Source organism: Loigolactobacillus binensis (assembly GCF_005405165.1).
Classification (GTDB): Bacteria; Bacillota; Bacilli; order Lactobacillales; family Lactobacillaceae; genus Loigolactobacillus; species Loigolactobacillus binensis.
Map to the genome: position 1 here is coordinate 1 of NZ_BJDN01000006.1, position 111,442 is coordinate 111,442.

A 111,442-nucleotide genomic window follows, 5' to 3' on the forward strand; every position below is an offset into this window, starting at 1 on the left:
TTTAATATTGAGCGCAAATTTTATATGATGGTCTATAGGGTTCACGGTTTTCTCATATCCTTTTAAATGATACTGTTGTGGGTGGATTTTTTGGATGGGGGCTGTGGGCTCTTTTTTGCACAAAAAATCCTGTTAATAGCTTACCACTTTGTAAACGATCAACAGGAAAAAGTATAGAGCCACTCTTTTTGTTTATTGCTGCCGTAACTGTTGATAGCGTTGCCAGATTTTTAACTGAACTTTAGGTAAAGCCAATTCAGCAAAATCAGCTGGCATGACCACACGACCAGGAAAGTAACTTAAATCAGGTACTTGCGCTAATTCGACATATAACAACGTGATCTGCCACTTTTGATGAGTAAAGGTATGACTTACTGGCTTGCCACCAATTAGCGCAGGTGTAAGCTGAATACCGGTATTTGCGGCAAATTGTTGGGCCGTTAAAGCAACCAATTCTGGTAATAGCTTAGTTTCTGGCTCCGCAGTTAATTCATCCCATTTAATTAAGGGCACTGTCCATAACTCGGCTAGCATGCCTCGATTAGGTCGCTGCTCAAATAAATAACCTTTAGGTGTTTTTACCAATAAAGCAAAATAATCAACTGGTAGTGGCCGCGGCTTTTTCGTTTTCACTGGATAGTCTAGCTCTCGCCCATCTAAGTAGGCTTGATCAAACTCCCGTACTGGTGAATGGGCACTATCGGGATTTTTTGCCGTCATATAACTAGACCCAAGATCCATGATCGCCTGATTAAAATCGCCAGGTCTTTCTACCGAGATCACTTCTTTGATCAAATCATAAAAAATTTGGCGAGTTTGAGGTTTAGCAATATCCGCATCGATTTCAAATAAACGCGCAAAAACACGAAAGGCATTCCCATCGACCGCTGGTTCAGGCTGACCAAAAGCGATACTAGCAATAGCACCAGCAGTATAAGGTCCAATACCAGCTAATTTTTGTAATTCATTGGCAGTTTGGGGCCAAATACCTTGATAATCTTCAATCAGTTGTTGCGCTGCTTTTTGCATGTTGCGTACCCGTGAATAATAGCCTAATCCGGCCCATGCCTTGAGTAATTCTGCCTCTGGAGCTGCTGCTAAGGCGGCAACCGTTGGAAATACTGCCATAAAACGCTGATAATACGGAATCACAGTCTGTACCTGCGTTTGTTGGAGCATAATTTCAGATACCCAAATATGGTAAGGGTCATGATCATGTCGCCACGGTAGGTCCCGCTTTTCTTGATCGTACCAAGTCAGTAACGTTTTTTGAAACGCGTTGATTTTTGTTTGTGACCAATATTGCATTAGTTCACTTCCTTGATTGAATTAAGCCAGAAAATAACCAAATATAGCCTTACTAGTACGGCCGCCACTGAGAAAACACCGGCGCATAAGCGATAATAAGTTAGTCAATGGTAAACTAGCCTAACACTTATTTTTTACGTGCACGCCGTTGTTGCTGAAAGCGAGTATAGCTGACCAATAATAAGGCCAGACCAGCGATCCATAAGGGGGTCAATTGACGGGCTAACCCTAGAACCAATAAAAATGAATAGGTCGTTTTTGTTATAAGCTTCATTTCATTACTCCTTTTACCCAAAATACTACGCCGTATATTATACCATGTGTACCGTTGAAACCGTGTAAACAAATTAGCAAAGCAAAAAACCGTATTAGAAGTTGTATTACTTCTAATACGGCCTACCTAGAGCAACCTCTGATGTTTATTTAGCAGTCCACCAAAGTTTAACTAGCGCTTGCGTCCCAGCATTGCCTAGCTTTTGGTCTTCAACTAAACGCCGATACAGTTCGGTGGCAGCTTTTGTTGCGGGTAAATCTAAATTCTGCTTAGCGGCTTCATCGAGAGCAATTCGCAGATCCTTTAGAAAATGCTTAGCAAAAAAGCCCGGTGTATAATCCTGTGCCAAAATTCGCGGCGCATAATTACTTAAACTCCAATTGGCTGCACCACCAGCACTCAATGTTTCAACCACTGCGGATAAATCTAAACCAACCTGTTTAGCATAAACCAACATTTCGCTCATGCCCGTCATTGTTCCAGCGATCATGATCTGGTTAGCCATTTTCGCGTGTTGTCCTTTACCAGCCCCGCCAAATAAATGATAACTTTTACCGATCACCTTAAATAAGGGTATCAGCTGTGTATAGGTTGTCTGTGCGCCCCCGACCATAATCGTTAAACTTCCATTTTTAGCACCGATATCGCCACCAGAAACTGGCGCATCCAAAACCTGAATATCGCGAGCAATGGCAGTGGCCGCGATTTGCTGGGCCAACGTTGGCGTACTGGTGGTCATGTCAACAATAATACTGTTTGCTTGGGCACCTGCAAAAATCCCATCGGTGCCATAATAAACTTCCTTTACATCTTGTGGGTAACCAACCATAGTCAAAGTAATATCACTATTTTCAGCCACCAAACGTGGACTAGCGGCCCAATTGGCACCATTGGCCAAAACTGTAGCAGCATGGGCCTTAGTTCGATTATAAACAGTAACTGCAAAGTTGGCCTTTAACAGATTATTAATGATACCAGTTCCCATAACACCTGTGCCAATAAACCCGATTTTTTGCATTTGATCCACTCCTTCAATAATAAGTTATTGTATAATAATTTGTTTGCCAGAACCTGTTTGACACACTTGAACGCTATTTAGTTTACCATGAAAACCAGCATTCTAACTTGCAAAAGCCTTAAAAAATGCTATATTAAGTTCAATCACAAAAAGTAGAGAGGGCGATTTTTTGAAAAGAAAGTTACGGAATATTTTACAAGTCATTGAAGAACATGGGGACAGTGTCAAACAGTTAGCCAACCCGAATATTTTACAATTAAAGTTTGCCGCACAACCAACTTTTACCGATCATTTAATTATTGATAGTGAAGTTTTTCAATTACTTAAATTATACGCCGCGGATGCCGCGGTAGTCAGCACTGCACCAATTGCTGAGGTCCCAGCATTCTTTCAAAAAATGTTCCAGAGAACCAGCACGGCTGCGGCCAAAGATTTTCAGGCTCATGTCACGCCTAGCAGTTCCGTTACGGTCACGGTGGCCTTAACCACTGACGACCAGCACCATGACCTAGGCAGCTTAAGCATCCAGTTCTGGGATTAAATGGATCACTATCGTGTCCGGTACGCTACGGCAATGACTTTACGACTTAAATTTGGCGCCAAATGAATAATTGGTGCTAACCACTGGTAAAATACCGGTAGACGTAAAAGTCTTTGTCCTTGTAACGCCCTGGTCACGATTTTTTTAGCCACTTTTTCCGGCGCCAATTGTGTTTTACTTAGTAAATAGGCCAGTTGCGGTTTAAGGTATGGCTGTGTTTGCTGCTGAAAATGGCCAGTTGCCAACAAACTCGGTAACACCGTCATTAAATTAATCTGTGTCCGCTGTAATTCAAAAGCTGTCCCCTGTGCAAAGCCTAATAAGGCCGCTTTACTCGCCGCATGGAACCCAGCATAGGGCAACGCCAGCTCCGCCCCAGCCGATGCTAAATTGATCAAATAGCTAGGCCGCACATCACGATAATGAGCTTGAATAAAGAGTTGACTTAAAGTAAGGGGTACAAGCGTATTTAATTGGATGATCCGTTGAGTTTGCTGACTGGTCAAATCATTAACCGCACCAAAACCTGGTAAAGCTGCGTTATTAACCAAAATATCCGGTAACCCACAGCGTGCCACACATTGGTGCCAAACTGTTTTTCCTTGATCATTTAATAAATCGCTAGCTAAAATCGCCACCGGTGCAGCTGTCAGTCTGGCAGCACGGCGCGCAACCTGCGTCAAGCGTTGATGATTACGCCCGATCAAGACGAGTTGCATTTGGCGGCTGGCAAAGGCATAAGCTAATTGCTCACCTAAACCAGTTGAAGCACCAGTGATCATTACCAATTTTGCCATTAGTTCCTCCTACGCCACATATAACGGCGGTTATTGGCTTAAAATATAACGACTGCCATTACTTACCTACCACATAAAAAGATTAAAGTTTAACTGTTTACTGTCAGTATAGCACGGTCACCAATGTTGACCTATTTTGCCGCTTTTATCAAACTGTTTTTCAAGTATTGATCTAGTTGAATTATCTGTTTTTAAGGCCACTCAGCGACATCAGTTAGCCGCAACGGTTACAACCACTGATAACGCAAAACCGCCAGCACAAATAGAAATCTATTTGTGCTGGCGGTTTTATTTATTGGTCATTTAACGTAATAAAAATATAACTGGTCAGTGGAACATTATTTTCATGCAAGCTCCTACTTCTTATGGCTTTCTTCCTCATCGGTGCGCAAAACAGCCATGAAGGCTTCCTATCAGCAATCCATTTCTAAAATGTTCCACGCAATTCCATCATCGTCCTAAAACATTGTTAGAATAATCTTTCATAGGCATTCCACACTCTTATTTAGTCCATAACTTTCCTATGATATCCTATCGCTAATCTTTTTTCGTAGGAAAATTGTAGGAATTCACGAAACACTTCTTTCCTACATAAAATAAAACTAGCTTTAAAGAACGTATGTTTGTATAATGATTTTGAGGTGATCAAATGACCGAACGTGAAATTATTGAATTGCTATACAAGAACCTAAAAGACACTACCACCCCTGAAGAATACGAACACATCATTGCTGACGAGACAGCTAAACTAATTGAGAGCAATAAGCACCCGTACATTAGAATCAAAAATTCTGATTTTGTCGCAAAAACCATTACCGAATACGAGCAACATCTTATTTCATTTACTCGTTTATTGTCAGTAATTTGGGAAACAACCTACGATGCAATGAACGACCTAAATGATGACTTATATAATAGGTACAGATTTTATTTATATGCCGAACCAGACGTTTATTACAACGGAGAAAAATATCCACGAATTCAACGACAAAATGAGTCAATTTTTGTTGAATTTCGCGGGGATAGCTATGATGATCAGCGCTTTAACAATCCAAATATGTCATTAATGCAAACCATTTCTGCAAATCGCTTCTTGAACGCAACGATTGACGAATATGAACGAAATAATCAATAAATTATTTAAGAATTTACAGGAGGTAATCAGCATGCATCTACTTGATCAGTATAAGCGTGGAGATATTTCTTTTAAAGAATTTCATCACAGATTATGGGCAGGATCACCAGAAAAATTTATCGCGGAACTTGGCTATAAACAGTTCAACTTTTATTTATTAGCTGGGCCCGGCGAATTTTATGAAGATATTGAAACTAAGCTAAAAGTCATGCTGACTGCTGCCCCACCAAAAGTGCAAATCGAAATGCAAGAGTACCTTAGCTCATTGATTGAACATAAGTCAGCCTGATTGCGTAAAAATAACACCTCGGCTATAGAGTAGCTGAGGTGTTATTTTTGTTAATAGAAGTTATTTTAAAATGGGAATAGCTTCAGCAAATCTTTGTTCCAAACGTTCTATAACTTTATTAATAGATTCAATATCTTCGTCAGTTAATGCTTCAGGAACTTCAAAAGCCCTCAACATCACTAAAGACTTATATGCCTTATATATTTTTTGTAATTCAATATTTGGTAAACCATTATTACTAATCATCGAATCCCAAATCATGGTTGAAATTCCTTGCTTAATTGCATTAAAGGTTGTCGGTGTATCATCTCTCTTCAACCTTGGTTTTTTCACACGAATTGCCTCTAAATTATCTTCTAACTCCATTAACAATAATCCACAATTATCTTTATTTTTTCTTTTCTCAAGTTCTTCATTTTCTTGCTGTTCTTTACGTAGAGATAGAGTCGCCTTATTCGCTTGCGACTCAGAAATAAAATAAGCCATAACTGCGGAAATTATCGCCGATAGAGCCGCACTAATTGCATCGACAATTGCAATAATTCTATTTTCACTACCCAAATTACTTAAAACTAAATGTGTGATAATCCAGATACCAAAACAGAATAATAATGTCAAAAATATTGTTTGGATAATTGGATATTCTTTAAAAGTTTTCAAACGCATTTCCGTCTACTCCTCTACCACGATCATCTTCTTTCAATGTTGCATTCGTAAAAGGTAGTAAAACATCTCTTTCATCAGGATTTTTGTTACCGATAACTTCATCAATAACTGGTTGAACTAGTAAATCAAAAAAAGTCTCAATATTATCAGAACTAATTGTAACTTCCTCTAAAGTATTTTCATTAAAAAAAGTTTTTTGTTTAATTATGTCTTCTTTATTTGATGCGGTAATTAAGATTTCCCAAGTTACTGGGTCGCGATATTGGTAACATGGCTTGAAAATACCTGCTCCCGTTGCATCATCAAAAACTTGAAGTGCTGCTCCCCAAGGAACCTGAACCGATGCCGCAAATTGTAACGGATTAATAAAGTGAGTGGCTCTTGGAATTAAAGTAACGAGCCATTGATCCAGATTTTCAACCACACTTGCTAGGGATTTACCAGAAGTTCCCTGTTTCAAATATTTATCTTGTAAGGTTTTCAAAGTCTTGAAGTACACTTTGTAGAACCTCCTCTCGAACAGATTTCATAATAAAGTGAATAGTTAGCAAATTGGGAAATGCTGTATATCTCGTGCTATGAATCAAATTGTACTTTCTCCAAGATACATCTAATTCTTGTAAAGACTCTGCATGAAAAATAGTATCTTTTGTATCAAAATACGTTGTTGAACTTTCCATCGGTGGTCTTGCAGTACCTATAGTGTACATTCCACCACCATTTTTACCATTTATAGTACTACCATCTAAATCATGATAATTGAACGAAACAACACTTCCAGGCATATTTGACACATGATTCTTGAAGTTATCGAAATCATTAATAATGAGCAACCTAACAAAAGTATTAAAAATTCTATCTCTCACATAAATTCTATCTTTTTTAGATTCTAGACCTAATCGTTCTAACATATTTAAATAGAAAGTATCAACCAATGATGTTTTATTCTCAGTTTCAGCATCCATAACAAGCTTGACATATGTTTGTTCATTTGTTGCAGTTAATTTCTTATATAATTCAAAAATCTGTTTAGAATTATCTTCATTATGAAATGTAATATTGTATTCGTGAAGAAGATAGGCACTAATTATCTTAAAACTTATCATTGGTGCTACTGGCTTGCTCGGTTCATATAAATTATTAGCCATTGAATGAAAACGAAAAATCGCTTTTCTTGTTTTAAGATTCAGATTCACCCAAGTAAAATCAACTCTCAAATTATCTGCATCCGCTATATCCCTACTAGCAAAACGTCTCCCAAACATGATGTCTAACTGGTCTACTCTATCATTTTCTTCATTCAATGTGAACTTGCGATAAACAATTTGAAATCGATCGTTAGGAATAAAATTAAAGAAATTATTGACATTTAAATCCTGAATATTCTCTACGTCCTTACTATGTGTAAAAATATCCAAGCTAGAATTTAAAGTAGAATTTGTCAAATCTAGGTAGCTTAGACCAACTAAATGATTACATTTCTCCTTATATTGCAAAAGAAAACTTTCATTAAATTTTTTTATAGCAATTTGTTGACGCTCCACTGTTGTCTCAGCATTCAGACCAATAATAAAATTTGCTAGTCCATCAGTTTTTGACTTTACCTTCCCATAATTCTGGTCCACTAACAGTTCATTCAACATATCAGTATTACAATAAGCCGATAGCGCATTTAACAAATAATGACTTTGCTCATATTGCTGAAGAGGCACTTTCCCCACCTGCCTAATAGAAATTCATAATAGATTCATTATAAAATAATATGGGCAAAACAACCATACTATTTTTCAATATATTATGTATCCAGCCCATTTTGAAATACAAAATGGGCTAGTTTTAACTTAGGCATCAATTCCTATTTAAACGTGCCCCAAACGTTATTAGCAGTACCGGACGGGTGTGTTGGTAAATATAAATCTCTACCATTATATCCAATATAGTGTACCCAGACATAGCCGTCATAGTTGACATAGCTGTCATAATTGATCGACGCACCAGCCGGCAGCATACCCGCACGTGACGCATCTACACCAGCTAAATAGCGAACTTGAATCGGCTGATCACCGTTGACGAAAGTCCCACTTTCAGCCGTAAACCCGTTAGCCATTTTATTAGAGCTAGCCGCTGGCGCCGAAGTTGCTGGCTTAGACGGATTGTTGATCACGTTGCTGGAACCACCAAGGCTAGAAACACCTGTCACGACGTCATGACCTAATGTTGCTTGGGATACGCCCCACTTAGCCATATAAGCTACTGGATCAGAATGGTCACCCCAAATATTTTGACTAACAAAATTATGAGTAATAATGCCGCCATTAATATCATTAAATCGTAACGGAATATTAAACTGAACTGCTGAGTCATGTGCTAGGGCAACGTAAGCTGCGTAATCCTGCTTAAACTGTGCATAGCTATTGGCATGACCTAACTCAATTTGAACTGGGCTATTACTGTTGGCATAGTCACCGGCGCCCCAAGCAACATAACCAGGCTCACCGATTTTAAACACTTGGCCCCCGTCACCGACTGTATATTGAGTATATGTGTACGAAACATTCCAGTTATTGTCAAAGTAATTCGCATTCGCGGCAGCGCCAGACTCAGTCCCAACATCATGCAATACAATATACTTGTTATTCGCGATCTGTGACGATCCTTGCGAAGCGCCAAAGGCATACGTATTATTTACCGTATAGGCAGACGCTGGTGCTACTGGTGCCAACAAAAAAACAGCCGCGGCGGCGACTGTTAAACGGGTTGCTAATTTAGTTTTATTTTTCAACCTGATCACCTCCTGTGGGATTGTTTGTGTCAGTCAAAATTCCCATTCCAGCTAAAATCGACAAAACAGCAGTAATACCACTATATAATGCTGTGGCGTCTGTCTGTTTTACGATCACGCCAAAGGCCGCTAATAACGAAATAATGAACGCAATTACGGCAGATGACAATGTGGTCCACGCCTTGATAGACTTCACATCAAAGTTAATTTTCATTTCTAGGCTCCTTTTCATCATCGATTTGTATCTTGCTTCGTTTTAAATGACTCCGATCATACAAAATACCGATTTCTTGGTCATGCTGCCATAACTGTTTATCATGCCGATCATAATGCTGCCATAATCGATTGTGCTCGATCAGCGAATTCTCGCTAATCTGATCAATCGACTTACTGAGTGTCTCTAGCTTATTAAGCAGCGGTTTGACAATAAATCCATAAGTTCCGGACAAAATACCAACAATTCCTACCCATTCGCTTACCGTAAATCCGAAAATTACATGTGGTCCCAACCGCATCACCTTCATAATCTGAATCGTATTTAATTCCTACTAATTATTTTGGTACTGTTGCAGACACATACTTGTGTGTTTGAGTGGTCTGGTCTTGATGAACCATAATGCTGTGTAGAGCAATATTAAAATCAGGTGTGGTTCCAGAGTTATAATCCCCAACCTCGACATTAAAATAAGCCAAACGACCTTCGTCATCAGCATTTAATTTATATAAAGTTTCGGTGTCAAAGTAGAAATACTGTTTGTTAATTCCGGTATTGTTGTCTGGTTTTAAACGCAATGCATTAACACTCGTATTAATTATCTTACCAGCATCATCAACGATAAATGCGCGTAATTTGACTGAAAAATACTGATCAGTCTCATACTCAATATATCCACTAAATGGTTGCATAGACACATATGGTATTCGCTGAATTGCAATCCCTTTAAACCCACTCACATAATTAGGTGAAACATTGGTGGTTAATGGGAACATTAATCCACCCTGAGGGGTTAATGAGAATCCGGTCTTTTTAGCCGTTAGCGCATCGGCCGTAACGCTATAAATTTCATTTGAGAAACTAGTGGATAAGGCTTTATTATCGTAGATAGCACGCCACATGTCGCCACTAGACAATAGCGCGTTATCGTACGCTGTATATCCAGTTGCTTGATTGCTGGTGTCTACTGTGATCTTAACATTTTCCATAACAACCTCAACTAAAGGTTGGGTTGGGGTACTTGATGTAACTCGAAGGTTAAGCCAGACCCGTTTAAGAATCTTATCCGCGTTCAAATATTCTGAGAATATGTTATCAATGTACATTGATAACTTAATATGATGTGTGCTCTCTGTAATTATTTCACTACCAATTAGCGAACTCTGATCCGTAATGTTGGAACCATTGGAGGCATATGAATTAACAAGTAGTAGTGATTTTCCTGCCACACCGGTTACATCTAGATCAACTGTGATTCGATCTCCAATTAATAGATCGTTTAGCTCGGGTTCTAGAAAGCAATTCTGCCCACTAGCCGGCTGCTTTAGTTTAAACCACGATGAATGATAATTTGGAGCATAGATTACTCGTCCTGATGCATTTGTGTACACATTTAAATCAGGTGTAATAAGATTAGAGTAACTTCGAAATGCATTCGCTGGCGATATATAAAAACTATATTGCATATTATTGTTTCCCCCTTTTTAAGCCTGTGTGACTGTAATTGGCAATAATGAATCTGTTTCGACAAATCGAGCACCGCGCTGAATACTGTCCTCATATTGACTAACTGAATTAACGCCATACACATGTAAAGGAAAGCCGCTAGCTGCAATTGCACTATAATCGCGAGATAGATTCTCGTAAACAATTGAAATCACAGCATTTGTGTAAGTCTTGGCCTCAGCGATGTAATCATCAATATTATCATAACTCAACCAAGATAGGGCGGCATCTGGATATAATGCGTTAAGTCTTTTACGAGCTGCTGGATCTGAGATTACAAAAAATGAACGCCCCATTAATCCAGCCTGCTTAATTATTCCGACAACTGTGTTAATCACGTTGTCATCTTGCCAATCTAATTTGCCACCATCGATATTGACACCCATGCCATACTGATTAACCTCATGTAGAATTTCGGCTAAAGTGGGCACACGAATGGTATTATAATCATTCTTCCCTGAGAATGCTGCATCGACTGTCATTTGTTTCAACTGATCAAGCGTGAAATCTGATACCTTGCCAGCACCATCAGTCATTCTATCAACCGTGTCATCATGCATTAGCACAACTTGATTATCTGATGTTAATCGTGGATCACATTCAATTAATCCATATCCATACATTCCAGCATGTGCCACAGCCATAGCTGTGTTTTCGGGTGCATCAATATGAGCACCACGATGGGCACTGAGCGGCTTAATATTGTTATAAATCCAACTTGAGTTTCTAACAGTGTCAACATAGCCACTAACCGTTTTTAAAGTATCTGTAACTGTTTTAGCGGATGCGGCAAATTTGCCATCAAATTCCCCAACTGTTATTAATCCATCAAGTTTAATTTGAGCCTCTAAATCTTTAAGCGTTGCCTGCAACTGTAATAGAACGTTAGCAGTATCATCACCCTGTTTACTCAAATCCTTAAACAGCTGACTATATTTGTCGTTCCAATCGCTAATAATCTTGCTAATGTCAGATGCAGCCTTATCTTTGTTAGCATTCATTTCATCAATGAGTTCTTGAAATGGGTCCATATAATCACTAGGAATAATGCCACTGATAACTTGGTCAGCCAGCACTTCGAATGGGAACTCAAGTGTGGCCACACTTGAACCGTCCCGATATAATCTGAAAAATGCTTGTCGATATGAGCCAAATGTGGCAAATGCTTGAGCTGGAAAATCAAATCTAAACACACCATTAGGTGCATCAAGCATTACACTGTGACGACCATCAATGATTTTACGCTCATCGCCTGTCAATCCTTCAAACATTGGATTGATTCCAGTCAAATCAAATGGTTGGGTCATCTCTTTATCTTGATAAATAATTACTTTAACTTGGCGAAGAGAACGCTCGTATTGACGACCTTGAACCCAGTTCTTATCGCCAACTTGAACTTTGTCAATCTGAAAGCCCTCGGCCTTCTCAAACATTCCGCGCTTATCTTCAAGCGTAAATTTTAAAGTTTGCATACGTTAAATCACTCCTTCATCTTTTAATATTTGGGTAACAACTAATTTAATTGATTGCTGATCAGTTCCTAAGATGATTCTGTTAATTCGTTCAGTTAATTCATCAAATTGAGACGACTGATTATTATCCTCGGTATCATCAGGAATTAAATCGGTTACTTGCTTGAACATTCGTTCAAATAATCTAGCAATCACTTCCCTGACATCAACCCCATACATCTTATTTCTAAGTTCGGCTAATAATTCTTTAGTCTCATCATCTAATCCACTTGTATCATTTGGATTAACTGGATCAATGTGGGTTGGGTCACGATAATCAACACTCGTGTTTTCTACCATTATTCATCATCTCCTTCCGTGATTATGATTCGTGCAATGGGACTATATGGGCTTGCATAATCACCAATAATGGCTTTTGCTCGCACATAATAAGTGCCGGGGATCGGCCACTTCAAAAGTATTAACAAAATCAGTTGTTGGCGTTGCGTCATGATATTCAACCTTGGCTGCGAAAGTCTTCTTGTCGTTAATCCAATTTAAATAATCATCCGCCATTTAAGTTCCTCCTTTCAGCAATCTGTATTTTCGTTAGTCTTTTTATTCATTTGTTGTTCCCCCCGTTGGTGCTTCCAGCGCACTAATGCGCGCGTTAATTCTTTCGTCTGCTGCCTGCAAATCGCCAATCGACTTCTGGTTAGCCAGAACCTCCGTACCGATCTCGCCCAAGTTAGCAATCACGGTGGCAGTCTGATTTTGCAAGGCTGTTAGCTGCGAAGTGATCACTGTACTTCCAGCCGTGTTGATTAAATCCTCATAATCATCTTTCAGCTTTTTCAGTGACGCACTCGCAGTTTTCGCGGCTTCCGATAATTCTGTGATTTTTGCGTTCTGACCGATAATCACACCGTTCATTAAATCAATTTGAGCAACTGCCTTACGTTGCTTACTGTTATATTCGGCCAAAGTTAATTCCTTATCACCTATCGTCAAAGTATCGGTTTCTGGATTATCTAAATTTAAGGTTATAGTCGCAATCCTTAATTCATCGTCGATACCCATATACTCATTAATTAACCGATTGTAATTACCAACAGAAAAGCTATCAACCGCTAACCCAAAAGGTTTTAAGTCGATAGCTCCAATTTGATAGCCAACCGCAACTGGCCTATAATTTGCGAAACCTGTTTTTGCTTTAGATAAAAGAATCTTGGCATCATGAACATCATCCCAATTTTTAGTACCACTAATTCGACCGAACTCGCCAATCAAATCGGAACGCTCTAAGTAATCATGACCACTATTAACACTACTAATAGTTAAACGCGGACTTGCCACATCGGCACTATTTGTTTCAGTAGCGTTAGTCTGTTCGATTGTCGCACCATACGGATAAAAAACTGAATATACTTGTGATGGATCTAGCTTTCGCTCCATGGTCTTCAAATTAGTATCAACGTCGATCACTTGGGTGGCATGAATACCGATTTCCTTTAACCAATCGATATAATTACCGTCATTTTCATGGCGAATCCGTAACTCCCCACCCCACTTAGTAATCAGCTTTTCGTTGATTGTGGCAAGGGTTGAGGTCCCCGGCGTTACGTAATGGTAAACATTATCCGTTGAGTTTGTAATTTCTATTTTACCAACCTTAAACTGGCGATCTGCAGAAACTTGTTGATTATGAATATTGATTAGGCTGGTAAAATCCTGTGCCGGTGTTGTATTCTGGACCTTTTGAAATGGTTGCTTAGAATCATTAAGATAATCCAGATCACTAGAACAGGTTACTGCTTTATAATATCCAGTCGATCCATCATATATTTCCTCAGCAAGTAAGATGCGTCCACGCGATAATTCGCGGCCGTCAATTTCTGATTCAATTTTATACTTGGACACCATACCGTTAATTTCGTTATAAATCGATGCAAAGGGATAAATCTTAAAAGTGAATTTATCCGAAACATTAATACCTAAGCCTAACTGACCATCGGAAATCACTTGGTCTAAATAACTAGCCTGCACAACAGTTCCAACTTGATCGGCAGCATCCTTGTAAAGCGTCACTTGATACATTACAAGAGCTCCTTCCTAAATTTGAAATAAATCGTACCGGTGCCAGTTAAGGTGATTAAATTTTCACCGCGACTAAACTTAATAGGCGTCCTAGAATAACTTCCAGCCTTAAAGTCGACCGTTTGTCCGTTTAAATTAACTGTCAGTGTGCCTGTCACGTCTATATCAGGTGCTATTTTAATGGCAGAAGTATTAATAATTGTCACGGTGCGACTACCGTTAACCGTGAGATCAGTAATTTGTGCAACATCCAACTCAAAGTTGAAATCATCCCAAACATCATTGCCCTCTAACTTGTCACTAATTTTAAATGGATAGGCGGTAAACGTGACTGCTAACGTGCCAGTGCCTTTCCATTCTGTGAAAGTTGGTGCTTCCTGTACTTCGGCCATAAAATAATAACCTGGTATAGAATCGTCCACTAATTTCCGTTGAATGCCTGGAACCAGCCAATTCAGTACCTGAATCTTTTTGACATTCATAATATCCTTACGCAAGGTTCGATAATCGCCAAGATTGAAAGTGTACTTTAATTGGCGCTCACCGTACTGTTCACCAAGGATAGCGGCATAATCATAATAGCCATTACCATTTGGAATAGCGATTCGCCGTTTCTTTTTAGCAGGATTACCAATTTCTTTTTCGTTAACAGTTAAACCAAAGTCATTAAAACTAGATTGGTTATCCCAATAAATCTGCTTCCATTTAGCCACTAAATACACCTCTTTCCGTCAGAATATTATTTTGCATTTGATTCCTAGACACCACTGGCTCAATGCTTTGACCAACTTGTTTACCGTCTAAATAAAGATTAGGATTCTTATCCAAAATCTTTCCTAAATAGCCAACAATATTATCTAACTTATCTAATTGCCGTAGCTTTTCCTCTAGACCATTAAAATTAGAAACTTGTACGATCCTGTTGTTGGTTACACTTTGCTGTTGTGCCTGAATCATCGGCTTGGCATCAAGCAATGTTCTAACAGCTTGATCATGCCCTGCTGTACCATTAGCAAACTGCGGAATTCCACCAAGTAAGTGGTTTGTCTTTGCTGCAGGAACGACTTGCGTATGCTTAGGCGCATTAAATACAACATTTCGCCCTACCGGAACAAACGAATCACCATTAGGAAACCTAACTAATTCACGAAAAACAGGCCCAGCTTGATCATTGACCATTATTGCGCCACCAGCAAAATCTCTGGTACCTTTTGCGCTCTGGGTTATTTTTTTATAAATTGATTTGAATATACTTGTCAGCGTTACAGTATGGTCTCTTTTGTTTGCAAAAGCCCCAACTGCACTACTTGCAGCATTGGCTGGTCCAGACGCGTGATCTGCTGCATTTGCATTTTTAGTTGATCCCGGTGAAGTACCGCGGAATCGATTTACCGCTCCGGTTGCGGTACCAAATTGCCCCGAAGTATGGTCACTCCCGTTAGCATTTTTGGTGCCACCGGGTGAAGTACCACGAAATGAATCAACACTTCTTTTAGCATTATTCATCTGCCCACTAGCATGATCCGCACCGCTAGCATTTTTAGTTCCTCCTGGTGAGGTGCCGCGCCATTTATTAACGGTATCGATTGCACCTTGTACATCGCCACGACCAATTTGTTTCGCAACAGCCGTCTTTTGACCAGGTGTTAGTTTTTCCCAACCACCGAAAGTCTGGATAGCGCTCCAAACCTTATCAGAACCTTGTGTATTAGCAATCGCCCATTTTTGGGACGGTGTTAACCCGCTCCAGATGTTCATCTTACTAGTCAAATCAGTGACGCTACCGTTACCAATCGCTTGAGCAACTGCCTGTTGTGTTTTAGGGTTCAAGGCATTAAAGGCGCCAATCCCACCGATCATTTGTAATAACTCTGGGTGGCCTAAAGACTGCACCGTTGCATTTTTTTGCTCAACAGACATTTGGTTCCAACTGTCCATGGATAGGATAGTTTTACTGACCGCCTCACCGCCAAGCGTTTGGACTGTGGCTTGTTTCTGCTCAGGCGTCATAGAATTCCAGTTCTGCAAAGTGAGTACTGCTTGCTCGACATTTTCTTTGCCAGCAGTTTTAATGATCGCATTTTGTTGTTCTGGTGTGGAGGCGTTCCACCGATCAATGCCACCAATAGCGGCAAAGACTTCATCCTGCCCTTTTGCTTGAGCGACCGCCGTTTTTTGTTCTGGCGTTAGCTCATTCCAAAGTTTAAATTTTCCGAGTGCATCAATAACTTTATCATTACCGGTAACTTTAGCGACCAACAACTGATTCTTAGGGGTCAATTTATTCCAAGAATTAGTTGCTAACGTCGCCTTCGATACTTCTTCCATGCCCTTGACATCCATCTTGCCCTCTTTAACCAGGAGATTGATGTCATTCCACGTATCGGAACCTGCTTTAGCCTGACCGATTATTTCCGCGGTATTAGTTTTCATTTTGCCGGTTTTTGGATCGAAAACTAAATCATTCCAATTGTTGGCCGCATCATGAACCGCACTGGACATTTTCGTTGATGTTGATACGATACCATCAGCAGTATCTTTCGTTGCAGAATCAGATTTTTTTACGACTTTAAGAAAAGTATCGAATGGAATACCTAGCGACTGTACAGCTAAAGCTAAGTCCCCGTACGCGGATTGTAGCTTAGTCTGCTTGGTTGCTTGATCATCAGAAGAACTGTTGATTTTTTTTACCTGGGCTAAGTAGTTATCGTAAACTGGCCCCAAGGTTGAGACATTGTCCTTAACGAATTTGGCCCAGTTGCTGTTCTTTTGTGAATCAGACAATCCCTTATTCGCTTCTCTAACAGCATCCAGCGCACCCTTATATTCTTTAGTTTTGCTGGCAGCAGTTGCATAGGCCTGATTCATCGAATTTAATTGTGAAACCGATTTATCTTTAAAATCCTCGGCAAATTGATCCGCGACAATTTTCTGTTTTTTAGAACTTAAATTGAGTCCTTTAATTTGTGCTTCGATCAAGTCATTCTGGGCATTAAGAATCATCTGGTTGTCAGCGGTTGTTCGTTTACGTTTTGACTCACTCTGACCTTTTTCGATATTGTCAACAACGCTCTGCGCATGTTGAGCCAACTGAATACTCTGTTGATAATAAGTAGCTTTCTTTTCTAAGGCAGATGTATTATAACCGTCACCTAAGCTCCGTTCAGTTTGTTGAACTGCAGCCAATTCGCGTTTGCTGCTTTGTTCAATACTGCTAGCCATTGAATCAAAAGCTTTTTTAATCTGTTCAGTATTTTCTTGAGTCCCAGAATTAGCAGCATTCATATAAACTTTGGTTTGGGTACTAAAATTCTGCATCTTAGTCAAAGACTTATCCGCAGCGGCGCCAACATCCGTGCCCCAGCGTTCTGTCCTTTGACTAGATTCATAAGCTTTTTTACCCCATAGCTCCCATGCCGCAACACCAACTCCAGCAGCAAGTGCGGTGGCGCCAATCGCAACGCCAACAGGGCCAATTGCTGCGAGTAAACCAGTACTTCCGGTCTCTGCAGCAGCTAATCCGCCGGCCATGCCCTCTGCCTTAACGCCAACCGTACTGGCGGCGCCGGCAAATGTAGTCGCCTCATAGGCCGAATTGGAAAATCCAGCCTTCAAAACATCTAGCCCGGTACTGCCAAGCTTGGCTGCGCTACTCATTCGGCCAATACCTTTAGCTAATGAACCCATGACCGTACTAGTACCACCAATTAATGACCCAACTTTACCTAGGGTTCCCGCAACTGGTCCAATTGAGGCAGCGAAAATAGCCCACTTAATAATCGACTGTTGTGTGGACGAATCCATTTTAGAAAATGATTGCACCATGTCTGTTGCTTTGTTAATTAATGGTGTTAAAGCAGGCAATAATTTTTCACCTACTTCAATTCCAAGAACATGGATCGATTCTTTAAATCTGGCTACCTTAGCGGCTTGCGTGTCATTCAATTGATCGGCTATTTCTTTGGTAGTACCGGCAGACTCTTTTGCCCCTTTGGTATATTTGCGTAATTCATCCCCACCCGCAGAAATCAACGCATTCATCCCAGCTTGCGCTTCAGTACCAAAAGCCATTGCCACAGCAGAAGCCCGCTGCTCATCGGTCCAACCTTTTGTATTCGTTTTAATTTTGTCAATGATCTGCGGTAGAGTTAGCGTGCCTTTTTTGAAATCCGCTACATTAACACCTAATTCTTTAAAGCCAGCAACGTTTTGTTTTGATGGCTTGAGTAAACGAGTCAGCGCACCGCGTAGTGCAGTACCAGCAACTGAGCCTTCGATACCCTTATTACTCATAATCCCGATTGCGGCAGCAGTTTCTTCTAAACTGATTCCAGCAGCATGAGCGGACGGTCCAACATAAGTCATAGCCTCGCCCATATCCTGAAATCCAGCCGCAGTTGCGTTCGCAACATAGGTCAAGCTGTCGGTAACGCGACTAGTATTTTTCAGCATCCCATTGGTTGAATTGGTTTTTAAACCGAATTGTTCAAGAACTGAGGTCGAAACATGCATAACATCATTAAAGTCATCACCGGAAGCCTTAGCTGCATTTAAAACAGCGGGCATTGCGCCCATGGTTTGTTTGGCCGAATAACCACGCTTAACCATTTCAGTCATACCTTCATTGATCTTGCCGGTGGAAACACCAAATTGCATGGACCACTGCTTTGATGATGCGCCCATTTGATCTAATTCTTGTCTAACGGTAGCGGTTATTTTGCCGCCATTAGTTAGCAAGGGACCCATAGCGCTGATCTGTGAATTAAAATCCACTGCAGATTTAGCAGCAGCGGCCAAGCCAAGTACAATCGGCGCGGTTACTTTGGTCGTCATCCCTGAACCAAAAGTGCTTAATTTTTGACTGACTTGGGTTGTTTTTGAACCAAAAGCAACCATTTTATCGCCTGCTTGGGTCCAACCGTCTTCCTGCAGCACAATCTGTTGCTTCATCGTTGCCATACGCGCGCGTAATGCTTCAACGTTCGCAGATGTTCTGTTGTACTGGTTAGCGGCATTTGCCTGACGAGTAGTGAGCTTTTGCTGTTCCGCTTCGGTTTCGGCGGTTGTATTCTTTAATTTGTCATAGGTAGCTTTTTGACGCTCCAACTGGGCATTATAATTTTTCATCTGTTGCTGCATTGATCCATAGGCAGATTTCATACCGTTAACACTGTTGCCTGCGCCCTTAATCGCAGCTTCTTGGGCCTTCAATGCTGCCGCGGTCGATTTTATTTGTGCTTTAAGTGCTGTTGCCGATGATTTAAATGGATCAATATTCAAACTAACCGTTGAAGCTAAATGGCCTAAACTTTGAGACATTTTTTAACCTCCTTTCCTAAAATAACCATGGAAATGCCTGGTCGATAGTTGTTTCCTTTTCTTCATAAATACGATTCCAACGCTCAATATCGTATTGAGTTAACCGATCTATTTCTTGGAAGTGATAGCCTTCTTCCAATTTTGACTTATAAAAATCGTCGAGATTATTGATAGCTTCATCAACATCCTCGACGGTTATTTTTTTCCGGTTTTTTCCTCACTATCGGTATCTTTTTTGCCTAGAGAATCACCAATGGCATTATTAATTTCATCAAGTGAGGCTAGTGTACAGCCATTGACAACTTGTTCGGTCTTGAACTGACCATTCCAAAATTTAACAGCAAATTCGGCTAAATCTTTTTCATTACGTTTATAGTGTTCGTCAGAAGGACCACCTTCATCAGAATACATTTCTAACTGATGCCGTTGCAAAATTAATGCTTGAGTCATATCTTTTAGCATTGGCGGATCATTACGGCTAAACTCTTGTTTTTCATGGTCAATGACTAATTCCAGTTTATAGGTCATTTATTACATTCCCTTCATATAAGTTTATAGTCGTTTCACTCCGTTTACGTCACTGTCGATCATTAAAATACTTATGCTGTTGTCTTGGCCGTAACGGTTACTACACATTTAGCCGTAAGACCACCATCATTAGCGGTATAGGTAACATTTGCTGTTCCTTCAGCAACGGCATTCATTTTACCGTTGGCATCAACCGTAACAACTGATGATTTATCACTAGTCCATTGACCAGTTTTATCAGTAGCATCTACGGGTGTGCTAGTCGCAACCAGCGTTTCATTTGCACCCACTTCTAAACTTGTGGTCGTTTTATTTAAAGTCACTGCTGTACAGCTACTTTTGTATCTGCATCTGGAATTTTTGCTTCTTCATCAGTTTTTGGAAAAGCCCACTTATGGAATTGATCGAAATCAAAACCCGGATTATCCTCACGCCCAATTAAAACAACGTTACCGTTTTCTTCATCGCCACGTGGGACAAACGATCCTTCAATGGAATCAGCAGCCGGATCAGGCGTTCCATCAACCGTCTTTTGATCCATAGACGGCAACGAAAATTTACCTTTCAACATGGCCACCCAAACAAATTTGCCATTACTTAGCTTGGTGCGGAAAATCGTGGCCACATCACTAGGAGTTAAGTTTTTGGGATAAATTTCAACCCCACTTACGACACGAATGCCATACAGATCCTGTTTCATCTGCGAATCAACGTCATAAATTTCGATTGACTCAGTAGCTTCGGTGATCCCACCGGATAAAATAACGTATGGGCCATCATCTGCCGCAATCGTCTTCAATTCATTTTTTAGATCCATTTTAATTGAGCTTAGGCCTGGTACTTTGCGCGTTGTTGCTACTAATTCCGTATCATCAACAACACCATACTCAAAACCGCTAGCACCGAATTTAACTAATTTTTTTGCATCTGCCATTACAGATACCTCCTTAAATTTGTGTATAAAAATAGGACTTAATCGAAGCCCTGAAAGTTTCCTTGAATCATCATTAATGTTTCAATATCTGTATCTTGCTCATGATTCTTGTAGTAACGTTCGTAGCCACCCTCATGGAGTACGGAATAGATCAACGCTTCGAGTTCTGCCAACTCCTGAGTCAGTTCGCGCCGAATCCAGAAGTCAACTTGCACTCGCGGATACTCGACGATTCGTTCATCATCGGCGTAATCGGCCTCATCCCCCGGAATCAAGGTGACGCGAATCCACGGTGCATTATCAGCACCAGAATCCAAGAATTTATCAGTTGGTGTAGTCGTAAAGATCGGTGGAAACGTAAGCTTGAATCCGCGAATTTTATCCATTAAATCCACAATTGCTTGGTTATTATTTAACAGATTTCGCACTGTCACTTCGGGTACCGACATTTAATCACCCACTTTTAAATTTTTAACAAATGCTTCTAGCACAGGTCCCCTAGCCTCTTGCTGTGACTTTTCTATGAAGTGCTGGGGATCTTGTTTCGATGTACCTGCGTTTGGAAAATGAGCAATGCGCCCCTTCACATTATCGTAACCGACCTGTACTTCATAGCCACCCGTCTGTACGGAAACACCGGTAACCGTAACATGTTCTGCCAATGGCCCTTTACCAGTTTTATCCTCGTTAGAGACTGGTGTGTTTGGCTTTAAAATGTCGGCGAAGACTTGCCCGCCTTCTTTGACCGCTTTACGAGCGCGCCGATCATACCCCTTAGTTAAATTATCAACCGCTAACAATAATTCTGCTTCGCCTTCGACACTCATTGGGTCACCTCCTGAGTTGAAATCTGAATCAAATCCTTAGTTCGGTAATCAGGATCCAGCGATTTGATTTCATACATGACATTGTGCCACTTAATACGCCAGTTAGGTTTAACTTCTTTTTGGGTTTTAAAAGCAATAATAAATACTGGCGATTGTTTCCGATAGCCCACTTTATTGCCTTGATTAACAAACTCACGAATTGATAATTTAGGTACTTCCGCCCAAACGGAAAATTCTTCGGTCTCAACGGCGTCAACTTGCACACCGTCGGCAGTGATCCCCGGACCAACCGAATAGAATGTGATCCGCTCATTCATGTTAGTTGTTTTCAGCGGTATCATCCCCTAACTCAGAGCGTAACTGATTAATAATACCAACAATTGTGGTTGATAGAATCGGCCGATAACTGTCTGCAGTAAGTCCGCGTTGATAATAATCCTCTTTAACTTGCTTCATCAACGCAATCAAAAAACGTGGCTCTTCAATAAATTCTTGTGCTTGGGAATCATACTTGATTGCTCGGGCGATTTCTAATGCTGTCGCACCAATCAGTGTCTTCAACAAGTCATCATCAAAATCTTGATCAATTTTGCAGTAGTTTTTCAGCGTTTTAAACTGATCAACTGTCAATAGCTCAGCCATTTGATCTCACCTACGCTTCAGTAACGGTGACTTCACAACTGGCCGTTTTAGCACCATCAACCGTTGCTACCGTAATTGTGGTCGTACCAGCCGCTACTGCAGTAACTTTACCAATAACTGGTGTTACTGTAGCTATTGCCATATCCGACGTTGAAAACGCAACAGTTTGATTAGTTGCGTCACTAGGTACAACAGTGGCTTTAAGAGTGGCAGTCTCGCCAATCTTTAAAGCTAATGCTGTTTGGTCCAATTCAACGCCGGTCACGCTTTTGGGGCTGCCGCATACGTGTATGTTAAGAAGAAGCCGGCTTTTTTATCTGCTGGCTTAGCATCAAACCGAGTTGCAACTTGCAGGTACTGACCATAAATCTCGCTATCCACCCAACGTACAGTTACATCAGAACGATTAGCAAAAATAACCGCACGTTTAACGTCACCAATAAATGCGTGCGCTTCACCCGCTACACCAAATAAAGTATCCGCAATTACAAAAATCGGCATATTTAACACGGTTTTACCACTCGGCGAAACAATCGAATCTTGTAGCAAGTAGCGACCATTGCCGTCCTTCAAAGTATCCAACCAATTGTAAAAGCTTTGAGTCGCAACGATTACACGCTCATAGGCGGGATCTAGATCAACATTATTGATATGTTTTAAATCATCAAGCGTATTGACTGATTTTGCGGTAAAGCCCTTCATAACTGTTGCAACTGCACCATTAGTCGTATTTTGTTTTTGCTGATTGGCATTTTCGCCCACGATTCCAACTAAATCAACTACGGCATCATCAATTGATTCTTGGGATAATGGAATGGCACCACGGTAAGTTTGAATTTTCCAATCAACATTGGCGAATTCCGGTTTAGCCAATGCCGGATTCTTTTCTAACTCGGCAACGGAGGTCAAAGTCGCGGTAGTATTTTTCAAAATTGGATATTGCCCAGATGCTGTCGTTGCGGCAAATACGTTAGTAAATTGTTTTAAGTCGACACTTGTTTGCAATTCGCGTTGCGGCGTATAACTAATGGCTACTGGGATAACCGGCTTGGCATCGGGGCTACTAATACCATCAGTAGTTGGCGTAATATCACGTAACATTTCTCCTGGAATAACGGCCTCACCATCACGAATTTCAACACCTTCAGTTATCTTGCCTTTGCTACGAATATATTCATTAATAGCATGCCGTTGTTCTTTGTTTGCTTCCACCTTATTACGCTTAGCTGCTGGCTTAGTTTTCCCTCTTAATGCTTCCTTGTACAAGTCCAAATTTTCTTCATTCATACGAATTTCTTTATTTAGATTATCCAGTTCCGACCGTTTCGCTTTTGCAGCAGTAAAATCAGCTTCATTTTCAGCCTTTTCAGCCAAACTACGAACCTCCGTTTGCAACGCAGTTACTTTGGACCGCTGCCCTTCTAATTTGGCCTTCAATGCTTTAATCTTTTCATCTAAAGTCATGAATATGACTCCTCTCCGCCTAATTTTAGGCATAAAAAATAGGCATTAATTAAATACCCTTTAACAGTTCTTCCTTTTCAATTTGTCTAAGTAGTTCCCGTTGTTCCAGTCTCCATGCGGGTTCTTTGCGTAACGCTTCAACTAATTCTTTACTTCTTGAACCAACCATCACCTCAGTATCCGGATATGCTGGTGTCGTAACGACAGATACATCATAAAGATGATCAATTTTGCGAATTGTACGCTGATAATCAACGCCCTCTTCTTCTGAATCTTCCCATTCTTCGGCACCTTTTTCATTAGGAATAGTAAAGGCAAAACTACATTGATTAATAACACCAGCCTTGATATTCGTCAGCAGGTCACGAGCAAACTGAGTATCGGTTGGTTTGACCCGAAATTTAAGGCCAATATTATCAACTTCCAAATCCAGATTAATTCCAGTACGTCCTAAGACTTGATTCTGATCGTGATTAAAGGTTGCAACAACGTTAGCCATGTCGGTTTCATCTAAAGCATGGCTATCCAAAATTTCTCTAAATCGCACAAAACCGCCCAGAATATCAGAAGGTTTGTTGAATTTAAGCGCGTACCCCTCAATGACAGATTCTTCGGAATCCTCAATCTGTCTTAGGTTGAGCGTCGTCGTTATCTGTCGCGTTTCCAAACCTGTTGTCATTCATATCACCTCCCTTCGCTGCCTTCATTGCTTGATATTCTTCCTTTTTATCCATAAACACGGTATTAAGATTTGACTGATAGCGATCCATATCAGGATTATCTACAGGAACCCGACCAGATTCAATTAATGCTTGATTAGGGGTCAATAACCCGCCTTCTACTGCCTTCTTAGCATCATCAACAGTTAATCCTGTTTCTTGCCGCGAATCGACTTCAAAGCGCCATTGGTGACGTTCTAGGTCATCAAATAATTTGAGCTGTAATTCTGCAGTAATCGGGGCAAAATAATAGGGTAAATCAGACTTAATGAAATCCTCATTCAATTGTTGAATGGACTGATTAGGACTATTGACGGCTAACTTATAGGCTGGAACGTGTAGGGCCTTGGCAATTTGCGCTGTGGAATAATTATTAGAATTGATCAGTTGAAGCACATTGGTGTCAACTTCTAACGGTTTATATTCCATGGTTTCATCGACAACGATTGGTGAACCACCGCTGGAACCTTCTTGCGCAAATTCAAAATCCTCGCGCATCTTTTTGCGGGCTTCACGGCTCAGCTTACCTTTGGCATTGAGAATTGACCCTTTTAAACCGCTCTTGAAGAAGCGTTTAAGCGTTTGAATACCCGATTCCTGTAGTCCTATCTCATCCCTTAAGCTCAGCAATGGCGATCGACCGTGAACACCATCATAACTAAAGAATTTCCAATGGATCACATTCGCTGCTGGTTCAACAATTGTTTTGTTCGAATTATTCGGTGTAAATTCATAGATCAACGCATCTGCATGAGAATCGTCAACATAGGTCTGGCTAGGCAAATAAAATTCTAACAAGGCAGGCTTGTCCGTTAATGGGTCGCGAACAATTCTGGTATAACTATCACCAGTTAAAATTGTGTTTACGGTCATAGCAAACTTCCAATGGTAACTGTCCATAGCAGTATTAGCCTTCTTATTCAATAAATAATCAAGCTCATTACCTTGAACAATTGTGCCTGTTTTCTCATCAATTATCGCGTACGGGAATCGCGCAACATTATTTGCTACGTGAGACACGGCAGTTAATACATCGGAATTTTTTAATGCTGAAATACCAATATAGCTGCCACGCGAATAGCTAGGTAACACACCACTATCCAATAGTTGTCTTGCCCAATCGCTTCCTTCTCCTTGATCAGCACTTCTAAAAAAAGGCATGCATCATCACCTCCCTTCCGAAATAATCGAAACAGAGGCAATAATTACTAGAAATAGACCGGTAATAAACAAGCCAAGCGGTAAATTAATGAAGAAACTTGCTGCAACAATCAGTGCTAAACCAATTAATAGAACAAATCTTGCTACATTTAGCTTTATCCAAGCAATCAATTAACCACCTCCTAAAAACCAAAATCCTCATCAAATACATCATCATCAGTCAATGTCTCGACGCTCTGCCGGAAACAAATCGCAAAAGCATCCAGTAGCGCGTCAAGTGCATCTATTTTGTTCGAATATTTATTTTTATCAATGCGAACGCCGTTATTATCCGAAAGTAGCACCGCATTATTAATTGCTGCAGTTAAAATCTCATTGCCAGAATGTTTGATTTTCTTTTCTAGCACATCATCCCTGAATTGCTTGGTCGGCATAGACAAGGTTAAGGTCCCTTGTCGCACCTGAATTTGCAACCATTCCGGGTGACCTTTTTCAATTTGAGTTAATAAGGTACCGTACTGTGCTGGGTCAAAGCAAATACCCTGAACATCTAAATCATTTTCGGCCACAAATTGATCTAACCATTGGTAAACCCGCTCAACGTCGATTACTCCCGATTCAAGCGTGGTGATCTCGCATTGACCGATTTGCTGCAGGCGCCGATAATCAAGCCGATCAGACTTAATTTTAGAGTCCAGCCCATACTTTGTACCAACAAACGCAAAAGAATCAGCATACCAATAACCATCCATTGGAATTAACCAGCTAATAGCATACAAATCCGAAGTTTTACCAACATCGACGCCGATCCAGGCTTTCTTGCCGTGAATATCAATTGGATCAATTTTCGCAGCATTCCAATGGTCAATATCCATATATGAGTTTTCCTCCGCTTGCCGCCACATATTAAAATTCTTGATCAACTTACTATTCAGCGAGCCGTCACCACGTGCTTGCTTCAACTTACCAGTCAAATAACCTGTAATTTGTTTTTTTAAGCTATCTACGTCCAATAGCGGGTTTGATCTGATCCACGTTTCCGGTTGATCAATCTCACTTAAATCATTTTGCTCAGCTACGAAGGCAAAGTAGCGTTCAGCTTCGACTTCACCTAACAAAACTTTTTTAGCATAGGGATAATTTGAGACAAACATAGGAACATTCATATCAAATCCAGCGGTTGAAATAATAAAAGTCAAATAACTTGGCAACAAAACTTGCCCAGAAGATAAGGTTTCAAGCATATCTGTCGTTTTAGCATTTGCATATTCATCAACTACCGCCACATGGGGTTCATAACCGTCGACTAATCCAGCATCCCTTGAAAATGAACGAATAATGGAGCCGTCATCAAGATTAATAATTTCATCACGCGTGATTTTCGTCATCCGCTTAATTTCATCATCCTGACGGCACAATGCTTTCAGTCTATCTTTGACCATATTAAATACTATTCCGGCCTGTTTACGATCATTGGCAGCAGTATACAATTGCCGTTTAAACGCCGGATTCTTGCCAAATAAGAATTCAAATAGAATAATGCCTGAGATCAATAAAGATTTACCGTTTTTCCGTGCCATTGTAATGAATGCATCAGTGAACCTGCGAATCGTATGATTTTCCTTGTTGACCCAGCCATAAATTGAACCAATAATAAACTTCTGAAATGGCGCCAGTGGCTGCGGTTTACCCGTTTTTGGTTCCGGCAGCATTTCCATAAAAGCAACCGCCTTGCCTGCAAGTTCTTCATCATATTCCCATTCCCAGTCAGTGCGTTTTAAATCAGCCTCATGTCGTTTCACTGCCAATAAAACCCAACGAGAAGTTAAAAGCGTGCCGTCCAATACGCGCGGATTAAATGTTGGCATCGGATCGTCAAACTTCTTCATCCAAACATCCCCTTAAGCGAATGATGTTCCTTTTCCTCCCCCTTAGGCATATTCATTTGCATACGCGAATTAACGTTTAAACCTAAATCACTAGCCAAGCCTTTAATATTCTTGGTTGCTTTGTCCAAACGTGAAATTTCACGATCACGTTTGGATTCAAGCTGATCGCACGCTGACTCGGCACCATCTACCTTAATCGCTGCTGACTTAATAATTTCCGGGCTACCAATTGCTTCTGCCTGCTGAAGTTCATCTTCAACAACTGCCAGAGTTTGCTCTGTTTTCGCTAACTGATCGTCAACTTTTTGCAGGCTTTTCGAAACCGATTTATAAATCGAATACCAGGTACAATAATTTTCTAGCTCGGCACGATCTAGATTTCTAAGTGGTAACTCACCAAGCGATTGAATAATTCGTTTATATTCTTGTTTGGCAACGCCGGTTAAATGATGAGGCGCCGTTTTTTGTAAGTTTGGCAAACCGTCTTTGGCTAGAATTTCCGCTTTGTACTTGGCTTCTTGCTGTAAAACCGTCAAATTTCCTTTTGACTGAGAAAGTAATTTTTGTTTACGCGCCATACCCCACAAACACCTCCCTTTTCTGCAAAAATGGGTACCATTCACCACCTAAAGGCGAAAAATAGATAGAATTTGGGGTGCAAAAAAGAGGACGTACGTTCAAGAGCACGGCCCAAACTAACCCCCGTTATTTTTAGGTGGGGGCTTCCCACTATTCTATTCGGTAACGCGTTTGAAATTCGTGAAATTTTTTGTTTCAAATTCATTGAAAACTGAAATTAAACTTGAATTTAATCTTTTATCATTGTTCAATCGATCAATGCAAGTTTGCTTATCAACATCAATCAAGATGTGATTGACATGATGATAAGGACTCAATAGACTATCGATCCGCTCATCCGGATAGGTCTGGATGATCCATACATTATCGAAGGTCTGTTCACTCTTAAGCTTGCGCAGCATCTGTTCAAAGAACAAGATAATATAATCATGAACATCAAAGTTCTTGCTATGACTTGGCAATCCGGTTAACGATTGCATCAACGAATCATAATCATAGATCAAGTCGTGCTTGGTTTGATGCTTGTGAACATAGGTTGTCTTACCCGAACCAGGTAAGCCACACACAACAGTAATCGTCATATATCTGTTAGCTCCTTTATGATGCTTAATCCACTCACGTTTAGTCTTAAGTCGATGACAAGCGTTGCACAAGCCTTGAAGATTATCATCACTCAAGCGATCTTCCCAATCATCTTTACTAGGAACAATGTGATCGACTAGCTCCAGTTCCATACCACAACGCTGACACAACTCAAGATCACGTTGCTTTATTGCTTCTCGCTTATGCGTCCACAAAGCCGAATGGTAGAATTTAATGTACTTAGTCTGGTTAGCATCCCTTGCCTGGTTGTAGGCCTGATCATTATCAGTGCGTTCTACCTGATCATATGGGACCAGCACTGGCTTACCACCAACAAACGTTAGCTTACTCGGTTTCGTCATTGGCCGACTCCATATCTTTCATCACACCAACTTGAGTAATCATTGCACGTCCATACTGTTCAAGTGCTGTTTCAAAGTCTAACTTATTCAGCTCAGCATAATTGCTGACCATGAAATAAGTAAGCCTAACCAACACGAATTCAAGTTCATTGACCGTAACATCTTTAGGTACATTGATGTTGAATTCATCTTCTTTACCCTTATATGATTTCACATTAGCGGTTACAACAGATTTCACTTTCATCTTCTAGCCCTCCTTAATGGTCATATAAAAGTTAGGTTACTTTATGTTAATTCTCACGCTCTGTCAAATGTCTAATTGAATGTTACAAAGGCAGTAATTATTAGTGTATAATTATTTTGTATCACATAATTTGTTACATACTTTGGAGGGAAAAACTTTGAAAAAATTAATGCTATCTGTTGCCCTACTTGGAACACTCACAGCACCACTTCTTAGCAATCCAGAAAATGTTGCAGCTAAAGTCAAAGCAGAAAAGAATCGTGTATACGGTAAATTAAAAAACGCAGATGCCGAGAAATTATCTAAAACCGCCTATAAGGACGACTACACTACGTTTGGAGTAACAGCAAAAAAGAAAATCATCAACGTTGTAAAACTTGATTTTACCGATCTACCATTAGACACCGAATTGGATAAGGATACGATCAACGAGCACATAACTGACTGGTTAGAAACAGATGCACAGATAACCGAAGATACCGCCGAGCGTGACGTATATCACTCCGATAAATTAAACAAAAACTTCATTGTCAAGTACACGCGTAATAGTGACAATCAGATTACAATGATTAAAATTATGCGTGGTGATGTAAATGGTATATAAATACTATACCTGATCTGTAAGGAGCAATAGAGAAATTAGACAATTTGTCTTTTAAATTAAGCTACCATGGCTTGATACCTGTCACAGGGGTCAAGTCATTTTTGTTTCTTGAATATTCATAGCATATCAGCCTCACCTCCGGCTATTTAATTTTATGTAGCGAAAAACCCTGACCAAGTTAGCCAGGGCGGTGAACTATTATTTAGAAAAGGAGGTCAATCAAAGTGACATCTAAAAATATCACACTACTATTATATAATGTGAAGTATGGACAAATGTTGGCGAATTTATGGCGCGAAATGACCATTGCTTAAAAAGTCAGAAATGGCGTCAATGCCGTATAACATAACCGATAAATCATTGACTGCGCGGCGTTTGTCCTTATGAATCGTACTGACATCACAATTAAAATAAATCGCAATTTCCGACACACTCAAATGGGTTGTGGATAAGTAGAGGAACTCAATTACCCGGAAACGACGCCATGCAGCTTCATCTCCATTTTTAGCTTGAAACTCAAATCCAGCTAAAATCGAATCAATAAATGACAAGAATTGCTCGGTCTTAATGTGATACTTCATCAGTGAATTAAGTGTGATCTCATCCCCAGTTTCACGCTCATATTCCCTTTGCTCGTCCGACACTTCCGGTTGTGTGTCAACATGTGACTTTAATTTACGATAATTATCCAGCAGCAAGTAAGTATTGCGTAATCGGTGATCACGACGTTCTTTCTTACTACGTTTTTCCTTTTTATCCAAGCTAGCAACAACATTTTCAGTGATTGTTGCTACCTGCACTGCTGTTAATCCGTCCATGACTTCACCCCGTATGTTATAATTAATCTGCGAAGATTTAGGGATGAGCCACTGGAGACAGTGGCTTTTTCTATAGCAATGAAGCATCTGAATCACGATCATTCGTGATGACATAGTACACTTTGGTAGTTTCCTCTGACTTATGACCCATTTGGATCAGCAGTTTCTGATGCTTGCCAGCCATCAATAAACCCGTCTCCCATTTTTTGCTGATCACTTTTGCTTAGCCTGTCAAAGCCAACTTCTGCCTTAAATCGTTTGAGTAAGCGCCGTGTATACTCACGGCTATCAATTTCTAGGATCATAATATTTCCTCCTTAAAGTTATTTTTTGTCTTGTGCCAGATGGTCTAAAAGCCAGCTAACGTACTCTATTGCATCTTTCGCTGTATTAGCACCATAACCGCGCCCACCTTGATTGTTTGCATCAACCCACGATATATCGATAAAACGGCTTGCATTCGGTACAAAATTTTCCACGTTCTCCAATAAATGATGTTCGTAGTCATCTGTAAGATACCCTGGTCTTTCAATTACTTTCACATCGCTTAAATACAGCCAACCAATTAAGTGATTGTTCCTTGAGATTTTATAAATACCTGGGCATTTCTCAGGTATTCCAATCAGATTTGGAACTTTATCAGTCCACACAATATCAATATCTGCATTAACTTCAATTCCATATGCCATTTGGCTAAAAAGTGTTAGCTGCTCAGCCATACGATTACCCCCTAAATTTAACTTTTAGCGGCAAAAAGTAGCTGCTACTCAAACCAACAGCGGCGCATGTTTACTCTTTGCCTTTTTACTGCTATTCTGTCAATTTTTGCTACGTTTTTTTAAAACCGCAGCGGCAACATTTTCTGCAAATCTCGCTTGCTGTGCCGCGTAAGCATCATCGGGTTGTCCTCCAGCAAGCACCTAGTCACCTATGCGTGTCCGAATATCTTCCAATGCTTCCGGCGGTAGCAAGTGTGCTACTTTAGCAATCCGATCCGATGGTTTTAATTGCTCACTCATTCAATCATTACTCCTTTGCAAATACTAGCCAGTGTGTCTTGCCGCGTTTGTCGCCAAACAACGGCTGATATCCGGCAGCGTCTAGAATTTCACTTAATTTAATTTGATCTTCGTTCCACTTAAAATTAATGAATCCGTTCGGCCGAAGCACTCGCATACACTCAACAAAGCCTTGCCGAATATCAAAGGGCCAAGTCTCGTCAAGTTTGCCGTATTTACGCGCCAACCAGCTATTTTCGCCGGCATGGATAAGATGTGGCGGGTCAAAAACAACTAAGTCAAACGTTGCATCATCAAACGGGATCGCTCTAAAATCGCCGATCACGTCCGGTTGAATATTTACGGTACGAATTTGGCCACGATCGGCAAACTCAAAACTGCCGCTACGGATATCCATATACGTCGTATTAGGATTATGCCGATCAAACCAAAACATTCGGCTGCCACAGCACACATCTAAAATTTTCGGCACGGTGGCCACCCCCTATAAATCAACGATAAAAGCTAGTTTTTATCAGGCAGTCCAGTTCGTTTCGTGGCTGCCATGATTTTCTTTAAATCTTCTTGAATGTGCCAGTTAAGAGCTACTTCTTCGGCATGTGATCCCGGAATTCCAATATCAGACAAAACTGCCTTGATGTTTCTATAAGCATTCTCACGCCGCTTATCACTCATATTTTCATCAATTTTGATTTTATGTTCCATAGTTCAAAAACACCTCCATAAATTTAGTTTTTACTACGAAATTCATCCATGCTGACGCCCAAAGCATCAGCAATTTTTTCCATTAACAAGAAACTAGGCTTTTTTATTCTGCCGTGTTTGAATGCATACCTACTCTCTTTATTTTTAAATATCGTTCTTACGCAACCGTTCTTTAACGAAAGCATCTACCGCTAACAGTAAATGCATCAGTTCTGCCGACACCTCTGATTTTCCAGTACCCATTAAAGCATCCTGCCTATCTGAGATAAGTTCTCTAATGGCATAGGCACCAGAGATGTAGCCTTCGCCACGACTGGCATCTAGCATAGCTTGTGTATTTGGGTCCAGCGCTCGCGTTTTTGGTGCTGGTTGCTCTTCTTTAAATGGATCGACGCCAAACTCATAGCTACCTCGTGGGATCACCTGGTCAACCGCAGTCAAGCTGCCAACGTTATATTTGAGTACAACCGCCTTGTAGACAATATTGCGCTGATCTACACTTGCAACCTGTTCAGCTCGTTTAGCGTACTGCTTAGCGGCTTCCATTGCTGCTTCATACGTGGAGTAGTGTTGGCTGAACCAATTAAGTTGATTAGTCTTCAGATCAACTGTAGCCCACACCCAGTCTTCAGGAATTGCTTCCCTTGGAAAAATCGGCTGTTTCATATTTTCACTCGCTTTCCATCGCGCCATAAACCGACGTGATTTGCTTTATAATTACCAAACGTAAAATCATATATCTTCGTGCCTATTTTAGCCTTAGCTATCGTTAACTTACGCTGTTTATGCTGGTTAAATTCACGTAAAGACCGGTAATAAGCTACACTGTTAAAATGTTTGTTTAGCACCCGTAAATGATAAATCTCGTTCTGATAATTCAAATTACGGCGGATCACACGTAGTTCACTAGCCGTAAAATAATCGATCATATCGGCGCGGACACGTCCATAAGCTAATAGCCCTGGATGTTCTTTTTCAGCCCTATTTTCTGCCGCAATAATCATTTCTTTAGCTATTTTGTATTGCTCCGTCGGCATCAGTCATCACCTTGCTTTTTACGATATTCGTTAAATCCAGCGCGGGTCAGCTCGTAATCAGCATGCAGCACCCGCCTGATCAATTCAGACGGCCGCTCGTGTGTCACCGATACGATATAAGCCAGTTCCTGCAAACTCTCTGGCGTCATAGTGTACTTGACCCGCTTATTTTCAGCTTTTACAGTCAAGTGGGGTCACCTCTTTTTAGTGGGTGGGCCCACCTTGTTTTACGCAGTCAGCTTTATAGTTAGCATTCACCACTGCTTTTAGCATAGCGATTGCTAACTGCTCTTTACGCCAGTTAACAAGTGCCTGCCGCTTAGCCTGCTCTTGCTGTATCTGACTAATAATTGCTGTCATATCACGCCTCCAATTGTTCCTTGAAATAATATGCGGTCCCTTTGCGCATAATACCTAATTTGACTAGCTGGTCATAATTAAGCTTGATCGGTTTTATGTGGTACCGCTGAATAAAAGTCATGATGCCAATATTGTGCTGTTCAGCATGATGGATCGGGCACAGCGCCATAAAGTGATACTGGCTGTGATCGATTTTATGCCGATTGCGGCCCATGCCGACGGTCTCCACATGCGCGTATTGCGCACGTTTACGGCAAATCACGCACTGCCGGTGCTTAAGGCATTGCATCTGTGTGCCGAAATCACTGCTGATGGCATCCCAGGTCTTGGTGGCAAATGGTACATCCCAGCGAAAGCAAAATTCCAGTAACAGCTGAATATAAAGCCGCGCAGTCGTCACACTGCAATTAGATAGGCTGAAATGTTCTGGAATCTCGCTAAAAGTGCTCATAGCAAAATACTTAAACATCTCTTCAACCGCTTGCGGTAAATCTCCCTGCCAGCTAGCGATATCACCGATCATGGCGAACGCCTTTTTACGTTGTTCCGGCGTAATTGTACGATTGTCCTCAATATCAACTTCAACGCTGGGTTGCACACCACCAGATAGCTTGGCTAGCACATCAGGATTAATTGGGTTATCAAGGTCGATTACGAGACGGTTGTCCTTCGTGTGAATTAATTTACCGTTAGTGATCATGAATTGGCTCCTTCCTGTAGCTTAGCCATTCGTGCTTCTAGGGCTGCGCGTTGTTCGGCAGTCACTTCTTTTTTAGGTGCTTCATAGCCTTCTTTAGCCCAATCTGGTAAGGTTTCTTTACGTATTGGCTGACCATTAGAAGACTTAGGGACAGGTGGCGTTAGATCAAGTGTGTCAGTATAGCGCCGTTCTTCAAAATAAGTTTGTGGATTAATCATGTAACGCTGCTGTGTGCCGTTGATACGATAATATTCAGCTAGATTTTTCAGTGCTCCTATAATCTGCTCGTTAGTAGCACCTTCTAGTAAATCCTCGTAATACGCCTGATATGCGCCCTCAAACTTTGTCTTTTTATCAAATAGCGGCCAAATTTGCGTTATAAAGGTTTGTCGAATTTCATCATCAGGTGCCGATAATTCACGCTCGCTATTATTGTTTGTTTTATTTTTATTTACTTTACTTTTGTTTCCTTTACTTTGTGTATTAATGTTGACATTAATACTATTTAAATTTGAGCTATTGTTAACATTAATCCAGTACAAAGATGGTTTTGGCTTCTTTCGCCTTTTTGTCGCTTCTTGATAGGTCTCTTGAATTTCTTGACTAGTCAGGACACCGGCCGAATCAAACAGGGCTTTATCAAAAAACTCCCACTTAATCAAGCGATCCACGATTTTATCAAGTAAATCCGTACTTACACCGGGTAGGCGCTTAACGAGTTTCATCTTAACGAGATCGTTCCACACAACGAAATATCCTTTTTCATATATCGCGCATAGCAGTTTTATCACCGTAAGCTCACCTTTAAGTCCAAATTCACCGGACAAAGCTTCAATCCTATCATCTTCAAAAAAATGTACATCTAAGGGGAAATAGTCCAGACCATCTTTAATCGGTCGTGCCAATATAACACCCCCTAGTTCAATAATCGATCAACTTCAATAAATCCGTGAAGCTGTTTGTTATGCCGACAATAATCACATTCACCGCAATAATGTGGTTCGATTTCTCCGTTCATTACGTCCATAATTCGTGGTAAATGTTTTTTGATGTATTCCGCTTCAAGTGAATAACGAGCATCATCGATTTTTACCGCCGCAATATCGGGCGGCGACTGCTTACTAACAGCAAAAATATAAGGGGTAAATGGCTTGTGATACATTTGCTGCAATAACTCTTTATAGACATACATCTGCAAAACATAACCGTAAGCTAAGATAAATGATACATAACCACCAAAACGATCAGACCAAACACGTTTATGCAGATCAGCAGCCGTTTTTAAATCAACAAAATAACCCTTTTCAAGATTAAGACAGTCAATTTTACCTTTCCATTCAACACCAAATAACTCTCCAGACACGATTGATTCTTTTTCACCTTGATAGACAAAATTAAAGAAATCATCTGCTTCTAAGCGACCTATCATAGCATCTGCAGTTTTATATTCACTTCTTAATGCTCCTTTTTGAGTCAACATCTCTTTAGCATGAGCTTTTCGGAAAGCCTCATGTGCCTTTGCTGATTCAAAATAACTGTGGACGTAATTCCCTACTAATAGTGGGGTCGCAGTTTCATCAACTAACTTATCGGACTTAATCTTTGCTAAAGTTGCACCTTCGCATTGCATGAAGCTTTTGAAAATTGTTGCTGACATGTACTGCCAGTCAGTTACGTGATCGTAATAGTTATCCTTGGTCAGTTTCATCAAAGATGGTTGACTGCTTTGTATCATCACTTACACCCTCTTTTGACTTGGTGGTCGCTTTTCGTGTTGTCTTACGAGCCGTTTTCTTAGTGGCATCATCGGATTTTGTTTCTTGACTTTTCTTAAATTCATCAGCAACTGGATCATCGGACTTTTCTTGATTGACTGACTCACTAGCTTCACGTTTTTCAAACCAATCAGTAGGCTTACTCATGTTATCTTTTAAGGAATTGAAAATCTTAACCAGTTCTAATAGATTCTTTTCACTGAATTCATCCACTCCATAGGCAAATCGTTGTTCAATCTGTTCCTGAGTGACGTCAAAGTTCTCTTTAAAAGCATCTAGGCAACGTGCCATCCGATCTTTAAATGGCGTTTTATTATTACCTGACAGGGTTTTATTACATTCATTAATTGCATCCTCGACAATATCACCTGGAATAATACTCAGAATACAAGCCCGAACCCGCCGTGAGGATTGATTAGCAATCAACTCATAAATGTCACGAGGATCAGTCAGCATTTGTACCCGTCCATGTGCTTTTCGTGAATGGGGTTGCTGGAAAATACGTTCTTGACGTGTATTTGTTTCGACATCCCACGCATATGCCATTACCGTTGACTCGCCATCTGATTGACTAAGCTCTTTAAACCCGAAAGAAACATTGCCCCAGTTTTGTGCTAACACTTCTGCTAATCGAATTGATGGACCGGTAACATTTTGACCACCACGTGGATATGAATACAGTGCAGATTCAGCAAGTGTTTGTCTCTTGCATGCATCTTGAATCCGCTTTTGTGCTTGAAAGACATTACGTGGGAATTGTTTAGCCATAAATATCTGTCCTTTTACTTCTTCCATTTCACGACTAGCAGTGCTCATTTGCATTACACTGCCACCCTGCATATTTCCTGACATGATCTGTTGATTTTGAAATTGTTGTTCTAACTCGTTACTCATTGCTTTCGCTCCCTTTCAAAAATTCAAATAATGCTGCGGCGCGCATCTGTTCTTCTAGTGCGTCTTGAGACATCTGTAGCGTCACCACGATTGGTGTTGGCGCAAAGTAATAGTCTTCAGCTGCTTTTTGATCTGATTCGTCCATTGTATCTAGCCTCATTTCTGCTATAATTGAGGTATAAATTTTCTGGTTAGAATTTTTACACCTTAGCGCGTTGATGTTCCAGCATCAACGTGCTTTTTTTATGCTGCTTTATTTTGATCATGTGTAACACCTCGTACCCAAGCATCAAGCACTTTATTTTGTTGCTCAGTCGGCTTAACTTCCGTAACATGACTGTGATCAACTTTATTAATCCAAGGTGCATCTAGCCAAAAGTTGTGCCGTACCGCATAAGTGAATACACCGAAGAAAAACATAAACTCTAGAAATCCCATCATCCATCCCTCCGTTCTGCTAACTTAGCCCGACCTTCATCAAGCACATCACTTAAATCTCTGCCTAAGTTATCACTAATGAATCGATCTACTTCCGTTTCCGGAATACCGATACTGCCAAGCTTTAAAGTTTGAATATAACCAGCATCAATCAATATAGAAACGTTTTGAGTTTGAGTACGTAATTGCCGCGCCGCCTCCGTCATACTTAGCAATTTAGGTTTCGGCTTACGCTTAACGATCAATCTCGGCACTGGCTGATCAAAACGCCGAATAACATTGTTTTTCATATGATCCACCTCAATTCGTGATACCCTCGCGCCGCCATTTTTGAGTCCGTTTGGTCAAAACCTCTTGAAAATTCAGACCAGTCTCACGGCAAGCGAAGGCTACATAATTTTGTAAGAATAAAATGGCGTCTAATGACTCGTTAATTGACTGCTCAGGGTCGGCATGTTGCTCTCTAGTCCAATAATCGGACGGTGTGGTATATTCGTCCTCACTTTCGATAATGGCTTCTACAGCTTCCTTAGCCTCTTTTACAGCCTTGATTGCCATAGCTAGTGGCTCCTTGATCACATGCGAACCATTGATCACTGGGACTGTGACACCAATCAACTTGTTTGAGATATCCATTGCTAAGAACGGATCAGGTACTTCTTCAAGCAGTTGCTGTAAAACTTCAAACGGTACATTCTGTTTACCATTCGCAAATCGCGAAATAGTCGATTGATTGTAATGCAGGATATTACCGAGCTGGGTCATCGTTAATTTAACTTCACGGTGCTGTAATGCCGGTGCCATCGTCTCGCCAACGTTAACGCTTGACGCTATTTTGTACTCTTCCATCTAAATCACCTACTTGCATAATTTCCTAGCGACTATTCGCTAGGTTTTATTTATCATTAAGTTATGGGATGCCATGAAGTGCTTATTTCAAGTCACTCCAATCAAAGTAAAAACCAGTATCGACCGGAATATAACGAATACCGGCTTCCTTAAACTCAGTCAATAGTTCAGGAACTTGGCTGTAGTCAGCATGGATGATACCGTCTGTTTTGCCGTAATAGTCGCGAGCTTGGAACATCGCCTTGAATAGTTCCATCAGACGCTCAGCAAGTCGTTTCTCGCGGTTTGATTTTTGAATTTCAATTAATGCTTCATGCATTGGATTCACTTCCTTTATCAATTAATCAAAATGTTTAACTTTTTCGCGCAAAAAATCATTAATATCTACTTCAAATATATCGGCTACTCTTAACGCTATTTCTAAGCTTAACTTAGCATGTCCGTATTCAATGTTTGCATAACGCTGACTCGATTTAAAACCAAGTTTTTCAGCTACATACGTTTGCGATAAGCCTTTTTCAATTCTGATTTCTCGCATACGCTGTGCCACTGTTTTTCCTAGGTTCATCAAATTGCTCCTTTCTTTCTTAAACTTTACGTTTAACTTACAAGTAAATAATAACTAAACGTATAGTTTAAGTCAAGCTTTTTTTATACTTTTTGTTTAAATATCTAAATATTACGTTTAATAATGATAAACTATCACTGAGGTGAAATTAATGGCTATATTAAGTGAGCGCCTTACTCAATTACGTGAGGAAAAGGGTTGGTCAAAAACCTTAGTTGCACAAAAATTAGGACTTAAAAATATGGCAACTTATGCCAACTATGAATATGGCACCCGTGAGCCGGATATCGATACATTGAAGCGAATCGCTTCACTTTATGATGTCACAATAGACTATCTACTCGGACAAAATCAAACGCCTAAATGGGCTGACCAACGTGATACCCTGGACTTAAAGAAGTTTATAGATGAGGATGCTGGGATGACTTATGACGGTGATGACCTGACGAAAGAAGAACTTGAACAATTAAATGTCGCTTTCACACAGATATTCTGGAAACGGCGTAAGGCTGAAAGAAAGATTGCACGCGATGGAAAAGAAGAATAACTATTAAGTGATGTGATTTAGATTATGAGGGAAGATTTAGAGACGGTTATCGAATACATGGGTCATCGCTATAAGACCTTCGATCCGTTTATCATTGCTGAAAAACTAAATATTCAGGTTGACTGGCGCCCATTTGGTGCACATCCTGCTGGGCAAACGAGACACTACCCTACAATAGGTGGTGGCAAAGCACCGATGATATTATTAAATGAGCGTATTCGCAATACACCTGAACGTTATTTTGCTATGGCTCACGAATTAGGACATGTTTTAGAGCACGAAGGATTAGATGGCTATTACGACTTTGATCGCCGAAATCGAAGTAAAGTTGAAGTTGAGGCTGATTCTTTTGCCGCACACCTACTGACGAATTTTTTTGTTGAGGAATACGATCGGGCTGCTGACAATTATCAAGAATTAGTTTGGACATACGGCTTTCCTAAACTCAGTGACTATTAAATCAATACTAGTTGTATACACTTTATAGCATGGGACTATCTTAATTATTATGTCCAAATACTGATCGACACTAAAAGCTGATTAAGTTTGGGGGAATTACAAATGAATAAGCACCACAAACTCATTGCACAGGTTAGTGTACTTAGTTCACTTATGTTAGGCGGCGTTATCGCTCCACTACCTACTTCGATGCACAATAACGACCAAGTTACTGTGCAAGCAGCAAAGAAAAAATACTATTTCAAAAAGGATACAGCAAAATTAAGGGACTTGAAAATTAAAATTGATAAAGTTCGTTTTCTTAGCCCTTCTGAGGATGGTACTACAGACAAAAATATGGTTGTATTTGAATATAGTATTACAAACCTATCAAATAAAGACATTGATGCAGTTACTGGATGGCAGGCCGTATTTAACGCTTATCAAAAAAATAAGGATACTGAAGGTAAGCTTGAAGTGGGTTCTACGCCGTCTGAGTATCAAGATGCGATAGACGTTCAAACTCAAAAAATCAACAAAAATGGAACAGTTAAATGTGTTACAGCCTATGAATTAGCTGATACAAAAACTCCAGTCGTTTTAAAAGCTACCAAAGGATTTGAAGGTAAAAAGTTAGGGCAAAAAACATACAAGATTGGTACTTTTGAACAAGCTAAAGACTATAGTACTGAGTCTGCAAATTAACACTTAGGCTATTTGGGAGGATTTTATGGAAGTAAAGTATGGGCGTTCATCTTTTTTTGATGGTGGGTTATTACAATTTATCGGCTGGTCAATTCTTGGTATTTTAATTACATTCTTCACACTTGGAATTTGTTATCCTTGGGCTCTAACAATGTTGTATGGCTGGAAAATAAATCATACTGTAATCGATGGTAAGCGAATGAGTTTTCATGGTTCAGCCATTGGGTTATTTGGTAATTGGATCAAATGGCTGCTACTCACTATAGTTACACTTGGTATCTACAGCTTTTGGGTCAACGTTAAACTTGAAGATTGGAAAGCTAAAAATACATCTTTTGCATAAGTTATTGTATCCCCTGCCGGTGCACCGTGGTTCGATTCCATGGAGGGGAATTTAAATTTTAATTTCATTTAAACTTTGGAGGGTATAAAATGAATAAAGAATCTGATACAGTAAATAAACCAAAAGTAATTTCTTTTATCAACATGAAAGGCGGCGTTGGGAAGACGACTTTATGTATTAATACCGCTGATTACTTATCTAACAAAGGAAATAAAGTTATTATACTTGACTTGGATCCGCAATTTAATGCAACTCAAGCTATGTTGCTACAAAAAACACGTTTATCAAAGTACGATGAAGAAAAAAACAATATTGATGATGAATCACAAGAAGAAAACGATATTATTCGTGCAGAAGCAGATTCTGCTAAATATTATGAGAAATTATCTGATGACGAAAAAACGGTCATGCAAATTTTCGCGCCTACAAATGCTAATAAAGATACTAAAAAGGATATCATTATTTCATACTCAGAAAATTTAGATTTTGTGCCTGGTGATTTAGAGTTATCAGCCGTTATTGCTGGTGACACAGCAGGTAAAGTAGGTGCAATTCAAGATTATATCGATAATTATCTTGAAAGTAATTATGATTTTGTATTAATTGATTGCCCCCCTACATGGTCTATTCTAACCCACTCTAGCCTGTACGCTTCTAACTATTATGTTATTCCAAGTAAAATTGATTTCTACTCTTCGATAGGTATAAATTCTCTACAAAATAAAATTAAAGAGAAGCTGCTAGATGATAGCTTATATAAAGCAACAGGAAAGAAATTAAAAAATTTAGGTATCATCTTTTCAATGACAACAGGGTTAAAAGCTGAAGCAGCCATCAGAGACATCGTTGAACGTGATTTTTCAAATAAAATAGAAATTTTTGCCGGTGAAATTCCATTAATAAAATCTGCTTCATCTGCTTTTATACTCTATTCAGAAGTTGAAGATAATGGATTATACTCAAATTTAACTAATGGATTCGAAAAATTTGCGACTCAGTTTATGGAAAGGATCTCACAATGACAGAAAATAGTAACTATGTGAAGAAAATAATAAAGCAAGTTGATATTTTACAAAGTAATAAACTAGATTCGGAGGAATCTATCAACTATTTTACAGGTTTTATGTATTCATTAATATTGGATAAGACTGTATTCAAACGAAATGATGAACTACCTGATTTCATTTTCAATTTTTTCCTAAAACCATTTGGATCTATGCAATATAAGGATTATGTATATAAAAGTAGAACGCTTCTAGGTGCAAGAGTATGCAGACATATAATTGATGATTTTAATTACTCTGATACTGTTAAATTATCGAAAATAATCTTAAATTATTTAGAAAAAAAGTATGCCTTGGGACAAGATGAGAATGCTCATAAAAAGTTAAATAGTATAGCAAACGAATTATCAGGATGGCTAAATCAATGAATCAAGATCAAAGTCGTACTAGAATCGCAAATCAAGAATTTGAACTAATAGATGATTTACTCCCAAAAACGCTGGCAAGGTTAGATGAAATTGGAAATAAAAAGCTTTATAAATCTTATAAGTATGTTTATTTCATTCATTATTTTACAAATAGGTTTGAATTGCGTAAATTCACTAATGACGAATACTTTAAAGTTTCCATTTCATTTTGTAACGAAGCCTACATATCCATGATGTTAAATCAAAAAAACGCTTCATTACTACTATTAAGATCTTCAATCGAAAACTTTATTAAGTTTATGCTGAATTATTATGGACTGGACATTGACCCTACAAGGTTTAAAACTAACAAAGGTACTCTGCAAAAATCAGGTCTTCTAACAACTGATTTAAATTCAAAACTTGATCGATTACTTTCATTTTATAATGATTTTTCCGGTTTATCACATTCAGCAACAAATATTAATACAGATATTATTGAGTTCCTAAATTTAGCAACAACATTAAGACCAACGAACTTTAACAAGAATTACTGTTCATTTACAAAAATAATGAAAATCTATATTTATTTTATTATCAGTATCTGTAGCGAGTCCTTAATAAAATGGGATACTGCCGATTTGAAAAATAGTTTATCGATTATTTTCTCGGACTATGAAACAATCCAAATAATTAGTGAAATCAAAGATAACGAATAGCAGCCCTTCAAGGGCTTTTCGTTATCCCATTAAAGAACATACGTTCCCTACTTGCATAATCAAGTCTTGAAAATTCATCTTATTAGGAGGTCATTATCATGGCAGAAGGTTATATTCGCCACCGTGGCGACAGTTATTATTATTCGTTTGAAGCGGCTGTAATTGGTAGCAAACGTAAGCGTATCGAGCGTTTTGGCGGTCATACAGAGAAGGAAGCTAAAAGAGCCTTACGTAAGGCTATCGCCGAGTATGAGCGTGCTGGAATCGAATACGAGCTATCAAACCTGAGTATTTCTGATTTTTTTGATTACTGGTTCAAAAAATATGTAGAACGTAATTTGAAGTATAATACTCAGCATAATTACAAGAATATTATTGATAAGTATATCAAGCCACACCTAGGTAATTATAAGCTTCGCACCATTGGCCCTGCTGTACTGCAAAAATTCATTGATGATGTTTCTGAAATCGTTGACGATCGAACTCACCGAACTTTAGCTAAACACACCGTTGAAATTATTTTTACGGTTCTTAAGGGTGCATTTCGTAAGGCCGTTTATCCATATCAGTTTATTCGGGACAACCCGATGAACTATGTTGATATGCCTAAATACAATATAAAGCCGCATAAATCACGTGAAGATTTGAAAATCATCACCTTGCAACAGTACGATCAGATTCTACAATTCACACCGCCTGCCGATTCATTTCATATACCACTCCTGATCGGTTTTAATACTGGAATGCGCCGCGGCGAAGTTTGTGGCTTACAGTGGGATATGGTCGATTTAGACGCTGCAACAATCAAAGTTGAACGTAATATGATCCAACTTACTGGACACGACTACGAACTGGCATCCCCGAAAACAGCTGCAAGCTATCGCACGATCCTTATTGGTAGCTCACTTTTGAATGAATTACGTACCTGGCACAAACAGCAAATGGAAAATCGCTTACGTTATGGCAGCTATTACTTTGAATCAAATTTTGTTTGCACTCACGAAAATGGTAAGCCTGTAACCCCCAACTCGATCAAATACAAGTGTGGTCATATCTCTAAAGAATTAGGCTTCCCGTTTAATTACCATTCCCTGAGACATACCCATGCCACGCTATTATTAGAAAATGGTGCTAAGCCTAAAGAAATTCAGGAGCGACTCGGTCACTCACGGATCTCGACTACATTGGATACCTACTCGCATGTCACCCAAAAGATGAAGAAAAACACAGTGGATATTCTGGAAAGAATACAAAAAAACAGCTAGGCAATTAAGCCTAGCTGCGTCGGAAAAATATACATTTATTTTTGTATATTCCTACGATCAAAAAATCACGTAGGAAAATCGTAGGAATTCACCTATTTTGTGGAACATTATTTTCATGTAAGTCCCTATTTCTTGTGACTTTCTTCCTCGTCGGTGCGTAAAACAGCCATGAAGGCTTCCTGCGGCACTTCCACGGAGCCGATCTGTTTCATTCGTTTCTTGCCCCGCTTTTGCTTCTCAAGTAATTTACGTTTACGGGAGATATCACCACCATAACATTTAGCTAAAACGTTCTTTCGTAATGCTTTAATGTTAGTTCGCGCAATAATTTTATTCCCAATAGCTGCCTGAATAGGTACCTCAAATTGCTGCCGGGGGATAATTTTTTGCAACTTCGCGACGATTTCGCGACCACGATCAAAAGCAAAGTCTTGATGAACAATACTGCTTAAAGCATCGACTGATTCACCATTAAGTAAAATATCCATTTTAACTAATTTACTTTCACGGTAACCTTCAATTTGGTAATCAAGTGAGGCATAACCCTTAGTGCTGGATTTTAATTTATCGAAAAAGTCATAAATAATTTCTGATAACGGCAAATGATAAATCACGTTAACCCGGTTGTTATCTAGGTATTCCATCGTGTCAAAGTCGCCCCGCTTATTCTGCGACAATTCCATGACCGCACCAACATAATCATTAGGCACCATGATCGAAGCATGGACAAAAGGTTCTTCAATCGAACGAATTGAAGCCGGATCAGGCATCTCCGAGGGATTAGCAACCACTTTTTGGCTACCATCAGTTAAGTTAATATGATAAATAACCGACGGCGCCGTTGTGATCAAATCCAGATCAAATTCGCGCTCCAAACGCTCTTGGATCACATCCATGTGCAATAGGCCTAAGAATCCACAACGAAAACCAAAGCCTAATGCTTCTGATGTTTCTGGCTCAAAGGTTAAAGCAGCATCATTTAACCGTAATTTTTCTAGTGATTCACGTAATTCATTATATTTTGAGGAATCAACTGGATATAAGCCACAATAAACCATTGGCGTCATTTTTCGATAGCCTTGAATAGCATTCGTAGCCGGATTATTGGCTAAGGTAACTGTATCACCGACCTCCGTGTCCTGAATCGTTTTAATGCTAGCTGTGATGTAGCCTACGTCACCAGCCATCAGCATTTCTCGTTGAACCGCCTTAGGTGACATTACGCCGACTTCAGTCACTTCAAAAGTTTTACCGCTTTGCATTAATTTGATCGTATCGCCTGGTTTAACAACCCCTTCAAAAACCCGTGTGTTCAGAACGACCCCACGGTAACTATCATAAACCGAATCAAAGATCAAGGCCCGTAACGGTGCCGTCAAATCACCTGTTGGCGCGGGAATATCCGTGACGATTCGTTCCAGGATCTCTTCAATCCCAACACCTTGTTTAGCACTTGCCAGCACAGCGTCCTGGGCCCCAATGCCAATATCATCCTCAATTTCTGCTTTCACGCGGTCCGGATCGGCCGCCGGTAGATCAATTTTGTTGATCACCGGAATAATCTCCAAATCATTATCAATCGCCAAATAGACGTTAGCTAACGTTTGTGCTTCCACACCTTGAGCAGCATCAACCACTAAAACGGCCCCTTCACAAGCTGCCAGACTACGCGAAACTTCATAAGAAAAATCAACATGGCCTGGAGTGTCGATCAAATGAAAAGTGTAGGTTTGGCCGTTTTTAGCTTGATAGGCCAATTCAACTGCATTCAACTTAATTGTGATTCCCCGTTCACGTTCAAGATCCATTGTATCCAGGATCTGGGCCTCCATATCGCGTTTAGCAACAGTGTGCGTCAATTCTAAAATTCGATCGGCTAAAGTTGATTTACCATGATCAATATGGGCAACAATCGAAAAGTTGCGAATATGTTTTTGACGTTCTTGCATCGCTTTAATATCCATTATCTTGCCTACTTTCTCAATGCCCACTTGCGTAAGCCATTCCTTTAAATTATAGCAAGCTCATCGCCTGGACGCAATTGGTCTTTAGCCGCTAACAAAAAAGCAGGCGGCCTTACGCCACCTGCTTGTCACTATTTCTTTCGCTTACCAAATAATTTATCAAACAAGTTGCCTTCCGTTTCAGTCATATCTTCACCGCTAGCTTGAGCAAAAGACTTCAAAGCATCCTTTTGCTCGCCACTTAAATGTTTAGGCGTCACGACTTTAACCTTGACGTGTTGGTCACCACGACCATTACCACGCAAACGTGGTGCGCCTTGTCCGCGTAATCGGAAAGTAGTGTTAGTCTGTGTGCCGGCTGGAACTTTTAACTTCACTTTACCACTAACTGTATCAACTTGCAGTTCGTCGCCTAAGGCAGCCTGAACAAAACTGATCGGTACTTCTAAATAGATCTCAGCACCGTCTCGTTCAAACTTATCACTTGGTGCTACACGGAAAACAATGAATAGATCACCGTAAGGGCCACCGTTTTCACCAGCTTCACCTTGTTCAGATAAGCGCATCTGCTGGCCATCTTCGACCCCGGCAGGAACTTTGACCTTAACACTATGCCGCTCTTCTTCATGACCAGAGCCATGACAAGTTGGGCATTTTTCTTTGATTTCTTTACCAGTACCATGACAGACATCACAGACCTCGCGGGACTGCATCCGCCCTAACGGCGTTTGCCGTGTGACTTGGATATAGCCAGAGCCATGGCATTTATGACACGTATCCGGTGTCGTACCTGGCTTAGCACCAGTTCCATTACAAGTATGGCACATTGCTTCACGAGTATAAGAAATCGTTGTTTCCTTACCAAAAACCGCTTCTTCAAATTTAAGATCCATTTGATACTGTAAGTCAGAACCCTGGCGTGGCGCATTTGGATTGGCGCGTTGACCACCGCCACCACCGAAAAATTGGCTGAAAATGTCGTCAAAGCCGCCAAAGCTTTGACCGCCACCACTAAAGCCACCAAAGCCTTGGCCGCCAAAACCGCCCTGACCTTGAGGACCGGCAGAACCATATTGATCATATTGCGCACGTTTATCTGCATCGCCTAAAGTTTCGTAAGCTTCCGAAATATCCTTAAATTTTTGCTCCGCATCAGGTGCTTTATTTAAATCAGGATGATACTTTTTGGAAAGCTTACGGTAGGCGCGTTTGATTTCATCTTGTGAGGCGTCACGACTAACCCCCAAAGTTTCATAATAATCTTTATCCGCCATGCGTACTAAGAACCTCCTAGAAATTTAACGTATTTGAAAAAAGGCGTCCATATTCCTGCGCTTAGTTGGCAGGAATCAATTTCTTCAAATTCGTTTCTACTAAATCAATTGAAAAATTTCAGTGCCTGTTTAAGCAGCCAAAAAGGATGCTTTTACCAAGACACGCCGCTACCCTAAAAAACTTTGTCAAGCATACCATAGATTAAAACAAAAAGCCAAAAGCCGCAATGGCTTTGGCCTTTTGTTGGAAAATATGCTGCTTGTTTTTTAGCACAAACGTATTCCGTAGAGTAGCCACTTTCCTCTAGTTACAATTAATTAACGATCCGCTATGCGTATCCTATAACTAATCTAGACTAGATTGCTGAGTGCTCTTCGTTATATATTCTACTTCTTATCCTTGTCAGGATCGACTTCTTCAAAGTCACCATCAACAGTGTCGCCATCATCTTTCTTGGCATCATCTGTAGTTTGACTAGCTGCCCCAGCAGCATCGCCGCCTTTAGCTTGTTGTTCTTTAGCAGCTTGTTCATACATTTTAACGGATAAATCTTGGACGATCTTGTTCAAATCATCGCGTTTAGCCTTCATGTCGTCTAAGTTGTTTTCATCTTGAGCTTTCTTCAAAGCAGCCTTAGCGTCTTCAGCCTTTTTGATTTCATCGTCGGACACTTTGCCCTTCAATTCCTTCAAGGTCTTATCAGTTGTGAAGAGGAGTTGTTCAACGTCATTACGCAAATCAACTTCTTCTTTCTTCTTCTTATCGGCATCAGCATTTTCTTCGGCTTCTTTTTGCATCCGTTCAATTTCTTCGTCCGAAAGACCTGAAGAACTCTTGATCGTGATCTTTTGTTCTTTTTGCGTACCCATGTCTTTAGCCGAAACGTTAACGATACCGTTCTTGTCAATATCGAACTTAACTTCGATCTGAGGAACACCCCGTGGTGCTGCTGGGATATCAGCTAATTGGAAACGCCCTAACGTTTTGTCGTCAGCTGCCATTGGCCGTTCACCTTGTAAAACATGGATGTCAACGGCTGGTTGGTTATCAGCAGCGGTGGAGAAGACTTGTGACTTGCTTGTTGGGATCGTTGTGTTACGATCGATCAACTTAGTGAAGACACCACCCATAGTTTCGATACCTAATGATAATGGCGTAACGTCAAGTAAAACAACGTCCTTAACATCACCAGTGATGACCCCGCCTTGAACCGCAGCACCTAAGGCAACGGCCTCATCCGGGTTGATCGAACGATCTGGGTCTTTACCGGTCCATTGCTTAACCGCTTCTTGGACGGCTGGGATCCGAGTTGACCCACCGTTTAAGATCACCTTATCAATATCACCTAAGCTTAATTTAGCGTCACGCAAAGCGTTGTCAAATGGTACCTTCGTCCGCGCAACTAAATCAGCAGTCATTTCATCAAATTTAGCCCGAGTCAAGGTTTTTTCCAAATGTAATGGACCTGCATCACCAGCAGAAATAAATGGCAAGCTGATCTGTGCTTCATTGACTCCAGATAAATCTTTTTTAGCTTTTTCAGCAGCATCCTTTAACCGTTGTAAAGCCATTTTATCTTTGGCAAGATCAACACCGTTTTCTTGCTTAAATTCAGCAACTAACCAGTCAATGATCTTTTGGTCAAAGTCATCCCCACCAAGGTGAGTATCACCATTTGTGGAAAGTACTTCAAAGACCCCATCGCCTAATTCAAGGACGGAAACATCAAAAGTACCGCCACCTAAATCATAAACCAAGATCTTTTCATCGGCGTCACCTTTATCCAAGCCATAAGCCAATGCTGACGCTGTTGGTTCGTTAATGATCCGTTGAACGTTTAAACCGGCAATTTTACCAGCATCCTTAGTAGCTTGCCGTTGGCTATCATTAAAGTATGCCGGTACCGTAATAACTGCATCGTTAACTTCTTCGCCTAAATAATCTTCAGAGAATTTCTTGATGTATTGTAAAATCATGGCCGAAATTTCCTGTGGCGTGTAAGATTTACCGTCAACTTCTACTTTATAGCCTGCTTCACCCATGTGCCGTTTGATTGAAGCAACGGTGTTAGGATTTGTGATTGCTTGTCGTTTAGCAACTTCACCAACTTGAGTTTCACCGTTCTTGAAAGAAACAACAGATGGTGTGGTCCGATTACCTTCTGGATTTGTGATAATTTTTGGTTCGCTACCTTCGAGTACGGCAACAGCTGAGTTAGTCGTCCCAAGGTCAATACCGATTACTTTAGCCATAAATTCTAACCTCTTTACTTATTTTAGTTTTTATTGTGCGACTACAACCATTGCAGGTCGTAAAACACGATCCTTAAGCTTATAGCCCTTTTGCAAGACCTGTACTACAGTATCAGGTTTTTGATCACCTTCCACAGCGACAGTTTGCACTGCCTGGTGAATGGTCGGATCAAAGACTTGATCTGCAGCTGCGATCTCAATGATCTGATGATCCTTCAAAGTGCGTTCCAAATGGTCGTACACCATTTGGACCCCCTTTTTCAATTGTTTACCATTTTGATCACTAACATCAACTGCCAAAGCACGCTCTAAATTATCGATCACTGGTAAAATATCTTTGATCAAGTCTTGGCCCTCGTACTTCAGTAATTGCTCACGCTCTTTTTTAAAACGATTATTCATATTTTGGATCTCGGCTTCTGCCCGTAGATACTTGTCTTCGGTACCGTCAACCTTATCCTGCAATGCCTTGATCTGTTCAGCCTGCGGATCTTTCGTTTCTGCCGCTGCACTAGTTGCCGTTTCAGCGGCAGTACTATCAGTCTGTTTTGGTGCATCACTAGCTGTACTTTGTGGTGCTGCACTAGTTGCTAAATCCTTTTCTGATGGAAATTCCGCCTTTTGCGTCAACTTATCTTCAGCTGCTGCTTGCTCTTTCTTAGCCAAACAAATTCACCTCCAATGATCACTCATCCCCGCGATGGGTATAATAATCAGTTATTTTTTTCGCCAACTCTTCGCGGAAAACATCCAGTAATCCAATCATCCGTGAATATGGCATACTCGTTGGACCTAATAGTGCGATCATGCCTTTACCGTGATCACCGACATCATAAGTGGCCGTGATCAAACTAAAATTGCGTAATAGATCACTGGTCAATTCATCGCCTAAACGCACCTCGATCGTCTGGTCTGGCACACCGATCAATTTAGCCAAATCATCATTCTGATCGATCAATGAGTAAAGTGACTTCAATTGATCCACATTTTTCACTGTCGCCGGGTTAATCAGATTCATTTTACCGTCAACGTAGAAGCGCTCCTGGGCGGCCTTCTTTAACACATTGCCGAAAATATTCAAAAAACCGGTCGGCGTGATCATGTAATGCGTTAACAACTGTGGAATATCACTTTGCAGCTTTTGAATCACTTCAGTTAACGATAAACCAACCAATTGATCATTGATGATCCGAATAGCCTTCTCCAGGCTTTCACTATCTAACTCCTGCGGCACACTAAAAATTTGATTCTCCACCGCACCATTGTCGGTTACTAGGATCGCCATTACTTGATGATCACCTAGCGGAACCAGTCGAAACCCAGTAAGCCGCGCATCCCGTAACTCAGGTCCTAACGAAATTGCCGTGTAACTTGTAAGGCTCGAAAGAATCTTAGCCGACTGGGCAATGATTTGATCGATCTGGTGATAGCTTTGGTCAAAGGACGTTTCGATCACGGCCAGATCACTGGCATCAACACCACTTGGCTCAACTAAATGATCCAGATAATAGCGATAACCTTTAGTCGAAGGAATGCGTCCAGAAGACAAATGAGTTTTTTCGATCAATCCCATATCTTCTAAGTGCACCATCTCGTTGCGTACCGTGGCCGAAGAAACGTGCATTGGCAGTTGGTCCAATAATTTTTTGGAACCCACTGGCTGACCACTTTCAGTATACAAACGGACAATTTCCTTTAAAATCACTAGTTGTCGTTTGGTCAGCATTCGAACCACCTCTTTTTAGCACTTGATACATTTGAGTGCTAACACAATTATTAATATAACAACTCCATCGCTTTAAGTCAAGGCACCAGCTGGTTTTTCCAGTAAAAATTAGAAAATCGGTCGCAAGCCGGAGAAATAGCTCCTGCTTAATCACGATGATGTCAAAAAAATCGCCACCTAATCGGCGCGACTTTTGATGTTCTGATTTTAAGTTTCATCATCTAATAAAAAGGCCTGAAAAACTTCATTCCCCATAAATTCGCCGCGCCGAGTTAGATGAATATGCTGCTCATCTTCTGCTAATAAACCGCGCTTCACTAACGCCGCAATCGTTGTGCCATACAGCTCGGCCATAGGTAAACCAAATTTAATAGCAAAATGTTGCTTATTAACGCCAGCTGCAGTTCGCAAACCGAGAAACAGTTCTTCCTCAATTTGCTCACTACGTGGCAAAACATGCCGCTGTAATACTGGTACATGGCCAGCATGTAGTGGCGTTAAATATTGTTGGATCGGGCCAAAGTTTTGGTAGCGTTCCTTTCCTAAATAGCCACTAGCACCGGCACCAAAACCAAAGTAATTGTCATTCTGCCAATAAGTTAAATTATGTTGTGATTCATAGCCTGGTCGTGCAAAATTACTGATCTCATATTGCCGGCGACCTGCTTGCGCAAATTTGTCGATCGCCAGTTCATACATATCAGCTTCTACATCTTCCGACGGTAAATGTAATTTACCCTGACGCATTAAATTATAAAACACGGTTTTCCGCTCTAAAATTAATGAATACGTCGAATAATGGGGCAGATCTAAAGCAATCGCCTTATCCAAACTATCAGTAAAGTCGGCCATACTTTGCCCTGGTAAACGGAAGATCAGATCAATACTGATATTTTCAAAACCAACTTTACGAGCATTGGCAATTGCGGTATAAACATCGGCACTGCGATGAATTCGCCCAATTTTTTTCAGCACCTCATCATTGAAAGATTGCACGCCGATACTTAAGCGATTCACACCATATTCATGTAGCACCGTTAACTTATCCGTGGTCAATAAATCATTAGGATTAGCCTCAAAAGTAAATTCATGGCCGGTAAATGGCAAAATTTCCTGCATACCTTTAAGTAATCGTTCTAGCTGCTTAGGCGTTAATGTAGTTGGCGTACCACCACCAACATAAAGCGTATCGATCTGTTTTTCCGGGTGAGCCAGCGTTACCAACCGCATTTCTTGTAATAAGCAGTCAATATAATCATCAACAGGCTGTCCCGCTAAAAAAACTTTGTTAAAATCACAGTAGTAACAAATATGCTCACAAAAAGGAATGTGAATATAAGCGCCGGTCATAGCGTTACCTGGCCGCTATGTGTTGCAAAATAATCACGCGTATGTTGTTCGTCTTGAGTCAGCTGGGCGATCAAACCATCAGCACCAGAAAATTTAACTTCGCCGCGCAAACGGGAGAACCAAGCAACTTGTACTTGCTCACCGTAAACCATTTGCTTAAAGTCAAGCACATAAATCTCCACAGTGACCAAGTTATCATCACCAAACGTAACGTTACGCCCAATGGAAGCCATACCTAAATGCCATTGACCATTGATAGCTAATTTAACCGCATAGACACCGAGCGCCAGCATATGCATTGTGGGATCAACCGTTAAATTCAGTGTGGGAAAACCGATCGTTCGTCCCCGCGCAACACCGTGAACAACAACCCCTACTGTTCGGTAAGGATAGCCCAATAGCTCGTCGGCTAAATCAATATCCCCCACTTTGATCGCTGCTCTGATCCGTGTAGAGCTGATCTTAGCTGCAGCAGTTTGTTGTTGGGGAACTTCAACGACTTCAAACCGCTTTGCAGCATAATCAATTAGATCAGTCATCGTGGCCCGATCAGCACCAAAGGTATAATCAAAACCAGCCACTGCAACCTGAGCGTGTAACCCAATAATATATTGCTCAACAAACTCTTGCGGGGATAAAGCACCAAAGGTTGATGTAAATTCTACAATATATAAAATATCAACACCTAATTGGCGCATTAAATCGATCTTCATTTCCGGTGTAACCAAATACTTCATTTGTTCTGAATCTAATTTATTAAATACTAAACTAGGGTGTTGATTAAACGTCATTACCGCTAACGGTAACTTCTTTGTCTTAGCGATCGCAGCTGCCTGCTTGATCACTGCCTGGTGCCCACGGTGAACGCCATCAAAAAAGCCTAACGTCAATACAATTGGTGTCTCATCGATTTGTGTTTGTGCATAGGGATGATGGATCCGAACAATCTTCATAACCTAAACTCCAATCTAAAAATTAATCATTGGCCAGAAACATTTTTTCCGGCTGGAAAAGGTGCGGATATTCTGAATGGGGCCGATATAGGGCCTTGATCTTACCTGCATAGACCAACGCGATCACCTCATTTAGCGCCGTTAGCTCTGCCCGCGGTAAAAAAGCCCCATGTTGAACTTTATCCCATTGTTCACTGGTTAATTCAACCTGTGGATAGTCACTTAATGCTGATTCCAACGGCCGTAAAACCGTCATGATTTTCCCCGAAGCAGCCAGTTGTGCTACCGTATCTAGATCAACGGTATCCGCCAAGGTAAAGCCGCCACTTTGAACGCGAGTCAACGCAGACATTACTGCGGCCACCCCTAATTTACGGCCCAGATCCACTGCTAGGGTCCGGACGTAAGTCCCTTTGGAACAGCTGACTTCAAAACGAAACTTTTCCGTACCGGCAGCCCTATCGAATTCTGGCTCACTTAAGCGTTTAAAAGTGGTAATTGTTACTTGCCGGTGTGGCCGCTCCACCGTTTCACCAGCACGAGCATAATCATATAAGCGCCGTCCCTTTACCTTGACTGCAGAAAACATAGGCGGAATTTGCGTAATGGAGCCAATAAAGGCCGCCAACTGCTGATCAATTTCGGCTGCAGAAAAAGCGGTCGCTAATGGCGTTGTTGTCACAACTTCACCATCGAGATCTTCTGTTGTAGTGGCAAAACCGAGCGTCACTTCACCGCGATACGTTTTACCACTGGCAACCAAATAATCTACGACCTTGGTTGCCGTACCAATGCAGATCGGCAATACACCATCCACGTTGGGATCAAGCGTACCGCCATGACCGACACGCCGCGTATGAAATAAATGCCGCAATTGCGCATCACAGTCGTGACTGGTCATTCCGCGCGGTTTATATAGTGGTAAAATGCCATTCATAATCGTTCCTCCGAATTCTTTCTTTCAACTAGTTCTGCAAACTAAATTATTATAGCACATTGCACTAGTCCTACTTCACTTGCCAACTAATAAATCAATGAGAAATTGATCAATATAAAAAAAGAGTTGCAACAATGATTGTCGCAACTCTGCTAAACACTTCAATTAACGTTCTTCGCGATGTAATTGATTGATCAATTCGTCAATACGATTACCGTATTGAACCGATTCATCACGGGCAAAAGTTAACTCTGGAATTTTGAACAAACGAATCCGCTGGCCTAATTCTTTACGAATCAAGCCGGTTGCTTTTTCCAACCCACGCTGTGCTTTTTCACCATCGCCAGCTTTATCCGAAAGAATACTATAATAGATTGTTGCTTGTTGTAGATCGCCAGTAACATTGACGCCAGTGATCGTCACACCAACAACTCGCGGATCACGCACCCGCTTCATTAAAATATCCGTCGTTTCCTTTTGAATTTCTTGGGAAACGCGGCCAATGCGATATTGTGCCATTGCGTTGCCTCCTCATAATTAAGAAAGTTTATTAACAAGTTCTGCTAATAAGCCAGCTCCTTAAAGATAAATTATTTAACCGGAACTTCTTCCATGATGAAGACTTCGATCTGATCGCCTTCTTCAACATTGTTGTAGTTTTCGATCATTAAGCCACCTTCAAAGCCCTGTTTAACTTCCTTAACATCATCTTTTAAATGCTTCAAACTAGCAATTTTACCTTCATAAATAACGATGCCATCACGAATCAAACGCACACCTGAATCACGACGAACAACACCTGAAGTGACGAAGAATCCAGCAATTGTACCGACCTTAGAAACCTTATAAGTCTGCCGAACGTCCAACTGGCCAATCACTTTTTCTTGATAGGTTGGTTCCAGCATCCCTTTCATCGCCGTTTCAACTTCATCAATCGCCTGATAGATAACATTATGCAAACGAATATCAACATCTTCAGTGGTTGCTTGATCCTTAGCGCGCGGCGTTGGGCGCACATTAAAACCAATGATGACCGCATTACTGGCAGCAGCTAAAGTAACATCACTTTCGTTGATCGCACCAACCGCCTCATGAATAATATTGACGCGAACCCCTTCAACGTTGATCTTCTGTAAACTATTAACCAGAGCCTCAACTGAACCTTGAACGTCGGCCTTGATGATCAGGTCAACTTCTTTCAATTGACCTTCTTGCATTGTTTCAAACAAGTTATCCAATGTAACGTGCTTAGTCCGATTACGTTGCGATAATACAGCTTGTTTAGCACGTTCTTCACCAGCAGCCCGCGCCGTTTTTTCATCTTCAAAAACAATAAACTTGTCGGCTGATTCTGGTACATCACTTAAACCAGTGATCTCAACGGGTGTTGCCGGTTTAGCTTCTTTGATTCGCCGACCACGGTCATTGGTCATGACCCGGACACGGCCAAAGGTATTACCAACAACAATTGGGTCACCAATTCGCAAAGTTCCCTGTTGAACTAATAAGGAAGCAACCGCACCTTTACCTTTGTCCAAACGAGCTTCGATAACCGTCCCTGCACCTTTTTGGTTCGGGTTAGCTTTTAATTCAAGCATATCAGCTTCTAATAAAATCATTTCTAATAGCTGATCTAAATTTTTACCAAATTTAGCCGAAATTGGCACGAAGATCGTTTCACCACCCCAATCCTCAGGAATCAAGCCATATTCGGTTAATTGTTCCATCACGTGGTTCGGGTTAGCGTTAGGTTTATCAATTTTGTTAACCGCAACAATAATTGGCGCATTGGCAGCCTTCGCATGATTAATAGCTTCAATCGTCTGCGGCATAACACCATCATCAGCAGCAACCACCAAAACAATAATATCGGTAACATCAGCACCACGAGCCCGCATATCAGTAAAGGCCGCATGTCCTGGTGTATCTAAGAACGTGATCAGACGGTCGTTTGACTTAACTTGATAAGCACCAATTGCCTGTGTGATCCCACCAGCTTCGCCTTCAGTTACATTAGTATGACGTAGCTTATCCAGTAATGTGGTTTTACCATGATCGACGTGCCCCATGATTGTGACTACTGGTGGCCGATTTTCTTGGTAATCCGTATTGGCTTCTTCGGCCGCAAAGAATTTATCCAGATCAGAAATATCAACTTCCACTTTTTCTTCGGCTTCAATGCCATAATCTGCCGCCAAAACTTCGATGGTATCTTTTTCCAAGGATTGGTTTTGGTTGACCATAACCCCCATCATGAACAATTTTTTGATGATTTCGGCTGGTTCACGGTGAATTAATTTAGCAATATCTTGAACATTCATGCCTTCTGTATATTGCAATACTTCTGGCAAAGCACGTTCTTTCCGGGTCGTTGCTGGCGTTACTGAATGATTTTGTCGTCTGTTACGGCGATTGCGTTTCTTATTGAAACGACCACCGTTGTTGCCACCAAAGCGATTGCGACCACCACGGTTATTGTTGTTACCAAAACGACTGTTGTTATTCCGGTTGCCGCCAGCAGTATTACCGCCAACACCACCTTGATTACGATTATTGCTGCTGCGTACAGTATTATTAACTGAACTGATCGGTTTAGCAGCATTAACTGGTGCCCGATTATCCGCTCGATTTTGTGGGTTCGGTGCTACCCGGTTATTACTTGCAGAAACTCGTGGTTTATTATTGTGGTTATTATGGTTGTAACGATCGTTACGATTTTGTGAATGATTGTTATTTCCATGTTGATTTTGGCTACTATGTGAGCCTTGATTACTGTGTCCCTGATAATTACGGTTTGGTTGGTTGCGCTCACGGTCACTATGTTGTGGACGGGCTTCATGACTGTGTTCATTACGGGTCGGTTGTTGTGGGCGCGCTGAAGTTACTGGCGCTGCCTTTTTGGTGTGATCCACCGGCTGAGTATTTGGCGTATTGGCCACCTTTCCGCCACTGATCGCGTTACGTAAAGTCTTTTCTTGCGCGTCGTCGATCGTGGACATGTGATTCTTAATGTCGATGCCAGCTTTTTTTGCGGAATCGATCACTATTTTAGATTGAACATTTAATTCTTTTGCTAATTCGTAGATACGTTTTTTACCCATATCTTCACGCTCCCTACGTTTTCAGTAAGGCAATGAGCCGATGGGCAAATCCAGGCTCAGTAATGCCAACGATTGTTCGCGGGCGGCCTAGTGCTTGGCTCATTGCTTGTTTTGTGAAGGCTGTTATCACCGGCACTTGGTAAAATTCACCTTTGGCGCTGAATTTATCACGTGTTGCCTGACTAGCATCAACGGCAACCAAAACTAGCGCAACTTTACGCTGTTGAATCGCCTTCAAAACTAAGCCTTCACCCATCGTCAATGCACCTGCTCGTAAACTTAATCCTAGCAGGTTTAATGCCTTTTGATTATTTTCCATTTTTGTCGCCAAAAAGTTCTTTACGCGCTTTTTGATGTTTCACATAAGCTAATAATTCACTATAAAAATCGTCATCAACCGTAGCATTTAAGGCTTTATCCAAGATATGCTTATTGGCAGCCTCTTCAACTGCAGTTGGTTCTAAGGAAACGTACGCCCCACGCCCCGACTTTTTGCCAGTTGGATCAATGGCAACTACGCCTTCTTTACTGCGCACGATCCGCACCATTTCTTTTTTAGGCTTCATTTCATTGCTGACGACATCTTTACGCATCGGGATTTTTCTTGGTTTCATACTCAAGTCTGCTCCTTTTTCGTTAATTAGTCGTTAGCGGCCGCCGAATCATCAGAAACAGTTGGCGCAGCTTCCGGAGTTGCTTCCGTTGGTGCTGCGTCAGTCGCTGGTTCTGCTGCTTCCGATGTTGATGGCGTAGCCGGTTGATCGGCTAATTCATCCGCTTCAGTTTCTGACTTAATATCAATTTTATAACCAGTCAACTTAGCAGCTAAACGCGCATTCTGTCCACGTTTACCAATGGCTAAAGATAATTGATAATCTGGTACGATAACCGTTACGGCCTTATCGTTGGTTGGATCAAACGTAACATCAACAACTTGCGCCGGGTTCAGCGCGTTTGCAATGTATTCAGCCGGATCATCCACCCACTCAATGATATCCATATTTTCGCCAGATAGTTCATTGACAATTGCCTGAACCCGCTGACCACGAGGGCCAACACAAGTTCCGACCGAATCTACATTATCATCGTGGCTACGAACGGCCATTTTAGTCCGATCACCGGCTTCACGGGCAATTGAAACAATCTCAACTGTGCCATCATAGATCTCGGGAACCTCTTGCTCAAATAAACGCTTAACAAGATCGGGATGAGTCCGACTGACATAAACTTGCGGGCCCTTGGGTGTATTTTCAACTTTGGTCACATAGACTTTGATCCGATCATGTGGTTCATAGTGTTCATTAGGCATTTGATCGCTTTTAGACAGAATAGCTTCGATCTTACCCAAATTAACGTAAATATACCGGCTGTCCCGTCGTTCCACGACTCCTTGCATAATTTCGTTTTCATACTTAATGTATTGGTCGTAAATGATACTGCGTTCAGCTTCCCGGACTCGTTGCATAATAACCTGCTTAGCAGTCTGGGCTGCGATCCGACCGAAATCTTTTGGTGTAACTTCAAACCGAATATCATCGCCAACTTCATAGGCCTCATTGATCGCCAAAGCTTCCTTTAAGCTAACTTCCAAACGAGAATCAAAGACTTCATCCGTAACTTCTTTTACTGCGTAAACGTGGATGTCACCTTTTTTTTGATCAAATTCGACTTCTACATTTTGGGCTTGGCCGTAATTACGCTTGTAAGCTGACACTAAAGCAGCTTCCAGCGCTTCGATAACGACTTCCTTTTTAACGCCTTTTTCAGACTCAAGTGCGTCTAAAGCACTTAACATTTCCTTGCTCATGGTAATTGTTTCCTTCCCGATTAAAATTCGATGGCTAATCTAGCTTGCGCAATTTGTTTCCGCGCAAAGGTAAATTCCTTACGCCGAGTTTTGATTTTAACGGATAACGTTAATTCATCAGGCGTGATCGCCGTCAAAGTGCCTTCATAAATTTTGGCACCATTCACCGCTTGATACAACGAGATATGGATGTAACTATTTAATGCACGCTGAAAATCAACTTCCTTTTTCAAAGGCCGTTCAGCGCCAGGCGACGAAACTTCTAGATAGTAAGCTTGTGGAATCGGGTCTGGATCCATTGAATCCAGCGTTTCACTGATCTTTTCACTGATCATGGCACAATCTTCTAAGGTAATCCCAGCAGGTTTATCAATATACACCCGCAAATACCAACTTTTACCTTCTTTAACAAATTCAATATCAACTAATTCAAAATGATTACTGTCCACGATTGGTTGGACAACATCTTGGACTCTTTCAACAACCGAGCTCAAACCATTGCCTCCTTTTCGCAATTTTAGTTTATTCGCTGACGAACAATTGCTGCTCAATACCGACACGCTGCGACCATAAATGCTTTAATGACGCGGTTTTTTCCTTTGGTGATACTCGCTTTATCCAATAAAAAGAGTGAGCATCGCTGCTCACTCGACCAAAGTCTCTAAATACAATCATTATATTACCACAAATTCGGTCATGACGCAACTTACACGCCGACTTACATCATATCAAACAGTGATAATTGGTTCTCATCTGGTAAGTCATTTAAAACGTGATTTTCGGTTAAGTAATCGATCAACGTTTTAGAAACTTTACCCCGTTTGCTTAAATCTTCCTTGGACAAAAACGGCTTTTCTTCCCGCGCGGAGACGATCTGTTTAGCCACGTTCATCCCAAGGCTAGGAACTGCCCGAAATGGCGCTAACAACGTTTTACCATCAGCTTCGATTTGAAATTCGGCCGCATCGGAACGGGTGATATCGACCATTTCAAATTTGAAGCCGCGCTCGATCATTTCGTTGGCCAATTCTAATACCGTCAATAGATTTTTCTCCTTAGCGGAAGCATCCATTCCCTTGTCCGTAATTTCTTTCATCGCTGCTTTGACTGCATCTTTACCACGCGCCATAGCCACTAGATCAAAATCGTCTGCCCGGACCGTAAAGTAAGCGGCATAATATAAAATCGGATAATAAACTTTGAAATAAGCGACCCGTAGCGCCATCAAAATATACGCCGCCGCGTGCGCCTTAGGAAACATATACTTGATTTTTAGGCAAGAATCAATATACCAATCCGGTACATTTTTATTATCCCGCATTGCTTGCTGCCAATCATCCGGAATTCCTCGGCCCTTACGTACATGCTCCATAATGTTAAACGCCATTGACGCATCCATTCCATAATGGATCAAATCTAGCATAATATTGTCCCGACAGCCAATGACATCCTTTAAGGTTACTACACCTTTTTGGATCAGTTCTTCGGCATTGCCTAACCACACATCGGTACCGTGAGATAAACCAGAAATCTGCAATAATTCCGAAAAAGTTGTTGGGTTGGTTTCTTCCAGCATGCCCCGTACAAAACGTGTCCCAAATTCAGGGATCCCTAACGTACCCGTTTTAGATCCAATTTGTTCTGGTGTCACGCCAAGTACATCGGTTCCAGAAAACAACGACATCACCTTAGGATCCACAGGCGGAATCGATTTAGGCTCGATTCCGGATAGATCCTGTAGTTTACGGATCATAGTAGGGTCATCATGCCCAAGAATATCCATTTTCAAAATGTTATCATGGATCGAATGGAAATCAAAATGACTGGTTCGCCATGATGCATTTTGATCGTCAGCAGGATACTGAATAGGCGTAAAGTCATAAATATCCATATAATCGGGCACGATCAAAATACCAGCCGGATGCTGGCCTGTGGTCCGCTTGACCCCAGTCGTACCTTTAGCCAGACGGTCGATCTCAGCACCACGTAAGGTTTGGCCAGTATCGCGTTCATAAGCCTTGACGTAGCCATAACCGGTTTTATCCGCCACTGTACCAATAGTCCCAGCTCGGAACACATTATTTTCACCGAACAAGACCTTCATATAATTGTGTGCGATCGGCTGATAATCACCGGAGAAGTTCAAATCAATATCCGGCACTTTATTGCCGGTAAAACCTAAGAAGGTTTCAAACGGAATATCATGACCATCTTTTTCTAAGTTAGCGCCACAGTTAGGGCAAGCCTTATCAGGCAAATCATAACCCGAGCCATATTCACCTTTTGTATAAAACTCAGTATAGTGACATTGCGCACAACGATAATGCGGCGGCAACGCATTGATTTCAGTGATCCCGGCTAAGTAGGCAACTAAACTGGAACCAACTGAACCCCGTGAACCAACTAAATAGCCGTCCTTATTACTTTTATACACTAATTTCTGTGCAATTAAATAATGAACCGCGAAACCATTGCCAATGATACTCTTTAACTCTTGTTCGATCCGATCCGCCACAATTTTTGGCAATTCTTCCCCGTATAATTTATGGGCCAGACTGTAAGTCATATTTTTGATGTCATCTTCGGCACCGGGCATTTTCGGCGTATACAGTTTATCTTTAACTGGTGAGATCGTGCTGTCGATCTGATCGGCCAGGGCGTTGGGATTTGTCACCACTACCTGCTGAGCAACCTCATCACCTAAAAACTGGAATGACTTTAACATTTCATCTGTAGAACGAAAATGTACATCCGGTAAATTAATTCGATTCAACGGATTAGCACCGCCTTGCGAATTAATCAAAATTTTCCGATAAATTTTATCTTCTGGATTTAAGTAATGCGCATCGCCGGTGGCCACTACTGGCTCTTGTAATTCTTCGCCAATTTTAACGATATTGCGAATAATATCTTCTAAGTCACCATTGTTATTAACCAATTCGCGCTCCAATAATGGTGCGTAAACTGGCTTAGGCATAACTTCCAAGTAATCATAAAACTTAGCCTTATCCCGGGCTTCATTGTAGCCTTTTTGCATCATCGCGGTAAAAACTTCACCACTGGAACAAGCAGAACCGATCAACAGACCTTCCCGGTATTGATTAACTAAACTGCGCGGCATTCGGGGAATGCGGTAGAAATATTTGATCATCGACAATGAAACTAATTTGAACAAATTTTTCAAACCAGCCTGAGTTTGAGCCAATAAAACAGCATGAAAAGGCCGCGCTTGCTTATAAGCCTCATTCTCACCAACACGATCATTTAGCTGATCAACATAAGTCATCGCGTAGTGTTGCTTTGCTTCCTTCAAGAAAATATACAGCAAGTGGCCGGTTGATTCAGCATCGGCATTAGCGCGATGGTGATGTTCCAAGCTAACTTTAAACCGCTTAGCCAATGAATCCAACTTATGATTCTTAAATTCAGGATGCAACATCCGCGCCAATTCCAAAGTGTCGATCACTGGCACATCGATCTGCCCCATTTGATGACGAGCATAACCAGCATTTAAAAAGCCAACGTCAAACGTTACATTGTGACCGACTAAAATCGTACCGGCATAAAATTTCTGAAACTTAGCAAATGCTTCTTCTTCGCTGTTGGTTCCCCGCACCATATCATCGGTAATGCTAGTTAAATTGATCGTGGTCTCCGACAACGGGTGACCAGGATCAATAAACTCTTCAAATTCGGCGATCACTTCGCCATTTTTCATTTTAACGGCAGCCAATTCAATGATTGAATCATAAACCGCTGATAAACCAGTTGTTTCTGTATCGAAAACCACATATTCAGTATCATCATTTAACGGTGTATGCGCTACGTTATAAGCGATCGGCACCCCGTCATCGACCAAATTAGCTTCAACCCCATATAGAATTTTAACGCCATTTTTTTGACCGGCCGTATGAGCTTCGGGAAACGCCTGTAGTGCAGCATGATCGGTAATCGCAATTGCTTTATGCCCCCACTTAGCTGCCTGTGCCACATAGTCGGAAACACTATTAGTTGCATCCATTTGGCTCATGTTAGAGTGCAAATGTAATTCCACGCGCTTCTGTCCTTCGGGTGCGGTATCTTGCCGCGCAGCATGCTTAATTTCTTGTAGATCACGGGCATTGACCACTAGATCACGCATAAAATTATCTTCTTGAACACTACCTTTAACCTTGACCCAAATTCCCTTTTTCATCGCCGCAAATAACGCCTCGTCCTCGTCATTGCGCGAGAATTTTTTTACGGTGAATGAAGAACTGTAATCGGTCATTTTAAAAATCAACAATTGCCGTTTTGAACGTAATACCCGGATTTCTAAATCAAAAACATATCCTTCGATCACTAACGAATTTTCTTCTTCTTGAATATCACTCATCCGCCGAACAGGCTCATTCGGATTAATGCCGCGGCCCATAGTCACTGGACCTGTAATCGCTTTTTCGTTAGTCTGTTGCCGTTGCTGCGCAGCCTGTTGTAAAGAAGCCGCAGCTTGTTGTGCCATTGCAGCGTCCTTTTTCTCTTTAGCCACCTGAAAAGCAGCAATTTTGGCCTGTGACGCTGATTCATCGATCATGGCGTGAATCGACAATTTAGGAAAACCAACGTCACTGTAAGTGGTTTCGATTGGGCCTAATGCCTGGCTAGTCAAAAAGTTCTTTACAATTTCATTGTCAGCTAATAACATGACCCGACCGTCGTCCAAATAGGGCTGTTCTTTTTCACATAGCTCTTGGATCAATGACGACGTGATCCCACTAGTTTTGACCACATATTGCCAGTAATCGCCAAGCTTTTGGTCAGTTAATTTTGGGGTTCGGGTTTGGATCGTTAATTTGACCTTTGCAATATTATTAAATGCTTGCTGTAAATGTTGCGCTAAATCAATAAACAGCGGGTAAGGCAAAATATCAGCAAATTCCAAGTAGAATTGCCAAACTTTAGAACGCTGATGGACAACAACTTTATTGACTTTAGCGGCAGCTAAAAATTGTTCATTTTCGGCGGTAACTTCTAACTTGATCTGCTCGCGCAGTTGATTAAATAATTCCGTTTCGTTTAAACTCAACGCAGCCATCCTTCCAAAATTTAAACAAGAAAAGAGCGAAACGGTAATGTTTGGTCATAACCAAACGGTGGCGCTGCCGTTCCACTCTTATTCCGCTTTATTTAGTTTAACCCAATTTAACTTAAGGTCAACTGGATCGGCATACTTTTATGCTTCAGCATGCTGTTTTAATAAAATCTGGATCGTACTAACTAATTCAGACTTTTGCACTTCAATCGTTTCACCAGTTTTACGTAATTTGATCTCAACGATCCCATCACTAGCCTTTTTGCCAATAGTAACCCGAACTGGTAGGCCAATCAAATCTGATTCAGCAAACTTCACACCAGCGCGTTCTTTACGATCATCAACTAATACACTATAACCGGCTGCTTCTAATAAAGTTTCGGCTTCAACGGCTAAAGCAACTTGCTCTTTATTTTTTGTGTTTACAGGAATAACGTGAACCGCATAAGGCGCAATATTCTGTGGCCAAACTAAGCCATTATCATCTGCTTGTTGTTCTGCGATCGCCGTTAGTAAACGACTTACACCGATCCCATATGAGCCCATGATCAACGGTTGGCTCCGCCCATTTTCATCTAAGAAAGTAGCGTTCATAACTTGTGAGTAACGTGTTCCCAATTTAAAGACGTGACCAATTTCGATCCCTTTGGTAAACTTCAGCACACCTTCACCATCGGGAGCAACTTCGCCTTCTTTGACAAAGCGTAGATCCGTGTAAGCCTCTGGTGTATAATCCCGTTCGGTATTAGCATTTAAATAGTGATAACCATCTTCGTTAGCACCAACTACTAAATTAGCGGCATTTTTCAAGCTTAGATCAGCTAAGATCCGTACTTTAGGGTCCAAGTTAACCGGCCCTAATGAACCAAAGTTTGCCCCTAACACGGCCAAAGCTTGTTCATCAGTGGCTAAAGTTAAAGCAGCAGCCGCCAAATAATTCTTCAGCTTAACCGGATTAACTTCAAAATCGCCACGCACAAGAACTAAAACAGGTTGTTCATCCGCAATGAATAACATGCTTTTTGCCGTTTTAGTAACATCAACATTTAATAACTCAGCAACCTCGGCAATGGTTTTAGCCCCAGGTGTGGCCACCTTTTCTAATTCAGCTGGTACTTCAGTTGACTTTTTATTCAACGTTAAGCTAGTTGCCATTTCTAGATTAGCCGCATAGCTTCCAGCATCTGAATAAACGATCGTATCTTCGCCAATTGCAGCTGGTGCAGAGAATTCAACGGAATCTTTGCCACCCATCGCACCGGCATCACCGATAATAGCTTGATAATCCAATCCACAGCGATCAAAAACTGCGCGGTAAGCCGTTTCCATTTGTTGAAAAATCTTATCCAGATCTGTCGTATTGGCCGTAAATGAGTAAGCATCCTTCATAATAAATTCGCGGCCACGTAATAAGCCTGCACGCGGTCGTTTTTCATCCCGGTACTTTGGTTGGATTTGGTATAGGACTTGCGGCAACTTCTTATAAGAATTCAAATTATCCCGAACTAAATCAGTAAAGGATTCTTCGTGCGTCGGACCAAGAATAAAATCGCGATCATGACGATCCTTTAATTTAAATAATTCCGGACCATACGTCGCGTAACGGCCAGATTCTTGCCATAACTCGGCAGGGATGACTTCTGGCATCAACATTTCAACTGCATCAATTTTTTCCATTTCTTCTTCGATGATGTGATTGATATTTTGCAAAACTTTATAGGCCAGTGGCAGATAACTATAGATACCGGCGCTCATCTGGCGAATATAACCTGCCCGTAACATCATTTGATGTGATTTAGAATCCGCCTCATTAGGGGTTTCTTTTAACGTGGGAATAAATACTTTTGACTGTTTCATGTATCGTAATTGCTCCTTTTTTACCGATTACCTTAATTGACAGTAACTTTTAGGACTAGCTACCAACTAATTCTAATTTCAACAAACCTAAGTCATATTGAAAAATGACGCTTTTAGTTAGCCTCAATCGAACTAGTTTGCGTTTAAATATAATTGCCAACACAATTTAGATCATTTAATGAAAAAGCGCTGAAAATCATTCCAAGTCACGGCAATGATCAATAGCAACATTAAGGCAAAACCAATTAAAGTGATGATGCCTTCCTTATCTGGATCCAGCGGCTTACGTCTAATCGCCTCAATAATATTCAACAATAATTTACCGCCATCTAATGCTGGAATCGGCAATAAATTCATGATCGCGATACTGATCGACAGCAAACCCATTAAATTTAAAATTGTGGTAAAGCCCATTTTAGTAGCTTGTGAAGTCATTGAGTACATGGCAACTGGTCCACCAAAATCATTTAAGTTAAATCCATGGATGAACATTCCGCCCAGTGTTCCCAACGTATTCGTTAGAATTTGCCAAGTGTAGCTAAAACCATAACTGATTTTAGCCCCAAAGGAATGATCTTGAGAAACCGCCACCCCTATCACGCCGACCTTCTCCCCATTACTGGTAGTCGCTTTAGGGGTAACTCTAATCAGCTGTGTTTTACCATTTTGTTTAACCGTTAAGCGAACTTGTTTGTTAGGGTATTGATTGATCTGCTGAGCAATCGCCAAAAAAGTCGGGGTTTTTTTATCATTAACTGCGGTGATCCGATCGCCACTGTGCAGGCCAGCCTTTTCAGCAACCGAATTAGGTTCGATTGTTCCCAGCTGATTAGAATCCGAACGGGCCACCCCGCCGGCAATAAAGGCCACCACCATAAACGTCAAAATACCGAGAATAAAGTTATTCATTACCCCAGCAATATTGATCATCATGCGGCGCAATAAGGAAACCGACTGAAATTGTACATCAACTGGCGCGATTTGAACTTCGGTTCCACCTTTTTCAATGATCGTTGCGTCATGTGTGACTGAATAGCGTTTTAATTCATCTTCATTACCGTTTTCATAACCACTAATATATAACGCTTGTTGTAAGTCACTTTGTGCTACTTCTAAAGGAACTCCGTCATTGAGCAAAACCTTTTTACTCGCATTGATCCGCGTCACCGCACCGGCAGCATCTAAGGTCAGAGTGACTGGCGTACCCGGCTGTAACTCATCATCTTCATCGTCCTGTAAACCTGCCATGCGTACATAACCACCCAAAGGTAATAGCCGCAACGTATACGTGGTACCATTGTAGCGTTTAGCTAGCAATTTAGGTCCCATACCAATGGAAAATTCACGAACTAAAACCCCAGAACGTTTAGCAAAATAAAAATGGCCAAATTCATGCACAATCACGATGGCACCGAATATTAAAATGAATACAATTAATGTCTCCACAAAATTGCCCCTTTCTCTCTGTACAATTTGTGCCGCTTTTTAAGCGATAATGTCAGTTGTGATGGCGCAATTAGTTAAATCAAAGTAAACAAGTGTACGATTGGTAAAACAAATAATAAACTATCAAAACGATCCAAAATACCACCATGACCAGGTAAAATCTTGCCTGAATCCTTAACTCCATAGTGACGCTTATAGGAAGATTCAACTAAATCACCTAATTGCCCACAGATCGAGAAAATAAAGGTAAATAAAATCATAGTTGGTAATGAATAAAGTTGAATGGCCGGGACAAAGGCCACAAAAATACCACCGATGATCACGGCACAAATAGTCCCACCGATTGATCCCTCCCAAGTCTTATTGGGACTGACTTGAGGCGCCAACTTATGTTTACCTAATTTACGACCAATTTGGTAGGCACCGATATCAGTAGCCCAAATGGTGAAAAGAATATAGAAGAGCATCATCAGGCTTTCTTGACGGGCGGCAATAAAGTAGTGAAACCCAAGCCCAATATAAATAGCGGCCAAACTGGTCACGCCTATATCGTCAAAATTAACGCGATTCTTTGAAAAAACCATATTGACCAGCATTAACATCACGATCAAATAAAAGAAAAATAACCGATTTACACCATTAGGTAACCACGAATTAGGCACCATGATCACTAACATCGCCAAGGCCCCTAATAAGGCCTCTAACGAAACGATGATTTTTTTGCGCATAATAAAGATTTCAGATACGCCGACTAGACCTAAAACAATGGCCATAATATCATAAGTGATGCCGCCTAGTAGGACGATGGGGATGAAAATAATTAATGCAATCACAGCAGTTATAACACGTTGACGCATTTTAAGTAACACTCCTTTTTTATCATTCGGATCAACTGTTAAGCCAAACTTAACGTGATCAAACTAAAGTACAACTCGATCGGTAGCTGTTTTTCTTACTTTTTCAAGCCACCAAACCGCCGATCACGTTTTTGGTAAGCCAAAATAGCGGCCTCTAACTCGTGATCATCAAAATCAGGCCATAACGCATCGGTAAAAACTAATTCACTATACGCAATCTGCCATAACAGGAAATTAGAGATACGTTCCTCGCCGCTGGTGCGGATCAATAGATCAGGATCAGCATACTCACCTAAACTGGCCGTCATCAGTGCCTGATCAATGGTTTGCTCATCAATAGCTGCTGGATCTAAAGTTCCCGTAGTAACTTGAGCCGCAATTTTTTGGACCGCAGTGACAATTTCAGCACGGCCCCCATAATTCAAAGCAAAATTCAACACCATGCCTGTATTTTGAGCAGTATCCGCCATAGCATCACGCACAGCCTTTTGCGTTTTTATTGGTAATTTATCAACGTAACCCATCACATTGACCCGCACATTCTGCGCAATCAAATCAGGAACAAAAGTGTCGAAAAAATCAACTGGTAATTGCATTAGATAATTAACTTCATCATTAGGCCGTTTCCAATTTTCAGTTGAGAAGGCGTAGAGGGTCAACACTTTGACCCCTAATTCGCTGGCGTGACGAGTCACTCGTTTTACGGTTTCCATGCCTTCGCGGTGCCCGAACACTCGTGGCCGATGCTTCCGCTGCGCCCAGCGGCCATTGCCATCCATAATAATTGCAATATGGGCCGGAATGCGTTCCGGATCAAGCGTTATGGGCGTGGTTTGCTGTTTTTTTCCAAATGAGAACAAAGATTAGCGCCTCCACGTGAAATTTTCAAACTAACCCTAATTGTATCAAAAAAGCCTTTGCCTGACCATTAAATACCAATTAAATCAGTTATTGCTAAAGAATACTTAACTTAAGCATAGCAAAAAGCCGCGGCATTTGCCGCGGCCATTAGCGTATTCTTAATCAGATAAAATTTCTTTTTCTTTAGTAGCCGCAATTTCATCAAGTTTCTTAGTCGCCGCATTCGTGATCTTTTGTGTTTCGTCCTCTAATTCATGCAGATCATCTTCGGTTAGCTCATTACTCTTTTCACGCTTACGCAAGTCATCGATGGCTTCACGCCGAACATTACGGATAGCGACCTTCGCCTGTTCAGCCTGTTTTTTGACTTCCTTAGCCAATTCACCCCGCCGTTCTTGAGTTAATTGTGGAATAACTAACCGAATAACTGTACCATCGTTTGCCGGTGATAGACCTAAATCGGAAGCTAAAATAGCCCGCTCGATTTCCTTTAAAGTTGATTTATCATAAGGTGTGATCATTAGAACCCGCGCCTCAGGAATCGTGACGGTCGCTAACTGATTAACTGGGGTTGGTGCCCCATAATAATCAACGGTGACCCGCGTCAAAATACTAGCATTAGCACGACCAGCACGAATCTGACCGAGTTCGCGCTGCAACGCTTCCTCAGCCTTGACCATTTTGGTTTGTGCTTCAGTAATTGCTGGATCTTTAGCCATATTACTTGTCCCCCTTGATTGTTGTACCGATCTGTTCGCCTTCAACAACCCGTTTGATGTTACCAGATTCATTAAGGTTAAAAACGACCAGCGGAATATTATTATCCATTGATAACGTACTTGCGGTGGAATCCATAACGTTTAAGCCCTTATCAATAATATCTAAATGGGTCAGCTGATCGTACTTGGTTGCACTGGCATCCTTGTTTGGATCGGCGGAATAAACCCCATCCACATTGTTTTTCGCCATTAAAATAACATCGGCCTCAATTTCAGCCGCACGTAAAGCAGCCGTTGTATCCGTGGAGAAGTAAGGATTCCCGGTGCCGGCAGCAAAAATAACGACCCGATCTTTTTCCAAATGACGAATAGCCTTCCGACGAATATACGGTTCAGCAATTTGGCGCATTTCAATCGAAGTTTGCACCCGAGTTGGTACATCAAGCTGCTCCAGATTATCCTGTAGCGCCAAAGCATTCATCACCGTGGCTAACATACCCATGTAATCGGCCTGAGCACGTTCCATCCCCATTTCGGCACCTGTTTGACCCCGCCAGATATTACCACCGCCAACAACAATTGCGATTTGAACCCCTAACTCGTAAACTTCCTTAATTTCCTTCGCAACATCCTTGATCATCGGTGGATTAATGCCAAAGCCCTTGGCACCGGCTAGAGCTTCACCACTGACTTTAAGGACCACTCGTTTATACTTGATTTTCGACATGAACTGCTTCCTCCTGCTTCACCATTAATTTATTATTCTGACTGAAAGAGTTTCCCTTTATATTTTAGCATATCTAAAGGCAATTGACCTTAAAAAAAGGGAGCGCAGGGGTCTGCGTTCCCTAAAATTACGGTTAATTACTTGTTTAATTCGGCTTGAATTTCAGCAGCAAAGTCTTTTTCAACTTTTTCAATACCTTCGCCGACTTCATAACGAACAAAGTTGACTACCTTACCGCCCTTTGATTGAACATAATGATCAACCGTCTGATCAGAATCTTTAACGAATTCCTGATCGTCTAAGCTAATTTCAGCCAAGAACTTGTTCAAACGACCAACCACGATCTTTTCAACAATTTTTTCTGGTTTGCCTTCTTGCAAGGCCTCATCCATCAACTTGGCCTTTTCGGCATCCATAATTTCAGCTGGAACATCATCACGGGAAACATAACGTGGGTTGATGGCAGCAACATGCATGGCAACGTCTTTAGCAACTTCGTCATCCGCACCTTCTACCACCGTCAAAGCCGCAATTTTACCGCCCATATGCCGGTAAGCACCAAAATGACCATTAGCTGTTTTAGTTAAAAGCGCAAACCGCCGGAAGCTGATTTTTTCACCAATCGTTGCGGTCGCATTGATCACGGCTTCAGCAATCGTTTTGCCATCGGTCATTTTAGTTGCGTTAGCAGCTTCAAGATCAGCTGGCTTGTTAGCAGCAATCGTATCCGCAATTGCTTGAACTAAGCTTTGGAAATCTTTGTTACCAGCAACGAAGTCAGTTTCAGCATTGACTTCAACAATAGCTGCAACGTCGTCGTTAACTGCAACATCTGCTAACCCTTCAGCAGCGATCCGGCCGCTTTTCTTAGCAGCAGTTTTAACGCCTTTTTCGCGTAAAGCTTCCATTGCTTTGCCCATATCACCATCTGCTGCAACTAATGCTTTTTTAGCAGCCATCATGCCGGCGCCAGATTTTTCGCGCAATTCCTTAACTTGTGCCGCTGTAATCTTTGTTGCCATTGTGTACAACCTCCTAATTATTAAATGCTTTTTCACGTATTTTGTTTTGTGACCAAAATAAAAGTAAACGCGTTTTTAAAAGTCTATTTTTCCACCTGACTACACTTGATGAATAGATTGCTAATAAACTAGCTACCAGGTTTCCTACAGCACAAACTGTGCCACAAGAATGCATCAAGTAGGCGGCTACTACTCAAAATATGAGTGGCCTTAAAAACACGCCACAAAAAAAGACTGCCTCGTAAATAAGGCTTGCAGATTGTGCCTAACCTTGGAGACAGCCCTAATCACTCATTGTAAATGATAAATGAATTTTATGCTATTTGTTTGCGTTTTTGCCTTCAACAGCTTTTTGTAAGTCTTGTAAGCTTTCCTTACTTGGTGCTTCGCTATCAGCGGCCGCAGATTCTGCAGGAGCAGCTGATTCAGCAGCAGCCTGCTGTTGTGCTTCAACTTCTGCTTCTTCACCTTGACGACCTTCAACGATTGCATCAGCCATTTTTGAAGTTAACAGACGTACGGCACGAATCGCATCATCGTTTGATGGGATGATAACATCAATGTCATCAGGATCACTGTTAGTATCAACCATTGCAACAATCGGAATGTTCAATTTTTGTGCTTCTTGAACGGCGATTTTTTCTTTGCGAGGGTCAACAATAAACAGAACATCAGGAATCCGTGGCATGTCTTCAATACCACCCAAGAATTTTTCAAGTTTTTCACGTTGTTTGTTCAACTGTGAAACTTCCTTCTTAGGCAATTTTTCGAAGGTACCATCTTCGCTCCATTGTTTGATTTCCTTTAAATGAGCGATTCGTTTTTGAATTGTTTGCCAGTTAGTCAAAGTTCCACCTAACCAACGATGGTTAACGTAGAATTGGCCAGCACGAGTTGCTTCTTCAGCGATTGAATCTTGTGCTTGCTTCTTTGTGCCAACAAAAAGGACGATCCCGCCATCAGCGGCCGTATTCTTCATGAAGTCATAAGCGTTATCAACTAATTTCAAAGTCTTTTGCAAGTCAATGATGTAGATACCGTTTCTTTCAGTGAAGATGTAAGGCTTCATTTTTGGATTCCAACGACGTGTTTGATGACCGAAATGAACGCCGGCTTCAAGCAATTGTTTCATACTAATAACAGACATGTTTGTTTCCTCCTAGGTTTTTTCCTCCCCTGCGGTCAATTAACAAGTGAACTTGCACTGCAAGCACCACGCTTATTATCGCGCAAGGTGTGAATTGTAGTACTCTAAAGCACCGAGTAACAGTTTACCGTAAAACTAGTCATGACGCAACTATTTTTTCTAGAACTATTTTTAACGGCTTGATCAATCGCGTTTCGTAATCATAGCACTTATTATCGGTAGTAAAAAGGATCCGTCGTTAGACGGATCCTTTTTAGAGCCAAAACTTAGCTTAAAGTTTAACTTCGTTTTTGCTTTCGCCTTTTTCGACCATGTCTTTAGCAGAGCCTAAAGCAATTGTAACCATGTTATGAACCGCTGTTTCTGTATAGAAAGCAACGTGTGGTGTTACTAAGATATTCTTTTCGGCCATCAATTTAGTCAAAGTTTCGTCAGGTACTTTCTTACCAGTGAAGTCACTGTTAAAAATACCAACTTCGTTTTCGTAAACGTCAAGAACAGCACCAGCAATTTTACCTGACTTGTAGCCAGCAAGTAAATCTTCACCAACAACTAATTCACCACGAGCAGTGTTGATGATGATAACGCCGTCTTTCATCTTAGCGATGGAATCTTTGTTGATCATATGATGGTTTTCTTTAACGGCTGGTACGTGCAAAGTAATAACGTCTGCTTGAGCGTACAATTCGTCCAAAGTATCAACGTACATACCTTCAGCCTCAAGTTCAGGGTTACGGAAAACATCATAACCAATAACCTTGGCACCAAAGCCTTTGTAGATATCAATGCCGGCGCGGCCGATACGGCCTGTCCCAACGACACCAACTGTTAAAGTATGCAATTCACGGGCAATATTTGGTTCCCAACGGAAATCGCCTTTAGCTAATTTTTCGTTAAAAGCAGGTGTTTGCCGTAATAATTGCATCAAACCTGTAATTGCTAATTCAGCAATTGCATTTGGTGAGTAGCTTGGTACGTTCGTAACATGAACACCATTTGCCTTAGCAACATCAGCAGGAATATTATCGACCCCAACGTTACGGATAGATAAGTCTTTAATGCCATATTCTTTCATGGTAGTGAAAACTTCATCTTGGTAAGGTAGTTGTTGATAAGCAACGATTGCATCGTAGCCCTTAGCTAACTTAACAGTTTCCTTATCCAATAAATCAGCGACAAGCTTGACCTCTACACTGTTTTCTTTTGACCAGTCGCGTGCATAACCTTCTTCGTCTTTACGCACACCATACACAATAAGTTTCATAATATGTGATTGCTCCCTTCATAGTCCTTTATCATTATAAACGTCAAGCCAGACTAGGTAAAGGTTAAATTACTGATTTCACTAAATTTTAGTGCATTCTCAGCCGAATGCCATGCTCTTGTAAGAAACTGAGCTTATCTTCACGTGGCTGGTGCTTAAAATGCCATTCCGCCTGTAATGCCGCTCTTTTATTATCAAAAGTTTCGTGAAAAATTAATTTTACGGGTCGGCGCGTACGCGGTTTGGTATATTTTGCACCCTTACCTGCATTATGAGTGGCCACTCGTTTCACCACATCAGTAGAAAAACCACCGTACAAAGTATTATCTGCACATAAAAGCACATAAAAATAATAACGTTTAATCGTTGCCATATAATAAGCGCCTGACTTCTGGTAGATAGTGATTATTTTGATCGTAAACTGTTAATGGTGGCAAAAAGCGCTGACCTCCAGGCCGGCCATCCTTAATTAATTCGATCAACACCATATTAGCTTCCCGACCGACTTTAGGATAAACCAAGCGAACACGCTTAGTTTGCAAGCGTTGTGCCGCTGCCTTAGTCACAAATTCATTAAAGCGATCTGGCCGGTAAACAAAATACGCCTTTCCATTCATTTTCAGTAAACCGCTGGTGATTACTAAGATCTGTTCTAAGGAAGTGGCAATCTCGTGGCGGGCGATCGCCAAATACGGATTGGGGTTCTTCTTGCTAGTCGCAAGCGGCGGAAAATAAGGCGGATTACACGTCACAACATCAATACTGTCTTTGGCGATTTTGGTAAACGTATCCTTTAGATCCAACTGATAAACCGTGAGCTGTTTTTGTAATTGATTTAGTACTACTGAACGCTGAGCCATATCCGCTAAACGGGGCTGCAATTCGACCAATGCAATTGACCCCTTAGTTTTTCGGCTTAAGAATAAGCCAACCGCACCGTTGCCAGCACAGAGATCAACTGTCTGACTACGCGGTCTGATCTGCGCAAAATCAGCTAATAAAACGGCATCTAATGAGAAGGAAAATACACTGGGACTTTGAATGATTTTGATCGTTTGACTATATAATTGATCGATTCTTTCATCGGCTTTTAACACAATTTCACTTCTTTCTCCAAATCAGATTAGCTAATTCAATAGGAAAATACAAGTCAAATTACAAATTTTTGGTATAATATGATTCGTGCAGTGGTCAACCAAGTAAATCATAGTGTCAAACTGCACTTTAAAAAGTAATATTCGAAATTGTGTTTCAGAAAGGATTCGACTTAAATGTTTTATACTTTTATTCGCGCATTTGTGCGTGTTTTGGTCTGGGTGATCAACGGTAATGCCCATTATCAAAATAAAACGATTTTACCAGAAGGTTCTTACATTCTGGTTGGTCCCCACCGAACCTGGTTTGACCCGATTTATTACGCTTTAGCCGCCAGTCCAAAGAAATTCTCCTTCATGGCTAAAGAAGAACTGTTTAAAAACCCCATCATTCGTTTTATCTTGGTGCATGCCAACGCTTTTCCTGTTAACCGCGCGCACCCTGGTCCCTCAGCAATCAAGACACCAGTTAAACTCTTAAAAAAAGGTGAGCTATCATTGATCATGTTTCCTTCCGGCACTCGACATTCAGCTGAATTAAAAGGTGGTGCTTTAGTGATCGCCCGCATGAGCGGTGTTCCCTTAGTTCCCACTGTCTATCAAGGCCCGCTGACCTTTAAACAGCTATTCACTCGTAAACGCATCACCGTTCGCTTTGGCGAACCGATCTATATTGATCGTAAACAAAAAATGGATAAAGCAGGCATGACGGCCATTGATGATAAAATGCAAGCGGCGTTCAAACAATTGGACGCCGAAATTGATCCGGATTTTAACTATATTCCAACGCCAAAAAAATAAAAAAATGATCGTCTGAATAAATTCAGACGATCGTTTTTTTATTTACCCGCTTTACGCGACTGGGCTTTCATGGAAGCCATCATTTGATTTAATTTCTTCTCAGAAGGTTTTTGACCCATTTGCATCATCATTGTCCGCATCATATCTTCAGAAATTGGCGGATTGTCTTGCAAATATTTCTTCATGTACTGGCGAGCGCCAAAGAAACCACCGATAACGCCCAGTGCAGCACCAATAACAAAGATCAGAATTAACATTCCCACGTTGATTTTCCCCTTTCAAACGATCTCGTCTATTTATTTTACACAATTACGCTTGAAATTAAAAGCTAAGGACTAAATTAATCCTTACGCCAACCGTTTTTACGTTGTAATTCACGCACCTTTTTTGGGGTGGTTTCACGACCTTTTTTATCAAAAACTTGGGTGGTTTCGATCTGCTGCCGTAACCCTTCACGAAATTCTCTTACGTAAGCTTGACGCAATTGTTTTTGCTCAACCTGCTCGTCGGCATTTAGGCCTTCTGCTTTTGACTTATGTGCCAACTCATTGATCCGTTTAAGGTATTTATTTTCCATTCTGCTCGCCACCTTTCACAAACTACAGATTCTATTCCCTCAATATACTCAAAAAACCGTTTAAATCAACTATTCTCAACCGAACATTTGTTTGAAATAGCTTTTTAAATATGCTACACTAAAATTAATAAAATATGACTGAGGTGTCAACCATGATTAAACCGCATGAACCCAAACAATTAGAAGTCTTACGTTTCATTCATGAACGTGTGGCTGAGAAAGGTTATCCACCAACGGTGCGCGAAATTGGCGCTGCGGTCTCGCTTTCCTCAACCTCAACCGTTCACGGTCATTTATCCCGCCTAGAAAAAAAGGGGTGGCTTGAAAAAGACCCAACTAAACCACGGGCGATCGAGTTAACTGAAGCCGGCTTAAAAGTGTTAGGCATTGCGCCTGAACGGATCCCAGTTTTAGGCACAGTCACCGCGGGTGAACCAATTTTGGCAGTTGAAGAAGCAACTGATTTCTTTCCGATTCCACCTGACCTAGATGATACTGAACAGGATTTATTTATGTTGACTATCCGCGGTGAAAGTATGATCAATGCTGGCATTCTAGACGGTGATCATGTAATCGTTCGTAAACAAGCGACTGCTGATAATGGTGACATTGTCATTGCAATGACCGCGGAAAATGAGGCAACCTGTAAGCGGCTTTTTCGAGAAACCGATCATATTCGGTTGCAGCCAGAAAATGATACCTTTGCACCAATTATTTTGCAGCAAGTCACAATTCTTGGTAAAGTCGTTGGCTTATACCGGAATCACATGTAAATACACTTAGCAAACTTGGACTGTCGTTCAAGTTTTTTTTATGCTAAATTAATTCGCCGATACATATAATAGCCGGTTACTAGTGAATGGCGTTCATAAGGTGTAGATGTAAGCAGTTGTACCATAGCCTGAGCCCGTTTTTCCATTTTAAAAGCGCGCAAAACTTCAAATTGGGCCGGCAAAACTTGCGTATTACAATAGTACACCACATAGATCCATTGATTCATGCCACTCACCTCCAAACTTATTTTTCTCACAGCCAAGTATTGTATCAAGAAATCACCGATAAGTAAACTATAATTTTAGTTCTTTACTCGACCTTTTCAACATCGATCACAATTTAATCAGCAAGCTTTCTATATTGTATAATAATATATTTTTATTGATAAACGATAAATTTCTTGCTAAAATAAACTTAACTAATTTAGTCTGAGGTGAAAACAATGCGCCATGAAACTTTCTATTTAAAACTGATGATCTATTTACTTGGTCTGCTTATTTTATTCTTATGTGTCGTCCCATTACCACTGATCTGGCCAGTATTAACTACACGTTACCCTACGATCATTTTCTTATTTATTATGATTTACGCAGGCTTGTACGTGACCGCATTAATTTTCTTTTTCGCGCTTTTTCAGGGTCAACGCCTACTTCATTATATTGATATTGGTAATGCTTTTTCTACTATTTCAGTGACCGCACTCCGTAAAATTAAGCTTAGTGCAACGGTGATCAGCTGCTTATATGTTTTGGGGTTACCCGTCGCCTATTTAGTTGCTCAAAAAATGGATGCACCTGGTGTGCTCATTATTTGTACATTCTTTGCTTTAGCCGCCGGAACGGTTGCCGTTTTCGGAGCGGTACTACAAAAACTATTGCAAAATGCGATTACGCTAAAAGCAGAAAATGATTTAACGGTTTGAGGTGAGAATATGGCAATTATCATTAATTTAGACGTCATGTTGGCAAAACGCAAAATGAGTGTCACCACTTTGGCCCAACATGTTGGCATCACTATGGCCAACCTTTCAATCCTGAAAAATGGCAAAGCAAAAGCAATCCGCTTTTCTACATTAGAAGCCATCTGCGCAGCGTTAAGTTGTCAACCTGGGGATATTTTGGAATATCGAGGCACTAAAAAACAGGAGTGAACCGACTCCTGTTTTTTGATGCTGCATATCTCATTAAATAGTATCTACAACACCGGATAAGGACACTGTAGGAATACCATAATTAAATCAAGTTCAACCGCCCTTTTAACTAAACTTAATGTAACTTATTTTTTGCCATTATTACAACTGAGCTTGCTTAGCACTAATTTTAGTACTTTCCCCTATTTAGTCCAACTATTGGTCCATGTTAACCTATAACTAATGTCTTGTATAGGCATTAACATCCTTAATTATGGAGGAATTTAAATTGGAACAACCAATAAAACTGGCGACCGGCAATTTGAGCCTAGAACAGCTTAACGCTATTTTTGCCACGATCGATCAGGAATTTGATTTTATAGATGAAAATGATATCGTCCGTTGGTATTCAAACAATCCGCAGCGATTATTCAGTCGGCAACCGCAGCATTTAAATAAGCATGTATTAGAGGTACATCCGGCGCACAGTGCTGGTCGGGTCAAGCAAGTATTGGCCGAAATGCACAGTGGAACTACCGGTAAGGTTCAAATGACTGTTCCCATCAAGAATAAACAAGTCCACATGGCCTTTTACGCGTTACATAACCCTGCTGGTGAATATGTTGGCTGCATTGAAGTCACCGAAGACGTGACCCCGTACACTAAGAAAACTTGGCTAGGTAATTTGCTACAGCTAATGAAGTTAACCAAACAGTACAAGTAAACTTTAAATCAAGAAAAATACTTTTTGATTTGGTTTGAACATATAGATGGATTAAAAAACAAGGAGCTAATGACAGCATAAACGGTGTCATTAGCTCCTTGTTTGGATCTCATTATTTTTATTAGACCACCACTTTTATTAGTTTAATTCTACCTGATACTGTTCAGCTCGCCACGTTAAGCGAATTAAACTAAAATGCTAGTCGGATCTAGTGTGGACGCCACCATCTGCCCTATTTTAGCCCCGCCACTTAAAAAATAATGTTTATTAATCATTAAAAATTTGGCCATGCATCGTTTTTAGTTACTGCCTAAAACCAGTACTGCCCATAAGTCTATTTTTTAGCTACATTGGACCGAAAGTCTTCCCAGGCAATGGCGCCATTTTTAATCGCGTAAGTTTCTAATAATTCGGCCATTGAAATTTCAGTTAAAGTGGCCACAAAATTCTTTTGCGCCTGCTCCAGTGTCCTGGCGATCAACTGTTCACCTGCTTTGACGTGATCTATGTCAGTAAATAAACGCGCACCGATATGTTCGAAGGTCAACGGTGCTTCGGTTTGAACAGCGCTATAAACATCCGCCAAACTGATCGAATTGATCGGCCGTTGCAATTGAAAGCCACCGTCTTTAGAAGCTGCAGAAGTGATCACCTGACCAACTACTAATTTACGTAGGATCTTTTTAAGGTACGAGTCAGATACTTGTAAAATATCGGCTAAAACGGTGCTTTTCAATGGTCGATGATCAAGTTCTAGCGCTAAAATAAGCACCACATAGACGGCCTGTTCAGTACTTTTATTTAACTTCACCCACACTGCCCCCTATTTTTCTAGCAATTTAGTGACCAATTCATTGGCAACTGCATCCACATGTACTGGCTTTAAGCCCTTCGCAAAAAGCCCTAAGAACTTCAGTAAGGGAACCATCTTCGCCATACTATCAGAGCGACCATTGCCATAAACCAAAGTTGGTTCAACATAGACCAGTGGAATACGGCTATTTTGCAAATACTGAATTAATTTAGCCTTCATTTGTACAAACGGTTTTGGACCTAAAATACCCCCAATAAAGCCCATTGCCCGCACTTGATATTGCTCGGCCAGAGTCAACATCAACTCTGCTGGAACCTGATTAGCTTGCACCAATTCCGCCTGAGTTTTAGCTGGTCGACCAATAAAATCAATGATATAGTCCACCTCCGCTGGCAAATGCTTCTGGATGGCAGTAACATCGCTTAAATCAACCGCAATATTTTTGATACGCGGATCTTGCAACTGATTTTTGCCCGACCGAGATAATACATACAATACCGCATCAGAGGTTTGCTGTAGTAACTGTTGCGTAACGTTACGACCAATATAACCATTGCCACCTAAAAGTATAATATTCATTTCATTATCCTCTATTCATAGATTATTTTTTATCTATGGATATTTTAATGTAGATAGAATGATTCGTCAACTAAAAGTAACTTAAAATAGCCTGAACAAAGTTAATGAGGTCAGCTAGGTTCTCACTATGAAATAATATCAACTTAACCAAACATAATTCTGATAATTTTTAATTTGTCACTTCAAGTTATATTTAACGCTCCATTTATACATTTCATAATAAACGGCGAGTAAGTCCTGGCCTTTTTCCGTGATCGCATATTCAACGTGTGGTGGGATCTCATTGAATTGCGTGCGCGCGATCAGCCCATCTTTTTCCAATTCGCGTAAGGTTGAACTTAACATGGTATTCGTGATCTTAGGAATCGCGCGCGCAAGTTGTCCGAAGCGGGCCTTTTTCAAGGCAATGATCTCAAATAAAACTTGATTTTTCCATTTGCCGCGAAATAACTCAAAAACAGAATTTAGTGGATTTTTGGTATTATCACAATTGGCACTATTTTGTAACGCCTGCGTCATTAGCTCGTTTAAGGTTAACATTTTTCCTCCATTAGTACGGTTGACCGTACTTACTCAGTTTTTTTTGCGTACTTGACGGTATGATAAGTGTACTAGTACATTTACTATACAATAACTATTGGAGGAATAATATGAAAACTATTTTAATTACCGGTGGAACTAGCGGAATCGGCGCTGGTCTGGCGCAGCATTACTTAGCCAACGGCGACCAAGTGATCATTGTCAGTCGGTCAAAAGGCGCGCTGCCTAATGCAATCTATCTCCAAGCCGATTTAAGCCTGGCCGCAGAAAATTACCGCATAGCCGAACTGATCAGTACGACCTATGGCAAAATTGACGGCCTGATTCTTTGTGCCGTCGATCAAGCCTATCGTCAAAAGCCGCTAATGACAACGGAAGGCCTTGAGGTGACGTTTGCGCTACAATATTTAAGCCGTTATATTTTATCACATCAAATTATTTTGAACAGCACTGGTTTTATGCTTAATATTGCCACGCCCGGGATGAACGGCGCCGTTAATTTTGACGATCTTCAACGGCTTAAAAAGTTTAGCAGTCTACGCGCCAATATTAATGGTAATCGGCTCAACGATTTGCTTGGGGCGGCTTTTGTTAACACGGGGATCAAATACATTCTCTATAACCCGATGTCCGTCCGCACGGCCGGGGCCAGGTCGGTGTTTGCGAACCCGTTGATGCGCTTATTTTTAAAGTTCTGGCATCGGGTAAATGGTCGCGATGTGGCGACTGTTGTGCAAAATATCGGTACTGTTTTGCGGCGAACCTCAGCAAATCAATTTATTGCCTACAAAACTTTAAGCCCAGTTAAGTTGTCGCGGAATACTTTTGATCCGGATAAGGCCAAAAAACTGGAACGGGCAACGGAACGGCTGCTGGCCACAATTTCGGCGTAATATAAAACTTTATTCTTGCTGGTAGATGCTGCACACACAACAATGATAAATCGGAATGCACTAGTCTCGCTTGGACAACGTGCGTGTCGACCTGCCGCTGATCAGCATTAAGCGCCACATAAAGATTTTTGGCTAAACACTTATCGTTTCAGCAATAAATAAAATATCCGTACTAAATTATTGACTGAAGATAATTCCAATAATAAATTAAATTGTTTCACTAACATATCAATTAGAATTCCTTGGGATTAGAATTCCTCGCTCAATACTTGAAACGTTCCTTTTGTGAGTAGTTGTCGCATTAAGTTAGTAAAATCTTTTTTAGACATTTCATCAGGATTTTGAATCCAGCGGCCAACTAGCCTAAAAACAGCAGCAATATGGTAATCAAGTGCATAACTGAAAGTCAATTCATTGTTGGGTTGCCCCAGGCGTTCAATTAATGTCGTTTCGGCCTTCTCCCTGAGTTGTTCAACAAAATGTCCCCCATATGGCTGTTGGATGACGACCAAAAGATATGGCAGTAATTTTTGATCGATTTTGTTAAAGTTTTCAAGAAATCTATCTGAATTTCCGCTTGTCAGCATGCTGTTTAACACAGCCGGTTGTATTTGAATAACCAGCCAATCCTCTAAATAGCCATAAAGACTATATATATCATTAAAGTGAGTATAAAATGTGGAACGATTATAGCCTGCTGTGCTGACTATCCTGCTTACGGTAATCTTATTTACTGGGAATTCTTGATATAATTTGACAAAAGCATCTACGAAATCATTTTTTGCATTTCGATTTGAATTATCCATTATTTACCCCTTTTTAGACAAAGTAAGTAACTTTGTTGGTTGACCACAAATTGATTTTCTTGCCATAATTATAGGTAAGGAATACCCAAATGAACAGAGGTATTTCAATATAAAGAGGTGTTGATATGTTTTTTCAAACTAATGTCGCATGGTACTTTCAAATATGGCCATGGATTGGATTAGGTGGCGCAATCTCGATCTTGATTCTTCTATTCACAACGAATATCCTCCGTAGTAATTTTAACCAGAACCGTTGGCTTGACCCATTCTGGCTTGCTTGGCTATGTAATGCTGCCTATCTGATTCATAACGTTGAAGAATATGGTATTGATTTAACAGGTCGCTCATATGGCTTCCCACAGTCAATTGCAGAATTGGCAGGTAAAGCACCTGGTGGTATGTTCTTTGTTGCGGTTAATATAACAATGTTTTGGATAGCCGGTCCACTAGCCGCTGTTTTAGCACGTTATAAAGGCTCAAAAATGTTGGCAAGCGCAATGGCCTCAATTATGTTTATCAATGCTATTACGCACACCTTACCTGCAATTATCACGAAAAGTTATGATACGGGCCTTTTGACTGCATTGATTATATTCTTCCCAATTACGCTATGGACCTATTATGTGATTTTCATTCGAACTAACAAAAATTATCGGGCACTTTGTACTAGCATTAGTTTAGGATTGTTTTACCACATAATGTTATTTGTATCTATTCTTGGGTTATTTAAACCTGGGATCGCTGGGACAAATATAGTTGCTCTAATCATGTTCTTCGGCGCATTTCTATATGTCTATTTAGCGGATTTTTCAAACAAGTTGCTTTATCAACAAACCGACTAAATTTTATAAATGAATCTGATTTTATTTATCAACAATGGCAGAAATTGACTATTTGCTTAAACAATACCCCCGCAACCTTTTTTCATAGTTTGGTTGCGGGGGTATTGTTTTCAATAACTATTTAGTATTTTTGTTTCCAATTAATGACAGCATCAGAGTGCCGCCATGGAGATCTTGGCTCTTGAATAGTGAAACGTTGGTTTTGAAAATCAATGTGTTCATATTGTACAAAATTTAGTGCGTACCCGTTTATTAACTTGATTGCATAAAAAAACACTTTGCAACGACGCCGTCTTTTGCTATAATATATTTTGTTGTGGAGAGTTGGCAGAGTGGTAATGCAACGGACTCGAAATCCGTCGAACCGGCTTATACCGGCGCACGAGTTCGAATCTCGTACTCTCCTTTGATTAAACGTTGTGATATCGGCATTAAGCAGTCTTTTGCGACTGCTTTTTTTGTTTTTAAATTTGTATTCAAGTCGAAATCAATTTTATGGTATTAGTTCTAAAAATCTAGGAGAGTAGAAATTCATCCTTTCTGAGGAAAAAACATCATCGGCTCTGCGTTATTTATTTTGAAATATATAGATGAATAAATTTCAGATAAACTTTTTATATTAATTCAAAATCTAGTGTTTTGGCACTTAAAAGTCCCTAAAGCTAACATATAGTCGCTAGCTTTAGGGACTTTCTGAATTTATTTTGAGAAACTGAAGCGACTGACATCAATGTGTAGGTTCAAATCCTGTACTCTGCTATGCAAAATATAGTAAATTATTTGGTTACTACTTTAGAAAGATTGCCTATTTTCTTTCCTTATTTTGCTTACTGTCGTTATCGCGCTGATATTCCGATATTCCACAAGGGCGTAATCACATTGATCAACTATGACAGTATCAGGACTTAGCCAGCCCCCTCAAAATATAAGTTATTTTAGATTAGCGTTAATAGATTGGCAACGGCGTTTTTATCACGTTCAAGGGTTACCCCACAATTATAACAAATGTACTCATGGTGCTTGGTCTTATGTGCGGTGTTGCCTTGCAACGTAATTTTATCAATACCTGACTTGATATGGCCACATTCAGAGCAACGTTGCGTTGACGGATAATATTTATCAGCGAGAATCAATGCCTTACCATACCAGTCACATTTATAGCTCAATACTTGCCGAAAATAACCAAACATTGAGCGTTGCAGACCTTTTGAAGCCACATGAGTCATCTGCATGTCCTTGACTGCAAGATTTTCGATAACGATTTTGTCGTAATCGGTGACTAACTGGGTCGTGAACTTTTGCATGATGTCATGCTGGATATTGGTAACTCGGCAATAATCCCTTTGTAACTTGGCTCTCGTTATCCGGTAATTATTGCCCTTAGTCGCCCGCTTGCCGTTCACGACCCGTTTGCGTGCCAGCCGCTTCTGATAGAATTTAATGCGCCGATACAGCCTATTTAAACGTTTAGGTAACGTATTGATCACACCATCAGTGTAATTAAAATGGCCTACGTTAACGTCAACTGCTGTATTTTTACTTGTTTTAACCTTTGCATTTAGTCCAACTTCAAACGGCAAGCTGGCCCAATAGCGACCATTCTCACAATAGACGCTAACAACCTTAAGCGTTCCAGTTAAATCAGCGTGCTTACTAAGTCTGATGTCATACCAAACCTTTGTGCCATGCGGCTTATCTAAACGCAACTTACCATTTACAATCCTAGCGCGGTCCGTTTTGAAGCCTTGTCGCGGTGCTCGCTTTAATTTAAATCTAGGCTTGCCCCAATTAGGCTGAGTCTTATCAAAGAAATTCTGCCAAGCGTTCCCGAGATCAGTAATTGTCAATTGTAAGGTTCTGGCGGACAACGCATATTGCCAATCGGATTTATTAGCCACTAGTTCATTGCGCACCGAATAAGCACTAGGCCGCGAACTACTGGGCTCAATCGTGTGCAAGTCGTACATATCATTCCAAGTTGCTAGACCTTCATTCCAACAATAACGGCGATAATCACAAAGACTATTGAGCACCTTCATCATGTGACGGTTAGGATAAAGTCTAACTTTTTGTGTCCGCATCATCAGGTTCATCACCTAGCAGATCAGCGTCCTTTTTCAGCATTTGGCTATATTTGTGCAGGCCAGATAAACGATCAGTAAAGTCATCCACAATATCGATCGTATCTGCGACTAACTCCCGATCAGGTGAAGTTGCTTGGTTATTTAATACGATAATTTTAGCACCGTGGGCCGAACACAGATGTTCAAACCAATCGTAACCAAAGCGAATAAAACGATCTTTATAAGTGATGAAGATTGTACCAACTTTGTTTTTTAACACTTCTTCAAGCAGTTTGTTCCATTTATTGCGATCATAGTTTAGTCCACTACCGATGTCTGTCATCACTTCATCAAGAATGAGGCCTTTGGCATTGGCGTACGTTTGAATGAACATAATTTGATTTTTTAAATCAGCTTTTTGTCCATTCGTAGAAACACGTGCATAGGCTACAATTTTTTTGGCCGTAGGTTCGTCGTTAATGTAGGCTTGATACTGTTCCTCAGTATAATAACGCCGATTTGTCGGTGAACGGTGTGCTGGTAACTTACCTCTACGATCCCATTCTTGCAAAGTACGAACGGTAACGCCCAAACGCTTAGCCATATCATTAGGCTTAATCATCGCCATACTAGTCACCTCCATATTTACTTTCTATAAACAGAATAGCATTTTATTCCGCTTAATTATACATTAATCTACATTTTCATTAAAAGCCAATGCAGGTTAATATCTTTTTTAAATGGTCAATAAATATGAACTCCTTAACTAGAAAAAATCCTGCCGCAATGATCAAGCATTGCAGCAGGATTTTATTCAGATTGAACGCACTAGTTTATCTATTGAAATACTGTCTAAAATAGATCGCCAAAATACCGATATTTAGTATCAAATCAACCGATATCAAATCGAATTGAGAGCCAAACACTTAAAATGATCAACCCAGCACCGAACAAAAAGCCCCAGGTGATCGCTTCGTGAAGCAGCAGCCACCCTAACAAGGTGCCGACAAGTGGTTGTAATAAAAAATACAGGCCGGAGCTGCTGGCATTGACCAAGCGTAAGCCGTGATTCCACATGACAAATGCCAATGCAGTGGAAATAACACCTAGATAGAGTAAGCATAAAATGATCGTTGGATTCATGAAGTTGATCTGCGTGATCACTGAACGACGTAAGATAATCGCCGGTGTTAGGCAAATAATGGCCACCGATCCAGATAAAATCGTCGTTTGCAAGGCACTATAGGTTCCCGAAAGACGCTTGATTAGAACTGACATCAAGGCCCACGTCAGCGCCGCAATGATCAACGCCACAACGCCGAGGAGCACATGTTTACCAGTGAGATGAATTCCTACGATCATAATCACACCAGCCGTCGCCAGACTAATCGACAGCACACGCACTTTAGTTAGTCGTTCCTTAAGTAGCCACGCAGCAAAAAGCAGCATAAACGTCGGTGTCGCTGAAGTAATGACCGCACCAGTTTGGGCGTTTGACAACCAGGTCCCAGTTTCCTGAGACACGATCGATAGCGTATTGCCAATCAAGCCGATCAGTAAAATCAGTTTAAGGTCGCGCCAATTGATCGGCCACCGCTCGTGTAGCAAAAGGGAGATCAGCGTTAGCACGAGCACTGCGATCAGGTAACGCAGCCAAACCAACTCGATTGGCGGCACCAAACCGACAACGAGTTTGACGACAACAAACATGCCACCCCAGATACAGGCTGACAAACTAAGTAACAATGCACCAATTATTTTTTGTGTTTTCAATTTTAATATTCCTCCGCTTTAGATTTCTTACTGGTTGAAATCGTCAGCGTGTGATCCGCTGACTAACGGATCATTGGAACATCACATTCATTAAGTGGTGAAAAAAGCATGCGTGTCACTTCCCTTCAATTTGATTAGGACGTTGTTTCTACTATATTATCGCATGCCGTGCTGCTGGCAAAATTGCCAAAATAAATCACTAGCCGGCGTATTTTGCTGTTGCGGTCGAACAAACGCGACCACACTATTGACGGCAGGCGCAATTGGTACAGCGACGATATTGGGAAAATCGGTTAGATCAGCGGAATGACTCATCAGAATCGATACACCCATGCCACGGCTGATCATTTCCAAGATCAGCTCAACTCGTTTGCCCTTGTACGTCACATTGGGTTGGTAGCCGGCAGTTTGCATCATTTTGATCACTGGGTCCAACAAATTAGTTGCTTCATCCAATTGCAAAAAGGATTCTTCCCTTAAGTCCGCGATCGTCAACGCCTTTTTCGTGGCTAGTCGGTGTTGTTGCGGCAATAACGCGACAAAATGATCGGTCTCACCTAATAAGCGGTCGTAGGGACATTTAGCAACGTCAAAAATACGCATGAAAACAATGTCGGTTCGCCGTTGCGCAATCGAATTAGCCAGTGTTTCGCTTTCCGCCTCGGCAAAATTTAATTTGATCTCCGGATGTGCTTTAGTGAAGGCCGCTAAAATATTGAACGCGCGATATTGTGAGATCGAGGGGATCGCTCTGATCGTCAGTGTGTTGCTTTGTTGACTTTTTAAAACATTTAGCTCCGCCATTAGCGCTGCATTATTCGCCACTAATTCACGAACTAAAGGTAAGATTTTTAGTCCGGCAGCGGTGATCGTCACTTGGCGGTGGTCCCGCTTAAACAACTGCAGCCCAATTTCTTTTTCCAAAGCGATGATCTGCTTCGAAACGGTCGCCTGTGACAAGAAAAGGCGAGCTGCGGTTTCGGTATAGTTCAAAGTTTCGGTTAGATCAAGAAAGGTGTTCAGCTTATTAACATCCATTATTTTCTCCTTCAAACAAGGTTCATGTAGCGAGTTTAGGCTAAGTTCAGTCAAAATTCAACTACGCCGTATGCCAAATTGGCATAACAAACGCATAAATCGTCATTGATTGGCACTGGGTAACCAAGTAAAATAGGTTCATCAGCTTACGTAAAGTAAGTGAATTAATTAGTTGCCGCCAAACTTAAAGTGACGGCACAAACACGTTGAACCTAAAATTTAGGAGGAAATAGACATGCATTCAATTAATTGGCCCACTCAATATTTACCTGGCACCACTGATAATTTCGTTGCCAATGAGGTCATCGCCAGCGGAATCACTTTAGCGGCGGTCTGGGCAAACCTAGTCGACACCAGTAAATGGGAATCCTACTACGATAATGCGGCTAACATTGAGTTAGCTGATACGGCGGACACTAAGTTACACTTTGCGGAACACTTTCATTTTGACACGTTTGGTTTTCCCATCGATGCTCAAGTCATGTAACTCGTAGCCCCAACTGATGGTCAAGTTGCCCGACTTGCTTGGCATGGTTGGCAAAACGGTGATGCTGCCACTCAATTTGACGTTTATCACGCTTTTGTGATCGAACAACTAGCTGCTGGCCGAGTGCGGCTTTTGACTCAGGAATCACAGATTGGGCAACCGGCAGCCGAATTGGCGCAGCAATCGCCTAACCCAATGCTCAACGGTCATCAGGCTTGGTTGGATGGTCTCGTTAAAGCAGCGCGCAAACAAAATAACAACTAGGAGGTCATGACAATAACAAAAACATGGTTAATTACGGGCACATCTAGTGGCTTCGGCAAGGCCTTAGCCACCTTGGTCGCCCAAACTGATGGGCAACATTTGCTGGCAACTGCACGAAAAATGGCTGATCTTGATTATTTAGATGCCTTTGATCATGGTCAGATCACCAAAATTATTTTAGATGTCACTGACGACGCCGAGGTTGCGGCATTAAGTGACAAAATTCGCGCGGCTGGTGGTGTCGATATATTAGTCAATAACGCTGGCCTAGGCTATTTTGCGACGACTGAAGAAGCCCAAGCTGCGGATGTTCGTCAGCTTTTCGACGTTAATTTCTTTGGCCTCGCGGCGGTAACCAAAGTCGTGCTCCCCTTTATGCGCGCCGCCCGTCAAGGGGTTATCGTTAATATTTCCAGCGTTTTAGGTCTCACTAGCTTGCCGACCTTAGGTTACTACAGCGCCTCAAAATATGCGGTTGAAGGTTATTCCGAAGGCTTGCGCCAAGAAGTGGCGCCGCTAGGCATTCAAGTGATGTTGGTCGAACCTAGTGGCGCACGAACCAATTGGGCGGGCGCATCCGGTAAACACGTTATCCCCGCCCTAGCTGACTATCAGGCCTTCAAGGCCAATGTGGTCGGCGTTAAAAATGGTGCCGGGCATGAACCAGGTAACCCGACTAAAATTGCCCAATTGATCTTTGCTAGTGTCACAAACGAAACTCAAGTGCCGCTACACCTGCCATTAGGCGCCTTTGCCACGAATGCCGCCCAAGAACATTTGACCGCGGTGCTCAATGAAGTGACCGCACGGCGCGCCACTGCACTTAAGGCTGACGATTAAAAAACTACCGCAAATAAGAACCGGCGCCACTGTAGAAATTACGGTGGTGCCGGTTTTTATTTGGCAAAATCATTCAATTGCTGATAAATATGCTGCATTTTAGTTTCGATCTGGGCCAATTCATTCGCATAACCTTGTAGATCATTGCCGTACTGTTCGACCAATTTAGCGTCCATATCGGTTTTATAACGTAACTTGTGTTCCAAGCTGGCCCACATGTCCATCCCCACCGTGCGAATTTGGATCTCTACGTTGACGGCTTGGCTGCCCTGCGCCTGAAAAACCGGCACGGCAACGACAATGTGCAGGCTGCGATAGCCACTGGGTTTCGGTGTTTTGATATAGTCTTTACGTCTGATCAGCGTGACATCGGTTTGCTTTAACAGCAGCTTTTCAATCAGGTAGACATCGGCAATATAATTGGTCACGACCCGGATGCCGGCAACGTCGAAAATATGATCTTGAACGTTGTCGATCGATAAAGCCAAGTTTTTACGCGCCAGCTTCTGCACTAAACTTTGCACATCCTTCATCCGTTCTTCCATGTGATGAATGGGATTATGGTCGTGGTTGACTTGAAATTCGGCATCTAAATTCTCTAACTTGGTGCCGATCTCGTTGGCACCGGCCTGACTTAATTGATACAACTGCGCTAATTTTTGCAACTCGGCAACATCTGGTGCGTCTAGTGCTGGCTTAAAATGATCACCGATTTTTTTGAAATTCATTAAATTACGTCGTTCTAATATCAAGAATTGGCCACCCTTACTTTTTGATTGGCTTGCCGGCAATGCCATACATAAACAACTTTTCAAATTGAGGCATTAACTTGGGATCATCCACGTGCGTGGACACATATTGCGTAAACATGCCCGCAAATAGGCCAATAACATCATCGGCAACATCACTGTTGATCACGCCATCCGCGCGGCCGGCCTTGATCATTGAGCGCCAAAACTGCTGGTTCCACTCAGCCGCATAGGCCTGAACTGCTGCCGACTGGTTAACTTTCTGCAAAAACTCATCACTGATATCCGGCGCCAGATTTTGCTGGATCTGCTTGGGTTTTAAACTGAATTCCTGAAATTTAGTTAAAAAGTCGGTGGCATCATCCTCAGCGATTTTTTGTAATCCTTGCGCGTTTTCCTTAAAGAACAGCAGCGCCACTGCATCGGCCAGTTCATCTTTATTTTTAAAATATTTGTACAGCGTCACGAATGAGATGCCCGACAGTTCACTGACTTCCTTGATGCTGGTTTTTTGAATGCCTTTCTTGGTCATTAATTGATAGGCTGCGTCAACGATCAATTTACGATTCAATTCCTTCTTTAGATCTCGTTTCATGAGCTCACCCTTTGTTTTTACGCTAATTGATTTTTTTCATTCTAGCACATAATGATACTTTCTGCAAAAAAGTTAAATAATAAAAATAATATTTAACTTTTTATTGACAGCTACCTGGATTCCGCGGATGCTCAGGTCTATAAATAAATTAAATATTTTTAATTTTATTAAACTTTCTGGAGGGATCCTATGTCATTTTTAAAATTAAGCAACATTCATAAATCGTATTTCCTAGGTAAAGAGGAATTTCCGGTACTTAAAGGAATCGACTTAGACTTTGAACTAGGCGAATTTGTTTCTATTCTAGGTGAATCCGGTGGCGGTAAATCGACGCTGATGAATATTATTGGCGGCCTGGATCGTGAGTTTGAAGGGGCCGTCAGCGTGGCCGGGCAAAAATTAGATCACAAAGACGAAAAGGCCTTGGACGCTTATCGGCGCGACACGATCGGCTACATTTATCAAGCCTACAATCTGATCAGCCATTTAAGTGTGCTCGACAATGTTTTGATCTCCTTGGACATGACCACCTTAAATAAAGCGGAAAGAGAAAAGCGCGCCCTAGCTTTGCTCCAGCGCGTCGGCCTATCCGACCAGGCCAAAAAATACCCTAATCAATTATCCGGCGGCCAAAAACAACGTGTGGCGATCGCCCGCGCCTTAGCCAGTGACCCGAAAGTGATCATCGCCGACGAACCAACTGGGGCCTTAGATTCACAAAATACAGTCGAAGTGCTGCAAATTTTAAATGAGATCGCCGCGGAAGGCCGTTTGGTCATTACAGTCACGCACTCGCAAACCGTTGCCGACGCCGGCACCCGGATCGTCCACTTAGCCGATGGCAAAATTGACGCGGACAAACGCATCCGTGCTGCCTACCCGCCACAAACAACGCCGTCACCGATCAAGTCGCGTTTGCTACCGGCGACGGTCAGTATTAAAACCGCCATCAAATACCTTAAATTTAATTTTTGGCGTAACTCGTTGATCGTCATTGGCACCGCGATCGGTTTGTTCGCGGTGATCTTATTTTCCGGTCTCGGCAACGGCATCAGTGGCTACATCAACAGGCAGATCACCGATATGGCCAATCCACAAGTCGTGACCGTGGCGCGCTATCAAAAGAAGACCACCACCACGCCAAGCGGTGATAACCCTATGGTCGCGGCGCTGACCAGTTCAGCAGCGACGAAAAAGCCAACTTTCAGTCACCACCAAATGGCGCAGATTGCTGCACTTAAGCACGTTGATTCCGTTCAGAAAAGTTATACAGCCACCAATGTGACCGTCAAGTATCAGACGAAAACCGCAACGATGACCACGCTATCTAACTGGACCAAATCGGCAACGACTTCTTCGATCGACGTCGGCCACAAACCGGGAAAAGGTGAAATTATTTTAGACAAAAACGCAATTGCCAAGAAAATTGCTAAAAGCGACTGGCAGAATTTGGTCGGTAAAACCGTGACGCTTAGCTACACCGCCCTTGACCGCGCGGGTAAACAAGTCACCGTTAACTTCTCCGCCAAAGTAGCCGGCATTGGCAGTAACGCCAATAGTATGCAAACAATCAATATTATCAACACAACCACCCTAACCGACGCAATGCGGGCCGCAAATGTTGCGACCACCCCGACTGCGCTGGCCGTCAAGATCGATCAGTTGGCCAACGTTAAGTCAGTTAATCGGAAGATCAATCGGCTTAAATCAAATGATAGCCGCTTATATTCTTCATCCTCGATCGTCAGTACAATTGACACGATCCAAACTTATGTTGACTTGGCCTCAACTATTTTAGCCGTGATCGCTGGTATCTCGTTAGTCGTTTCCGCTTTAATGATCATCGTCACCATGTACATGTCAGTCAGCGCCCGCACCAAAGAGATCGGTATTCTACGCGCTTTAGGTGAAAGTAAACGCGATATTCGGCGGCTTTTTATCAGTGAGTCCTTGGTCATCGGCGTCGTTAGTGCCGTTTTAGGTACTGGCCTTGCTTTCGGCTTTGGCGCAATTGCTAATCTGGCACTACAATCGATCGCCAACTATAGCTTCGTCCAGATCAGTTTACTGAACGTGGGCACGACGTTTATCATTGCCCTGATCATCTCATTGATCGCCGCGCTGTTACCTTCACGCCACGCGGCAGCACTTAATCCGATCGATGCGTTAAGTGCAGACTAAAAATTAGTAAAGCCGCTAATGATCGGGCCAATGTCACTGTTTTCGGTCATTATGGCTAAAACTGAAAGACACTTTAAGCTGCCTGCTAGCTTATAAAAAATCCTTTTCCGACTAGAAAAGGATTTTTTGCGCTTATTTAGCTAATCCGGCCACCACCTGCACGTTAAGTAATTGCCGTAAAATAGTGGTCGGCAGTTGTACTTTAGAATTTAACCGACCGCTGCCGATCACAACGGTTGGCTGCTCAAAAACGCTGGGATCAATTAAAACGTGCCAAGTACTAGGTAGCCCCAATGGCGTAATGCTGCCTAATTCCATTTGCGTTTGCGCCAACACGTCAGCTAATGGCGCAAACGACACCTTGCTGACATCTAGGGCGTGTTTCGTGACACCGCCAGTATTAGCTTTGTGGCCGTACGGCACCACTAGCGCCGCGTATTTGACGGTGGCTTGGCGTTTGCCTTGGACGATCAAACAATTCAGCTCCGCGGCAAACGGGATCGCGTAGTGCTGACTAAGCAAATCACCATCGGCGTACGCCGGGTCGATAGGCGCCACTTGAACTTGATCGGTTATGGCTAAGGCCTTTAACTGCTGATAAACGGGTGCTGCCACTAAATCGGGCTGTTGTGTCACGGATTGAAAAACTAATTGCACGCTTGCTCGTCTCCTTAATATGGTTGCATATACAATCATATTACCACAATCAGTCAAAAGTACAATCGACTTAGTCAGCCGGCAGATCGATCAATTGCCGCACATCATCGGCTTTTTTCAAGGCCGCTTGGTATTGCGCGTGGGTCGTGGGTGCAACAAAATTGGTTCCCGGTGTGAAGTGGATCGTTTCAGTCCCCGCTTCTACCGCCGTTTTGTAATACCATTTCTTGAAACGCAGAAAATCTAGCTGCGCCTGCATGTCACGGACTTTATCCGCCAGCACCGCCTCTTCTTGATCCAAGTAATCGTAGCGTTGGCGCAAGGTGGTGTCGCCTTGTAGGCAGAGACTGATAAAATGGCCAATATCTTTGATCGGCACGCCACTGCGCTTTAGGCAATCGATCACTTCAAGAAAATTAAAGTCGTTGTCTTTAAACTTGCGCCGCCCAGCCGCGTCACGCTCGACAAACGGCAACAGGCCCTTTTTATCGTAATACCGTAATGTTGAAGTGTTGGTGCCCATGCGTGCAGCGACTTCGCCAATTGAATAATTCAAAATTTTCGCTTCCTTCTTGCTTGACTTAAACCTAGGTTCAAGTCGTATGATAGCAGAGAAATCAGAAATAGCAACTCAGGTTCTCAAGTAGCGGCAGCCGGAACCAGAAAAATTTCTGATACGAAATCAACTATTTATGGAAGAGGCGTTTCTATTATGACAAACAAAACCTGGCTGATCACCGGCACTTCAACCGGTTTCGGCAAAACATTAGCTATTTTTTTAGCGCAAAAAGCGGGCATCAACCTAGTGGCAACGGCGCGGAACACGGCTAAACTGGCCTACTTGGATCAATATGATCATGGTCAGATCAAAAAACTAAGCTTAGACGTCACTAACCAATCAGAAATTCAAAACGTGGTGGCCCAGGCGCGCGCCGCCTTTGGTACGATCGACGTTTTAGTTAACAACGCCGGACTCGGTTACTTTGGCACCTTTGAAGAAAGCGACCGCGCCGCCGTTAAGTCTATGTTCGACGTTAACGTCTGGGGCCTAGTTGACATGACCCGCGCGGTTTTGCCGACGATGCGCCAGCAACAATCCGGCATTATTCTTAACTTTTCCTCATTAGCCGGATTGTTCTCATTCCCAACGCTGTCGTTTTACAGCGGCACTAAATACGCCGTCGAAGGCATTAGCGAAGCGCTAGCCAAAGAAGTCGCCGACTGCAACATCAAAGTGATGATCATTGAACCCAGCGGCTTTCGCACCGACTGGGCGGGCCGCTCATCCGAAAAGGCATTGCCGCAGCTTGCCGATTACCAGCAGTTTACCGCGACGATCAACGCCAATATCACCAACGCCCACCACGAAGCCGGCGACCCTGAAAAAGCGGTGGCGATCATTTTTGATCAGGTGACCAACCACGCGGCCGACTTACCGCTGCGCTTACCTTTAGGCAAATTATCGACTGATACGGCGATCGCCAAATACACGGCATCGTTGGCGCAGTTTAAAAAGTTGCACGATCTGTCGGAATCGGCCGATCAACCAGAATAGAGGCGCAACATTATGGATCGTTTAACGGGTAAGGTTGCCGTGATCACCGGTGCTAATTCTGGCTTTGGTCAAGGAACCGCACTGGCTTTTGCGGCGGCTGGTTGTCATTTAGTTTTAACCGCGCGGCGTGCAGCAAAACTGCAGGCCGTCGCTGCTGACTGTGAAAAATTCGGGGTTAAGGCCGTTTATTACGCCGGCGATGCGCGGGACGAAAATACGGCAACGGCAGTAATCAAATTAGCCCGCACCACTTTCGGCAAACTTGATATTTTGGTCAATAACGCAGGGATCGGCCGCACCCTTTCACTGACTGATACCACCATGGCCGATTATGATCTGATCATGGACACCAACGTTCGCAGTGCCTTTGCGTTCACTAAAGCGGCGGTGCCAGAAATGTTAAAACGCCATGACGGCCAGATTATTTTAGTTTCTTCGGTAACGGGGATCGTCGGTCACGCGGACGAAACGGCTTATACTTGCAGCAAATTTGCGTTGCGCGGTTTCGGTCAAGCCTTGGATAAAGAGCTGCTTGATCAAGGTATTCGCACCTGTGTCTTTTGTCCGCATGCCGGCGCGACTGAATTTGAAGTTGGCTACGGCCGCACCGCTGCTGGGGTTGCCGCATCAGGCTTTTTGACCCCAGCAGATGTGGGCCAAGCCTTGCTAAGCGTTTGTACTCAACCAAAAAATTCGCGGATCGTTGAATTACGACTGGCGTCAAATAATGTGAAATACTAAAAAAATGCAGTGATCGCCTTGATTATCACTGCATTTTTGTGTTATCAGTTACTGCAAATAGCGCGGCTTGTAATTGTTCAATGACTTGAGCCAGCGATAACGGCGTTGTGCCCACAACCGTCATTTCCACGGCTTCATAGATCATAACCGCATTCATTCGATTCTGAAAAGCGATCGTCGCATTCGGTGCTGCATTTTTGGTCTGAATAAACGTGGTCAAGGTTGTGAGCGTAAGCCTGCGCATATAGGGAAATAATTCCAGATAACTATACGGACAATGCTGCTTGATCCGCTGTAAATGCGCATTGATGATCGTACTGATCTGCGCGATCAACGCTGGCCCCCAAACGCCATTAACTAACATTGGGCGTTCAAACGGCGCTTGAATCGTGCCGCTCATCATTTGGTCAAAAAGATCATATTTATCAGCGTAATGCGCATAAAAAGTCGCCCGATTAATTGCCGCGGCCTGCGTAATGTCCTTGATCGAGACTTTCGCCAGCGACTTGTTCATTAATAACGTGATAAAAGCCTGCGCGATCTTTTTTTCGGTTTCTGTGTTGCGTAACTTTTTTACTTTCAAACTATTTCTCCTTAAAGCAACACTCAGCAAAAGTTGTTGGTTGTCGTTGCATTCAGTTTAGCATATTCTTTTATTAACGCAACACTAGTTGTTTTAACGAAAGGAATGTTTAATTTATGAAAACAATTGTAATCGTCGGTGCAGGGCCAGGACTGGGCCTCTCATTAGCCAAAAAGTTTGGTACACAAGGGTTCCAAGTGGCACTACTTTCTCTGCATGAACGGACCCTAAACAACTTAAGCACCCAACTTGACCAGTTAAAGATCAAAAACAAAACTTACGTTGTCGACGTTACTGATCTTGCCGCACTAGCTACCACTTTAACGCAAGTAATCCGCGACCACGGCACCATTGATGTGATCGAGTTTAGTCCCTATGCTGGCCCACAGTATTTTAGAAACGTTTTAACCATGACCCAAGCCGAAGTTCAGCAGCAATTGCAGTTCACCTTGTTCCCAGTGATCAGACTTGTTCAATCGGTATTACCGAATATGCAAGCACAAGGCCACGGCGCGATTTTGATCAATTCAGGAATCACATCAGTTTATCCATTGCCACAGCTCGGTAATACAGGAATTGCCTGCGCGGCATTACGTAACTACGCCCAAAATTTGCATAACGTGCTGCAACCGGCGGGTATTTATGTCGGCCTGCTCTCAGTTGCGGCGGCAATCAAAAAAGGAACGGCCGGTGACCCTGATTTAATTGCAGCTAAATGGTACGACTTGTTCGTGCAGCAAAATCAATTTGAAGCCATTTATCCGGAAATACCGCAGCATGTCGATTGATCGTATTAAAATGCAGTGATCACCCTGGTTGGCGATCACTGCATTTTTGTTTACAACGCTTTAATTTTACGTGCCGGTACGCCACCGACTAAGGTATTATCTGGCACATCTGCGGTGACCACCGCACCGGCGGCAACGATCACATTATTGCCGATGGTCACGCCGGGCATGATCGCCACCTTACCGCCGATCCACACGTCATCGCCGATGGTGACCGGTGACGCTTGGGCCAAATATTGGCGCCGCCCCGCCGCGGTCATAGGATGGTTGACCGTGTAGATATCCACGTTAGGGCCGATCATCACGTTGCGGCCGATGGTGACCGGCGCAATATCCAAGATCGTTAAATTATAATTGCTGAGAAAATCCTCGCCCACGCGGATGTTTTTACCGTAATCACAATTAAAATTAGCTTGCACCGATACCCGTTCGCCGGTGGCACCAAAGATTTGTTTGATCTTTTGCGTTTGCGCCGCCGGATCAGTGGCGGAGATTTGATTAAATTCCTGACACAGCTTGGCCGCGCGGGCTTTACGTTGTGCGACTGCCGCATCTAGGAAATAATATTCTTCGCCAGTGCTTAATTTTTCTAATTCTGTCATCTGCTCACCTCTAGTTTTAGCCTACCACTTAAACTAGGGTTTAAGTCGAGTGATTTTTCAAAAAAGTGGTTGCGGCGGCTAACATATTAGTCTAGACTAATATGTAACGGAGGTCAGAAAATGTCAGTAACACAAGAAAAATTACTTCATGCTTTAAATAACCAGATTCGCTTAGCGATTTTGGCGGCGCTTAAGTCGGGCAAAAAAAATGTGACCGAGTTAACCACGCTGATCGACGCTAAACAATCAAATATTTCACAACACTTAGCCTGTTTGCGCGGTTGCGGCCTGATTCGCCAAACCCGCCAAGGCAAATACTATTATTATGAGTTGGTCAATCCAGAAGTCAGCCGCCTATTGGACGAAATGGACGTGGTGATCAAAAGCCTGAATTGGACCAATGAACAGACGCAAGTGGCCTGTGCCGCACACATGCCATAAATGAAGGGACTTTTTTGATGGGGAAATTGATTTTATCCGGAGCAACGGCTTATATTTCCACCAGCATTGATTATTTAATTATTTTGATGCTGATTTTTAGTCGCACGAAAACGCGCAACCAGCGTTTTGCGGTTTACATAGGTGATCTTTTAGGCACCAGCACCCTAGTTGCCAGCGCCATTTTGCTCGCGTTTATCTTGCATTTTATTCCGGCAGAATGGGTGCTGGGGCTGTTGGGGCTGATTCCAGTGTTCATGGGGCTCAAGCTACTGGTCAGCGGTGAAGACGACAACGACGATGTGGTCCACGAAACACTGGCTAGCCGGCGCGGGCTTATTTTAAATGTTGCCATCATCACGATCGCAACTTGTGGCGCGGATAATATTGGGATCTACGTGCCGTTTTTCGTCACCCTTTCCACCACTGGCTTGTTGATCGTGCTGCTGACGTTTTTGGTGATGCTGACCCTATTTTGTTGGGGCGGTTATTTGCTGGTCAAGGTGCCGGTGATCGCCGCCTTGCTGGAAAAGTACGGCCGCTGGATCACGGCTGTTGTTTACATTTTGTTAGGATTATACATTCTGTTGGAAAGCGGCACTTTGGCTAAAGCCTTGTCGCTGCTGTAAGCATTAAAAAATCCTATACCCGCTGCATTAGGGATATAGGATTTTTTGTTACCTGGACTTAGTCGCTATAAGGTTATTTGATCACTAAAGTAGTCTGGTATATCGGTTTGGTACGTAAATCATAGACTTCTACGCTACCTCGATAGACTTCAAAAACGCGTAAAACTTTTTTGCTAGCAGGTGTTGGGTAGATCTGATTCATATAGGCATTTTTTTCGAAGATCTCGTCCAAATACTTCGTCCCGATTTCACGGACAGTCCCTTTCACGCTTATTGAAACAGAAGACATTGTATCATTGCCTTTTACTCCAGTGATCGCAACATCTGGATGAGCTAGTAATTCATCATAAAATGGCTTGGTGGTGGCAGTCAAAAAATAAAGCTTATCCCCTTTTAATAGCATCATATCAATGATCCGCGACTCTGGTTTGCCTTGTTCATCTACAGTTGAAAAAACAGTAGAGTGAATATCATCTTTTAAGAACTTTAAGTATTGCGCAACTGACATATTTTTATGATCCATTTGTGTCACTTCTTCCCGTTTATCTATACGCTGCTGATTTTTAATTAGTAATAGACTGTTACCTGCTAATAATAAAAACAGAATGATCGTACCCACGCGTTTTATTTTCATCGACCGACCTTATTTTTGGTAATGTGCCGCTAAAAAATCGTTCATTGATTCTGGATCATGGCCAGTAATCTTTTTAAAATCAGTAGTCACCAAGTCCATCAAACCCATTGCCCCAGCTTGATACATTGAGCCTAACTCAGCACCATCGCCTTCAGCGGCATAGATAGCCGCGAACTCAGCAACTGAAACTGGTGCATAACCAATCGGCTTGCCGGTCACTTCAGTCATGATCTTACCTAGTTCAGCCATCGTATAATTTTGCTGCTGTGTCACCGTATATACTTGACCATTATGCCGTAACTCAGGTTTCACCGCTAAATTAGCAATGGCTTCTGCGCTATCGTCTTGGGCAATAAAGGATAAGGCCGCTTGACCAACTGGATAAATTAAATGGCCACGTTCGATCAATTCTGGCAAATACGGAACCAACGGATCGGCATATAGCGAATTTTTGATCACGGTATATTTTAGTCCTGATCCGGCTAGCCGACGCGGAACGTAGCCATAATAAGCCGACATCGTAAACGGATTCTTCTCTTGGTCGGCGTAAAAACTGACAAAAACAATTTCCGTCACATTAGCTTTTTTCATGGCGACCAACGTATTTTCAAATTCGGTCACGCGTTGCAAGACGTCATAAGTTTTGCTTGGAATATAGATCAAGACATCCGTATTCTTAAAAGAAGCCGTCATTGTCTCAATATCTAAATAATCAGTTTTAACCACTTCAACGCCCTGTTCAGTCAAGTGGGTTGCCTTAGCCGGCGTATGAACAGCAGCGCGGACACTATTAGCACCCACTAACTTGATCATGTCTTGTGTTACGATACTACCTAGGTGCCCAGTTGCACCGGTAATTGTATATTTCATTAGTTAAACCTCCATCACTCATTAATGAGTACTCATAAAATTTTGTCAAATCTATCTGTTACTATTATTGTAACAGGTTAATTAGAACTGTCAATTTGTTGAAACCCGATATAGGTCACATGCTTTAGTGACTATTTTTACTTTGCTATTTTGCTGTGTTATCATACGCTCATATATTGCAATAGCATAATTCAATCAAAATAATGGTGATAAAATGAAATACTCACATAGACTCAGTGACGCGATCCATATTCTTGCATACGTTAAGATCTATCACGATAGCGATCTTTCCAGTCGAACCATCGCGCTCAGTGTTGAATCTAATCCGAGCTTGGTCAGGCGATTAATGGCAACTTTAGCTAAAGCAGGGCTACTGACTACCCATCCTGGCACCGTTGCCCCGGAATTAGCGCGACCAGCAAATTCAATTACTATGCTGGATATTTATCATGCGCTAGATGATGGGCAACTATTACACATTGATGAAAAGACCAATCCATTATGCATCGTTGGCGGTAACATCCAAGACACACTTAACGAAGCTTACCAAAAAGTTCAAGCTGCTGCCGAAAACGTGATGACTGAAATTACATTACAAAGTATTATTGATGATATTTTAGCTAGACAAAAAAGTAAAGCGAAAAATAGTTAAGTCTGTGATTCAAAAAACATACAGTGTTGGTCAATTATTTTAATTGCCAACACTTTTTATATTTACGTTTACGCTAATGGATACCAGCTACTATTTTTTCAATAGATGGTGTGTTTTAAGATACTCTTTTGCGACCACTGCGGCCTTTTGGTGTTGTACCGTAACTTTATAATTCATTTCCTGCATATCACTGGTAGAGATCTTTCCAGCTAATTTATTTAAGCTTTTTTGCACACTAGGGTGTGTGTTTGCAAAACTGGTCAACATTAGTGGGCCGCCCTGATATGGTGGGAAGAAACGCTTATTATCGCGTAATAAAACCAAACCGTATTTTTTGATTTCCGGATCAGTTGTATAGGCATCCGCAACTTGTAATTTACCTGCCGCTAATGCCTGATAACGTAGCGATGGTTCCATGGTCCGTACTTTTGTAAAATTCAACCCATAAGCTTTTTTTAGACCTGGGTACCCATCTTCTTGTTGATAAAAATCAGGGTCATAACCAGCGGTAAATTCTGGATGCGCCGCTAAATCAGAGATAGTTTTTAAATGATATTTTTCGGCCGTCGCTTTTGTTACAGTCATCCCGTAGCCATTTTGATACTTCATTGGCCGTAGGAAGGTCATCTTATGTTGAGTAGCAATGGCAGTCTTGGCAGTATGATAGGCCTTTACCGGATCATGATTGATTCCACTTTTTGTTTTAACTAGCGAAGTAAGTACGGTACCGGTAAATTCAGGATAAATTTGAATCTTTTTACTTGCCAATGCTTTGAACAAGAAGCTGGTACCACCGAAATTACGTTTTACTACTACATTTATGTTGGGATCATCTTGTTCAATCACATCCTTATATAAGTTGATCAAGATCTCAGGTTCACCGCCCATTTTACCAGCAACAGTAATTGTTTCAGTTTTTGGTGTTATCAGCGAGCGTACACCGTAAAACCCCGTCCCCAAAATAGCTAAAACGATCACCCCAATTCCCAGCTTTTTAAACGAAATATGTGCCAATATCTTGATCAACCAACTGGCAACTAGTGCTAGAATGGCAGCTAAAACCGCGCCAACTAGTAGTGCCGCATTATTATTACTCTGTATTCCTAATAAAATATAAGTTCCTAAGCCACCGCCACCGATCAATGCTGCCAACGTAGCCGTTCCGATAATCATCACAACACCAATTCGAATACCAGATAAGATCAGCGGCATTGCTAATGGAAACTGGATACGAAACAACTTATACCGCTTAGATACACCTAGCGCATCAGCGGCTTCAAGCAACAGTGGATCAATATTAGTTAACCCAGCGTAAGTATTAGAAAAAATTGGCATTAACGCATAAAGTACTAGTGCAATAATTGCCGGGATCGTGCCGATTCCGACAAAAGGAATTAACAATCCCAAAATGGCTAAACTGGGAATCGTTTGGATCACACTAGCAACTTGGAGAACGAATTCGCCAGCACGCCGATGATTAAGTAAAACGACTGCTAATGGTATTGCAATAATGATCGTGATAATTGCGGCGATCACGGAAATTTCAATATGCTGCAACAATGATAGCAGAATCTCGTGACTATTAGTATTAATATACGTTTTTATACCTGTGAACATCGTCAATTCACCTCCTTATTTTAAAGTGGCCATATAGTCGATCAGATCAACTGGCTCAAGTAGTCGATTGCCCACTCGAATATTCTGGGTCGCTGTTTGTTGAACAAGTGCTGCCCACTGAAAAATAGTATCGCTCCCCTTCAATGCAACGTATTGATCATCGACGCTAATAGAGCGACCAAAACCAGAATCAATAACTTGTTTTAAAAAGCGTTGCCGCGCGACAGGATCATCGAAAAAGTCACGGACAAATTCATTAGCCGGATCGGCCAAAATATCAGCTGGTTTACCTAATTGTTGTAACTCCCCATTGTGTATGACGGCTAAACGATCGGCAAGACGAATTGCTTCACGCATATCATGAGTAACAAAAACAAATGTAGTCTTTAACTCGCGATGTAATTCAAGAACCAAAGCTTGTAATTGTCGTTTAGATAACGGATCTAAAGCACTGAATGGTTCGTCCATCAAAACCAAATTAGGATTAGAAGCCAGCGCGCGCACGATTCCAACTCGTTGTGCTTCACCACCTGATAATTCACTTGGTTTACGTTGTAAAAATAATTCAGGCGCTAGATCAACCCGCTTTAGCAACTCAAGAATACGTGCATGGCGCTTTGGTTCGGGCCACCCAAGTGCCTCAAGTTGAATTGCTGCATTTTGCTCAACTGTCATATTAGGAAACAAAGCGCCAGCTTGCAGCACATATCCTGTATGCCGGCGAAGTTCCTCTAAATTCATATCGGCAACATTTTCATCATCGATAGTGACTTTGCCACTAGTGGGTACAACCAACCGATTGATCATTTTTAATAAGGTCGTTTTGCCACTACCAGATGGACCAACCAGAACAAATAATTCACCAGCGGAAATACTTAGATCCAAGTTATGCAACGCATCTTCGTTGGCGTAAGTCTTAGTTACTTTTTCAAAACGGATCACAAAGATTCACCTCTTCCTTTCAAACTTTTTTGCATAATGCTGTAAAATATCATCAATTAGATTTTGTAACATGATGGCGGTAATGGCCCACTTGAAAAATCGCCATCGGCATAGATCACAATGTAAGTAAGACTATATACCGTATCACTTAACTTATGCGAATGTCGCATCACTATCGCTCGCCATTTACTTTGCTGCCAGACGATTTGCATCGTTGTTTAATCTGTTACTTTAAAAACAACATGTAATTTATATTGTAACAGCTGATTGTGGCTTGTCAAGTTACAACTAAAAAAGTGAACCATATTAAAAATAGATAGCCGCAATTCAAAAATTGTGGCTATCTATTTTTTCCTATATCACTAATTTATTATTTAATGTAATCAGTTGCCGCATTGGCTGCATGCCGTCCTGAATAGAATGCATATCCGCCTTCAGTACCAGGCATGTTAGGACCATAGGTGTCGCCGACTAATATTCCAGCGGCATCATTCCCGGCCGCGTATAAACCCTTAATATCTGCGCCAGACTTATCCAAAACACGATTATCTAAATCAATTTTTAATCCACCCATTGTGCAAAATGCACCAATACCCAACTCAAAAGCATAAAATGGTCCATGTTCTAAGCTAACTAAGAATTTAGCTTGTTTATGATAATCAGTGTCTTGACCTGATCGACACAATTTATTATAGCGAAGAACCGTTGTCTCAAGTTCAGGCAAACTGATTTGCTGGGCTAGATCTTTAATACTGCTTGCTTTATAGATAAACGGTAAGTTTTGCTTTAATGCGTCATCAATTTCTGACTGTAAACCCTCAAGTGTCTTTTGTTCAGTGTAATAAGTACCCATTTCCTTATATAAGCCACTGTTCATTAAATGGTTGATTGTTCCTTGATCAAGGATGCTATAAATTTTATTTTGTGTAAATAAGGCATTACCTGCGTGTGAAAAATTATCAACTACTTCTTCATTTACAAAGCGCTTTCCCTTTTCATTAACCCAAAGTAAAGACTGTTGCGTAACTGCCCCATTCATATCAGAGGTTCGATATAAATAAGCCGGTTTTGTTGGGTCCTTGATGTAACCGCCAAACAACATCGCCATCCCCATCCGGTACTTTTGCGCGCCAACTTCCCAGGCTAATTGCAAGCCATCACCTGTGTTTTTTCCAGAATTTACTGGAATTAGTTGGTTGACATTATAATTGGTGTCATTATCAATTAATTCTGAATTATTTAAGTAACCACCAGTGGCTAGAATAACTGCTGCGGTGGCAATTTCTTCTTGGTGATGATCGGTCTCACTCTGAATAACCACACCGGTAATTTTGCCATCGCTATCTTGTTTTAAGGCTTGCACAGAAACGGAAGTTACAATTTCAGCCCCTGCTTCCAGCGCTTTTGGTTCAAGTGCTTGATGGATTGCTTGATTACCGTTACCCTGCATCAAATGCCACGTAACATTACCTGACCCTAATCCACGAACATCTACGTATTTAACGCCTAGATCACCCAACCAATCAATCATTTCGGCACTACGATCAATATATTGGTTCCAACTATTTGTATCAGCCTCATAATGAGAGTACTCTAATTCTTCATTCAAAACATCCTCTTTAGTTAATTGGACATTTTTAGCCTGTTGCATATTCGAGTTAATCGCAAAAATACCTTCTACCCAATTACCACTTCCACCGGTATGGCGCCCTTTTTCTAAAACAACGACGGAAAGACCATTTTTAGCCGCCTGATAGGCAGCAGTGAACCCTGATGCACCTGCACCTACAACAACCAAATCATATATTTTTTTCTGTGTCAGCATTGGTAGTATCCTCCTAGTTATTGATCTTGAATCCAAGTAAATAATAACCGCTTTCATTAAATGTTGGAATAGACTTTCAGGTTTTCGTGATACAACTAAAAGTTACAACCAATAATTTTTACACAGATAGTTTACTTAACTTAAAATTTTATTGATCATTATTTTTTATTTGTAACATATCCTTTAACATAGGCTTCAAATAACTGTTCACCTTCTGACAATTGCCGGTCATTAACATGAACAAAATAAATATCTCTTTTTAAATCAACTCCAGCTAGTGGCTTTGCGATCACTTCGTTGTTTGCTTTTAGGTTCTTAAAATGTGGAAGCTCCAATAAATATTCTGGCACGATCCCGATACCTAAATTACGCCGCGCAAATTCAACAATAAAATCATCATTTGAAGTTTGTAGCGTATGGATTGGAAAAACCTGTTGTTTGACTAAAGCAGTTAAATGTGTATTAAATATCTGAAACTCTTTGCTTTTAGTGGCCAATGATTCCTTATTCAAATCTCTAATTTGAACAGCCGTTTCCCCTGCAAGTCGATGACCCGGTGACATGATCGTACAATAATGATTTTCCGTAACAAAAAAACCATTGAATTTTTCAAAATTGATTGGTCCTTCTATAAAACCTATATTACCGCGCTCAATAATTGCGTTTGCTAACATCGAGTCTGGAAATTCGACAAAATTCAACGTTTTGTTTGAATACCTTCTTTGAAAGTCATAAAAAAAGTCGAAGCCTAAATAGTCAGAAAATTCATCAGCAATAAATAAATTAACGAATTCTTGATGAATGTTATTTTCCGATTTAGTCATGGTAATATTTTGAAAAATGACTCGTAGATCAGTTGCTTTTTCATATAAACGCTGTGCTGATTTTGTTGGAACGATCCCTTGTTTAGTCCGTTCAAACAATTGCACATTTAATTCATTCTCTAGTTTGGTGATCATTTTAGCAATTCCTTGTGGTGACATATAGACCTTTGCTGCGGCCTGCGAAAATGAATTACTTTCATAGACGGTTGAAAATAGTGTGAGTGCTTTAGTGTCCATGCTGAACTTTCCTTCTTTCACTTAAAAGATGTTTTAAAAAGCATTTTTTCAAACAAAAATAGTTGTAAAAACTACCTCAATATAGTCCTTAAACTATTAAAAATAGACTAACTCAAAGCTACTAATTACTTTTTATATCACTTAAGTCTTGTCAATCTTGATAATCATTTAATTGTTTGCAAATATGCTGCATTTTGATCTCAATACCCGCTAATTCATCCGCATAACACTTTAGATCTTTGCCATATTGACGACTAGCTCAATACTGATATCCGTCTTATAGCGTAATTTATGTTCCAAGATAGTTCACATGTCCACGCCGACCGTGCGAATTTGGATCTCAACATTAACATTTTTGATCCCCGTTGGCTGGAACACCGGCACAGAAATCACTAAGTGTAAACTGCGATAACCGCTTTTTTTCAGCGCTTTACTGTAATCTTTACGTTTGATCAGCGTGATATCTGGCTGATTTAATAGCATTTTTTCGATGAGATATAATTGGTGATCACGCGAATACCGACAATGTCAAAAATATGTTGCCGAATATTATCAACTGATAATACTAAATCTTTGCGGATAAATTTTTGCATTAGGCTCTGGATATCCTTCATTCGTTCCTCTATAAAAATCAGTTGGTCGTGTAGCAAAGTGGCCCTTGCTGATGAAATCAATAATAAGCTGATTCACTTCGACCAAGCATAATTTAGCAGCCGCAAATATCTAAGAGCACTCGCGCCCACGAGTGCTTTTTATTGGCGATTGCCCTTTAGTGGTTGATTGGTCAGTTGTAGCAGCGCATGGTTACTATCAATAATAAACTGCGTCAACCTTTCTTCGTCAACACCACTGATTGTATCGTGCTGTTGAATGAAATAAACGAATAACCCGATCTGACCACCCATTTGATAATTGACAAGATATTGGACTTGGGGATCGCACATATTCCAATGAGAAACCTCGGTGAACATTTCTTGGGTAAACTGTTGATGTATTTTTAATAATTGGTCGGTTAAACCAGCTTGCACGATCAACTTCAGTAATTGATTATTCAAGGTGGCCGCAACGAATTTGCGCCAAAACTTATCTTCTGAAATATTTGTATCAGTCTCAACGATTTGACGCAACTGACCTAAATTCGCCTGTAGTCGGTCCAACAAAATACGATCCTTACTAGCAAAATTACGATAATAACCCATCCGCGAAACGCCTGCTTCGGTGACAATTTTAGTGATAGTAATTTTTTCGTAAGCCACTTTGTCCATCAAACGAACTAAAGCCGCATAGATCCATTCTTTTGTCATTTTATTGATTGTTTCATTATCCGCCATGTGACAAATTCCTCCTTAATGTCACAGTTTTAGGTGTGACACTTGTCTCAGCTAACTAGATGCATTATAGTACATTACATCAGCTGAGACAAATGTCACATCTGAAAATTGCTAAATTATAATTGTTGGAGGTTACTTACATGAGTGAATTAAAATTAGATACTGAATTAAACCGTCAAGCTAATGTTGACGTAATGAATGATCTGCCGCTGAAACCTAACTTTATTGTCAATTCTTGGTTTGCCGTCGGCCATTTTGAAACAGCCGGTCACCAACTGAGCTATCTCGTCCACGTCATGTCTCAACTAATGCCAAGTTCATCTGAACCGATGATCACCAGCTGTGTATCCGTTACCGATCAGACTACCCAAAAATATTATACCGATAGTCACTTATACCCGCTAAGTAAAACTGATATTCATCAAAATGAATTTCACATTAAAACCACTAACACAGAGATCACCGGTGATTTAAACCACATGCACTTGATCAGTTCCATGCCCGATGCTACGGTGGACGTTGATCTCATTCCCGTGGGCTACCCAATTTATAATGGTGGTACCGGCAAGTTTCCGCTAGTGGGTATGGATGTGTTCCAATACTCGATCCCGACGATCCGCACCAACGGCACGATTACCATTGAGGACACTGACTACCCAGTTAGCGGCCGCTCTTGGTTTGATCGCCAATGGCAACTTGATATTACCACCATGCCTAAGCTCGACCCAACCGCAACTAAAAAAGCACCTAAATTTAACTTGCCACAATGGGGTTGGATGGACCTTAATTTAGCTGACAAGACAGTTGCTAGCCTTTGGTTTGCTAACGAAGGTGCGCAGGAAAAAACGTTCGCAACCGTGTTGCATCCCAACGGCACGCAGCAGGTCGTTGCGGTTGAGCCGATCATGTCCAATGCAACGGCAGTATGGACTAGCCCTGATTCTGACTATCGCTACCCGACCCAGTGGCTAGTCGATATACCAGAACTTGATTTACACTTAACTGTGACCTGCGCGCCAAAAGAACAAGAGCTGTTATTCAGTCTTAAGGAATTGAGCCATTATGAGGCCGCCAGCACGATCAGCGGAACGTATAAAGGTGAACCGATCACTGGTAACTGCTACGTTGAACTGATCGGTGAATGGCAGTAAATTGAAAAAACGTACCAGTACCCAATTTGCCAGTTACAATACCTTGAACACGTCATGCTAAAATATAAATAGCGCCAAGTATGACTGCCAAAACTGGTTGATCACACTTGGCGCTATTTCAATTTAAAGTGACTATTTTTCAGCAATGATTCTTTGAATCCCATTAACCAAAATTTGATTAAGTAGCTGATCAAGCTCGTCAATGTTGAGTTGATAGTCCGAATTAAACCAGCCCTGATACACTGCCATCATACCGAAAATCGTGTAGTCAGCGATGACTCTAATTTTGGCATGATCATTAGGCTGCTTATTTTCAAAAAAACTGACTGCCTTGGCGCTTAGTACAGTGGCGATTTTGCTAAGCAAATTAGTGTCACCACTACGTGCAAATAAGTTTTTATAGAAACCATAATTCTGGTCAACAATTGCTTGAATCTTTTTAAAAATCACCGTTGGGTTAGTTAAATATTGATCAAAATCAAATTCGGCCAAATCCGCCGCAAAGGCAGTTACAATTTCTTGTTCGATTTCATCTAATAGTTGATAAACACCACTGTAGTGATTATAAAAAGTTTTGCGATTGATATTCGCACCGTTAGCAATATCAGTGATCGTAATCTCATCAATTGGTTTGGTTACCAATAGATCCGCAAATGCCTTGCGAATAATTTGTTTTGTTTTGACTACACGTCGATCTGCTTTAACTACCATTTTTCATCTCCTAAGTTAGCCCTCTTTTGTTGCTTATACCACACTTTATGGCTTTTGTGTCGCTTAAGTCCCACGAGGTCCGATCGTTGTCCATCGTATTTATACCGCACTTATATCATAATATACATATGAGGACGTGTGGTGCTAGTTTGTAACATTTAGAAATTTAACAAAAAAGTCCAACCCAGTTAGACTCATAAGTGACAAAACTTAAAAGGAGTAATAACTGTGTT

At 41.4% G+C, this 111,442-nt stretch carries 133 protein-coding genes, 1 tRNA gene and 2 pseudogenes; 31 read left to right on the top strand and 105 right to left on the bottom strand.

Going from position 1 to position 111,442, the window contains the following annotated elements:
* Nucleotides 1-192: 192 nt before the first annotated feature.
* The 3 genes from mutY to FFM78_RS04060 form a co-directional block, all read right to left on the bottom strand.
* A complete protein-coding gene (mutY, locus tag FFM78_RS04055; RefSeq protein ID WP_137637164.1) occupies nt 193-1,308 on the bottom strand; it encodes an A/G-specific adenine glycosylase in 1,116 nt (371 codons plus the stop codon).
* A 127-nt stretch (nt 1,309-1,435) separates the two neighbouring features.
* On the bottom strand, nt 1,436-1,582 hold the full coding sequence (locus FFM78_RS13810; RefSeq protein WP_171001832.1) for a hypothetical protein: 147 nt from the start codon (nt 1,580-1,582) through the stop codon (nt 1,436-1,438).
* 145 nt (nt 1,583-1,727) lie between these two features.
* Complete coding sequence (locus FFM78_RS04060) at nt 1,728-2,600, bottom strand: NAD(P)-dependent oxidoreductase (RefSeq protein WP_137637165.1); 873 nt, start codon at nt 2,598-2,600, stop codon at nt 1,728-1,730.
* A 169-nt stretch (nt 2,601-2,769) separates the two neighbouring features.
* On the opposite strand from FFM78_RS04060, the gene FFM78_RS04065 reads away from it, so the two are divergent.
* Nucleotides 2,770-3,141, top strand: coding sequence for a hypothetical protein (locus FFM78_RS04065; RefSeq protein WP_137637166.1), 372 nt, complete (start codon nt 2,770-2,772; stop codon nt 3,139-3,141).
* An 8-nt stretch (nt 3,142-3,149) separates the two neighbouring features.
* On the opposite strand, the gene FFM78_RS04070 is transcribed toward FFM78_RS04065, so the two are convergent.
* Entirely contained in the window at nt 3,150-3,938 is a 789-nt protein-coding gene (locus FFM78_RS04070) for an SDR family NAD(P)-dependent oxidoreductase (protein WP_137637167.1), read from the bottom strand.
* A 649-nt stretch (nt 3,939-4,587) separates the two neighbouring features.
* Between FFM78_RS04070 and FFM78_RS04075 the strand changes: the two genes are divergently transcribed.
* The gene (locus FFM78_RS04075) at nt 4,588-5,073 is read left to right on the top strand and encodes a hypothetical protein (protein WP_137637168.1); all 486 of its coding nucleotides are present in this window, start codon (nt 4,588-4,590) and stop codon (nt 5,071-5,073) included.
* 31 nt (nt 5,074-5,104) lie between these two features.
* A complete protein-coding gene (locus tag FFM78_RS04080) occupies nt 5,105-5,362 on the top strand; it encodes a hypothetical protein (RefSeq protein WP_137637169.1) in 258 nt (85 codons plus the stop codon).
* A gap of 60 nt (nt 5,363-5,422) precedes the next feature.
* On the opposite strand, the gene FFM78_RS04085 is transcribed toward FFM78_RS04080, so the two are convergent.
* From FFM78_RS04085 to FFM78_RS04220, 29 genes are all read right to left on the bottom strand, one after another.
* Nucleotides 5,423-6,028 (bottom strand): hypothetical protein, encoded by a 606-nt coding sequence (locus tag FFM78_RS04085; RefSeq protein WP_137637170.1) that lies wholly within the window; start codon nt 6,026-6,028, stop codon nt 5,423-5,425.
* The gene (locus FFM78_RS04090; RefSeq protein WP_137637171.1) at nt 6,009-6,527 is read right to left on the bottom strand and encodes a hypothetical protein; all 519 of its coding nucleotides are present in this window, start codon (nt 6,525-6,527) and stop codon (nt 6,009-6,011) included. Before FFM78_RS04090 ends, FFM78_RS04085 begins: the two co-directional genes overlap by 20 nt.
* Nucleotides 6,493-7,740, bottom strand: coding sequence for a hypothetical protein (locus FFM78_RS04095; RefSeq protein ID WP_137637172.1), 1,248 nt, complete (start codon nt 7,738-7,740; stop codon nt 6,493-6,495). Before FFM78_RS04095 ends, FFM78_RS04090 begins: the two co-directional genes overlap by 35 nt.
* Before the next feature lie 143 nt (nt 7,741-7,883).
* A complete protein-coding gene (locus tag FFM78_RS04100; RefSeq protein WP_137637173.1) occupies nt 7,884-8,810 on the bottom strand; it encodes an N-acetylmuramoyl-L-alanine amidase in 927 nt (308 codons plus the stop codon).
* Complete coding sequence (locus tag FFM78_RS04105) at nt 8,800-9,024, bottom strand: phage holin (RefSeq protein ID WP_171001833.1); 225 nt, start codon at nt 9,022-9,024, stop codon at nt 8,800-8,802. The genes FFM78_RS04100 and FFM78_RS04105 overlap by 11 nt, the downstream gene beginning before the upstream one ends.
* On the bottom strand, nt 9,014-9,319 hold the full coding sequence (locus tag FFM78_RS04110) for a hypothetical protein (RefSeq protein WP_137637175.1): 306 nt from the start codon (nt 9,317-9,319) through the stop codon (nt 9,014-9,016). Before FFM78_RS04110 ends, FFM78_RS04105 begins: the two co-directional genes overlap by 11 nt.
* A 43-nt stretch (nt 9,320-9,362) precedes the next feature.
* Nucleotides 9,363-10,490 (bottom strand): hypothetical protein, encoded by a 1,128-nt coding sequence (locus FFM78_RS04115; protein WP_137637176.1) that lies wholly within the window; start codon nt 10,488-10,490, stop codon nt 9,363-9,365.
* Between the two features lie 18 nt (nt 10,491-10,508).
* The gene (locus tag FFM78_RS04120) at nt 10,509-12,002 is read right to left on the bottom strand and encodes a glycerophosphodiester phosphodiesterase family protein (RefSeq protein ID WP_137637177.1); all 1,494 of its coding nucleotides are present in this window, start codon (nt 12,000-12,002) and stop codon (nt 10,509-10,511) included.
* A gap of 3 nt (nt 12,003-12,005) precedes the next feature.
* Nucleotides 12,006-12,341 carry a hypothetical protein gene (locus FFM78_RS04125; protein ID WP_137637178.1) on the bottom strand — a complete coding sequence of 112 codons (336 nt, stop codon included), beginning with the start codon at nt 12,339-12,341 and terminating at the stop codon, nt 12,006-12,008.
* Between the two features lie 60 nt (nt 12,342-12,401).
* Entirely contained in the window at nt 12,402-12,557 is a 156-nt protein-coding gene (locus FFM78_RS13815; RefSeq protein ID WP_171001834.1) for a hypothetical protein, read from the bottom strand.
* Between the two features lie 42 nt (nt 12,558-12,599).
* Nucleotides 12,600-14,078 (bottom strand): phage tail protein, encoded by a 1,479-nt coding sequence (locus tag FFM78_RS04130; protein ID WP_137637179.1) that lies wholly within the window; start codon nt 14,076-14,078, stop codon nt 12,600-12,602.
* The gene (locus FFM78_RS04135) at nt 14,078-14,791 is read right to left on the bottom strand and encodes a phage tail protein (protein WP_137637180.1); all 714 of its coding nucleotides are present in this window, start codon (nt 14,789-14,791) and stop codon (nt 14,078-14,080) included. Before FFM78_RS04135 ends, FFM78_RS04130 begins: the two co-directional genes overlap by 1 nt.
* Nucleotides 14,784-19,397 (bottom strand): phage tail tape measure protein, encoded by a 4,614-nt coding sequence (locus tag FFM78_RS04140; RefSeq protein ID WP_137637181.1) that lies wholly within the window; start codon nt 19,395-19,397, stop codon nt 14,784-14,786. Before FFM78_RS04140 ends, FFM78_RS04135 begins: the two co-directional genes overlap by 8 nt.
* Nucleotides 19,398-19,592: 195 nt before the next feature.
* Entirely contained in the window at nt 19,593-19,925 is a 333-nt protein-coding gene (gene gpG, locus FFM78_RS04150; protein WP_137637182.1) for a phage tail assembly chaperone G, read from the bottom strand.
* A gap of 71 nt (nt 19,926-19,996) precedes the next feature.
* Nucleotides 19,997-20,248, bottom strand: coding sequence for an Ig-like domain-containing protein (locus tag FFM78_RS04155; protein WP_137637183.1), 252 nt, complete (start codon nt 20,246-20,248; stop codon nt 19,997-19,999).
* Nucleotides 20,245-20,859 (bottom strand): major tail protein, encoded by a 615-nt coding sequence (locus FFM78_RS04160; RefSeq protein WP_137637184.1) that lies wholly within the window; start codon nt 20,857-20,859, stop codon nt 20,245-20,247. The genes FFM78_RS04155 and FFM78_RS04160 overlap by 4 nt, the downstream gene beginning before the upstream one ends.
* 38 nt (nt 20,860-20,897) lie before the next feature.
* Nucleotides 20,898-21,308, bottom strand: coding sequence for a hypothetical protein (locus FFM78_RS04165; protein ID WP_137637185.1), 411 nt, complete (start codon nt 21,306-21,308; stop codon nt 20,898-20,900).
* Nucleotides 21,309-21,686: an HK97-gp10 family putative phage morphogenesis protein gene (locus FFM78_RS04170; protein ID WP_056980127.1), complete on the bottom strand. Its 378-nt coding sequence runs from the start codon at nt 21,684-21,686 to the stop codon at nt 21,309-21,311.
* On the bottom strand, nt 21,683-22,027 hold the full coding sequence (locus tag FFM78_RS04175) for a head-tail adaptor protein (RefSeq protein ID WP_223877005.1): 345 nt from the start codon (nt 22,025-22,027) through the stop codon (nt 21,683-21,685). The genes FFM78_RS04170 and FFM78_RS04175 overlap by 4 nt, the downstream gene beginning before the upstream one ends.
* On the bottom strand, nt 22,005-22,328 hold the full coding sequence (locus FFM78_RS04180; protein ID WP_137637186.1) for a head-tail connector protein: 324 nt from the start codon (nt 22,326-22,328) through the stop codon (nt 22,005-22,007). The genes FFM78_RS04175 and FFM78_RS04180 overlap by 23 nt, the downstream gene beginning before the upstream one ends.
* A gap of 10 nt (nt 22,329-22,338) precedes the next feature.
* On the bottom strand, nt 22,339-22,593 hold the full coding sequence (locus FFM78_RS04185) for an Ig-like domain-containing protein (RefSeq protein ID WP_010012967.1): 255 nt from the start codon (nt 22,591-22,593) through the stop codon (nt 22,339-22,341).
* A complete protein-coding gene (locus FFM78_RS04190; protein ID WP_137637187.1) occupies nt 22,590-23,792 on the bottom strand; it encodes a phage major capsid protein in 1,203 nt (400 codons plus the stop codon). The genes FFM78_RS04185 and FFM78_RS04190 overlap by 4 nt, the downstream gene beginning before the upstream one ends.
* Nucleotides 23,793-23,841: 49 nt before the next feature.
* On the bottom strand, nt 23,842-24,471 hold the full coding sequence (locus tag FFM78_RS04195) for an HK97 family phage prohead protease (RefSeq protein WP_137637188.1): 630 nt from the start codon (nt 24,469-24,471) through the stop codon (nt 23,842-23,844).
* Nucleotides 24,413-25,672, bottom strand: a complete 1,260-nt coding sequence (locus tag FFM78_RS04200) for a phage portal protein (RefSeq protein WP_137637189.1) — start codon at nt 25,670-25,672, stop codon at nt 24,413-24,415. The genes FFM78_RS04195 and FFM78_RS04200 overlap by 59 nt, the downstream gene beginning before the upstream one ends.
* 6 nt (nt 25,673-25,678) lie before the next feature.
* Nucleotides 25,679-25,843: a hypothetical protein gene (locus FFM78_RS13820; protein WP_171001835.1), complete on the bottom strand. Its 165-nt coding sequence runs from the start codon at nt 25,841-25,843 to the stop codon at nt 25,679-25,681.
* 11 nt (nt 25,844-25,854) lie between these two features.
* Entirely contained in the window at nt 25,855-27,561 is a 1,707-nt protein-coding gene (locus FFM78_RS04205; protein WP_137637190.1) for a terminase large subunit, read from the bottom strand.
* Nucleotides 27,558-28,139, bottom strand: coding sequence for a P27 family phage terminase small subunit (locus FFM78_RS04210; protein WP_137637191.1), 582 nt, complete (start codon nt 28,137-28,139; stop codon nt 27,558-27,560). Before FFM78_RS04210 ends, FFM78_RS04205 begins: the two co-directional genes overlap by 4 nt.
* A 156-nt stretch (nt 28,140-28,295) precedes the next feature.
* Nucleotides 28,296-29,084, bottom strand: a complete 789-nt coding sequence (locus FFM78_RS04215; RefSeq protein ID WP_137637192.1) for an HNH endonuclease — start codon at nt 29,082-29,084, stop codon at nt 28,296-28,298.
* On the bottom strand, nt 29,068-29,328 hold the full coding sequence (locus FFM78_RS04220) for a hypothetical protein (protein ID WP_137637193.1): 261 nt from the start codon (nt 29,326-29,328) through the stop codon (nt 29,068-29,070). The genes FFM78_RS04215 and FFM78_RS04220 overlap by 17 nt, the downstream gene beginning before the upstream one ends.
* A gap of 157 nt (nt 29,329-29,485) precedes the next feature.
* Here FFM78_RS04220 and FFM78_RS04225 point away from each other — a divergent pair, with 157 nt between their 5' ends.
* Nucleotides 29,486-29,932: a hypothetical protein gene (locus FFM78_RS04225; protein WP_137637194.1), complete on the top strand. Its 447-nt coding sequence runs from the start codon at nt 29,486-29,488 to the stop codon at nt 29,930-29,932.
* Nucleotides 29,933-30,219: 287 nt separating this feature from the next.
* Here FFM78_RS04225 and FFM78_RS04230 read toward each other — a convergent pair whose 3' ends face one another.
* From FFM78_RS04230 to FFM78_RS04310, 20 genes and pseudogenes are all read right to left on the bottom strand, one after another.
* A complete protein-coding gene (locus tag FFM78_RS04230) occupies nt 30,220-30,750 on the bottom strand; it encodes a hypothetical protein (protein WP_137637195.1) in 531 nt (176 codons plus the stop codon).
* Nucleotides 30,751-30,890: 140 nt separating this feature from the next.
* Entirely contained in the window at nt 30,891-31,055 is a 165-nt protein-coding gene (locus FFM78_RS13825; RefSeq protein ID WP_171001836.1) for a hypothetical protein, read from the bottom strand.
* An 18-nt stretch (nt 31,056-31,073) separates the two neighbouring features.
* Complete coding sequence (locus FFM78_RS04235; protein WP_137637196.1) at nt 31,074-31,469, bottom strand: hypothetical protein; 396 nt, start codon at nt 31,467-31,469, stop codon at nt 31,074-31,076.
* A 99-nt stretch (nt 31,470-31,568) separates the two neighbouring features.
* Nucleotides 31,569-31,769, bottom strand: a pseudogene (locus FFM78_RS14155) (DUF6877 family protein).
* Between the two features lie 7 nt (nt 31,770-31,776).
* Nucleotides 31,777-32,241, bottom strand: coding sequence for a class I SAM-dependent methyltransferase (locus FFM78_RS04240; protein ID WP_137637197.1), 465 nt, complete (start codon nt 32,239-32,241; stop codon nt 31,777-31,779).
* 32 nt (nt 32,242-32,273) lie between these two features.
* The gene (locus tag FFM78_RS04245; RefSeq protein ID WP_137637198.1) at nt 32,274-32,474 is read right to left on the bottom strand and encodes a hypothetical protein; all 201 of its coding nucleotides are present in this window, start codon (nt 32,472-32,474) and stop codon (nt 32,274-32,276) included.
* A gap of 144 nt (nt 32,475-32,618) precedes the next feature.
* The gene (locus FFM78_RS04255) at nt 32,619-33,140 is read right to left on the bottom strand and encodes a hypothetical protein (RefSeq protein ID WP_137637199.1); all 522 of its coding nucleotides are present in this window, start codon (nt 33,138-33,140) and stop codon (nt 32,619-32,621) included.
* On the bottom strand, nt 33,137-33,511 hold the full coding sequence (locus FFM78_RS04260) for a hypothetical protein (RefSeq protein ID WP_137637200.1): 375 nt from the start codon (nt 33,509-33,511) through the stop codon (nt 33,137-33,139). Before FFM78_RS04260 ends, FFM78_RS04255 begins: the two co-directional genes overlap by 4 nt.
* Nucleotides 33,511-33,699, bottom strand: a complete 189-nt coding sequence (locus tag FFM78_RS04265) for a hypothetical protein (protein WP_137637201.1) — start codon at nt 33,697-33,699, stop codon at nt 33,511-33,513. Before FFM78_RS04265 ends, FFM78_RS04260 begins: the two co-directional genes overlap by 1 nt.
* Before the next feature lie 16 nt (nt 33,700-33,715).
* Complete coding sequence (locus FFM78_RS13830; protein WP_171001837.1) at nt 33,716-33,871, bottom strand: hypothetical protein; 156 nt, start codon at nt 33,869-33,871, stop codon at nt 33,716-33,718.
* Between the two features lies 1 nt (nt 33,872).
* Entirely contained in the window at nt 33,873-34,571 is a 699-nt protein-coding gene (locus FFM78_RS04270) for a putative HNHc nuclease (RefSeq protein WP_137637202.1), read from the bottom strand.
* Nucleotides 34,568-35,476, bottom strand: a complete 909-nt coding sequence (locus FFM78_RS04275) for a DUF4373 domain-containing protein (RefSeq protein ID WP_137637203.1) — start codon at nt 35,474-35,476, stop codon at nt 34,568-34,570. Before FFM78_RS04275 ends, FFM78_RS04270 begins: the two co-directional genes overlap by 4 nt.
* Nucleotides 35,477-35,487: 11 nt before the next feature.
* Nucleotides 35,488-36,306, bottom strand: coding sequence for a PD-(D/E)XK nuclease-like domain-containing protein (locus FFM78_RS04280; RefSeq protein WP_223877006.1), 819 nt, complete (start codon nt 36,304-36,306; stop codon nt 35,488-35,490).
* Nucleotides 36,260-37,240, bottom strand: coding sequence for a hypothetical protein (locus FFM78_RS04285; protein ID WP_223877007.1), 981 nt, complete (start codon nt 37,238-37,240; stop codon nt 36,260-36,262). The genes FFM78_RS04280 and FFM78_RS04285 overlap by 47 nt, the downstream gene beginning before the upstream one ends.
* Nucleotides 37,233-37,385 carry a hypothetical protein gene (locus FFM78_RS13835; protein ID WP_171001838.1) on the bottom strand — a complete coding sequence of 51 codons (153 nt, stop codon included), beginning with the start codon at nt 37,383-37,385 and terminating at the stop codon, nt 37,233-37,235. The genes FFM78_RS04285 and FFM78_RS13835 overlap by 8 nt, the downstream gene beginning before the upstream one ends.
* Before the next feature lie 98 nt (nt 37,386-37,483).
* Entirely contained in the window at nt 37,484-37,678 is a 195-nt protein-coding gene (locus tag FFM78_RS04290; RefSeq protein WP_137637204.1) for a hypothetical protein, read from the bottom strand.
* Nucleotides 37,678-37,968: a DNA-binding protein gene (locus FFM78_RS04295; protein WP_137637205.1), complete on the bottom strand. Its 291-nt coding sequence runs from the start codon at nt 37,966-37,968 to the stop codon at nt 37,678-37,680. Before FFM78_RS04295 ends, FFM78_RS04290 begins: the two co-directional genes overlap by 1 nt.
* A gap of 10 nt (nt 37,969-37,978) precedes the next feature.
* Nucleotides 37,979-38,527 carry a helix-turn-helix domain-containing protein gene (locus tag FFM78_RS04300; RefSeq protein WP_137637206.1) on the bottom strand — a complete coding sequence of 183 codons (549 nt, stop codon included), beginning with the start codon at nt 38,525-38,527 and terminating at the stop codon, nt 37,979-37,981.
* Nucleotides 38,528-38,609: 82 nt separating this feature from the next.
* Nucleotides 38,610-38,846, bottom strand: a complete 237-nt coding sequence (locus tag FFM78_RS04305) for a hypothetical protein (RefSeq protein WP_137637207.1) — start codon at nt 38,844-38,846, stop codon at nt 38,610-38,612.
* A gap of 21 nt (nt 38,847-38,867) precedes the next feature.
* Complete coding sequence (locus FFM78_RS04310; RefSeq protein ID WP_137637208.1) at nt 38,868-39,095, bottom strand: helix-turn-helix transcriptional regulator; 228 nt, start codon at nt 39,093-39,095, stop codon at nt 38,868-38,870.
* Nucleotides 39,096-39,246: 151 nt separating this feature from the next.
* Between FFM78_RS04310 and FFM78_RS04315 the strand changes: the two genes are divergently transcribed.
* From FFM78_RS04315 to FFM78_RS04350, 8 genes are all read left to right on the top strand, one after another.
* Complete coding sequence (locus tag FFM78_RS04315; RefSeq protein WP_137637209.1) at nt 39,247-39,642, top strand: helix-turn-helix domain-containing protein; 396 nt, start codon at nt 39,247-39,249, stop codon at nt 39,640-39,642.
* A gap of 24 nt (nt 39,643-39,666) precedes the next feature.
* On the top strand, nt 39,667-40,101 hold the full coding sequence (locus tag FFM78_RS04320; RefSeq protein ID WP_137637210.1) for an ImmA/IrrE family metallo-endopeptidase: 435 nt from the start codon (nt 39,667-39,669) through the stop codon (nt 40,099-40,101).
* A 102-nt stretch (nt 40,102-40,203) separates the two neighbouring features.
* Nucleotides 40,204-40,785, top strand: coding sequence for a DUF5067 domain-containing protein (locus FFM78_RS04325; RefSeq protein ID WP_137637211.1), 582 nt, complete (start codon nt 40,204-40,206; stop codon nt 40,783-40,785).
* A gap of 25 nt (nt 40,786-40,810) precedes the next feature.
* Entirely contained in the window at nt 40,811-41,128 is a 318-nt protein-coding gene (locus tag FFM78_RS04330) for a DUF898 family protein (protein ID WP_137637212.1), read from the top strand.
* Nucleotides 41,129-41,217: 89 nt separating this feature from the next.
* Nucleotides 41,218-42,150, top strand: coding sequence for a ParA family protein (locus tag FFM78_RS04335; RefSeq protein WP_137637213.1), 933 nt, complete (start codon nt 41,218-41,220; stop codon nt 42,148-42,150).
* Nucleotides 42,147-42,560 carry a hypothetical protein gene (locus FFM78_RS04340; RefSeq protein ID WP_137637214.1) on the top strand — a complete coding sequence of 138 codons (414 nt, stop codon included), beginning with the start codon at nt 42,147-42,149 and terminating at the stop codon, nt 42,558-42,560. The genes FFM78_RS04335 and FFM78_RS04340 overlap by 4 nt, the downstream gene beginning before the upstream one ends.
* Nucleotides 42,557-43,258 (top strand): hypothetical protein, encoded by a 702-nt coding sequence (locus tag FFM78_RS04345; RefSeq protein ID WP_137637215.1) that lies wholly within the window; start codon nt 42,557-42,559, stop codon nt 43,256-43,258. The genes FFM78_RS04340 and FFM78_RS04345 overlap by 4 nt, the downstream gene beginning before the upstream one ends.
* A gap of 98 nt (nt 43,259-43,356) precedes the next feature.
* On the top strand, nt 43,357-44,523 hold the full coding sequence (locus FFM78_RS04350; protein WP_137637216.1) for a tyrosine-type recombinase/integrase: 1,167 nt from the start codon (nt 43,357-43,359) through the stop codon (nt 44,521-44,523).
* 125 nt (nt 44,524-44,648) lie between these two features.
* On the opposite strand, the gene lepA is transcribed toward FFM78_RS04350, so the two are convergent.
* The 26 genes from lepA to FFM78_RS04480 all read right to left on the bottom strand — a co-directional run bounded on the left by lepA (nt 44,649) and on the right by FFM78_RS04480 (nt 75,956).
* Nucleotides 44,649-46,487, bottom strand: a complete 1,839-nt coding sequence (gene lepA, locus FFM78_RS04355; protein WP_137637217.1) for a translation elongation factor 4 — start codon at nt 46,485-46,487, stop codon at nt 44,649-44,651.
* Between the two features lie 131 nt (nt 46,488-46,618).
* Nucleotides 46,619-47,761 carry a molecular chaperone DnaJ gene (dnaJ, locus tag FFM78_RS04360; RefSeq protein ID WP_137637218.1) on the bottom strand — a complete coding sequence of 381 codons (1,143 nt, stop codon included), beginning with the start codon at nt 47,759-47,761 and terminating at the stop codon, nt 46,619-46,621.
* Between the two features lie 387 nt (nt 47,762-48,148).
* The gene (gene dnaK / locus FFM78_RS04365) at nt 48,149-50,014 is read right to left on the bottom strand and encodes a molecular chaperone DnaK (protein WP_137637219.1); all 1,866 of its coding nucleotides are present in this window, start codon (nt 50,012-50,014) and stop codon (nt 48,149-48,151) included.
* 30 nt (nt 50,015-50,044) lie between these two features.
* A complete protein-coding gene (gene grpE / locus FFM78_RS04370; protein WP_137637220.1) occupies nt 50,045-50,680 on the bottom strand; it encodes a nucleotide exchange factor GrpE in 636 nt (211 codons plus the stop codon).
* 19 nt (nt 50,681-50,699) lie between these two features.
* The gene (gene hrcA, locus FFM78_RS04375) at nt 50,700-51,740 is read right to left on the bottom strand and encodes a heat-inducible transcriptional repressor HrcA (protein WP_137637221.1); all 1,041 of its coding nucleotides are present in this window, start codon (nt 51,738-51,740) and stop codon (nt 50,700-50,702) included.
* A gap of 207 nt (nt 51,741-51,947) precedes the next feature.
* A complete protein-coding gene (gene hemW, locus FFM78_RS04380; RefSeq protein ID WP_137637222.1) occupies nt 51,948-53,090 on the bottom strand; it encodes a radical SAM family heme chaperone HemW in 1,143 nt (380 codons plus the stop codon).
* Complete coding sequence (gene ribF, locus FFM78_RS04385) at nt 53,087-54,043, bottom strand: riboflavin biosynthesis protein RibF (RefSeq protein ID WP_137637223.1); 957 nt, start codon at nt 54,041-54,043, stop codon at nt 53,087-53,089. Before ribF ends, hemW begins: the two co-directional genes overlap by 4 nt.
* 22 nt (nt 54,044-54,065) lie before the next feature.
* Nucleotides 54,066-54,980, bottom strand: a complete 915-nt coding sequence (gene truB / locus FFM78_RS04390) for a tRNA pseudouridine(55) synthase TruB (RefSeq protein WP_137637224.1) — start codon at nt 54,978-54,980, stop codon at nt 54,066-54,068.
* A gap of 165 nt (nt 54,981-55,145) precedes the next feature.
* On the bottom strand, nt 55,146-55,499 hold the full coding sequence (rbfA, locus tag FFM78_RS04395) for a 30S ribosome-binding factor RbfA (protein WP_137637225.1): 354 nt from the start codon (nt 55,497-55,499) through the stop codon (nt 55,146-55,148).
* 71 nt (nt 55,500-55,570) lie between these two features.
* A complete protein-coding gene (gene infB / locus FFM78_RS04400) occupies nt 55,571-58,081 on the bottom strand; it encodes a translation initiation factor IF-2 (RefSeq protein ID WP_137637226.1) in 2,511 nt (836 codons plus the stop codon).
* A 13-nt stretch (nt 58,082-58,094) separates the two neighbouring features.
* Nucleotides 58,095-58,400: a L7Ae/L30e/S12e/Gadd45 family ribosomal protein gene (locus tag FFM78_RS04405; RefSeq protein WP_137637227.1), complete on the bottom strand. Its 306-nt coding sequence runs from the start codon at nt 58,398-58,400 to the stop codon at nt 58,095-58,097.
* Nucleotides 58,390-58,695 carry an RNase P modulator RnpM gene (gene rnpM, locus FFM78_RS04410; protein WP_137637228.1) on the bottom strand — a complete coding sequence of 102 codons (306 nt, stop codon included), beginning with the start codon at nt 58,693-58,695 and terminating at the stop codon, nt 58,390-58,392. The genes FFM78_RS04405 and rnpM overlap by 11 nt, the downstream gene beginning before the upstream one ends.
* A 26-nt stretch (nt 58,696-58,721) precedes the next feature.
* On the bottom strand, nt 58,722-59,888 hold the full coding sequence (nusA, locus tag FFM78_RS04415) for a transcription termination factor NusA (RefSeq protein WP_137637229.1): 1,167 nt from the start codon (nt 59,886-59,888) through the stop codon (nt 58,722-58,724).
* A 20-nt stretch (nt 59,889-59,908) separates the two neighbouring features.
* On the bottom strand, nt 59,909-60,382 hold the full coding sequence (rimP, locus tag FFM78_RS04420; protein ID WP_137637230.1) for a ribosome maturation factor RimP: 474 nt from the start codon (nt 60,380-60,382) through the stop codon (nt 59,909-59,911).
* A gap of 224 nt (nt 60,383-60,606) precedes the next feature.
* Nucleotides 60,607-64,953 (bottom strand): PolC-type DNA polymerase III, encoded by a 4,347-nt coding sequence (locus tag FFM78_RS04425; RefSeq protein ID WP_137637231.1) that lies wholly within the window; start codon nt 64,951-64,953, stop codon nt 60,607-60,609.
* 147 nt (nt 64,954-65,100) lie between these two features.
* Nucleotides 65,101-66,816 (bottom strand): proline--tRNA ligase, encoded by a 1,716-nt coding sequence (locus FFM78_RS04430; RefSeq protein WP_137637232.1) that lies wholly within the window; start codon nt 66,814-66,816, stop codon nt 65,101-65,103.
* 171 nt (nt 66,817-66,987) lie between these two features.
* Nucleotides 66,988-68,262 (bottom strand): RIP metalloprotease RseP, encoded by a 1,275-nt coding sequence (gene rseP, locus FFM78_RS04435; RefSeq protein ID WP_137637233.1) that lies wholly within the window; start codon nt 68,260-68,262, stop codon nt 66,988-66,990.
* Between the two features lie 74 nt (nt 68,263-68,336).
* Nucleotides 68,337-69,119: a phosphatidate cytidylyltransferase gene (locus FFM78_RS04440; RefSeq protein ID WP_137637234.1), complete on the bottom strand. Its 783-nt coding sequence runs from the start codon at nt 69,117-69,119 to the stop codon at nt 68,337-68,339.
* Between the two features lie 95 nt (nt 69,120-69,214).
* Complete coding sequence (uppS, locus tag FFM78_RS04445) at nt 69,215-69,979, bottom strand: undecaprenyl pyrophosphate synthase (RefSeq protein WP_137637235.1); 765 nt, start codon at nt 69,977-69,979, stop codon at nt 69,215-69,217.
* Between the two features lie 159 nt (nt 69,980-70,138).
* On the bottom strand, nt 70,139-70,699 hold the full coding sequence (gene frr / locus FFM78_RS04450; RefSeq protein ID WP_137637236.1) for a ribosome recycling factor: 561 nt from the start codon (nt 70,697-70,699) through the stop codon (nt 70,139-70,141).
* 1 nt (nt 70,700) lies between these two features.
* Nucleotides 70,701-71,426, bottom strand: a complete 726-nt coding sequence (gene pyrH / locus FFM78_RS04455) for a UMP kinase (protein WP_137637237.1) — start codon at nt 71,424-71,426, stop codon at nt 70,701-70,703.
* Between the two features lie 137 nt (nt 71,427-71,563).
* Nucleotides 71,564-72,448, bottom strand: coding sequence for a translation elongation factor Ts (gene tsf, locus FFM78_RS04460; protein ID WP_137637238.1), 885 nt, complete (start codon nt 72,446-72,448; stop codon nt 71,564-71,566).
* Between the two features lie 319 nt (nt 72,449-72,767).
* Nucleotides 72,768-73,595 carry a 30S ribosomal protein S2 gene (rpsB, locus tag FFM78_RS04465; RefSeq protein WP_137637239.1) on the bottom strand — a complete coding sequence of 276 codons (828 nt, stop codon included), beginning with the start codon at nt 73,593-73,595 and terminating at the stop codon, nt 72,768-72,770.
* A gap of 271 nt (nt 73,596-73,866) precedes the next feature.
* Nucleotides 73,867-74,859 (bottom strand): D-2-hydroxyacid dehydrogenase, encoded by a 993-nt coding sequence (locus tag FFM78_RS04470; protein WP_137637240.1) that lies wholly within the window; start codon nt 74,857-74,859, stop codon nt 73,867-73,869.
* A gap of 88 nt (nt 74,860-74,947) precedes the next feature.
* The gene (locus FFM78_RS04475) at nt 74,948-75,232 is read right to left on the bottom strand and encodes a GIY-YIG nuclease family protein (RefSeq protein ID WP_137637241.1); all 285 of its coding nucleotides are present in this window, start codon (nt 75,230-75,232) and stop codon (nt 74,948-74,950) included.
* Complete coding sequence (locus FFM78_RS04480) at nt 75,219-75,956, bottom strand: tRNA1(Val) (adenine(37)-N6)-methyltransferase (protein WP_137637242.1); 738 nt, start codon at nt 75,954-75,956, stop codon at nt 75,219-75,221. Before FFM78_RS04480 ends, FFM78_RS04475 begins: the two co-directional genes overlap by 14 nt.
* Before the next feature lie 174 nt (nt 75,957-76,130).
* On the opposite strand from FFM78_RS04480, the gene FFM78_RS04485 reads away from it, so the two are divergent.
* Nucleotides 76,131-76,754, top strand: a complete 624-nt coding sequence (locus FFM78_RS04485) for a lysophospholipid acyltransferase family protein (RefSeq protein ID WP_137637243.1) — start codon at nt 76,131-76,133, stop codon at nt 76,752-76,754.
* Nucleotides 76,755-76,792: 38 nt separating this feature from the next.
* Here the strand turns inward: FFM78_RS04485 and FFM78_RS04490 are convergent, their stop codons facing one another.
* Entirely contained in the window at nt 76,793-77,011 is a 219-nt protein-coding gene (locus FFM78_RS04490; protein ID WP_137637286.1) for a YneF family protein, read from the bottom strand.
* Between the two features lie 83 nt (nt 77,012-77,094).
* Nucleotides 77,095-77,331 (bottom strand): DUF896 domain-containing protein, encoded by a 237-nt coding sequence (locus FFM78_RS04495; RefSeq protein ID WP_137637244.1) that lies wholly within the window; start codon nt 77,329-77,331, stop codon nt 77,095-77,097.
* A gap of 152 nt (nt 77,332-77,483) precedes the next feature.
* Between FFM78_RS04495 and lexA the strand changes: the two genes are divergently transcribed.
* Entirely contained in the window at nt 77,484-78,104 is a 621-nt protein-coding gene (lexA, locus tag FFM78_RS04500; protein ID WP_137637245.1) for a transcriptional repressor LexA, read from the top strand.
* Between the two features lie 38 nt (nt 78,105-78,142).
* Here the strand turns inward: lexA and FFM78_RS04505 are convergent, their stop codons facing one another.
* Nucleotides 78,143-78,331 carry a hypothetical protein gene (locus FFM78_RS04505; RefSeq protein ID WP_137637246.1) on the bottom strand — a complete coding sequence of 63 codons (189 nt, stop codon included), beginning with the start codon at nt 78,329-78,331 and terminating at the stop codon, nt 78,143-78,145.
* Between the two features lie 216 nt (nt 78,332-78,547).
* On the opposite strand from FFM78_RS04505, the gene FFM78_RS04510 reads away from it, so the two are divergent.
* From FFM78_RS04510 to FFM78_RS04520, 3 genes are all read left to right on the top strand, one after another.
* On the top strand, nt 78,548-79,027 hold the full coding sequence (locus FFM78_RS04510; protein ID WP_137637247.1) for a DUF2975 domain-containing protein: 480 nt from the start codon (nt 78,548-78,550) through the stop codon (nt 79,025-79,027).
* A 9-nt stretch (nt 79,028-79,036) separates the two neighbouring features.
* Nucleotides 79,037-79,255, top strand: a complete 219-nt coding sequence (locus FFM78_RS04515; RefSeq protein ID WP_137637248.1) for a helix-turn-helix domain-containing protein — start codon at nt 79,037-79,039, stop codon at nt 79,253-79,255.
* Nucleotides 79,256-79,523: 268 nt separating this feature from the next.
* Complete coding sequence (locus tag FFM78_RS04520) at nt 79,524-79,958, top strand: PAS domain-containing protein (protein WP_223877008.1); 435 nt, start codon at nt 79,524-79,526, stop codon at nt 79,956-79,958.
* A gap of 334 nt (nt 79,959-80,292) precedes the next feature.
* On the opposite strand, the gene FFM78_RS04525 is transcribed toward FFM78_RS04520, so the two are convergent.
* From FFM78_RS04525 to FFM78_RS04535, 3 genes are all read right to left on the bottom strand, one after another.
* The gene (locus tag FFM78_RS04525; RefSeq protein ID WP_137637250.1) at nt 80,293-80,769 is read right to left on the bottom strand and encodes an RrF2 family transcriptional regulator; all 477 of its coding nucleotides are present in this window, start codon (nt 80,767-80,769) and stop codon (nt 80,293-80,295) included.
* A gap of 12 nt (nt 80,770-80,781) precedes the next feature.
* Nucleotides 80,782-81,351: an NAD-dependent epimerase/dehydratase family protein gene (locus tag FFM78_RS04530; RefSeq protein ID WP_137637251.1), complete on the bottom strand. Its 570-nt coding sequence runs from the start codon at nt 81,349-81,351 to the stop codon at nt 80,782-80,784.
* Between the two features lie 177 nt (nt 81,352-81,528).
* On the bottom strand, nt 81,529-81,891 hold the full coding sequence (locus FFM78_RS04535) for a winged helix-turn-helix transcriptional regulator (RefSeq protein ID WP_137637252.1): 363 nt from the start codon (nt 81,889-81,891) through the stop codon (nt 81,529-81,531).
* 110 nt (nt 81,892-82,001) lie between these two features.
* On the opposite strand from FFM78_RS04535, the gene FFM78_RS04540 reads away from it, so the two are divergent.
* Nucleotides 82,002-82,784, top strand: a complete 783-nt coding sequence (locus FFM78_RS04540) for an SDR family NAD(P)-dependent oxidoreductase (RefSeq protein ID WP_171001839.1) — start codon at nt 82,002-82,004, stop codon at nt 82,782-82,784.
* A gap of 248 nt (nt 82,785-83,032) precedes the next feature.
* Here FFM78_RS04540 and FFM78_RS04545 read toward each other — a convergent pair whose 3' ends face one another.
* Nucleotides 83,033-83,590 carry a TetR/AcrR family transcriptional regulator gene (locus tag FFM78_RS04545; RefSeq protein ID WP_137637254.1) on the bottom strand — a complete coding sequence of 186 codons (558 nt, stop codon included), beginning with the start codon at nt 83,588-83,590 and terminating at the stop codon, nt 83,033-83,035.
* 125 nt (nt 83,591-83,715) lie between these two features.
* Here FFM78_RS04545 and FFM78_RS04550 point away from each other — a divergent pair, with 125 nt between their 5' ends.
* Together FFM78_RS04550 and FFM78_RS04555 are read left to right on the top strand one after the other, a co-directional pair.
* Complete coding sequence (locus FFM78_RS04550; RefSeq protein WP_137637255.1) at nt 83,716-84,432, top strand: HXXEE domain-containing protein; 717 nt, start codon at nt 83,716-83,718, stop codon at nt 84,430-84,432.
* Between the two features lie 318 nt (nt 84,433-84,750).
* A tRNA-Ser gene (locus FFM78_RS04555) sits at nt 84,751-84,838 on the top strand.
* 529 nt (nt 84,839-85,367) lie between these two features.
* Here FFM78_RS04555 and FFM78_RS04560 read toward each other — a convergent pair.
* From FFM78_RS04560 to FFM78_RS04575, 4 genes are all read right to left on the bottom strand, one after another.
* Nucleotides 85,368-86,516 carry an RNA-guided endonuclease InsQ/TnpB family protein gene (locus tag FFM78_RS04560; RefSeq protein WP_137637256.1) on the bottom strand — a complete coding sequence of 383 codons (1,149 nt, stop codon included), beginning with the start codon at nt 86,514-86,516 and terminating at the stop codon, nt 85,368-85,370.
* Nucleotides 86,494-87,123, bottom strand: coding sequence for an IS607 family transposase (locus FFM78_RS04565; RefSeq protein WP_137637257.1), 630 nt, complete (start codon nt 87,121-87,123; stop codon nt 86,494-86,496). The genes FFM78_RS04560 and FFM78_RS04565 overlap by 23 nt, the downstream gene beginning before the upstream one ends.
* 263 nt (nt 87,124-87,386) lie before the next feature.
* Nucleotides 87,387-88,268 (bottom strand): DMT family transporter, encoded by an 882-nt coding sequence (locus FFM78_RS04570; protein ID WP_137637258.1) that lies wholly within the window; start codon nt 88,266-88,268, stop codon nt 87,387-87,389.
* 156 nt (nt 88,269-88,424) lie between these two features.
* Complete coding sequence (locus tag FFM78_RS04575) at nt 88,425-89,306, bottom strand: LysR family transcriptional regulator (RefSeq protein ID WP_137637259.1); 882 nt, start codon at nt 89,304-89,306, stop codon at nt 88,425-88,427.
* A gap of 235 nt (nt 89,307-89,541) precedes the next feature.
* Between FFM78_RS04575 and FFM78_RS13965 the strand changes: the two genes are divergently transcribed.
* From FFM78_RS13965 to FFM78_RS04585, 3 genes are all read left to right on the top strand, one after another.
* A complete protein-coding gene (locus FFM78_RS13965) occupies nt 89,542-89,793 on the top strand; it encodes a hypothetical protein (RefSeq protein WP_223877009.1) in 252 nt (83 codons plus the stop codon).
* Nucleotides 89,794-89,889: 96 nt separating this feature from the next.
* The gene (locus tag FFM78_RS13970; protein ID WP_223877010.1) at nt 89,890-90,057 is read left to right on the top strand and encodes an SRPBCC family protein; all 168 of its coding nucleotides are present in this window, start codon (nt 89,890-89,892) and stop codon (nt 90,055-90,057) included.
* A gap of 6 nt (nt 90,058-90,063) precedes the next feature.
* On the top strand, nt 90,064-90,897 hold the full coding sequence (locus FFM78_RS04585) for an SDR family NAD(P)-dependent oxidoreductase (protein WP_137637260.1): 834 nt from the start codon (nt 90,064-90,066) through the stop codon (nt 90,895-90,897).
* Between the two features lie 56 nt (nt 90,898-90,953).
* On the opposite strand, the gene FFM78_RS04590 is transcribed toward FFM78_RS04585, so the two are convergent.
* Both FFM78_RS04590 and FFM78_RS04595 read right to left on the bottom strand, forming a co-directional pair.
* On the bottom strand, nt 90,954-91,649 hold the full coding sequence (locus tag FFM78_RS04590; RefSeq protein WP_137637261.1) for a GTP pyrophosphokinase: 696 nt from the start codon (nt 91,647-91,649) through the stop codon (nt 90,954-90,956).
* Nucleotides 91,650-91,662: 13 nt separating this feature from the next.
* Nucleotides 91,663-92,241 carry a TetR/AcrR family transcriptional regulator gene (locus tag FFM78_RS04595; RefSeq protein ID WP_137637262.1) on the bottom strand — a complete coding sequence of 193 codons (579 nt, stop codon included), beginning with the start codon at nt 92,239-92,241 and terminating at the stop codon, nt 91,663-91,665.
* A 189-nt stretch (nt 92,242-92,430) separates the two neighbouring features.
* On the opposite strand from FFM78_RS04595, the gene FFM78_RS04600 reads away from it, so the two are divergent.
* Nucleotides 92,431-94,422 (top strand): ABC transporter ATP-binding protein/permease, encoded by a 1,992-nt coding sequence (locus FFM78_RS04600; RefSeq protein WP_137637263.1) that lies wholly within the window; start codon nt 92,431-92,433, stop codon nt 94,420-94,422.
* Nucleotides 94,423-94,554: 132 nt separating this feature from the next.
* On the opposite strand, the gene FFM78_RS04605 is transcribed toward FFM78_RS04600, so the two are convergent.
* Entirely contained in the window at nt 94,555-95,079 is a 525-nt protein-coding gene (locus FFM78_RS04605; RefSeq protein ID WP_171001840.1) for a YbaK/EbsC family protein, read from the bottom strand.
* A 70-nt stretch (nt 95,080-95,149) separates the two neighbouring features.
* The gene (locus FFM78_RS04610; RefSeq protein ID WP_137637265.1) at nt 95,150-95,635 is read right to left on the bottom strand and encodes a MerR family transcriptional regulator; all 486 of its coding nucleotides are present in this window, start codon (nt 95,633-95,635) and stop codon (nt 95,150-95,152) included.
* Nucleotides 95,636-95,791: 156 nt separating this feature from the next.
* Between FFM78_RS04610 and FFM78_RS04615 the strand changes: the two genes are divergently transcribed.
* Together FFM78_RS04615 and FFM78_RS04620 are read left to right on the top strand one after the other, a co-directional pair.
* Nucleotides 95,792-96,634, top strand: coding sequence for an oxidoreductase (locus tag FFM78_RS04615; protein WP_137637266.1), 843 nt, complete (start codon nt 95,792-95,794; stop codon nt 96,632-96,634).
* Between the two features lie 12 nt (nt 96,635-96,646).
* The gene (locus tag FFM78_RS04620; RefSeq protein WP_137637267.1) at nt 96,647-97,375 is read left to right on the top strand and encodes an SDR family oxidoreductase; all 729 of its coding nucleotides are present in this window, start codon (nt 96,647-96,649) and stop codon (nt 97,373-97,375) included.
* A 25-nt stretch (nt 97,376-97,400) separates the two neighbouring features.
* Here FFM78_RS04620 and FFM78_RS04625 read toward each other — a convergent pair whose 3' ends face one another.
* Nucleotides 97,401-97,958: a TetR/AcrR family transcriptional regulator gene (locus FFM78_RS04625; RefSeq protein ID WP_223877011.1), complete on the bottom strand. Its 558-nt coding sequence runs from the start codon at nt 97,956-97,958 to the stop codon at nt 97,401-97,403.
* Nucleotides 97,959-98,074: 116 nt separating this feature from the next.
* Here FFM78_RS04625 and FFM78_RS04630 point away from each other — a divergent pair, with 116 nt between their 5' ends.
* Nucleotides 98,075-98,746 carry an SDR family NAD(P)-dependent oxidoreductase gene (locus tag FFM78_RS04630; RefSeq protein ID WP_137637268.1) on the top strand — a complete coding sequence of 224 codons (672 nt, stop codon included), beginning with the start codon at nt 98,075-98,077 and terminating at the stop codon, nt 98,744-98,746.
* Between the two features lie 50 nt (nt 98,747-98,796).
* On the opposite strand, the gene FFM78_RS04635 is transcribed toward FFM78_RS04630, so the two are convergent.
* The gene (locus tag FFM78_RS04635; RefSeq protein WP_137637269.1) at nt 98,797-99,348 is read right to left on the bottom strand and encodes a sugar O-acetyltransferase; all 552 of its coding nucleotides are present in this window, start codon (nt 99,346-99,348) and stop codon (nt 98,797-98,799) included.
* Between the two features lie 120 nt (nt 99,349-99,468).
* On the opposite strand from FFM78_RS04635, the gene FFM78_RS04640 reads away from it, so the two are divergent.
* On the top strand, nt 99,469-99,789 hold the full coding sequence (locus FFM78_RS04640) for an ArsR/SmtB family transcription factor (protein WP_137637270.1): 321 nt from the start codon (nt 99,469-99,471) through the stop codon (nt 99,787-99,789).
* A gap of 17 nt (nt 99,790-99,806) precedes the next feature.
* Nucleotides 99,807-100,415, top strand: a complete 609-nt coding sequence (locus FFM78_RS04645) for a CadD family cadmium resistance transporter (protein WP_137637271.1) — start codon at nt 99,807-99,809, stop codon at nt 100,413-100,415.
* A gap of 73 nt (nt 100,416-100,488) precedes the next feature.
* Here FFM78_RS04645 and FFM78_RS04650 read toward each other — a convergent pair whose 3' ends face one another.
* Together FFM78_RS04650 and FFM78_RS04655 are read right to left on the bottom strand one after the other, a co-directional pair.
* Nucleotides 100,489-101,049 carry a pyridoxamine 5'-phosphate oxidase family protein gene (locus FFM78_RS04650; protein ID WP_223877012.1) on the bottom strand — a complete coding sequence of 187 codons (561 nt, stop codon included), beginning with the start codon at nt 101,047-101,049 and terminating at the stop codon, nt 100,489-100,491.
* 9 nt (nt 101,050-101,058) lie between these two features.
* Nucleotides 101,059-101,919: an SDR family oxidoreductase gene (locus FFM78_RS04655; protein WP_137637272.1), complete on the bottom strand. Its 861-nt coding sequence runs from the start codon at nt 101,917-101,919 to the stop codon at nt 101,059-101,061.
* 214 nt (nt 101,920-102,133) lie between these two features.
* Here FFM78_RS04655 and FFM78_RS04660 point away from each other — a divergent pair, with 214 nt between their 5' ends.
* Nucleotides 102,134-102,571 carry an Rrf2 family transcriptional regulator gene (locus tag FFM78_RS04660; protein ID WP_137637273.1) on the top strand — a complete coding sequence of 146 codons (438 nt, stop codon included), beginning with the start codon at nt 102,134-102,136 and terminating at the stop codon, nt 102,569-102,571.
* A gap of 90 nt (nt 102,572-102,661) precedes the next feature.
* Here the strand turns inward: FFM78_RS04660 and FFM78_RS04665 are convergent, their stop codons facing one another.
* The 6 genes and pseudogenes from FFM78_RS04665 to FFM78_RS04700 all read right to left on the bottom strand — a co-directional run bounded on the left by FFM78_RS04665 (nt 102,662) and on the right by FFM78_RS04700 (nt 109,347).
* Complete coding sequence (locus FFM78_RS04665; RefSeq protein WP_137637274.1) at nt 102,662-104,188, bottom strand: ABC transporter permease/substrate-binding protein; 1,527 nt, start codon at nt 104,186-104,188, stop codon at nt 102,662-102,664.
* A gap of 15 nt (nt 104,189-104,203) precedes the next feature.
* Complete coding sequence (locus tag FFM78_RS04670; protein ID WP_137637275.1) at nt 104,204-105,130, bottom strand: ABC transporter ATP-binding protein; 927 nt, start codon at nt 105,128-105,130, stop codon at nt 104,204-104,206.
* Between the two features lie 370 nt (nt 105,131-105,500).
* Nucleotides 105,501-107,012, bottom strand: a complete 1,512-nt coding sequence (gene vprA / locus FFM78_RS04680; protein WP_137637276.1) for a vinyl phenol reductase — start codon at nt 107,010-107,012, stop codon at nt 105,501-105,503.
* Between the two features lie 101 nt (nt 107,013-107,113).
* Nucleotides 107,114-108,016 (bottom strand): LysR family transcriptional regulator, encoded by a 903-nt coding sequence (locus tag FFM78_RS04685; RefSeq protein ID WP_137637277.1) that lies wholly within the window; start codon nt 108,014-108,016, stop codon nt 107,114-107,116.
* Nucleotides 108,017-108,322: 306 nt separating this feature from the next.
* Nucleotides 108,323-108,630, bottom strand: a pseudogene (locus FFM78_RS14160) (GTP pyrophosphokinase).
* A gap of 138 nt (nt 108,631-108,768) precedes the next feature.
* Nucleotides 108,769-109,347, bottom strand: a complete 579-nt coding sequence (locus tag FFM78_RS04700; protein WP_137637280.1) for a TetR/AcrR family transcriptional regulator — start codon at nt 109,345-109,347, stop codon at nt 108,769-108,771.
* 140 nt (nt 109,348-109,487) lie between these two features.
* On the opposite strand from FFM78_RS04700, the gene FFM78_RS04705 reads away from it, so the two are divergent.
* Nucleotides 109,488-110,498, top strand: coding sequence for a lipocalin-like domain-containing protein (locus tag FFM78_RS04705; RefSeq protein WP_137637281.1), 1,011 nt, complete (start codon nt 109,488-109,490; stop codon nt 110,496-110,498).
* Between the two features lie 132 nt (nt 110,499-110,630).
* Here FFM78_RS04705 and FFM78_RS04710 read toward each other — a convergent pair whose 3' ends face one another.
* On the bottom strand, nt 110,631-111,209 hold the full coding sequence (locus FFM78_RS04710; protein WP_137637282.1) for a TetR/AcrR family transcriptional regulator: 579 nt from the start codon (nt 111,207-111,209) through the stop codon (nt 110,631-110,633).
* Nucleotides 111,210-111,442: the final 233 nt, after the last annotated feature.

Coding starts and splice junctions, on each gene's coding strand:
- FFM78_RS04195 (WP_137637188.1), bottom strand. CDS start 24,471: ATGACAACAGGTTTGGAAACGCGACAGATAACGACGACGCTCAACCTA.
- FFM78_RS04535 (WP_137637252.1), bottom strand. CDS start 81,891: ATGTTAACCTTAAACGAGCTAATGACGCAGGCGTTACAAAATAGTGCC.
- FFM78_RS04280 (WP_223877006.1), bottom strand. CDS start 36,306: ATGATACAAAGCAGTCAACCATCTTTGATGAAACTGACCAAGGATAAC.
- ribF (WP_137637223.1), bottom strand. CDS start 54,043: ATGAAGATTGTTCGGATCCATCATCCCTATGCACAAACACAAATCGAT.
- FFM78_RS04270 (WP_137637202.1), bottom strand. CDS start 34,571: ATGATCACTAACGGTAAATTAATTCACACGAAGGACAACCGTCTCGTA.
- FFM78_RS04320 (WP_137637210.1), top strand. CDS start 39,667: ATGAGGGAAGATTTAGAGACGGTTATCGAATACATGGGTCATCGCTAT.
- FFM78_RS04060 (WP_137637165.1), bottom strand. CDS start 2,600: ATGCAAAAAATCGGGTTTATTGGCACAGGTGTTATGGGAACTGGTATC.
- infB (WP_137637226.1), bottom strand. CDS start 58,081: ATGGGTAAAAAACGTATCTACGAATTAGCAAAAGAATTAAATGTTCAA.
- FFM78_RS04165 (WP_137637185.1), bottom strand. CDS start 21,308: ATGTCGGTACCCGAAGTGACAGTGCGAAATCTGTTAAATAATAACCAA.
- FFM78_RS04190 (WP_137637187.1), bottom strand. CDS start 23,792: ATGACTTTAGATGAAAAGATTAAAGCATTGAAGGCCAAATTAGAAGGG.
- FFM78_RS04470 (WP_137637240.1), bottom strand. CDS start 74,859: ATGAAACTTATTGTGTATGGTGTGCGTAAAGACGAAGAAGGTTATGCA.
- FFM78_RS04350 (WP_137637216.1), top strand. CDS start 43,357: ATGGCAGAAGGTTATATTCGCCACCGTGGCGACAGTTATTATTATTCG.
- FFM78_RS04330 (WP_137637212.1), top strand. CDS start 40,811: ATGGAAGTAAAGTATGGGCGTTCATCTTTTTTTGATGGTGGGTTATTA.
- FFM78_RS04440 (WP_137637234.1), bottom strand. CDS start 69,119: ATGCGTCAACGTGTTATAACTGCTGTGATTGCATTAATTATTTTCATC.
- FFM78_RS04205 (WP_137637190.1), bottom strand. CDS start 27,561: ATGAAGAAGTTTGACGATCCGATGCCAACATTTAATCCGCGCGTATTG.
- FFM78_RS13835 (WP_171001838.1), bottom strand. CDS start 37,385: ATGGACGAATCAGATCAAAAAGCAGCTGAAGACTATTACTTTGCGCCA.
- FFM78_RS04600 (WP_137637263.1), top strand. CDS start 92,431: ATGTCATTTTTAAAATTAAGCAACATTCATAAATCGTATTTCCTAGGT.
- tsf (WP_137637238.1), bottom strand. CDS start 72,448: ATGGCAACAAAGATTACAGCGGCACAAGTTAAGGAATTGCGCGAAAAA.
- FFM78_RS04665 (WP_137637274.1), bottom strand. CDS start 104,188: ATGTTCACAGGTATAAAAACGTATATTAATACTAATAGTCACGAGATT.
- FFM78_RS04290 (WP_137637204.1), bottom strand. CDS start 37,678: ATGGGATTTCTAGAGTTTATGTTTTTCTTCGGTGTATTCACTTATGCG.
- FFM78_RS04700 (WP_137637280.1), bottom strand. CDS start 109,347: ATGGCGGATAATGAAACAATCAATAAAATGACAAAAGAATGGATCTAT.
- FFM78_RS13810 (WP_171001832.1), bottom strand. CDS start 1,582: ATGAAGCTTATAACAAAAACGACCTATTCATTTTTATTGGTTCTAGGG.
- FFM78_RS04660 (WP_137637273.1), top strand. CDS start 102,134: ATGAAATACTCACATAGACTCAGTGACGCGATCCATATTCTTGCATAC.
- FFM78_RS04505 (WP_137637246.1), bottom strand. CDS start 78,331: ATGAATCAATGGATCTATGTGGTGTACTATTGTAATACGCAAGTTTTG.
- rnpM (WP_137637228.1), bottom strand. CDS start 58,695: ATGAAACCAAGAAAAATCCCGATGCGTAAAGATGTCGTCAGCAATGAA.
- FFM78_RS04310 (WP_137637208.1), bottom strand. CDS start 39,095: ATGAACCTAGGAAAAACAGTGGCACAGCGTATGCGAGAAATCAGAATT.
- FFM78_RS04070 (WP_137637167.1), bottom strand. CDS start 3,938: ATGGCAAAATTGGTAATGATCACTGGTGCTTCAACTGGTTTAGGTGAG.
- FFM78_RS04085 (WP_137637170.1), bottom strand. CDS start 6,028: ATGCGTTTGAAAACTTTTAAAGAATATCCAATTATCCAAACAATATTT.
- FFM78_RS04220 (WP_137637193.1), bottom strand. CDS start 29,328: ATGAAAGTGAAATCTGTTGTAACCGCTAATGTGAAATCATATAAGGGT.
- FFM78_RS04485 (WP_137637243.1), top strand. CDS start 76,131: ATGTTTTATACTTTTATTCGCGCATTTGTGCGTGTTTTGGTCTGGGTG.
- FFM78_RS04315 (WP_137637209.1), top strand. CDS start 39,247: ATGGCTATATTAAGTGAGCGCCTTACTCAATTACGTGAGGAAAAGGGT.
- dnaK (WP_137637219.1), bottom strand. CDS start 50,014: ATGGCTAAAGTAATCGGTATTGACCTTGGGACGACTAACTCAGCTGTT.
- FFM78_RS04200 (WP_137637189.1), bottom strand. CDS start 25,672: ATGCCTTTTTTTAGAAGTGCTGATCAAGGAGAAGGAAGCGATTGGGCA.
- FFM78_RS04705 (WP_137637281.1), top strand. CDS start 109,488: ATGAGTGAATTAAAATTAGATACTGAATTAAACCGTCAAGCTAATGTT.
- FFM78_RS04285 (WP_223877007.1), bottom strand. CDS start 37,240: ATGAGTAACGAGTTAGAACAACAATTTCAAAATCAACAGATCATGTCA.
- FFM78_RS04215 (WP_137637192.1), bottom strand. CDS start 29,084: ATGACGAAACCGAGTAAGCTAACGTTTGTTGGTGGTAAGCCAGTGCTG.
- FFM78_RS04545 (WP_137637254.1), bottom strand. CDS start 83,590: ATGGATAATTCAAATCGAAATGCAAAAAATGATTTCGTAGATGCTTTT.
- FFM78_RS04510 (WP_137637247.1), top strand. CDS start 78,548: ATGCGCCATGAAACTTTCTATTTAAAACTGATGATCTATTTACTTGGT.
- FFM78_RS04305 (WP_137637207.1), bottom strand. CDS start 38,846: ATGCATGAAGCATTAATTGAAATTCAAAAATCAAACCGCGAGAAACGA.
- FFM78_RS04635 (WP_137637269.1), bottom strand. CDS start 99,348: ATGACAGAATTAGAAAAATTAAGCACTGGCGAAGAATATTATTTCCTA.
- FFM78_RS04115 (WP_137637176.1), bottom strand. CDS start 10,490: ATGCAATATAGTTTTTATATATCGCCAGCGAATGCATTTCGAAGTTAC.
- FFM78_RS04405 (WP_137637227.1), bottom strand. CDS start 58,400: ATGGAAAATAATCAAAAGGCATTAAACCTGCTAGGATTAAGTTTACGA.
- FFM78_RS04710 (WP_137637282.1), bottom strand. CDS start 111,209: ATGGTAGTTAAAGCAGATCGACGTGTAGTCAAAACAAAACAAATTATT.
- gpG (WP_137637182.1), bottom strand. CDS start 19,925: ATGACCTATAAACTGGAATTAGTCATTGACCATGAAAAACAAGAGTTT.
- pyrH (WP_137637237.1), bottom strand. CDS start 71,426: ATGTCGAAAATCAAGTATAAACGAGTGGTCCTTAAAGTCAGTGGTGAA.
- FFM78_RS04235 (WP_137637196.1), bottom strand. CDS start 31,469: ATGGCTGAGCAGCTAACACTTTTTAGCCAAATGGCATATGGAATTGAA.
- FFM78_RS04685 (WP_137637277.1), bottom strand. CDS start 108,016: ATGGACACTAAAGCACTCACACTATTTTCAACCGTCTATGAAAGTAAT.
- FFM78_RS04325 (WP_137637211.1), top strand. CDS start 40,204: ATGAATAAGCACCACAAACTCATTGCACAGGTTAGTGTACTTAGTTCA.
- FFM78_RS04430 (WP_137637232.1), bottom strand. CDS start 66,816: ATGAAACAGTCAAAAGTATTTATTCCCACGTTAAAAGAAACCCCTAAT.
- FFM78_RS04540 (WP_171001839.1), top strand. CDS start 82,002: ATGAAAACTATTTTAATTACCGGTGGAACTAGCGGAATCGGCGCTGGT.
- FFM78_RS04260 (WP_137637200.1), bottom strand. CDS start 33,511: ATGCCGACGGAGCAATACAAAATAGCTAAAGAAATGATTATTGCGGCA.
- FFM78_RS13965 (WP_223877009.1), top strand. CDS start 89,542: ATGCATTCAATTAATTGGCCCACTCAATATTTACCTGGCACCACTGAT.
- FFM78_RS04245 (WP_137637198.1), bottom strand. CDS start 32,474: ATGGAACATAAAATCAAAATTGATGAAAATATGAGTGATAAGCGGCGT.
- FFM78_RS04560 (WP_137637256.1), bottom strand. CDS start 86,516: ATGATGCGGACACAAAAAGTTAGACTTTATCCTAACCGTCACATGATG.
- FFM78_RS04335 (WP_137637213.1), top strand. CDS start 41,218: ATGAATAAAGAATCTGATACAGTAAATAAACCAAAAGTAATTTCTTTT.
- nusA (WP_137637229.1), bottom strand. CDS start 59,888: ATGAGCAAGGAAATGTTAAGTGCTTTAGACGCACTTGAGTCTGAAAAA.
- FFM78_RS04595 (WP_137637262.1), bottom strand. CDS start 92,241: ATGAAACGAGATCTAAAGAAGGAATTGAATCGTAAATTGATCGTTGAC.
- FFM78_RS04345 (WP_137637215.1), top strand. CDS start 42,557: ATGAATCAAGATCAAAGTCGTACTAGAATCGCAAATCAAGAATTTGAA.
- rbfA (WP_137637225.1), bottom strand. CDS start 55,499: ATGGCACAATATCGCATTGGCCGCGTTTCCCAAGAAATTCAAAAGGAA.
- FFM78_RS04160 (WP_137637184.1), bottom strand. CDS start 20,859: ATGGCAGATGCAAAAAAATTAGTTAAATTCGGTGCTAGCGGTTTTGAG.
- FFM78_RS04295 (WP_137637205.1), bottom strand. CDS start 37,968: ATGAAAAACAATGTTATTCGGCGTTTTGATCAGCCAGTGCCGAGATTG.
- FFM78_RS04140 (WP_137637181.1), bottom strand. CDS start 19,397: ATGTCTCAAAGTTTAGGCCATTTAGCTTCAACGGTTAGTTTGAATATT.
- FFM78_RS04490 (WP_137637286.1), bottom strand. CDS start 77,011: ATGTTAATTCTGATCTTTGTTATTGGTGCTGCACTGGGCGTTATCGGT.
- FFM78_RS04175 (WP_223877005.1), bottom strand. CDS start 22,027: ATGATACCGCTGAAAACAACTAACATGAATGAGCGGATCACATTCTAT.
- FFM78_RS04210 (WP_137637191.1), bottom strand. CDS start 28,139: ATGGCGCGTAAACAAAAATTACTTTCTCAGTCAAAAGGAAATTTGACG.
- FFM78_RS04170 (WP_056980127.1), bottom strand. CDS start 21,686: ATGAGTGTCGAAGGCGAAGCAGAATTATTGTTAGCGGTTGATAATTTA.
- vprA (WP_137637276.1), bottom strand. CDS start 107,012: ATGAAAGCGGTTATTATTTACTTGGATTCAAGATCAATAACTAGGAGG.
- FFM78_RS04105 (WP_171001833.1), bottom strand. CDS start 9,024: ATGAAAATTAACTTTGATGTGAAGTCTATCAAGGCGTGGACCACATTG.
- FFM78_RS04495 (WP_137637244.1), bottom strand. CDS start 77,331: ATGGAAAATAAATACCTTAAACGGATCAATGAGTTGGCACATAAGTCA.
- FFM78_RS13830 (WP_171001837.1), bottom strand. CDS start 33,871: ATGACAGCAATTATTAGTCAGATACAGCAAGAGCAGGCTAAGCGGCAG.
- FFM78_RS13815 (WP_171001834.1), bottom strand. CDS start 12,557: ATGGCGGATGATTATTTAAATTGGATTAACGACAAGAAGACTTTCGCA.
- FFM78_RS04340 (WP_137637214.1), top strand. CDS start 42,147: ATGACAGAAAATAGTAACTATGTGAAGAAAATAATAAAGCAAGTTGAT.
- FFM78_RS04630 (WP_137637268.1), top strand. CDS start 98,075: ATGAAAACAATTGTAATCGTCGGTGCAGGGCCAGGACTGGGCCTCTCA.
- mutY (WP_137637164.1), bottom strand. CDS start 1,308: ATGCAATATTGGTCACAAACAAAAATCAACGCGTTTCAAAAAACGTTA.
- FFM78_RS04515 (WP_137637248.1), top strand. CDS start 79,037: ATGGCAATTATCATTAATTTAGACGTCATGTTGGCAAAACGCAAAATG.
- FFM78_RS04620 (WP_137637267.1), top strand. CDS start 96,647: ATGGATCGTTTAACGGGTAAGGTTGCCGTGATCACCGGTGCTAATTCT.
- FFM78_RS04655 (WP_137637272.1), bottom strand. CDS start 101,919: ATGAAATATACAATTACCGGTGCAACTGGGCACCTAGGTAGTATCGTA.
- FFM78_RS04645 (WP_137637271.1), top strand. CDS start 99,807: ATGGGGAAATTGATTTTATCCGGAGCAACGGCTTATATTTCCACCAGC.
- FFM78_RS04585 (WP_137637260.1), top strand. CDS start 90,064: ATGACAATAACAAAAACATGGTTAATTACGGGCACATCTAGTGGCTTC.
- FFM78_RS04120 (WP_137637177.1), bottom strand. CDS start 12,002: ATGCAAACTTTAAAATTTACGCTTGAAGATAAGCGCGGAATGTTTGAG.
- FFM78_RS04125 (WP_137637178.1), bottom strand. CDS start 12,341: ATGGTAGAAAACACGAGTGTTGATTATCGTGACCCAACCCACATTGAT.
- FFM78_RS04640 (WP_137637270.1), top strand. CDS start 99,469: ATGTCAGTAACACAAGAAAAATTACTTCATGCTTTAAATAACCAGATT.
- FFM78_RS04475 (WP_137637241.1), bottom strand. CDS start 75,232: ATGGCAACGATTAAACGTTATTATTTTTATGTGCTTTTATGTGCAGAT.
- FFM78_RS04565 (WP_137637257.1), bottom strand. CDS start 87,123: ATGGCGATGATTAAGCCTAATGATATGGCTAAGCGTTTGGGCGTTACC.
- hrcA (WP_137637221.1), bottom strand. CDS start 51,740: ATGCTGACCAAACGACAACTAGTGATTTTAAAGGAAATTGTCCGTTTG.
- frr (WP_137637236.1), bottom strand. CDS start 70,699: ATGGCTAAAGATCCAGCAATTACTGAAGCACAAACCAAAATGGTCAAG.
- hemW (WP_137637222.1), bottom strand. CDS start 53,090: ATGACCGGCGCTTATATTCACATTCCTTTTTGTGAGCATATTTGTTAC.
- FFM78_RS04300 (WP_137637206.1), bottom strand. CDS start 38,527: ATGGAAGAGTACAAAATAGCGTCAAGCGTTAACGTTGGCGAGACGATG.
- FFM78_RS04615 (WP_137637266.1), top strand. CDS start 95,792: ATGACAAACAAAACCTGGCTGATCACCGGCACTTCAACCGGTTTCGGC.
- dnaJ (WP_137637218.1), bottom strand. CDS start 47,761: ATGGCGGATAAAGATTATTATGAAACTTTGGGGGTTAGTCGTGACGCC.
- FFM78_RS04130 (WP_137637179.1), bottom strand. CDS start 14,078: ATGTATCAAGTGACGCTTTACAAGGATGCTGCCGATCAAGTTGGAACT.
- FFM78_RS04550 (WP_137637255.1), top strand. CDS start 83,716: ATGTTTTTTCAAACTAATGTCGCATGGTACTTTCAAATATGGCCATGG.
- FFM78_RS04650 (WP_223877012.1), bottom strand. CDS start 101,049: ATGAAAATAAAACGCGTGGGTACGATCATTCTGTTTTTATTATTAGCA.
- lepA (WP_137637217.1), bottom strand. CDS start 46,487: ATGGATATTAAAGCGATGCAAGAACGTCAAAAACATATTCGCAACTTT.
- FFM78_RS04575 (WP_137637259.1), bottom strand. CDS start 89,306: ATGGATGTTAATAAGCTGAACACCTTTCTTGATCTAACCGAAACTTTG.
- FFM78_RS04230 (WP_137637195.1), bottom strand. CDS start 30,750: ATGGACGGATTAACAGCAGTGCAGGTAGCAACAATCACTGAAAATGTT.
- FFM78_RS04080 (WP_137637169.1), top strand. CDS start 5,105: ATGCATCTACTTGATCAGTATAAGCGTGGAGATATTTCTTTTAAAGAA.
- lexA (WP_137637245.1), top strand. CDS start 77,484: ATGATTAAACCGCATGAACCCAAACAATTAGAAGTCTTACGTTTCATT.
- FFM78_RS13825 (WP_171001836.1), bottom strand. CDS start 31,055: ATGATCCTAGAAATTGATAGCCGTGAGTATACACGGCGCTTACTCAAA.
- rpsB (WP_137637239.1), bottom strand. CDS start 73,595: ATGTCTGTTATTAGTATGAAACAATTGCTTGAAGCCGGCGTTCATTTC.
- FFM78_RS04075 (WP_137637168.1), top strand. CDS start 4,588: ATGACCGAACGTGAAATTATTGAATTGCTATACAAGAACCTAAAAGAC.
- FFM78_RS04180 (WP_137637186.1), bottom strand. CDS start 22,328: ATGGCTGAGCTATTGACAGTTGATCAGTTTAAAACGCTGAAAAACTAC.
- FFM78_RS04530 (WP_137637251.1), bottom strand. CDS start 81,351: ATGAATATTATACTTTTAGGTGGCAATGGTTATATTGGTCGTAACGTT.
- truB (WP_137637224.1), bottom strand. CDS start 54,980: ATGAATGGCATTTTACCACTATATAAACCGCGCGGAATGACCAGTCAC.
- FFM78_RS04255 (WP_137637199.1), bottom strand. CDS start 33,140: ATGAAACAGCCGATTTTTCCAAGGGAAGCAATTCCTGAAGACTGGGTG.